83 protein-coding genes, 5 tRNA genes and 2 pseudogenes are annotated in these 115,343 nt (G+C 40.9%); 35 read left to right on the top strand and 55 right to left on the bottom strand.

The window, feature by feature from the left end:
* The first annotated feature begins 668 nt into the window (after positions 1–668).
* The 11 genes from VYJ22_RS11360 to VYJ22_RS11310 all read left to right on the top strand — a co-directional run bounded on the left by VYJ22_RS11360 (position 669) and on the right by VYJ22_RS11310 (position 18,670).
* Positions 669–2,402: a TonB-dependent receptor gene (locus tag VYJ22_RS11360; protein ID WP_329904202.1), complete on the top strand. Its 1,734-nt coding sequence runs from the start codon at positions 669–671 to the stop codon at positions 2,400–2,402.
* 39 nt (positions 2,403–2,441) lie between these two features.
* The gene (locus tag VYJ22_RS11355; RefSeq protein WP_329904201.1) at positions 2,442–2,948 is read left to right on the top strand and encodes a hypothetical protein; all 507 of its coding nucleotides are present in this window, start codon (positions 2,442–2,444) and stop codon (positions 2,946–2,948) included.
* Positions 2,949–2,970: 22 nt separating this feature from the next.
* Positions 2,971–3,936 carry a hypothetical protein gene (locus tag VYJ22_RS11350; protein WP_329904200.1) on the top strand — a complete coding sequence of 322 codons (966 nt, stop codon included), beginning with the start codon at positions 2,971–2,973 and terminating at the stop codon, positions 3,934–3,936.
* A gap of 366 nt (positions 3,937–4,302) precedes the next feature.
* Positions 4,303–5,610: an IS5 family transposase gene (locus VYJ22_RS11345; RefSeq protein ID WP_329904199.1), complete on the top strand. Its 1,308-nt coding sequence runs from the start codon at positions 4,303–4,305 to the stop codon at positions 5,608–5,610.
* Between the two features lie 108 nt (positions 5,611–5,718).
* Positions 5,719–5,952: a hypothetical protein gene (locus VYJ22_RS11340; RefSeq protein ID WP_329904197.1), complete on the top strand. Its 234-nt coding sequence runs from the start codon at positions 5,719–5,721 to the stop codon at positions 5,950–5,952.
* Positions 5,953–8,509: 2,557 nt separating this feature from the next.
* Positions 8,510–10,015 carry an Mfa1 family fimbria major subunit gene (locus VYJ22_RS11335; RefSeq protein WP_329904196.1) on the top strand — a complete coding sequence of 502 codons (1,506 nt, stop codon included), beginning with the start codon at positions 8,510–8,512 and terminating at the stop codon, positions 10,013–10,015.
* 142 nt (positions 10,016–10,157) lie between these two features.
* Positions 10,158–11,111 (top strand): FimB/Mfa2 family fimbrial subunit, encoded by a 954-nt coding sequence (locus tag VYJ22_RS11330; RefSeq protein WP_329904195.1) that lies wholly within the window; start codon positions 10,158–10,160, stop codon positions 11,109–11,111.
* Between the two features lie 50 nt (positions 11,112–11,161).
* Positions 11,162–12,706, top strand: coding sequence for a hypothetical protein (locus VYJ22_RS11325; RefSeq protein WP_329904194.1), 1,545 nt, complete (start codon positions 11,162–11,164; stop codon positions 12,704–12,706).
* A 41-nt stretch (positions 12,707–12,747) separates the two neighbouring features.
* On the top strand, positions 12,748–15,234 hold the full coding sequence (gene fimD, locus VYJ22_RS11320) for a fimbrial tip adhesin FimD (RefSeq protein ID WP_456238422.1): 2,487 nt from the start codon (positions 12,748–12,750) through the stop codon (positions 15,232–15,234).
* Positions 15,235–15,238: 4 nt separating this feature from the next.
* Positions 15,239–17,539, top strand: a complete 2,301-nt coding sequence (locus tag VYJ22_RS11315; protein ID WP_329904192.1) for a hypothetical protein — start codon at positions 15,239–15,241, stop codon at positions 17,537–17,539.
* Between the two features lie 345 nt (positions 17,540–17,884).
* On the top strand, positions 17,885–18,670 hold the full coding sequence (locus tag VYJ22_RS11310; RefSeq protein WP_329904190.1) for a hypothetical protein: 786 nt from the start codon (positions 17,885–17,887) through the stop codon (positions 18,668–18,670).
* Here VYJ22_RS11310 and VYJ22_RS11305 read toward each other — a convergent pair.
* Positions 18,591–18,932 carry a DUF2023 family protein gene (locus VYJ22_RS11305; RefSeq protein ID WP_329904189.1) on the bottom strand — a complete coding sequence of 114 codons (342 nt, stop codon included), beginning with the start codon at positions 18,930–18,932 and terminating at the stop codon, positions 18,591–18,593. The genes VYJ22_RS11310 and VYJ22_RS11305 overlap by 80 nt on opposite strands.
* 345 nt (positions 18,933–19,277) lie before the next feature.
* Between VYJ22_RS11305 and VYJ22_RS11300 the strand changes: the two genes are divergently transcribed.
* The 6 genes from VYJ22_RS11300 (at position 19,278) to nagB (ending at position 24,586) form a co-directional block, all read left to right on the top strand.
* A complete protein-coding gene (locus VYJ22_RS11300) occupies positions 19,278–19,868 on the top strand; it encodes a nitroreductase family protein (RefSeq protein ID WP_329904188.1) in 591 nt (196 codons plus the stop codon).
* 117 nt (positions 19,869–19,985) lie between these two features.
* Entirely contained in the window at positions 19,986–20,438 is a 453-nt protein-coding gene (locus tag VYJ22_RS11295; RefSeq protein ID WP_329904186.1) for a copper resistance protein NlpE, read from the top strand.
* A gap of 202 nt (positions 20,439–20,640) precedes the next feature.
* Positions 20,641–21,540, top strand: coding sequence for a diaminopimelate dehydrogenase (locus VYJ22_RS11290; protein WP_329904184.1), 900 nt, complete (start codon positions 20,641–20,643; stop codon positions 21,538–21,540).
* 134 nt (positions 21,541–21,674) lie between these two features.
* On the top strand, positions 21,675–22,538 hold the full coding sequence (gene lgt, locus VYJ22_RS11285) for a prolipoprotein diacylglyceryl transferase (RefSeq protein ID WP_329904182.1): 864 nt from the start codon (positions 21,675–21,677) through the stop codon (positions 22,536–22,538).
* Positions 22,539–22,546: 8 nt separating this feature from the next.
* Positions 22,547–23,761 (top strand): FprA family A-type flavoprotein, encoded by a 1,215-nt coding sequence (locus tag VYJ22_RS11280; protein ID WP_329904180.1) that lies wholly within the window; start codon positions 22,547–22,549, stop codon positions 23,759–23,761.
* Positions 23,762–23,794: 33 nt separating this feature from the next.
* Positions 23,795–24,586 (top strand): glucosamine-6-phosphate deaminase, encoded by a 792-nt coding sequence (nagB, locus tag VYJ22_RS11275; RefSeq protein ID WP_329904178.1) that lies wholly within the window; start codon positions 23,795–23,797, stop codon positions 24,584–24,586.
* 1,478 nt (positions 24,587–26,064) lie between these two features.
* On the opposite strand, the gene VYJ22_RS11270 is transcribed toward nagB, so the two are convergent.
* Positions 26,065–28,179, bottom strand: coding sequence for an alpha-L-fucosidase (locus VYJ22_RS11270; protein ID WP_329904176.1), 2,115 nt, complete (start codon positions 28,177–28,179; stop codon positions 26,065–26,067).
* Between the two features lie 225 nt (positions 28,180–28,404).
* On the opposite strand from VYJ22_RS11270, the gene VYJ22_RS11265 reads away from it, so the two are divergent.
* Positions 28,405–29,979: a PepSY-associated TM helix domain-containing protein gene (locus tag VYJ22_RS11265; protein WP_329904174.1), complete on the top strand. Its 1,575-nt coding sequence runs from the start codon at positions 28,405–28,407 to the stop codon at positions 29,977–29,979.
* Between the two features lie 724 nt (positions 29,980–30,703).
* Here VYJ22_RS11265 and fic read toward each other — a convergent pair.
* The 16 genes from fic to VYJ22_RS11185 form a co-directional block, all read right to left on the bottom strand.
* Positions 30,704–31,588 (bottom strand): protein adenylyltransferase Fic, encoded by an 885-nt coding sequence (fic, locus tag VYJ22_RS11260; RefSeq protein WP_329904173.1) that lies wholly within the window; start codon positions 31,586–31,588, stop codon positions 30,704–30,706.
* Entirely contained in the window at positions 31,581–32,945 is a 1,365-nt protein-coding gene (locus tag VYJ22_RS11255; protein ID WP_329904172.1) for a Fic family protein, read from the bottom strand. Before VYJ22_RS11255 ends, fic begins: the two co-directional genes overlap by 8 nt.
* A gap of 79 nt (positions 32,946–33,024) precedes the next feature.
* The gene (locus VYJ22_RS11250) at positions 33,025–33,363 is read right to left on the bottom strand and encodes a hypothetical protein (protein ID WP_329904171.1); all 339 of its coding nucleotides are present in this window, start codon (positions 33,361–33,363) and stop codon (positions 33,025–33,027) included.
* A gap of 1 nt (position 33,364) precedes the next feature.
* Positions 33,365–34,405, bottom strand: a complete 1,041-nt coding sequence (locus tag VYJ22_RS11245; RefSeq protein WP_329904170.1) for a nucleoid-associated protein — start codon at positions 34,403–34,405, stop codon at positions 33,365–33,367.
* A gap of 20 nt (positions 34,406–34,425) precedes the next feature.
* Positions 34,426–35,847, bottom strand: coding sequence for a hypothetical protein (locus VYJ22_RS11240; RefSeq protein WP_329904169.1), 1,422 nt, complete (start codon positions 35,845–35,847; stop codon positions 34,426–34,428).
* A 2-nt stretch (positions 35,848–35,849) separates the two neighbouring features.
* Positions 35,850–36,887: a nucleoid-associated protein gene (locus tag VYJ22_RS11235; protein ID WP_329904168.1), complete on the bottom strand. Its 1,038-nt coding sequence runs from the start codon at positions 36,885–36,887 to the stop codon at positions 35,850–35,852.
* 78 nt (positions 36,888–36,965) lie between these two features.
* A complete protein-coding gene (locus VYJ22_RS11230; protein WP_329904167.1) occupies positions 36,966–37,172 on the bottom strand; it encodes a helix-turn-helix domain-containing protein in 207 nt (68 codons plus the stop codon).
* 69 nt (positions 37,173–37,241) lie between these two features.
* Positions 37,242–37,961, bottom strand: coding sequence for a hypothetical protein (locus tag VYJ22_RS11225; protein ID WP_329904166.1), 720 nt, complete (start codon positions 37,959–37,961; stop codon positions 37,242–37,244).
* Between the two features lie 21 nt (positions 37,962–37,982).
* Entirely contained in the window at positions 37,983–38,735 is a 753-nt protein-coding gene (locus VYJ22_RS11220) for a relaxase/mobilization nuclease domain-containing protein (protein ID WP_329904165.1), read from the bottom strand.
* Positions 38,713–38,922 (bottom strand): hypothetical protein, encoded by a 210-nt coding sequence (locus tag VYJ22_RS11215; protein WP_329904164.1) that lies wholly within the window; start codon positions 38,920–38,922, stop codon positions 38,713–38,715. Before VYJ22_RS11215 ends, VYJ22_RS11220 begins: the two co-directional genes overlap by 23 nt.
* The gene (locus VYJ22_RS11210; RefSeq protein WP_329904163.1) at positions 38,912–39,274 is read right to left on the bottom strand and encodes a MobC family plasmid mobilization relaxosome protein; all 363 of its coding nucleotides are present in this window, start codon (positions 39,272–39,274) and stop codon (positions 38,912–38,914) included. The genes VYJ22_RS11215 and VYJ22_RS11210 overlap by 11 nt, the downstream gene beginning before the upstream one ends.
* A 126-nt stretch (positions 39,275–39,400) precedes the next feature.
* Positions 39,401–39,628 carry a toprim domain-containing protein gene (locus VYJ22_RS11205; protein ID WP_329904162.1) on the bottom strand — a complete coding sequence of 76 codons (228 nt, stop codon included), beginning with the start codon at positions 39,626–39,628 and terminating at the stop codon, positions 39,401–39,403.
* Between the two features lie 31 nt (positions 39,629–39,659).
* Positions 39,660–40,568: an IS982 family transposase gene (locus tag VYJ22_RS11200; protein ID WP_329904160.1), complete on the bottom strand. Its 909-nt coding sequence runs from the start codon at positions 40,566–40,568 to the stop codon at positions 39,660–39,662.
* A gap of 100 nt (positions 40,569–40,668) precedes the next feature.
* Positions 40,669–41,370 (bottom strand): CHC2 zinc finger domain-containing protein, encoded by a 702-nt coding sequence (locus tag VYJ22_RS11195; RefSeq protein WP_329904158.1) that lies wholly within the window; start codon positions 41,368–41,370, stop codon positions 40,669–40,671.
* A 242-nt stretch (positions 41,371–41,612) separates the two neighbouring features.
* Positions 41,613–42,830, bottom strand: coding sequence for a VapE domain-containing protein (locus tag VYJ22_RS11190; protein WP_329904157.1), 1,218 nt, complete (start codon positions 42,828–42,830; stop codon positions 41,613–41,615).
* 13 nt (positions 42,831–42,843) lie between these two features.
* On the bottom strand, positions 42,844–43,200 hold the full coding sequence (locus VYJ22_RS11185; RefSeq protein ID WP_329905615.1) for a helix-turn-helix domain-containing protein: 357 nt from the start codon (positions 43,198–43,200) through the stop codon (positions 42,844–42,846).
* A 303-nt stretch (positions 43,201–43,503) separates the two neighbouring features.
* On the opposite strand from VYJ22_RS11185, the gene VYJ22_RS11180 reads away from it, so the two are divergent.
* Positions 43,504–44,244, top strand: a complete 741-nt coding sequence (locus VYJ22_RS11180) for a DUF4272 domain-containing protein (protein ID WP_329904155.1) — start codon at positions 43,504–43,506, stop codon at positions 44,242–44,244.
* A gap of 188 nt (positions 44,245–44,432) precedes the next feature.
* On the opposite strand, the gene VYJ22_RS11175 is transcribed toward VYJ22_RS11180, so the two are convergent.
* The 10 genes and pseudogenes from VYJ22_RS11175 to VYJ22_RS11130 form a co-directional block, all read right to left on the bottom strand.
* Positions 44,433–44,801, bottom strand: coding sequence for a ligand-gated ion channel (locus VYJ22_RS11175; RefSeq protein ID WP_329904153.1), 369 nt, complete (start codon positions 44,799–44,801; stop codon positions 44,433–44,435).
* The gene (locus tag VYJ22_RS11170; protein ID WP_329904151.1) at positions 44,791–45,111 is read right to left on the bottom strand and encodes a hypothetical protein; all 321 of its coding nucleotides are present in this window, start codon (positions 45,109–45,111) and stop codon (positions 44,791–44,793) included. Before VYJ22_RS11170 ends, VYJ22_RS11175 begins: the two co-directional genes overlap by 11 nt.
* 7 nt (positions 45,112–45,118) lie before the next feature.
* Positions 45,119–45,946, bottom strand: a pseudogene (locus VYJ22_RS11165) (site-specific integrase); the annotation flags it as partial.
* A gap of 88 nt (positions 45,947–46,034) precedes the next feature.
* Positions 46,035–46,576: pseudogene (locus tag VYJ22_RS11160) on the bottom strand (helix-turn-helix domain-containing protein).
* A gap of 219 nt (positions 46,577–46,795) precedes the next feature.
* Positions 46,796–48,724: a molecular chaperone DnaK gene (gene dnaK / locus VYJ22_RS11155; RefSeq protein WP_329904149.1), complete on the bottom strand. Its 1,929-nt coding sequence runs from the start codon at positions 48,722–48,724 to the stop codon at positions 46,796–46,798.
* Positions 48,725–49,237: 513 nt separating this feature from the next.
* Complete coding sequence (gene gap, locus VYJ22_RS11150) at positions 49,238–50,242, bottom strand: type I glyceraldehyde-3-phosphate dehydrogenase (RefSeq protein WP_329904148.1); 1,005 nt, start codon at positions 50,240–50,242, stop codon at positions 49,238–49,240.
* A gap of 309 nt (positions 50,243–50,551) precedes the next feature.
* The gene (locus tag VYJ22_RS11145) at positions 50,552–51,868 is read right to left on the bottom strand and encodes a pyridoxal phosphate-dependent aminotransferase (RefSeq protein WP_329904147.1); all 1,317 of its coding nucleotides are present in this window, start codon (positions 51,866–51,868) and stop codon (positions 50,552–50,554) included.
* A 25-nt stretch (positions 51,869–51,893) separates the two neighbouring features.
* Complete coding sequence (locus VYJ22_RS11140) at positions 51,894–53,939, bottom strand: acetate--CoA ligase family protein (protein WP_329904146.1); 2,046 nt, start codon at positions 53,937–53,939, stop codon at positions 51,894–51,896.
* A gap of 256 nt (positions 53,940–54,195) precedes the next feature.
* Positions 54,196–54,978, bottom strand: coding sequence for a creatininase family protein (locus VYJ22_RS11135; RefSeq protein WP_407989004.1), 783 nt, complete (start codon positions 54,976–54,978; stop codon positions 54,196–54,198).
* A 391-nt stretch (positions 54,979–55,369) separates the two neighbouring features.
* Positions 55,370–55,534: a hypothetical protein gene (locus VYJ22_RS11130; RefSeq protein WP_329904145.1), complete on the bottom strand. Its 165-nt coding sequence runs from the start codon at positions 55,532–55,534 to the stop codon at positions 55,370–55,372.
* Positions 55,535–56,339: 805 nt separating this feature from the next.
* Between VYJ22_RS11130 and VYJ22_RS11125 the strand changes: the two genes are divergently transcribed.
* The 3 genes from VYJ22_RS11125 to VYJ22_RS11115 all read left to right on the top strand — a co-directional run bounded on the left by VYJ22_RS11125 (position 56,340) and on the right by VYJ22_RS11115 (position 61,686).
* Positions 56,340–59,540, top strand: coding sequence for a coiled-coil domain-containing protein (locus tag VYJ22_RS11125; RefSeq protein WP_329904144.1), 3,201 nt, complete (start codon positions 56,340–56,342; stop codon positions 59,538–59,540).
* Between the two features lie 197 nt (positions 59,541–59,737).
* Positions 59,738–60,517, top strand: a complete 780-nt coding sequence (locus tag VYJ22_RS11120; protein ID WP_329904142.1) for an acid phosphatase — start codon at positions 59,738–59,740, stop codon at positions 60,515–60,517.
* Positions 60,518–60,546: 29 nt separating this feature from the next.
* On the top strand, positions 60,547–61,686 hold the full coding sequence (locus VYJ22_RS11115) for an OprO/OprP family phosphate-selective porin (RefSeq protein ID WP_329904140.1): 1,140 nt from the start codon (positions 60,547–60,549) through the stop codon (positions 61,684–61,686).
* 402 nt (positions 61,687–62,088) lie between these two features.
* On the opposite strand, the gene VYJ22_RS11110 is transcribed toward VYJ22_RS11115, so the two are convergent.
* The 5 genes from VYJ22_RS11110 to VYJ22_RS11090 all read right to left on the bottom strand — a co-directional run bounded on the left by VYJ22_RS11110 (position 62,089) and on the right by VYJ22_RS11090 (position 67,297).
* Positions 62,089–62,640, bottom strand: coding sequence for a hypothetical protein (locus VYJ22_RS11110; RefSeq protein ID WP_329904139.1), 552 nt, complete (start codon positions 62,638–62,640; stop codon positions 62,089–62,091).
* Between the two features lie 493 nt (positions 62,641–63,133).
* Positions 63,134–63,697: a 30S ribosomal protein S16 gene (locus tag VYJ22_RS11105; RefSeq protein WP_329904138.1), complete on the bottom strand. Its 564-nt coding sequence runs from the start codon at positions 63,695–63,697 to the stop codon at positions 63,134–63,136.
* A gap of 86 nt (positions 63,698–63,783) precedes the next feature.
* Positions 63,784–64,950 carry a CapA family protein gene (locus VYJ22_RS11100; RefSeq protein WP_329904136.1) on the bottom strand — a complete coding sequence of 389 codons (1,167 nt, stop codon included), beginning with the start codon at positions 64,948–64,950 and terminating at the stop codon, positions 63,784–63,786.
* Between the two features lie 92 nt (positions 64,951–65,042).
* Positions 65,043–65,116 (bottom strand) — tRNA-His (locus VYJ22_RS11095).
* Between the two features lie 102 nt (positions 65,117–65,218).
* Positions 65,219–67,297, bottom strand: a complete 2,079-nt coding sequence (locus tag VYJ22_RS11090) for an alpha-L-fucosidase (protein ID WP_329904135.1) — start codon at positions 67,295–67,297, stop codon at positions 65,219–65,221.
* Positions 67,298–67,866: 569 nt separating this feature from the next.
* Between VYJ22_RS11090 and rplS the strand changes: the two genes are divergently transcribed.
* Positions 67,867–68,211: a 50S ribosomal protein L19 gene (gene rplS / locus VYJ22_RS11085; protein ID WP_329904133.1), complete on the top strand. Its 345-nt coding sequence runs from the start codon at positions 67,867–67,869 to the stop codon at positions 68,209–68,211.
* Between the two features lie 317 nt (positions 68,212–68,528).
* On the opposite strand, the gene VYJ22_RS11080 is transcribed toward rplS, so the two are convergent.
* Positions 68,529–69,119 (bottom strand): DUF3109 family protein, encoded by a 591-nt coding sequence (locus tag VYJ22_RS11080; RefSeq protein ID WP_329904132.1) that lies wholly within the window; start codon positions 69,117–69,119, stop codon positions 68,529–68,531.
* Between the two features lie 105 nt (positions 69,120–69,224).
* Here VYJ22_RS11080 and VYJ22_RS11075 point away from each other — a divergent pair, with 105 nt between their 5' ends.
* From VYJ22_RS11075 to rnr, 3 genes are all read left to right on the top strand, one after another.
* Positions 69,225–70,805 (top strand): sensor histidine kinase, encoded by a 1,581-nt coding sequence (locus VYJ22_RS11075; protein ID WP_329904131.1) that lies wholly within the window; start codon positions 69,225–69,227, stop codon positions 70,803–70,805.
* A gap of 87 nt (positions 70,806–70,892) precedes the next feature.
* Complete coding sequence (gene rprY, locus VYJ22_RS11070) at positions 70,893–71,621, top strand: response regulator transcription factor RprY (RefSeq protein ID WP_329904130.1); 729 nt, start codon at positions 70,893–70,895, stop codon at positions 71,619–71,621.
* A 235-nt stretch (positions 71,622–71,856) separates the two neighbouring features.
* A complete protein-coding gene (gene rnr / locus VYJ22_RS11065; protein ID WP_329904128.1) occupies positions 71,857–74,067 on the top strand; it encodes a ribonuclease R in 2,211 nt (736 codons plus the stop codon).
* A 90-nt stretch (positions 74,068–74,157) separates the two neighbouring features.
* On the opposite strand, the gene VYJ22_RS11060 is transcribed toward rnr, so the two are convergent.
* The 3 genes from VYJ22_RS11060 to VYJ22_RS11050 form a co-directional block, all read right to left on the bottom strand.
* Complete coding sequence (locus VYJ22_RS11060) at positions 74,158–75,039, bottom strand: M48 family metallopeptidase (RefSeq protein WP_329904127.1); 882 nt, start codon at positions 75,037–75,039, stop codon at positions 74,158–74,160.
* 1,016 nt (positions 75,040–76,055) lie between these two features.
* A complete protein-coding gene (locus VYJ22_RS11055; protein WP_329904125.1) occupies positions 76,056–77,486 on the bottom strand; it encodes an aspartate ammonia-lyase in 1,431 nt (476 codons plus the stop codon).
* Between the two features lie 160 nt (positions 77,487–77,646).
* Positions 77,647–78,033 carry a VOC family protein gene (locus VYJ22_RS11050; protein WP_407988997.1) on the bottom strand — a complete coding sequence of 129 codons (387 nt, stop codon included), beginning with the start codon at positions 78,031–78,033 and terminating at the stop codon, positions 77,647–77,649.
* A gap of 143 nt (positions 78,034–78,176) precedes the next feature.
* Between VYJ22_RS11050 and VYJ22_RS11045 the strand changes: the two genes are divergently transcribed.
* The 5 genes from VYJ22_RS11045 (at position 78,177) to VYJ22_RS11025 (ending at position 86,525) form a co-directional block, all read left to right on the top strand.
* Positions 78,177–81,044: a M16 family metallopeptidase gene (locus VYJ22_RS11045; RefSeq protein ID WP_329904124.1), complete on the top strand. Its 2,868-nt coding sequence runs from the start codon at positions 78,177–78,179 to the stop codon at positions 81,042–81,044.
* Positions 81,045–81,305: 261 nt separating this feature from the next.
* Positions 81,306–83,276, top strand: coding sequence for a glycogen debranching enzyme N-terminal domain-containing protein (locus tag VYJ22_RS11040; protein WP_329904123.1), 1,971 nt, complete (start codon positions 81,306–81,308; stop codon positions 83,274–83,276).
* Positions 83,273–84,535 carry a glycosyltransferase gene (locus tag VYJ22_RS11035; RefSeq protein WP_329904122.1) on the top strand — a complete coding sequence of 421 codons (1,263 nt, stop codon included), beginning with the start codon at positions 83,273–83,275 and terminating at the stop codon, positions 84,533–84,535. The genes VYJ22_RS11040 and VYJ22_RS11035 overlap by 4 nt, the downstream gene beginning before the upstream one ends.
* Positions 84,532–85,842, top strand: a complete 1,311-nt coding sequence (locus tag VYJ22_RS11030; RefSeq protein ID WP_329904121.1) for a glycoside hydrolase family 57 protein — start codon at positions 84,532–84,534, stop codon at positions 85,840–85,842. The genes VYJ22_RS11035 and VYJ22_RS11030 overlap by 4 nt, the downstream gene beginning before the upstream one ends.
* A 140-nt stretch (positions 85,843–85,982) precedes the next feature.
* Positions 85,983–86,525, top strand: a complete 543-nt coding sequence (locus VYJ22_RS11025) for a hypothetical protein (RefSeq protein ID WP_329904119.1) — start codon at positions 85,983–85,985, stop codon at positions 86,523–86,525.
* Positions 86,526–86,789: 264 nt separating this feature from the next.
* Here the strand turns inward: VYJ22_RS11025 and VYJ22_RS11020 are convergent, their stop codons facing one another.
* From VYJ22_RS11020 to VYJ22_RS11000, 5 genes are all read right to left on the bottom strand, one after another.
* Entirely contained in the window at positions 86,790–87,605 is an 816-nt protein-coding gene (locus tag VYJ22_RS11020; protein WP_329904118.1) for a class I SAM-dependent methyltransferase, read from the bottom strand.
* Positions 87,595–88,140 carry a GNAT family N-acetyltransferase gene (locus VYJ22_RS11015; RefSeq protein ID WP_329904117.1) on the bottom strand — a complete coding sequence of 182 codons (546 nt, stop codon included), beginning with the start codon at positions 88,138–88,140 and terminating at the stop codon, positions 87,595–87,597. Before VYJ22_RS11015 ends, VYJ22_RS11020 begins: the two co-directional genes overlap by 11 nt.
* A 491-nt stretch (positions 88,141–88,631) precedes the next feature.
* Complete coding sequence (locus VYJ22_RS11010) at positions 88,632–90,968, bottom strand: family 20 glycosylhydrolase (RefSeq protein WP_329904116.1); 2,337 nt, start codon at positions 90,966–90,968, stop codon at positions 88,632–88,634.
* A gap of 137 nt (positions 90,969–91,105) precedes the next feature.
* Entirely contained in the window at positions 91,106–92,386 is a 1,281-nt protein-coding gene (gene glyA, locus VYJ22_RS11005) for a serine hydroxymethyltransferase (protein WP_329904115.1), read from the bottom strand.
* A 1,722-nt stretch (positions 92,387–94,108) separates the two neighbouring features.
* Positions 94,109–94,909, bottom strand: a complete 801-nt coding sequence (locus tag VYJ22_RS11000; RefSeq protein ID WP_329904114.1) for a family 1 encapsulin nanocompartment shell protein — start codon at positions 94,907–94,909, stop codon at positions 94,109–94,111.
* Positions 94,910–95,405: 496 nt separating this feature from the next.
* Between VYJ22_RS11000 and VYJ22_RS10995 the strand changes: the two genes are divergently transcribed.
* The 3 genes from VYJ22_RS10995 (at position 95,406) to VYJ22_RS10985 (ending at position 101,120) form a co-directional block, all read left to right on the top strand.
* Positions 95,406–98,609 carry a SusC/RagA family TonB-linked outer membrane protein gene (locus tag VYJ22_RS10995; RefSeq protein ID WP_329904113.1) on the top strand — a complete coding sequence of 1,068 codons (3,204 nt, stop codon included), beginning with the start codon at positions 95,406–95,408 and terminating at the stop codon, positions 98,607–98,609.
* A 13-nt stretch (positions 98,610–98,622) separates the two neighbouring features.
* Complete coding sequence (locus VYJ22_RS10990) at positions 98,623–100,188, top strand: SusD/RagB family nutrient-binding outer membrane lipoprotein (RefSeq protein ID WP_329904112.1); 1,566 nt, start codon at positions 98,623–98,625, stop codon at positions 100,186–100,188.
* A gap of 224 nt (positions 100,189–100,412) precedes the next feature.
* The gene (locus tag VYJ22_RS10985) at positions 100,413–101,120 is read left to right on the top strand and encodes a Bax inhibitor-1/YccA family protein (protein WP_329904111.1); all 708 of its coding nucleotides are present in this window, start codon (positions 100,413–100,415) and stop codon (positions 101,118–101,120) included.
* 172 nt (positions 101,121–101,292) lie between these two features.
* Here the strand turns inward: VYJ22_RS10985 and udk are convergent, their stop codons facing one another.
* From udk to VYJ22_RS10965, 4 genes are all read right to left on the bottom strand, one after another.
* The gene (gene udk, locus VYJ22_RS10980) at positions 101,293–101,922 is read right to left on the bottom strand and encodes a uridine kinase (protein WP_329904110.1); all 630 of its coding nucleotides are present in this window, start codon (positions 101,920–101,922) and stop codon (positions 101,293–101,295) included.
* A 652-nt stretch (positions 101,923–102,574) separates the two neighbouring features.
* Positions 102,575–103,810 carry a C10 family peptidase gene (locus VYJ22_RS10975; protein ID WP_329904109.1) on the bottom strand — a complete coding sequence of 412 codons (1,236 nt, stop codon included), beginning with the start codon at positions 103,808–103,810 and terminating at the stop codon, positions 102,575–102,577.
* 470 nt (positions 103,811–104,280) lie between these two features.
* Positions 104,281–104,364 (bottom strand) — tRNA-Leu (locus VYJ22_RS10970).
* A gap of 215 nt (positions 104,365–104,579) precedes the next feature.
* Complete coding sequence (locus VYJ22_RS10965) at positions 104,580–105,302, bottom strand: Crp/Fnr family transcriptional regulator (RefSeq protein ID WP_329904108.1); 723 nt, start codon at positions 105,300–105,302, stop codon at positions 104,580–104,582.
* Between the two features lie 648 nt (positions 105,303–105,950).
* On the opposite strand from VYJ22_RS10965, the gene VYJ22_RS10960 reads away from it, so the two are divergent.
* Positions 105,951–106,024, top strand: a tRNA-Asp gene (locus VYJ22_RS10960).
* 252 nt (positions 106,025–106,276) lie between these two features.
* On the opposite strand, the gene VYJ22_RS10955 is transcribed toward VYJ22_RS10960, so the two are convergent.
* The 9 genes from VYJ22_RS10955 to VYJ22_RS10915 all read right to left on the bottom strand — a co-directional run bounded on the left by VYJ22_RS10955 (position 106,277) and on the right by VYJ22_RS10915 (position 114,611).
* Positions 106,277–107,185 carry an IS982 family transposase gene (locus VYJ22_RS10955; protein WP_159036305.1) on the bottom strand — a complete coding sequence of 303 codons (909 nt, stop codon included), beginning with the start codon at positions 107,183–107,185 and terminating at the stop codon, positions 106,277–106,279.
* A gap of 323 nt (positions 107,186–107,508) precedes the next feature.
* Complete coding sequence (locus VYJ22_RS10950) at positions 107,509–108,528, bottom strand: NAD-dependent epimerase/dehydratase family protein (protein WP_329904106.1); 1,020 nt, start codon at positions 108,526–108,528, stop codon at positions 107,509–107,511.
* A gap of 16 nt (positions 108,529–108,544) precedes the next feature.
* Positions 108,545–110,110 carry an ArnT family glycosyltransferase gene (locus VYJ22_RS10945; RefSeq protein ID WP_329904104.1) on the bottom strand — a complete coding sequence of 522 codons (1,566 nt, stop codon included), beginning with the start codon at positions 110,108–110,110 and terminating at the stop codon, positions 108,545–108,547.
* A gap of 28 nt (positions 110,111–110,138) precedes the next feature.
* Positions 110,139–110,774, bottom strand: a complete 636-nt coding sequence (locus VYJ22_RS10940) for a lipid-A-disaccharide synthase N-terminal domain-containing protein (protein ID WP_329904102.1) — start codon at positions 110,772–110,774, stop codon at positions 110,139–110,141.
* The gene (locus VYJ22_RS10935) at positions 110,774–111,508 is read right to left on the bottom strand and encodes a glycosyltransferase (protein WP_329904100.1); all 735 of its coding nucleotides are present in this window, start codon (positions 111,506–111,508) and stop codon (positions 110,774–110,776) included. The genes VYJ22_RS10940 and VYJ22_RS10935 overlap by 1 nt, the downstream gene beginning before the upstream one ends.
* A gap of 92 nt (positions 111,509–111,600) precedes the next feature.
* On the bottom strand, positions 111,601–112,737 hold the full coding sequence (locus tag VYJ22_RS10930) for a metallophosphoesterase (RefSeq protein WP_329904099.1): 1,137 nt from the start codon (positions 112,735–112,737) through the stop codon (positions 111,601–111,603).
* A 17-nt stretch (positions 112,738–112,754) separates the two neighbouring features.
* Positions 112,755–114,161: an MATE family efflux transporter gene (locus VYJ22_RS10925; RefSeq protein WP_329904098.1), complete on the bottom strand. Its 1,407-nt coding sequence runs from the start codon at positions 114,159–114,161 to the stop codon at positions 112,755–112,757.
* Between the two features lie 265 nt (positions 114,162–114,426).
* Positions 114,427–114,500, bottom strand: a tRNA-Asn gene (locus VYJ22_RS10920).
* 37 nt (positions 114,501–114,537) lie between these two features.
* Positions 114,538–114,611, bottom strand: a tRNA-Asn gene (locus VYJ22_RS10915).
* Positions 114,612–115,343: the final 732 nt, after the last annotated feature.

Genomic DNA, 115,343 nt, shown 5'->3' with positions numbered 1-115,343 from the left:
TTGTATAACTGTAGAGTGGCACGATTGCTGTTGGGCGTATTCATAGCGCTCCACATTGTCACAGCTCTACATCCCATATTTCACATAGAGTCGGATACCTACTCCTCACACTCTGTCCTTGAGTCATGTTACAAAGTTGCAGAGACTCACCATCACTGTCCTATTTGTGAGTTTACCGACCAACCGTATACAGTAGCCGAATTTGTAAAAAGTACAACGCCCATCTCATTTTTGGACGTTCTATATTCGTGTCGCTATGTACGGATCTTTTTTCATTCCATTTCTCACATTTCATTGAGGGCTCCTCCCTCGTTCTATTGTTTCATCTAACTCCTTTTTACTGATTATCTCTCGGTATAGCGTGCGCATGTTCGCTATCAATGATGTGTCTGTATCCATGCTTGTCTGGGTGTGATGTTGCAGTCCCGGGATTTAGTCAAGGTGTCCTTTGATGTTATAATACTTGCGGTCAGCGCTACGTCATGAGCTATGCTTACTTGCCCCGAATAAGGTGCAATTTTGTTATTGCTCCCCTGCCGTATCCATGCTTGGGTATTATTGATCATGGATTACTCCTTATAATACAGTTTCTTTAACTTGTTTAATCATAGCATAATAAGATGTATCGAGTCTTTCTTTGTGGTTTGTTTACTCTCTTTCTATGGATTATGACGTATGGGTATGTACATGCCCAGCAGCATCGGCCTGCGACTAACTATATTTTACGTATCATAGACCAAGATAGTGGCGAACCCGTAGATGCTGCATTTGTATATGTTGCAAAGCAATATTTTACGCCCGACAAGTATGGCGATATAGTCATACCGACTTCTACAAAGCTGTCAGGCAATTTTGAGATCCGTTGCTTGGGATATACTTCTGTGATGATGTCTGTCACAGCCATAACTCCCGGCAAGGTATGCATTGTGAGGATGTCCGCGAATTTCAATAAGCTCAAAGAAGTCATAGTGAGTTCGGACAAAGCGCCCATAACGGTGAATGCCGTGCACAAGCGTATCACCTCGTCACAGATAGACAAGGCCTTGGGCAAAACTCTGGCTTCTCTTCTGGAACAAGTAAGCGGAGTGAGCTCCATACAGACAGGTACTACGATTGCCAAGCCTGTGATACAGGGCATGTACGGCAATCGTATCCTCATCATCAACAATGGTGTAAGACAAGCGGGGCAGCAGTGGGGGGATGATCATGCCCCCGAGCTGGACATGAATACCTCGGGCAGCATAGAGGTTGTCAAAGGAGCTGATGCTGTGCGTTATGGAGCGGAGGTCTTGGGAGGTGTTGTTGTGATGAATAATAGGCTGTTGCCCTATAGGCTGCAAGACGTTCATGGCAAAGTCTCAAGCCTCTACGGCTCCAATGGACATCGCTATGTGCTGTCCGGGTATGTTGAGGGTGCTGTGCCTTTTGCACGTGATTTTGCGTGGAATATTCAAGGTACATACATCAATGGCGGAGATAGAGCTACAGCTAATTATCTCCTTAATAATACGGGAGTAAGAGAGAAAAACTTTTCGATGTCCTTGGGTATGGACAAGTACAGATATGGGGTGGAGGCATATTATAGCAGATATGACTCTGAGACAGGAGTGATGCTCAGTGCCCAGCTGGGCGATATAGACCTTCTCAAAGAAAGAATTGCCATTGGCTATCCTGTGCAGGTCGATCCTTATACTCGCAAGATTATTATTCCCAAACAGCATGTGGTGCACCACTTGGTTTATGGCAAGGCTTACTACGAATCCGATAATTGGGGTAAGCTCTCGTGGCAAATTTCTTATCAGGCAGATAGGCGAAACGAATATCATATCAGACGGAACAACCTTTCGCATGTACCCGGGCTTAGTCTCAGACTCAACTCCCTGCAGAACCAGGTCAGATGGGATCTTGATCATGCATCGTGGCATACCAGGATAGGTGCTCAGAGTATTTACCTCAACAACTCCAATAGACCCGGTACGGGTGTTGTACCTGTAATACCCAACTATACGGAATGGGGATGGGGTATATACAGCATTCAGAAATATAGCAGTGGCAGGTGGAATGTAGAGGCAGGTGCCAGACTCGACTTTCAGGATACCAGAGCCGATGGTTTTGATGCTTATGGCCGCAGGTATGGCGGGCATAGGCGATTCTCCAACTTTACTTACAGCTTGGGTACAAGATATGTATTGTCCTCCCGCTGGAGCCTTACTTCCAATATGGGGGTAGCATGGAGAGCTCCCCATGTGCATGAGTTGTACAGCAATGGACTGGAGCATGGCTCGGGCATGTATATGGTGGGCGACTCCACCCTCCGCTCCGAGCAAAGCTATAAGTGGATCACTTCTCTAGCTTATAAGACTGATCAACTACGCATCATGCTGGATGGATATGTGCAGTAGATCAATAATTATATCTATGATGAGCCTACAACGCAGATTATGACCGTGGTGTCAGGGGCTTATCCCGTGTTTCGCTATAAACAAACCAAGGCCTTGTTTCGAGGTCTTGATCTTGATCTTACTTGGGACATTGCCTCTCAGTGGTCTTATCATATGATTTCATCATTTATCTGGGCCAATGAGTCTGCTACTCACAACTATCTGCCTTATATACCTGCGCCCAAGCTCGACCATTCACTTACATGGCGTTTGCCGTGGCGCCTCAAAGGGGAGTCCCCTTATATCACAGTACATCATCGGTTTGTGGCTAAGCAAACACGTTTCGACCCTCGTACCGATCTTATTCCCTATTCTCCGCCCTCCTATCACTTACTGGGTATAGAGGCCGGTTGTCAGTGGCAGCTCCCGCATCAGAGTAAAGTAAAAGTGCTCATAGCGGCGGACAATCTACTCAATAAACAATACAAAGAATACACCAATAGATCTCGCTATTATGCTCATGATATGGGGCGTGATGTGAGAGTGGCGATAAACTGGATTTTCTAACACTTATTATAAATATAGAATTATGAATAAAAAAGTATTAAGATTTTTTACGCTGGCACTGCTTAGTGCCATGATGGTTGTTGGTTTCGCTTCATGCGAAAAAGACCCTGTTACTGCTTCCAATGAAGTCATTCACAAGGATCATGAAGATCCGGTAAAGGCTGTGATCCTGCTGGTCGATGGGCATCTCCACGGGACTTATTCCTTCCATCAGAATCCCGACGTGGAAGGTGTAAAATATTTGAAAAGAAAACAGCAAATCACTTTCAATCTTACAAAGGAAGGTTGGAAGATTGCTGATGACAGCCCTAAGAAATTCTTGGTGAGAAGCGTGGGCAAAAACGCTATTGGGGGACAAGTCTATGGCCTATGGATCTATTATTATAATGTAAAAGGTGAACTCATGAACAGTCAGTTTGTAGAGAACGGGCAAGATAAAATACACCAGCACTTTTTCATTCCTCGCAATGTGGAGCCTACCTTTGACGGAGTCAAAGAAGTTACCGATAATGATGCTAAGTCTTTGTACAAATATATGTATTGCGACACTACGCCTTGGGACAAGACCATGCACTCGGGGGAAGGTAAATTGTCCGGAGATAAAAACCCTATTGGTTTCAAGGGGTATTTCACATTCCTCAAAACCCGCAAGCAATTTAATATGAATATTGAGCTCATGCATGCTGCAAAATCAAAATTTGATGAGCATGGCAAGACCTCTCCTTTTTATGAGCCTAGCAAAGCTCAGCGTCAAAGAGATCTATGGGATTTGAAAATATCTATCCCCGTAATTGTCTATGCCAATCAGTTGGAAAGTATAAATGATGCAGAGCCCACAACCCCTGAAAAAGATATCCCTGCGGATGAGATGAAACTCCTCCAATCAATAGCGCATGCCTATGGTATCACATGGAAGGATGCACTCAATGATATCTATGCTATCATCACGGGTGATGTGGATCCTGAGTCAGGCCAGCTTTGGTTTTAACACCTTCAGGTGTCTCACTCTATACGGACATTGCTTGTGTTTTTTTCTCCTCATACAGGCACTTATTCCTCAGGATTTTTGAGCAGATAGGCACATAATGCAGCATAGTCTGTTTGATAAGGGGCAACTCTGTAATAATCGAGATATATCGTGATTATACTGAGTTGTGCCCTTATTTTGGGTTATAAAGGGTCCTAAGTCCTGAGTTGCAGATTATCTTAATTATATTGTGGGGTTAGAGCTTAGTATTTAGTCGTCCCTTAAAATCGTATTTATTTTCTGATATACAGTAAATTACACTCTTCTGTTCTTTGATAAATCTGCAAGTTTTTGTATCTTTGGATGTAGAAACTTGCAGATTTTTTTATGATACGCCCTACTCAAACAGTTCGATCACTGTTCTCTTCGCTGGACGATTTGCTCAACCAGCAACATCCTCTGTATAAACTTTCCCATAAAATCGATTGGAAAAGGTTCGAAGAGGCTTTTTCTTCCTTGTATTGCCCAGACAATGGTCGTCCCGGCAAGCCTATTCGTTTAATGTGTGGTCTTTTAATTCTCAAGCATTTGCGCAATATTTCAGATGAATCTGTTGTAGAACAATGGAGTGAGAACGCTTATTTTCAATATTTTTGTGGCATGCAGGAGTTTACACCCTCCTTTCCCTGCAATGCCTCGGAACTGGTTCACTTCCGCAAACGTATCGGCGAAAAAGGGATAGAGCTTATTCTTGCAGAAAGTATTCGTGTGAATGATGACAAAACTGAGAATGATCACCACGATACCGCTTTTATAGACTCCACCGTGCAGGAAAAGAATGTGACTTATCCTACAGATGCCAAGTTGCATAAGAAGATAGTAGGCAAGGTTCTCAAAATCGCAAGGGCTCTCAATCTGCCCATTCGTCAAAGCTATACTTTCGTATTGAAAAGAATTTATCGGGATCAACGTTTTCGTAACCATTCCAAGAACCGTAAGAAAGCTCTTAAAGCGGATAAGCGGTTACGAACAATAGCCGGACGTTTGGTTCGGGAACTTAAACGAAACCCGGGTAATAACAGGGAGTACGACAAACTCATTTCCCTCTTTGAAAGGATTCTTTGGCAACGGCGTAATTCCACTCAAAAGATTTATTCTCTTCATGAACCGGATGTTCAATGCATCAGTAAAGGTAAGGAGCACAAAAAATATGAGTTTGGAAATAAAGTCTCGATTATACGCTCCATGACGGGAGTGATTTTGGGGGCCTCTTCTTTCCTTAATGAGTACGACGGACATACCATAGAGCAAAGCCTCGATCAGGTGAAGAGACTCACGGGAGAAAGGATTAAGAAACTGGCGGGAGATAGAGGTTACCGTGGGAAAAAAGAAATAAACGGTACGCAAATATTGATTCCTGACACTCCAAAAGCAAAAGACAGTTATTATCAACGTAAAAAGAAGTATCGACTTTTCTGCAAGCGTGCAGGAATAGAACCAACTATCGGACATTTGAAGTCAGATTATCGCTTGGGACGTAACTTTTACAAAGGGCTCTTCGGGGATGCTATCAATGTAATGTTAGCTGCTGCGGCATATAACTTCAAAAGAGCCATGAAACTTCTTTTGTACCTAATAAACAAAATCAGCGAAACACTCCCAATGGAGAAGTTTTCGCTGAAATGTGCTTTTTAAGGAACGACTATTTAGTATTATAGCTTGTGTTTTTCTTGTTTTTTGAGGAACCTATTGACAAAGGGTACTTCAGAGTTGTATATTTGTAGTAGTTTATATTTATCGTGTATGGATATTATATTGTCAATTATATTGCAGCTTTTTATCGTCATTGCTTTGTATTTTAGTCGCGGTTTTATTGAGAAATCCTATTCTTCTCATAAGACTAAGAATGCAGCCTACATGGTAGTAGAAAAGATGGATGAGTCTTTTGCTCGGATATTATCCATATATATGGAACGAGCATGCGCGGAGTGTTCGTCCGCTGAAAGAGACGTCACCACTCCGGTATTCCATCATTAAGGTTGGTGTTGTCTTATCTCATGTTCGGATGCCCTTTGCTTGACGATGCAACCGTATCCGTCTCCTTGTCATTGCCTCATGTCGGATTTCTCTACGGCGTATAGGACCCCGGGTACATAAGTTGATTATCTGTGACTTTTGATGATTTTACAGTACTCTCTCAAAAATATTTTTCATCATGTTAGCCATACTTTGAGAAATATTCTTACCCTTTTTCTATTCTATAAATATTGCAGTCCTTGTGTATAAGGGCTGCATTTTATGTATATAATAGCGGCAGTTTGTATATGATAGGTCTGTTGTCCGTGTAGATAGGATTGTTGTCCGTGTACGATAAGTTTACCCTCCGTGTATGATAGGTCTATTGTCCGTGTATGATAAGTTTACCATCTGTGTAGGAGATACCTATCCCATCCTTGTAGATGAGATTATTGTCCTTGTATGATGATTCTTTTTGCTATTGTAGATAGGATTGTTGTCCTTATATGATAGGGTTGGCTCCCAAGTATCATGGTCTTTCGTCCGTATATGACAAGTCTATTACCATTGCATTATAGGTATGATGTTTATGTACAATTGATGGAACTTTCGTGGCGCAAAATACATATTGTTCCTATGAGCAAATTATGGATTTACATTGGGTACATAGATGTAATAAGAAGATAGGAGGTTTTTATTATTATAGTTAGAATGTGTTTTTATTGACATTATTTCTTTGCTATATGGTTTGTATATCTAGCAGGATAAGGGTAAGGCGGCGACCCTATCTTAAATTCTTTACAAATATACTTGATGTAAATAGCAGATAACCCCCTCTTCTGTGAAAAATATCTAAAAACAACGTTTTACATCTTGTTTGATCTTTTGCTTATCAAAAGAGTATATATATTACACACTTCTATTAGCTGCCACCACTTTATGATATTTCATGTTTATTGGCCTTGTTACTGTGTAATGTTGTTATTTATACCGTGCATTTATTTAATATTTCATGAAACACCCCCTGCCTATCATGCGTTTATTGTTAAATGCTCACGGTTTTGTTTTTTAGACTTGTTCTTAATAACAATCTCTGTTTTTTTATACTTTGGTGTTTTTTTATTTTTTTTACATAATGATTATTGTGTGTTTACTGTTATTTCACTTTGATTTTTTATATAGAAACCTTTTATAAATGCTGGATTTTTAAGTGGCATAGTAGTTGATAATATGTTAAGCTTGTTTTGTGGTATGACTAAAACAAAACCTATGCCATATTCTTTACATTTCCCTTTTAATACAAGGAAAAGCCTCATCTGATCGTTTTTTATTTGTTAAAATATGTGTTTTTGTCAAGGGCTCTCTTCATTCTTCTCTTTTTGGGGTGTTTTTGGCGTATATTTCACTCCTTTGGAGTTTGCATACTTTATCTCTGGGTTTTTATTTATTGTTGTTTATTTTATACAGTAATTATTACTTTGATATTAATGCGTGTTTTATATTATTGTTTTATATGTTCTTGTATATATAAGCAATGTTTGTATATTTTAAACTATTTTGATAACTCCCTAGAGTGCGATAGAGTTGTTTATTAGTCCAAAAATGGATTATTTTTGAACTTTTAACTCATTCTTTTATTATCCAAAGTTGTGTTTATATTCTGTTTTTTATTAAAAATGCGCATTTTCATATTGTAATTAGAGTGTTTATTTTACAAAATATCTTTTTTATTTGAAGCCTTATTTATCTTTATGTAGTTAAACTATGTTAAATATCGAGTTTTCTCTATTTTTATCTGAATTTACATGACTGAAATATTTCTTATTAATCGTAATTCTTGATTAAATCACATTTTGTTATGCTTGGTAATACTTGATTTTAGTGTTTATTTGGTATTAATAATTCAAATTATGAGTTGCGTTTGCATATTCTTAATAATTAGATTAATAAAAATGTCATTTAATTTCTATTTGACTGATTTTAAGGCTATACAGATTTCTTATTATCTTATTTTTAGAATGTTATGCAATGTTATTCAAGTGATATTGCGTTTGTGTATTATGCACATTAATTTGTATATTTTAACATATTGGTTTTGTTTATTTACTAATATGGCATAATTTTGACGTCGAATTGATGTAGGAGCTATTCGAGTTTTTGTCGAGTTGCATACACATTTTGTTACGAATAACGGACTTGCCACCTTTAACAACTCAAATGTTGAAGTAACAAACACGCTGATATTCTTTGGATAACATGTTGTTGTGTTGTACACTTCTTTGGGTACTTGTTATATGGGAGAAACTCTCTACTGTAGTCGTTTTTGATACTTCTGTCACACGGCTCTTCACATATATTTTTTTAGAAAGGGTATGCATATTGTGTACTCGGATGTTTTACACCCTTAACAAAAGAATTTTATAATTGTGTAAACAGCAGATTTATAAGTGAATATTTATTTGTATGCTGTTCGGGTTATTTTATTGGATTGCTGTTGGTATAATACATTATGTCATCATGTAAATTTTATAATGAAAAGCAGTTAGGAAAATAATAAATACTTAAACGTTTTAAAATTATGAAGATTAAACACTACTTGTTTTCAAGTATTTGCGCCCTTTTATTGGGACTTACATCATGTTCCAAAGATGTAAACAACACAGACCTCACTTCTAATACTGATGGTTCTACGTACATGAGCGTATCGCTTAAGGTGCCTGCACAGATGAGAGCAGAAAGTTCCAACTATAATTCTTTAGGGAATTGGGAAGGGCAAGATGATATTAAAAGTGTTGATATCTATCTTATAGCCAATGGGGATAAGACGGTTGAGCACAGGACTGTTACAGTAAAAGCAGCTGCAACCAATGCAAACGATGGAACATATGAGACTGATGCATGGAAAACGATACCGGGAAATAAGAAAGTTTATGTAGTAGTGAATAATGGAGGTGCTGTTAAAAGCGCTTTAAATGCAGCAACAGCTGATAATTTTGACTCTGAATATAGGAAGGCTTATGACATGGTTCAAAAGAATACTAATGGTGGAATTCTTGCTGATTATGCCAAAAGGGAAAATAGCAAAGACGTGGTTATAATGAGTGGTGAACCAGTGGATGCTGTGATAGCACAGAATGTGAAAGAGGGGGATGCTAAAACAAAAAATAATGTCAAAGTAAATGTCCGTCGTGCCGTATCTCGTACGGCTGTAACGATAAATGAGTCATTGAATCAGGGTTCGGGGGTAGAAATTAAGACTACGACTGAAAGAACCTTGGGAAAAATCAAGGATTTAAAATGGACGGTGGCTCAATATGAGAAGACATCATTTTTATTATCAAACAATGATGGTAGATCCCCCCATTGGGACTATATCCCGGCTTTAGGATCATATAATCAAGTAACAGCAGGAATGCACTATGATTATTCATTACTCCAAAATAGCTTTGTACTAGGGGCTTTTACTCGTAATGTGAATAATAACGAGAATATTAAGCAAATAGTAAAATCTGAGATGAAGTTTATAACGGAAACCACTCATCAGTCTGGAAGTAAGCTTGGAGATACTGCTCTCGAGACCGGGTATAGGAGGGGCAATACCACTTATGTGATGGTAACCGGAACTTTTGTTCCTGATGATAATGCTTTTGCTTCTGGAGAAAAGGAAAGTTATATGAAGGATCAAACAATTTACTTGGGCACGATCGATGGTAAATTTTATGTAAATAAAGAGAAAGCCAAGGCTGCGAATAAACAGTCTGATCCTTCAAAAGATGGAGTCATCGAATATAAGACAGGAAAGATGTACTATTTTGCTTGGTTGAATCCAGACTCTATAGATGCAACAGAATGGAAGAATTCTCCCGTATACCGTAATAATATTTACCATGTGAATATTGCAGGCTTTAGCAAGCTTGGATTTTCCGGTAACCCATATAATCCTGATCCTAATAATCCTAATAAGCCGGATCCAGACGACCCTACTCCAAAGCCTGAAGATCCCATTTATGATCAAGAAACTTATATGGCTACAGAGATAACTGTGATCAATTGGGGTATGCATTCCTATGATATTAAATTCTAATCTTTTATCAATATTAGGGATTATCTAAATCCTGTCGTGTAAAGAAGAGAAGTGAGGTGCATGGCGCCTTATGAGCAGGTAGCTATATGCTTCGCTTCTCTACCTATGTGTCAATAAGTTATTAAATAAAACGGTATTACAAATGAATCGCATCTCAAAAATATATGCTTCTATTATAGGATTACTTCTACTAGGTGTTGGTATATTATCGTGTGACAGAATGATATACGACAATTTAAAATCTTGTCCTATCGGAGTCTACATCCATGTATATGAACAGACGGAATGTGCCAGTCAGCCATTGTACCCTAGTGTGAAGAAACTCCAAATATATGCCTTTGATGAGAATGATAGATATGTGAGTACTGTTGATGTTGAAGCCCCTCTATTGAGTAAAGATCATGAAATACTATTCCCTTTGGTTAGAAAAGGGTACTACTCTTTTGTAGTGTGGGCAAATGTAGACAATCACTTTAGAACCCAACAGCTTATTGTCGGTAAAAGCACTAAGGCTGATTTACTGTTAGCTCTAAAGAAAGACCAAAAAAGTGCTGTGACCTTGGATAGCCATCAGGTATATGTAGGAAGTACACCTACTGTGCAGGTGGGAGATAATGAAGAGATGTTTTTTGTACATACCCAAGCAAATATACGAGAGATAACTAACCGGATTTGTGTGACTGTGACAGGCCTTTTGACACCTAAGGATTATATAATAGAGCTTAGTTCTAATAATACATCATACACGGTTTGCGGAGCTGTAATGCCTGATAAAGTAGTGCATTATCCTACAATCATGCGATATACAGAGACGGGGGATGCTGTAGCCCGATTCTCTACTCTCAAGTTGGAAAGTGGCAGGAACAGTATACTTACTGTAAAAAATAAAAATACCGGAAAAGTGATTTTTATGGAGGATCTTGTAGGGGCTATTTTATTGAGCCCGAGCACCGAGAATATCAATCTTCGTTGCCTTAACGACTTTGATGTGAAATTAAAAGTACGTAAATGTGATTGTCCTGAATTATATCAGGCATCGCAATTATGGATTAATGATTGGTTAGTACATAGCTACGATGTTGTGTTTGGAGAATAGTGTTTTTATTGAGGTATTTTATCTTTTATTTCTTGAAATATTAAGAATCTATGAATAGATATATTATATTGATTGCTTGTTTTTGTTGCTTATTTTCTTCATGTACGATGGATAACTTGGATAAATCGTTGAATGCTGAAGAAACTATTATGCATGCACAGTTTCGTAGCCAATCATTCACTTCAATTAATACCGATAATGTAGATCATGAGGATTGGGTAACCTCATTAGCTATGATTGTATTCCCTACGGGACGTAATGACAGATTCGCTTTTGAACATGTAGAGGCGCAAGATGCTCTTACTTCAAATCCGACAGCTATCCCATTGTCTCAGCTAGACTTCAAAGTTAAGGTAATCAAAGGGTATAACGATATAATCTTTATCGCTAATGTGCCATTGAGTGATTTGGAAAATCTTGTAACGCGTTCACAGGTATACGATTATCTGAATAAAACCCATTATTTCGAACATAACGAGACCGCCAATAATGGATTTGCTTTGCCCATGGCGCGTGTTTATTACAATCAATTGATTGGGGACGGTTCAGATATTACACCTTTTGTCTTCAGACCTGCAAGATCTGCTCTAAATGAGCCTTTTGCACCGGTCAGCCGTTTCGGTAAAGGGGTACTTAGAATTCAAGACGTGGATGATAAAGTAGGGTTAGTACGTGCGTGTGCCAAAATATCTTTGACATTGAAAGGGGAAGGAGCAAAAGATATAAAAAGTGCATTATGCTATAATGCCCCTTCTCAATACAGTTTGCAACAGTTGAATACCGGAGCAGTATATGAATCAAAGAGCATACCTGTTACATTCCAACTATCTGATATAGGGGTAAACGGAGAGCGTACAGCCAAGGTTTATATTCCGGAAAAACTGTTCCCATTATCAGACCGAGTGGTTTGGAGTACTGGGCAGGATCGGATTGTGTATCTTAAATTGGTCACACACGCTGGACGAGAGCAACTTATTCCTATAGTAACCGATGCTCCTAATAATGGGACATATTTGGAATATGCGACAGCTTCTGTAAGTTCTGAATCTCCAAACTTCGACGTTATTCGCAATATTCATTATCATTTCAATGTCCATGTCAAAGCGGATGCTAGACAAATAAACGTTACGCTCCAAGTCCTGCCATGGAATCTTATTGATTCGGAAATAGTATTTGGCGAACCTCAATATACTGCTTTTGTATCATTTCCAGAAAATGGACAGTGGATGCCTGATGGTAAAACAATTCTTTTGAATGGGAAAAGCAAAGCTAAGATAAAATTCAGAATGAGAGCTCCTAAAGGAGGGATTTGGCAAGCTTCTTTAACAAATGGATTAGATTTCGTACTTCAGCCTCTACCAGATAGTGACCTGGATGTTGCCGCCAATGAGAAGCCCGGTGTTAGAGGTATAGCTGATGATCAAACGGTGTATTGCTTTTATGTCGTTCCTTTAAGACCGTTTGACGGAACACCTAAACTCACGGAATTGTACATAACCATAAATGGCAAAGAAATACAATTGTCATCTAAACTTGCTGCTGATGGGATTGAGTCAGGTCCTACTAGAAGACTTGTATTTAAACAAGTGGAATAAAAAGAAAATTTTTTATCAAAGAGATTGATTAGATAGTTAAAATGAAACACCTTCTTACTCGTTTATCCCTGATAATACTCGTGTGCATATTTACTTGTGCTTGTAGGAATCATGATCATATGGAACCCTTCGAAGCTCCTATCGGAGCTAAGTCCATAGAGATAAATATTACTATCGGGGGAACTATAGGTCATCACAGTGCCGGATCAGGTAGCCTCCGAGCAACAGAACCAGGCAATAAATACAGTAGTCTTAATGAGGACAAAATTGAAAACATAGATGTTTTCTTTTTTAATACTGACGGTACCCTCAACTGGCATGTGGAGCCACAATTTTTAAAAAAGACGGGCGAATCTCGGTCCGCAGTAATTACAGCTATAGTTTCAAGAGATAAAATCTCTCAGATTGAAGGAAAGTCTCTTAGGTTAGTTATTGTCGCAAATCATACTATCAGCATACCGCAATCAATTGATTATAATGGTTTGAAATCTCTAGTACAAGAATCTGTTGAGTTGAATACTCCTGATATAGCACAAATGAAGTTTTTAATGGATGGAGAAGTTGATACATCCACTATAACATGGGGTGATAGTTATAAATACACTATACCCAATAATATTATGCTTAGGAGGGCTGCTGCAAAAGTGAGACTTCGGGTCAAAAATTTCAATGTGAAGTCGAGACAAAATGGAGTAGAGGTTACTTATAATATTGTAGGTGACCCGGAAGTGAAATTAGTTCATTATGCTTCTAAGACATCATTGTTACAGACGGCTCTATATAACATGCAATCCTCAGACTGGAAAACCGATGCTTATCGACCTATGAAAATGATTGCTTTTCATGATAAAATAAATGATACGGACAAAAATAGTACTACTAACTTATTTTATTCTACTTCAGTTCCATTCTATGCTTATGAAAATGACTGGACAAATAATCCTGAGTCCGAAACCTATTTATTGCTCAAGATAAATCTGTCTTCAGGTGGTTTGTCACCTAAGCCTTATTATTATAGGATACCTATCAATTATAGATTCCCAATGCCGGATATGTCGAAAGAAGAGCAGGCCGGGTTGTATCGCTTGCAGAGAAATTATCTGTATGATATAGTATGTACCGTAAATATTCTCGGAGGAGAAGATGAAGAAGAGCCTATTGACCTCTCCGCTTCGATAGCGGTACAGCCTTGGATTGATGTAAACATTGACGGAAATATCAAAAGTGCTCACTATCTGGTAGTCAAAGAGCTGTTTCCTATTATGCCTAATCAGAATTACAGAGAGATAGAATACCTATCCAATTTACCGGTTGAAATAAAAATAGATAGAACAGAATATGAATATTATGACGAATATGGGAGACTAATCAAATATATAGATGATGGACAGAAAATGATAATATATGTGGATGGGGTGTATAATAGTCAACATTCCACCAATAATTTTGGAGGTACTAAAATAACTAATGACGAAAGTATTTTGAGCCGTAAGATATTGAAAATAGAACATTCTGTTCCTACAAATTATGTCCCTTTTAATATTTATTTTACTGTAAAGCATGTAATGCCTACAGGCGAAGAGGCTCTGGCTCTATCTCAACAAGTACACGTAACACAGTATCCGCCTAAGTATGTAACTGGTACGAAATCGGAGGGATTTAAAGGCGGCACATCATCTGTCTCAGGAGCAGACTTTAGATTTCATGATATATTAGGTGTTATTGCTCCGAATCCTGTTACCGGTGAATATAAGCCACAGACCAATGATGTGTTTTATAAGATAACCACTGTTGTAAATGTGGGTAATGAGAAGATCGGTGATCCTACTAATAGTGATGGATCTACAAAAAGCGATCTTATTGCTAATAAGATCATATCGCCTCAATTTATTGTTGCAACACAGCATGGTATGTCTTCTGCGGTTTACCAATATTCCGGTGGCTACAAGAGGTGGGGCAATAGTGAGTTTGGAGCTGGTTATGGACCCTATTCCGATAGGTTTAGTGATGTTACTCCTTATTACGATCCGTCAGAATACAATTATAATTATTCAAATCAATATCAACCTAATTATACATCTTATACATACGCTGCTGATAGATGTGCCAGCTATTTTGAAGGAGAATATGGTATGGACGGTGTTTATGAGGAATATCTTGAAACATTAGTCTACAATAACGGTACGGGCAATTATGAAATTCAGCGAGGATATCGTAAGGTTAATAAGACCTTTAAATATAAAGGCCGTTGGCGACTTCCTACAACAGCTGAATTAGAATACATAGAGTCTATTCAGGCAAGTCCTACAAGTGCTGTGAAGAACCTTTTATGGGGCGCATTTTATTGGAGTGCAGAAACGGGTGTTGCTTATAAATTTTCAAATAAGTATTTGGGAACTGCTGCTCAAAAACAAAGCGGACTTACAAATACAGCTCTTGATAATGGGACTTTAGGATATTACCCGAATACTTCTATTCTGATGAAGCCCTATGTGCGTTGTGTATTTGATACTTATAAACATCAGTGATGCTATGAAATCTATAAAAATAACTTTATTCTTCTTATATGGCTTGTTTGTCAGCATTTTGTTAGGATGTAATTCTCAGGACGAATTATCGCAAGCGAAAAAATGTCAAGTTCTGCCAGAAGGGACATCATTCCAAGTTGATTTGGGGGCTTACGCTGATGGGATGAGCATGTGTGAATTGAAATCAAATGGTGATAATCCAGATCAAATCACAGATCTTAGATTATTGGTGTTCGATGAAAATCATCAGTTCCTCTACAGCCGCAAAGCTATATTAGGAGGCAATAGCACATCGCCTATGGATAACCAATCATACCTCCCTGATATGAAACGTGACTATATATCTGTGGTAAAGAATTTCTCTGTAAATGTAATTTCTAGTTCCAAAAAACGATATATACACTTTATTGCAAATCATGATTGGACAGGTTTCCCTCAAGATTATTTCTTGGAAGGGAAAGATGAGGGGCAACTTATTGGTGGTATGATTTCCTCTAAATTGGAGTTTTGGAGAAAAGTTGAGTTCTCGAGTTTGCAGCCAATTCAGTTTAATAATAAAGTTGTTAAATTGCTTAGAAACAATGCTCGAATTTCGGTAGAGTGCGTAGCTCCTGATTTCAATTATTCAGGGTTTACTGTTTACAATGCTTATGATAAGGCCTCTGTAGCCCCATTTGTGTTTAAAGAAGATCTTTCTTACGAATTTTCATTGGTACCTCAGCTCCCTACAGTCCCTGCTGATGTGTCAAAAAAAAGCCCGATGGCTTTTGCCGATTACCTAAATGGTATAGATGTATTTGAAAGATATAATACGGACAATAGCCCTATGTTTGTACTCTTTAAAGGTCAGCATAAGGGTAAAAGAATGGGGTATTACAAGGTTGCACTCAAGCATTTTGATGAACCTACAGGGATATCGTCCCTTTATGATATAGTTAGAAATCATCATTACAAAGTGAAGGTGTCATCTGTTTTGAACGAGGGGTATGCGACCCCGGAAGAAGCCGCATCTAAACCTGCCGGTAACAATCTTTTTGCATCTGTGGAGATGGCAAATTATCCATCTGTCTCTGATGGTAGTGCTGTATTCTCTCTTTCCAAGCTTGGTGGAGTGTATGTATCTGCTACGTCGGCCTATGAAGCAGAGGTGTTTTATACCCATGGTATAAATAATGTAAAAGCTTATCCTTCATGGGATACTTCAAATGAATATATACAATCATGGTCTATGACACCTGATCCTATAGATGATAAGAAAGGTAAATTGTCTGTAAAATTTAAGAAAATACCCCAAGATAGGACACTGCTCTTTGATATGAATCTTGTGGCTAGACCCAATTTATCCAATACGGACAATATTATCACTCGTAAAGTTAAACTGTTTTTGCGACCTCCTTACTCATTCAAACCAGAATTGGTGAGTCACGGACGTTATACTGGTAATAAAGTGTCTTTGTCTTTTGAAGTTCCTCAAACAATCCCTTCCACAGCTTTTCCGTTTGAGGTCTACATTGAAACAAGGGAGCTTACGCCGGATTTAACACAGAATGATCAAATGATATTGGAGGTTAAAGATCAAAGATATTTTTATAAATATACTGTGAAGGATGCACCATCAATAGGAAATACAGTAACTCTTCATTTTATAAGAAATAATGATGATGCATTTGAGACAATAAATCTCATGTCGGATTATTATAAGGATGATAAGGTGACACTGGGAAATTATAGCATGGTGCAGGGGCAATTGAAATATGGTCCTGTAGGTGGAGTGCAAAATGTCCCTTATGATGGAGACATTCGTTATTCTTATAATAACACAGGAGCTAATTCTAATATCTCAGTACAGATGTTGGATGGTAAGGGGCATTATCGTATCATTGTCAAAGATGATATTGATAAAAGTAAACCTTTTACCCTATATTATCTCAGAACGGTATCCAATACGTATGGTAAAGTAACGTATGACAATGAGGATACAAAGACTGTACAAGAGTGGCTTGATGATCCTAATAGAGTTTTGCCAAGGCATTCTATCAAAATTGAGGGCCTGATCTCCTTTTATTCGGAATATTATGGAACTTATGGTACCATCAACGATCCCTCAAGGTTGAAAATTGTTCCCGGTACTTTTAATCCCAACACAGACATCTCTTACGTCGATAACACATGGAGTAAGTATACATTCTACATTCGAACCAATGCTCTGGTAGAGTTTATACAATTTGATTATCTGGATTATTACATTTCTTCAAAAAGTTTACTGAACTTGGAGTATGATGGAAGGGTAATTTTGAGAAGATAAAGGGGGACTTACTCTCCCCCTTTTTTACTGCATAATTGTGTGTTGGATGAATATGTTTAATTATATTGGTGTGACATATACTTTTTGATCAACAATGCTGATCAACCGTTATACATATATAATGTATGCTTATGATCGAGAGCCGAAGGGTTGATTCGTCACGATACTCATAATCGGCTCTTTTGCCAGTAAATGTAAAATCATTACTTTTGTAGCTGATAAATTATTGTGACTTATTGTTTATTAATCAAATCCTTTTACGTGCTCCCATAATTCTGTTTGGAGAGCTGTAATTATGAGTTGGGACGACTTCGGCAGGGATTTTAATCAATTGTAGATTTATTTATGGAGGGATATAAGAAGCTTATTGTTAATGAATTCTTTGTAGAGTCGCTACGTGCGACCAGGGATAAACTCAAAGGCTATTGGCTTATGATCAAAGATTTGTTTGCTGGATTACTATTCTTGAAGATGAAGGATATCTCTTTTGTCGATGAGGTCAAAACAAGCAAACGTATCTACTCATTTATCCTTATTGTATTAGTTCTCCGTTTTGTTCTGGAACCGGTCTTCAATTTTGGTCTTAAGATGAACAAGGATGCAGAGAATCTACGCAGCGTTCTTTTCTTAGTATTCTATGTGTTGGGGATTATTGTATTAGTCGCCTCTGTTTCGAGACTTTCACGGATTCTCTCATTGTCACTGACCGAAAGGGAGTATGGTTTATTGGTGCGCGAGTATAGCGTAGCCATGCCACTTGCGTGGCTTATTACTTTATTGGGATTCACTTGGCTGGTATCCATGGCTGTAGCTACATTGCATATTGTGTTGTGTTGGCTTATATTTTATCGCTTTTCTCTGGATCGTTCCATCGTCAAAAGCATCAATCTGCTTTCGTGGAGTATGTTCTTTATTATAGCATTCAATGGATTGGCCTTGTATCTTATCTTGTCTATGGATCTCTCTGGGATTTTGGAAGAAGATGAAGATGTCAAAAAGGATACTACTATGATTCTTTTCGAGCAGTCTCAGCAATACAAGAACCGAGAGATCAGCTTGCCACTTTTTTCCTTCTGCAATAACGCTTGCATTGAGTACACACATCATAGCCCAAAAGAGCTCCTACTATAAAGTCTTCCTCCGGACTTAATTCGTTTAGCGGACGCCCTTCTGCAAAAAGTCTTATCGCATCCAGACATTCTTTTCTGCCAAAGAATACGTTAGTCCTCTCTTTATTGGGCGTAGGCTGTAAGAAATAGCAAATTTCCTTGCTTGCAAGGCGGTTGCACGCAAATTCTATCTCTTCGTTATGGAGCGTGCAAAGTACCATGCTTCGCACTCCTTTCTGAAATTCATAAATATGATGTAGGAATACTCTGATATCGGCGCTCATAAGTGATGTCTCTGATTGTGTTGTATTCTTTTGCCCTTTTCAATTCTTATAATGAGGCATTATTTTGTTTTATCGAAGCAAAATTAGTGGGATTATATATCTACGTCAATCACCATTTTATAGCATTATTATTGCCTCATATACCTATAAATAAGTATCTATGTAGTCTTATCCTATTGGCTATAGGTAATTGTAACTGTGCTGACATGGCCTTACGAAAAAATACTTATATTTGTAATAATAGGATACAGATTACAATCAAACACCCTGTTTGAGGTCTATAAATCCTTTTTAATAGATGGTGTGTAAGTATTCTTATATAATCTCATATATAAATTCCCTATTATGATAAAAGCATTGATCCAAAACAATCGCACGTTTCGTCGCTTTGATGAGACGGTTAAGATTGAGAGGCTTCAGATTGAGCGGTGGTTGTCAGTAGTGCGCTATACCTCATCGTTGAGAAACATACAGCCTCTCAAGTACATTATTGTGACCGATCCGGAGGTTTGCAACCAGATAACGGCCAATGCTCGCTGGGCAGGATATCTTACAGAATGGGCGGGACCGGCAGAAGGCGAAAGACCTACAGCCTATCTCATACAACTGTTGGATACAGATATTGCCTCCTCTGCACGATTTGATGAAGGTATCCAAATCGAAGCTATTACTCTTATGGCTGTTTCTGATGGTTATGGTGCATGCATACTCAGGGCTTTTAGTACAGCGGAATTTGCGCGTATGTTTGATTTGCCCAATAATTTGTTCCCCAATTGTATTATTGCTTTGGGTAAGCCGGTGGAAGAAGTAGTCATAGACGAAGCACAAAGCCCGGCTGATGTAAAGTATTGGCGGGATGAAAATGGTGTCCATCATGTGCCCAAGAGACCCATACATGAGCTTATCGTTGAACCCAACAAACCGAGTATTTTTTAACTAAACTTTGATTTTTTTTATTTCTTACATATTAAAACATATATCCCGAGCGTTATGATGATATATTCGCCTAATGTGAATTTTATTTAAATTAAACTAACTAAAACGAATTAAAAGATGAAAAAGATCATTTTATCATTGGCTGTGGCAGCAGTGGCTCTCGGGTCTTGTCATGGTAGCAAAAAAGAAAACGCTCAAGTTGTAGACTCAACAGTTCCTGTAGAAACGTTAGCAACAGATACTGTTGAGACTGCCCAAGCTCCAACGTCTATTGAAGGTACTTATGAAGGAGTATTGCCCTGCGCTGATTGTGAAGGTATTAAGACGACCATCATGCTTAGTAAAGATAATACTTACACCAAGACTTCCGAGTATCTTGGAAAGGCAAATGCCAATAAGTTCGATGAGACCGGCACTGTAGAGCTCAATGGTGACGAATTAACTCTGACTTCTAAAGATGGAGAAAAGACATTCTTCAAAGTAGGAGAGGGTATTATCACTATGCTGGACAAGGACAAAAAAGAAGTCCAAGGAGAGCTTGCAGCAAGCTATGTGTTGAAAAAAATGTAAAAATTAACAAAATTAAGATTATTATTAAAGGGCTCGGATTTATTTCGGAGTCCTTTTTTATTGTATATAATTGTAAATATAGGTCTTTGTGTAGAGCTTATGATTCTTGCGGATACAGCATATTATAATTACAATAAGATTGTTATCTTTGCAATGTACATTTATCAATAAATCAATTTACTATTAATCGTACACTGAATCAATGAATAAGAAAATCAAAGCCGCTGTAGTCGGCTATGGAAATATTGGACACTATGCCATTCAGGCATTAGAAGCTGCCCCCGATTTTGAGATTGCCGGAGTAGTCCGTCGTAGTATCGAAAACCTACCTTTGGAACTTGCTCCCTATAATGTGGTTACTGATATCAAAGACCTTGGAGACGTAGATGTAGCTCTTTTATGTACCCCCACACGTTTGGTAGAAAAAACAGCTCTTGCTATTTTGGAACAAGGTATACATACTGTAGATAGTTTTGATATCCATACGGATATATTGGCATTGCGCAGTTCTTTGGGCGAGGCTGCCCGCAAGCATGGTGTCACAGCCGTTATAGCATCCGGTTGGGATCCCGGTAGTGACTCTGTGGTGCGCACTCTTATGGAAGCCATAGTACCCCATGGTATTACTTATACCAACTTTGGTCCAGGCATGAGCATGGGACACACTGTAGCTGTCAAGGCTATCGATGGTGTCAAAGGTGCTTTGTCCGTTACTATCCCCACCGGTACCGGTATCCACCGCCGTATGGTGTATGTGGAGTTGCAGGAAGGAGCCAAGGCCGATGAGGTAACTAAGGCAATCAAGCAGGACGAGTACTTTGCTCATGATGAAACTCACGTAACCATCGTAGACGACGTAAACAAGCTCATCGATATGGGACACGGAGTCAATATGACCCGCAAGGGTGTATCCGGAACTACACATAATCAGTTGCTCGAGTTCAACATGCACATCAATAATCCCGCTCTCACAGCCCAGGTGCTTGTAGCTGTGGCTCGTGCCGGTCGCAAGCAGCAGCCCGGTGCCTATACTATGCAGGAGATCCCCGTGATAGACCTTCTACCCGGCGATCGTGAAGAGTGGATACAAAAACTTTGCTAATTTCTTTCTTTTGAGTTTTCGAGGGCGATAGAGAGGCCGGCTAATTCTTGGCTGCTATCGCCTTCTTACTCTGATACGGTATATACTTCTACCCTAAATTTTGACAAACTCAATTAACTAATCTTGACAGATAAATGATACTCGGCGCAATTACATGGGATGTAAGTCCTACCATGTTTACCATATTTGGTCATGATCTCAGATGGTATGGTCTCCTCTTTGCCTTAGGTTTACTTATTCTCGGTCCTTGGATTGAGGAACGTATGTGGAAGCACGAAAAGCTCAAGCCTGAGTGGATAGCTTCTCTTTATTACTACGTGTTATTTGGCACTGTTATAGGCGCACGTCTGGGGCATGTCCTTTTTTACGATCCTTCTTATTACCTTGCCAATCCCCTCAAAATATTTGCTATTTGGGAAGGCGGTTTAGCCAGCCATGGTGGCACGTTGGGTATCATTATTGCCGTTTGGATCTACTCACGCAAAGTCACACACAAGCCCATGCTTTGGACTCTGGATCGCTTGGCCGTCCCTACCGGTGTTGTAGCTGCCATGATCAGACTGGGCAATCTCATGAATAGCGAGATCTTCGGACGCGCTACCAGTAGCGATCTCGGATTTCGATTTGTGAGGTCTCGTGAATATTGGACACTTGTCCCTGATGGTGTATTGGGGTGTCATCCCACCCAGCTTTACGAAGCTTTCTGTTACCTTATAGTCTTTGCCGTCTGTATGTGGATGTATTGGAAACGTGACGATGCTCGCCGTTACTCCGGGCTTATTTTCGGTGTTTTTCTTATAGGCATATTCTTATCTCGCTTTATCATAGAGAAAATCAAGATAGTACAAGAGCCATGGGAGCTCAATATGATAGACCAGATAGGTCTCAATATGGGGCAACTCTTGAGTATACCATTTGTCCTCGCAGGTATTTGGTTTGTAATAAGAGCTTTGCGAAATCCCGTAGATACGAATAATCAATTGTTTAAATCTAAATAAAACATATCATGTACAAAGTACCTCAGGTTACCGAATCTATTTACTATGTAGGAGTCAATGACCGCAACAAACCACTTTTTGAGAACATGTGGTCACTGCCACACGGTGTGTCATACAACTCATACCTCATCATGGATGAGGAGGTTGTGCTTGTAGATACCGTTGATATTGCTTTTGCCGATGTATTCTTCCACAAACTTGAGTCCATACTTCAGGGGCGTGTCATAGATTATCTTGTGGTAAACCATATGGAGCCTGATCACAGTGGAGCTATCAGTCTGCTACGTCAGCGTTACCCCAATATTAAAATTGTGGGAAATAAGAAAACGATGAACATGCTCGAGGGATATTACGGTATTATCGACAATGTGGTAGAAGTGGGCAACGGTACAGCTCTGCGTACCGGCAAGCATGAGTTTTCTTTCCTTATGGCTCCCATGGTGCACTGGCCGGAGGTCATGTTTACTTATGAGCAGACCGACAAAGTGCTCTTTTCCGCTGATGCTTTCGGTACTTTCGGCACGCTGGACGGGCATGTGTTCGACCGCGATACCAATTTGGACCACTACTTGTCCGAGATGTATCGTTATTATGCCTGTATCGTAGGTAAATACGGCAATTTTGTACAGAAGGTTTTGGATAATATTAAGAAGATGCCTATCGAGATTGATTACATATGCTCCACCCATGGTGTGGTATGGACTCAAGCTCATTTTGCCGAGGCTTTCACAATATACGATCGTATGTCACGTTATGAAGCTGAAGAAGGAGCCGTAATCATTTATGGCTCGATGTACGGTCATACAGAGCAGCTCGCCGACGCCATTGCTTCTTCCATTGCCGAGGGTGGCATTCGCGAAGTTGTATGTCACAACGTAAGTTCTACCGATCCCTCTATTATCCTTCGGGATATATTCAAATACAAAGCGGTCGTCATAGGCAGTCCCACTTATTGCAATGGCATATTTACGCCTATTGAGAATATACTCAACATGATACGAGTACGCGAGGTCAAAAATCGTATTTACTCATCTTTTGGGTCATTCAGTTGGTCAGGACAAGCCGTCAAGAAACTCGCCCCCTTTGCCGAAGAAATGCATTGGGAGAGTGTAGGCACCGCTGTGGAGATGAAAATGGCAGGGCTTGATGCTGTACTCGACGATGCTTGGGCACTGGGGCAAGCTGTAGCTGAGCGACTCAAAGCCGACCGTATCAATAAATAATTATTATTCACCCTTTAAGTTTTTATTTACGCAATGAGACTAATCATAGAACCTGATTATAAAGCTCTCTCTCAATGGGCAGCTAATTACGTAGTAGAAAAGATCAATGCGGCAAAACCTACAGCCGACAAACCATTTGTGCTTGGATTACCTACCGGATCATCTCCTCTGGGTACTTATAAAGCTCTTATTGAAGCGCACAAAGCCGGTAAGGTCTCTTTCGAGCATGTGATCACCTTCAATATGGACGAGTATATCGGTCTGCCCGAAGATCATCCTGAGAGCTACCACTCTTTCATGTGGAACAACTTTTTCTCTCATGTGGATGTAAAAAAGGAAAATGTACACATCCTCAATGGTAATGCCACTGATGTAGAGGGTGAGTGTGCCGCATACGAAGAGGCTATTAGTAGTGTTGGTGGTATAGACCTCTTTCTCGGAGGTATTGGTCCCGACGGTCACATTGCTTTCAACGAGCCCGGCTCATCACTCACCTCACGCACCCGTGTGAAATCACTGACTACGGATACCATTATAGCCAATAGTCGCTTCTTTGACAATGATGTCAACAAAGTACCCAAGACTGCCATGACAGTAGGTGTAGGTACCGTGATGGATGCCAAAGAAGTGCTTATCATGGTCAACGGCCATGGCAAGGCACGCGCCTTGCAGCAAGCTGTAGAGGGTGCTGTAAACCAGATGTGGACTATCACCGCCTTGCAGATGCATCCCAAGGGTATCATTGTATGTGACGAAGCTGCTTGCATAGAACTCAAGGTAGGTACTTACAACTATTTCAAAGATATTGAGAAGGACAATCTGTAAGTCGTTTGCTTCCTCTTCGGAGAAGCAGTAGGCTTTTCCAAAGGGGGCAATAAGCCGAATATCATAGAGAGGGTGTGTCGTGAGAAGTTATTTCTCTGTGACACACCCTCCGCTTTTTTTACAACAATCCGTTTATTTATGGGATGTATAGGTGTAAGTTCTCTTCGATAAAATGAGTTATTGCGAATATTAGTGCATTGTTTTTTGCCAAAATATCAGTTCACCGTTCAAATCGAATGCTCAACAACTCTTGTGCCCGTTTAAGTTTTACGAAGTAGCATAATGTCAAAAACACACGAGTTATGAGAAGGAGTAGGGTGTAAGAGTAATCTGCTCACAATAATGCTACTAAATAAATTGACAAATGGCTCATGTCCAATGAATTTTATCACATCTTAGTTAAGACACAAAGCTTATTTGTACAAAGTCTAAATAAGAAACGGCTTTTTCACGCTGATAAACTCTAAAAAATAGGGGGCAAAATAAATTGAGCCTCTACAATGCCCCATGCAAATGAATATCTGAAAAATATACAGCCTTCATATTACAGAAGTTTATTGTGCTGGGCAAATATACTTAGCAGCAAGGGGGGGAGGCTAATTCTATTATGATAAGTCTACCGATTGTGTACATAGGTCTGTCGTCCGTATAGGATAAGATCATTGTCCGTATAGGATAGGTCAGTTGTCCGTGTATGATAAGTTGAGCCTCAGTATAGGATAAGTCTACCGAATTATATAGGGAACCCGGCTCACCGGATGGTTATAGGTCAGAGATGTGATATGATGATTCATGGAGTTTGAGAGGCTGGAAGTGAGTAAGGTCAAGGGTGTAGAAGCAAGATCAGCAATACCCGTTGGTAAAGCACTGTACGAGGGAGATCGAGTCTACAATGCGGTGTAATAGGAGGCTGTTGCAAAAGTCAACAGCCTCGTGGATTTTGGAGGCAAAGCCGACAAAAGACACTTTGACCGGGCAGAGAAGGTAAAGTGCAAGGCGCTAAGAGTGAGTGCACAGGGAGTTTACTTCTGGTAAATGACCAAGCGCGAATCTCGCAAGCAACGAAGCAATTGGTCTGCTATGCAACGGTCTCAATAGACAACAACCTATGGGGCGTACCACCCCATGCCACACTCATTCATGAGAGAGGATAAGCTATGGCGAGTACCCATCAACAAGGGCAGATTTGTCTTAGAGCACATATTGGTGTATATCATTATCAATCAGAATAAAAAAGGATGTAGCGGAATAAACAGGAACTGCACAACCACAAAGATACAACATCACACCCGCCCTTGTCAATACCTGCTACTTGGCTGTACACCTAAAAATAGCACTACATCATCACACTCTCTCAATCTGACAAAATGATAGTTTTTACCCTTGCTTTGGCTCATATCCACTTTACTCTGATCAAAAGCAAAAAAGTCCCGAGTCGGAAGAGTCGGAACTTTTATGCTTAAAAACAGAGAGCTTTGCTAATAAGCTGTAAATCTGATATTGGTGCCGTGAATCTCCGATGCAGGACGGTGGTCATCTGCCCAATCCAGTTGAATGCGGTAAGGAGCCTTGATGTGCGATGAGGCACGTAACGGTATGGAATATGTGGTGTAGTGCGGTGTAAAGGCAATGCCCCAAATAAGATTCTGAGCAAAACGGTTGTAAAACTTCACCGCCAAGCGATTGTGACCGGCTCGCAGTGGTAGCAGTATCATGCGTTTGTTGGGCTGTGCTATATCACGTGTGAGATACGATGTCATGAGCTCGCCATTGAGCATGACGTACACTCCGTTGCCATATGTAACTTCTACGGGCAACACCATATCGTGCGGGGCTTGGATGTCCTGAGCATACAGATAACCTGCAAGTATGCCCACAGGCAAAGAGCCGGAGAGCGTATCGAGCTTTGTAGCCTTGTCCAGCTCGGATACCTTATTTACCTTGAACACTCGGTCAGGGATGGCTCCGAAGATGTCACCGATAAGCTTGCCATAGGGTGTACCAAATGCAAGGCGAGTATACTCAGCTTGTGGGATGGTGACTTCTCGGGCCTGCGATGCTCTTAGCTGCAAGATTTGATCGGTGCCATTGATGTTCAATTTTATCTTGCGTCCTATTTCTTCTTGGGTATAGAGTAGGTCAGTGGGGCGCTGGTTTACCGTCCAGCTAAGCGAGGTGATAGTGTTGTGCCCGGTGTAGTAGTCCCAGCAACTATAAGCATAGCTTTTTTGAGCCGTGGTGAAGTCGGGTGCAGAGTGTATGACGGGAGAGAGAGGCGTGGGTGTCGATTCGAAGCTTACCTCCACGATATCCCATGGTGCACGGCTATCGGGAGTGGTGGGTAAGTGTAGCTCCATATCACCCCGTGGTGCTATATGTATGTCGATGTTCTTACTCCCGGGGGTTGTGAGTAGGCGAGCTTGTAAAGGGCGAGAGGTGAGTGGAGGCAAGGTGATTGTGGCCCCCATACTCTGAGGGCGTACAAAGAGATAGATCTTATTACCATGTCGGGTGATCTCTCCCCAATCGAATACCTTATTATAAGGATTTGCCTCGGTACCATAGATGGCAAATTCATATTTCTTGATCCAGCTCCCCATACCCTCGAGGACTTGTTTTTCGAAAGGTACTACAGAGCCGTCGCCTTTAGGACCGATATTGAGCAGATAGTTACCGCCGCGAGCCACTACTGTGACGAGATCGTGTAGTTTCTCACGTATCTTGTCCTCAGGATTGCCTCGTTTTTGCCAAGAACGGTAGCCCCATGTCTCTGAGAATATGGAGGCTGCTGCCTGCCACGGTAAGTCGAGCTGATGCTCGGGTAGCTTATTATCTGCCATTACACTGAAGTCACAATAGTCATTGCCAAGCCTACCACTCACTTTACATGCAGGTTGCAGCCGGTGTACCAAGGCATACATCTCACGGCTCTGGGCAGGTGACATACTCCCCATATCGAACCACAACTCGGACACAGATCCATAGCGTGTGAGGATCTCGCGGATCTGATCCATATTGTAGCGGTGGTGCATGGGGGTGATGCTATCGGCATTGTGACTGCTCACAGGCATGGCGGGAGGGTAGTGCCAGTCGATAAGAGAGAAGTAAACGCCGAAGTTCATGCCTGCTTCATGACAGGCATCGGCAAGCTCTTTCATGACATCACGTTTGAGGGGCGTGGCTTCTACTATATTATAGGGTGTGGTGTGGGTGCCGTACATGCAGAATCCGTCGTGATGCTTGGATGTAAATACAATAGAGCGCATACCGGCCGCTTGAGCCAGGCGGACTATGTCACGGGCATTCCATGCCGAAGGAGCGAACGAGCGAGCTACCTCCTCGTACCAGTCTGTGAAATGCACGCCGAAGGAGAATATCTGCTCACTATATCCGCTGGTGACGGGTTTTCCTTCCCATACGCCACCGAGCCGGCTATATAACCCGTAGTGGATAAACATACTATATTTATTGTGATGCCAATTGTCGGGTTTGGAAGCCATAGATGGGGCTGAAAATGTAAGGCTGAATACCAGCATCATAAGTAAAGCAATAGGGCAACGCATATGCATGGGCGGTAAAGTAGTTCTCATCATATTTAATTTAGTGAATAGCAATAGCATCACGAATTTAGTGATTTGCGTGCAATTGTGAAAAACAAGTAACGGGATAGTTTGAGCTGAATACCCATTTCAAGGTATGGTACATCTCGGATAGAGCAATTAATTTTGTATCTCACAAGACTTTCTACAGTATAAGGCTTACTGATCTATTATGTTGAAATACCGGTAAGGCTTCTTTATTTTTATATTCACTTAACAATGAAAAGGTTTTCTGCTCGCAAATTGCACAAGTATATAGGCATTCCCCTGTGTATCTTACTCTTTTTTGCTTCGCTCTCCGGCATATTGCTCAATCATAGAGATCTACTCAGAAAGATAGATGTGCCTCGCGCTATGATGCCCGAGAGCTATTCGTTTGACAACTGGAACAACGCCTCAGTGCGGGGTGCCGTAATGCACCAAGGTCAATATTATATTTACGGCAATGCCGGTATATGGGTGACCGACTCTACGCTGACAACCAAGGCTGCGGCATCCCGTGAGGGATTTGCTCACGGAGCCGATGAGCTTAAAGTGGTGGCTATGACCGCCGACGTGAAGGATAACCTATGGGCAGCATCACAATACCGATTGTACTTATTAGACAGGGGACGATGGCAGCAGTGTGCATTACCCCGGGGGTTGCGCGAGCGCATTACAGACTTGTGCACACGGGGAGACTCTCTCATTATGATGAGCAGATCCTACGTATATGTGAGTAAACTCTCTCACGGAGCATCTCCTGATCGCCTCTCATGGGAAAAGAAAGAATTGCTCAAGCCTGACGACTACACGGGGCGTATGCTACTCTTTCAGCTTGTATGGATGCTGCACAGCGGTGAGTACTTCGGTACTCCAGGACAACTGATTGTGGATATTCTGGGTGTTGTGATGATGGTGCTGTGCGTTACGGGTATACTCTTTACCATACGTAGCCATAAACTCAAGAAGAGAGGCAAGGTGATGCAACCTGAAAGACGAAAGTCGCTGACCGGTAAGCTCAAGAGCAATCTCAAATGGCACAACCTGCTCGGAGCAAAGATATTTTATTTGTTGCTATTCGTTACAGTGACGGGGTGGATGCTCCGTCCTCCCATGATGCTTCCGCTGATATTTGCAAAAGCAAAGCCGTGGAAGATAAGTCATTTGTATAGCGATAATGCCTGGAACGACAGGCTACGAGCGCTACGCTATGATGAACATCGGGGTGAGTGGCTCATGTCTACGGCTGAGGGATTCTATGTCATGAAGACATTGGATTCCAAACCGAAGAGATGGACCATGCAACCGCCTATGAGTCCTATGGGTATTAATGTATTCGAACAAACAGCCGATGGAAAGTGGCTGATAGGATCATTTACCGGATTGTATATCATCGACCCTACACTACAGGGACATGGTGAAGGTGTTGTAGATTATTTTACGGGAAAGGCAGCTGTGCCGATGCGAGGACGGCCGGTGGGCAACCATCTGATAAGCGGTATCATCAGGCATACGGCAAGGCCTGATATTATCTTCCTTTATGATAGGGGGGCATGTGTCAAAGGCGCTGCTACTGTAGGTAGTAAAGCTGATTGCAGTGTCGCGGCTTTTGTGCCCCAACCTGCCACACTCATCGCTACGCCTTATTCACTCTGGCAATTTGCCTTGGAGCTTCATACGGGACGGCTATACAAACCTTTTATAGGTAACTTAGGTGTGGATTTATTCGTGTTTGTATTAGGGTTGACAAGTATCATCGTGCTCTATACTGGTTATAAACGTCGGCCCCGCAAGAAGAAAGATAGAGACTGAAGAGCAGTAATTTTGTGTATCAAAAGCTATTATTGTCCACTAAAACCTACTCAAGTGAGTTCAACTCGTTGAAAGATATGAGTCGGACTTATTTCTTCAAATGGACAAAGCCACTTAGTAACTTAAGTCACATAAATGTTAGTAAGTCCATTCGCCTATAAGTCTCATAAAATCGCTCAGTGATGCTATTGGGAGTAGGACATTCGGGTTGAGTGTCTTTTAGTCAGAGCACAGTATCACCATCAATTCGAGACCGTTGTATAGCAGGCCAATTGCTTCGTTGCTTGTGAGATTCGCGCTTGGTCATTTACCTGAAGTAAACTCCCTGTGCACTCACTCTTAGCGCCTTGCACTTTACCTTCTCTGCCCGGTCAAAGTGTCTTTTGTCGGCTTTGCCTCCAAAATCCACGAGACTGTTGACTTTTGCAACAGTCTCAATTCATGATTAAAAGCAACCAAGGGAAAGTCTACGGCAAGCGCATCAAGTCCTTCCACTGTCAAATATTCTCGACGTCCTTTCCTGTGCCTGAATACAAAAATCGCAGTAATACAACGTATTACTGCGATTTGATTATAGTTTGTTATCGTTGCTAAGACGAAATTACTTCACTTCTTCAAAAGAAATTACTACTGGTTATCAGTGAATTATATATTTATGGTACAAATACGATACGAATAAAACGATTATCATCGGTAAGATTATCGCCATTTTGTTGTTCGATAGTTATTCATTTTCTTCGTAATAATATGAATAGTCTATTCCCTTCATGAACATTTCGCGGCTGTCGATTTCATCTGTGAGGGCATTTTTCAGTAGGTCTTTTATATCCGCACTGTTAGTAGCACTTTTTATCATTGCGTTCATGTACTCGGTTTTACCGATTTTGCTCCAATCCACACATTTTTTCAAGTTCTTTTTCAATATCAAATCCAACCAAATCCTTGTGCTTCGTCCGTTACCTTCCATGAATGGGTGGGCAATGTTCATTTCTACATATTTATTGGCAATCTCATCGAATGTGTTTTCGGGCATTTCTTCAATTTGCTTTAAGGTATTGCCGAGAAAATGTGCTACTGCAAATTGGAAACCGCCTTTTGAAATGTTCTTTTGCCTTATTTGTCCGGCAAAATCGTAAAGCCCACCAAATAGATAGGCATGAATTTGCTGTAGGCCTTTGGCTGTTCCCTCTTCTATGCCGTCAATAAAAGAACTTTCAAATAGGGCGTATGCTTTTGTTTTACTTTTTCCGTCGATGCTTTCGTCGCTGTAAGTAAACCATTCGATAAAGCGATTTGCCTTTTTGCCGGGAAACTGCTTGCCGAGCGCAATAATCCCGCTGTAATCAAGCATATCGGCTAATCGTTTTTTGCCATCAGGTGCGAGAAGTTTCAACTGGGTAGTAATACTAACCACTTCACTGTTTTCTTTTTTCAGTTTGGCTTTGAGATATTTCCAATAGTTTCGTGTTTTGGTATAGTCGCTTTGGTCGGTAAGAACAGCGACAATATCCAAAACGGAAAACCACCATTTAGAATCTTCCTCATCCCAAACAGCACGAACTTCACGGTCGTCGAAAAAGCGGATGGATATTTTTGTATTATCACTCATTTCTGCGTCCCTCAAAATAGAACTTATTCTTCAATTGCTTCCCTAATATTGTCAGCCGATATTTTTGCAAACTGCTGTTAGGCTTATCAGGTATAGTCATTTCTATAAATCCCTGTTCTAATGCAGGCTTTAAATAATTTGAACGGAAATTCTCTCTATGAGAAAGTCCCAACTTATTCTGTATTTCTTGCCTATCCATCACCTTGTCAAGTATTCCAATAAGTTCTTTGACTTGCTCGGTAACTTGCTCGGTAACTTGCTCGGTAACTTGCTCGGTAACTTGCTCGGATGCTGGGAATGTCATTCTCAAAAAGTTCTCCGTAAACTTAAAGCATTCTTTTCCGTAACTTCTCAAAATACGAGGAACACCAGAACCTAAGTGCTCCACCAAATCCAAATCCCTGAACACCCGCATCAATTCTTTATTTCTTGGAACTGAATAGCCTTCAAAAAACTCACTTTCAGTCATGCCTTGTGGCAAACTTCCAAATGAAGTGATTTCTATCCGGTCATCAAAGAACTCAAATTTGGGCGGCACTTCCGAAGTATAGTCATTATGGACAATGGCGTTAATCACTGCTTCACGCAAAGCAACCGGGTTCCATAACTTTTTTTCCTCACGTTCTTTTGAGGTTATTTTAGCCAATGTCTTGTTCTCTACCTCCATCTTATCCAGCACTTGTTTCACGGCTTTAACTAATGAACAATAACCGTATTCGTTATTTTCCATTAAGTCCACTCTGTCAAACCCATCGTATTTAGCCACTTTTACAGATATTCCATTGACATCTGCCAATAAATATGCCACATAGTTGTATTGCCCTTCTTCGGTAAGTAATTCCAAATTGGCTGCAAACTGCTGATTGAGCGTTTTCTTTGCTCCCTCGTAGTAAATCTTAAGTTGCTCAAAGGTAAGATTCTGATTTGGGGACTTTATTTTTCCAATGGAATTTCGGATACGTTTGGCAAATAATGATTCAATCATTTTCACAGGCATCGGTTCCGCAGCCGTTCCGATACGGATGAATGTACCTTTCTCTGACATACCAAGTTTTTTGATATAGTATGGTTTTTCTGTACCGCTGGCAAAAGTTACTTTAATCACGTCTTTCGAGTCGATGCTTTCAACAGCCACATCAAACAACCCCAAACAAGAAGGCATAATGTTATTTTTCAGACGGTCTTTGATTTTGAGCATATCACCATCAATATCCGAAACGCCAACAGTCTTTCCAGCCTTGTCAATTCCAATATAAATTATGCCTCCTTCATGATAATTCAGAAAAGCGATTGCCTCTTTTTCCAAATCATCTATGAGTTCTCGTTTGTATTCTATGCGGTTGGTTTCTGGATTCATATGTAATATTTTCCTTTGTACATCGTGAAAAAAAGGATGGATATTTTGAAAATATAGTCATTACATTTAGTAGAATGTTTTATACTTGTTTACCAATCTTAATAAAATAAAATTCATTAGGATATGGTCTATGCCTACTTTTATCAAAATCAACAATAAGTATCTTATCCCATATTTTTTTCCATAATATAATATTGATTTTGTAAATATCTTTTCTTTGTAATTCGATTTGACTATATTCAGTATTTTTTTCTTTTTCAAAATACCCTTTTTCTTCAGCAATGAATTTAATGTAATTGCATACATCTTTAAAAGAAAAATCCTCATTACATTTATCAACGTAGGTGTCTATTATAGCTTCAATAATATCTGAATTGCAGCTAAGAGATAAATAAGAAACTCCGAATTTTGTAATCATATTAATCCTCCTCCTTGTAATATACTTTATAATACTTGCCCTTTTCGTCTTGCCCCTGTTCTACATTTTCACGATTACCGTCAATGATGATTTGAATTTGTTGGTCAAGTCGGATAACTCGTTTGTAGGAACGTTGCTGTTTTTTTCGTGCAGTATCGGAAATGGAAAATTGATTGTCAATGGCAATGTCGTTAGAAGTCTCGTACTCTTTCTTGAATTGATGAAACTTCTCAATTATCTCAGGTTGAGCAATTACAGTATTCTCAAAATCTTCTATATCGAACTTTTCTTTCTCTTTGAAAAATTTTAAGGATTTATTTAATAAATCAATCTGGTCAGCTTTAGGCACATCGAATTCTTTAGGTAATTCTTTTGTTACAAAAGTTTTGGCTAACGACATAAAATTTTGTGTGTTGGAATATTCGTCTTTTCTTGAACGAATGTGTAGAAAATCATCAATCCAATATTGGGCTTCAATTCCTTTATTCGTATTATCCACAACTGCTACAACATAACCATTCTCTTTTTCTTTATTGAAAATCAGACATCCTTTATCTAATTTCTTTATATTAATTCCTTTCTCACTCTCTAAATTAAAATTGCCATCTTGCTGAAGGACTTTTAGGAATGTATCCTTATTTTCTGATTTGAATAGGCCGACTGCATCCACTGTATCCCCATCCAAAATACAATCCTTAAAATATACAGTATAAAATTCCCCTCCTTTGATTTTAGGATGGACACTTTGGTTATAAAGATGCTTTGCTAAATTAATGGATTGCTCGTGAAGTTGATCTATATCATCAAATATTTTCGAAACATAAGTGTAAACTTCATTTAAGTTTAGCTCGCTATCGTGGAAAAGCTGATAGTACTCTTGATTCTCAGTAAAAGGCTTTAAAAAATAATTCAATAAATCGGGGCTAGCTTCTCGTGAAACATTCAATGGGCTATTTGAGATTACTGTTCCTTCATCAAGATTTTTATTTCCAACATAATGAAGAAAAGAAGAATGATATAGTAATTTGTATAGTTGTATCATATTGCTTTATATTATTTGTACTAATTGATAAATGAAATCAGATAAGAGGGAATTTTGAAACAATATATCCCTATAATTATATATAATAGCAATATAATAATATAAATAGGGAGGCTTAACCATAGTCTCTTTAATAAGGTTTCTTTGATATGTTTTTTATAATCGTTTTTAGACATGTACTCTCTTGTTATATCCTTCCAATAACTTAATTCGTTATATGATCGAATAATATCAATCGAATCAACAATAAACTGCAAAATAGCTGAAACTATGAAATATATTCCAAATGCTATAAATACATATTCTAAAAAATTATTTTGATAAAGATTTTTTATTTCAGATATTTTTGATATTTGTGTTATTCCTATTAGTAATAAGGCGGCTAAAACATCTCTAAGTAAATTACCCAAAATGTTACGAATTTTGGTTGAGAAAAGATCTGAAAGGGTTCTTATATCTCTCAATAGTTCTTTTAATTCTTTAAAATATTGGTCTTTTCTTTCATACGTTATAAAAGAATACCTCTCTTTAGCTTGAATAGTTGCGTCTTGAATTATAGAAAACAAGCCTTGAATATATGGCAAAGTTATATCTATATCCAAACTAATTCTCTCTAACAATAATTTAAGCCGTAAATCAGAACGTTCATTTTCTTCATAGATCCACTTTACTGCTATAGCTAAATATTCTTGATATTCTTTTGTTATTTCTTTTCCAAAATAATTCCTGCCTAATTGCATAAGTAATCTGCGATAACCTCTAAGGATTACTCTACCAGTATCGTACAAATCACTGCTAAGTGATGCCAATAATATTAAAATAGAATTCCTGAAAAAATATTTTGATTCTTCATTTAATTCTCCAATTGCTATATAATGATTAAGAGGTTTTATCACTATGTCCGAATTACCAATTATGTGAATATTATGATTAATAATATCTTCATTATATTTTCCCCAATCAACTACTGGAAAATCGCAGTTCTCTCCACAAACCATTATTTTAGCGCCACCAAAACTTTTTTTTAATCCATTCACAAATATTTTACACTGTTCTTTATTTGCAAAATATTCTGGATTAAAAGGATTTGTTTGCTTTATCCATTCTATAAAATGTATTTTTGAGTAAAAGAAGTTTATTCTATTATCAGGTTCGATACTACTTGATAATATAGTATTTTTATTTATATTCAGCCTCCAAATTTCTGCTGCATTGAAATCAGTAATGAACTCATCAATGTTTGAATATTTTGTGTCTCCAATAAAAAAAGATAATGCTCCTTTTATATTTAAAGTTTCAAAATCTTGTGCTAATTTTTGACAGAGAGAGGGAGAGAGAATTCCTGTCCCTTCAATAGAAATACTACTCCAATTTTCTAAATAATTAATTCTATTTGAAAGAGGCTCCAATTCTAATAAATCGCGAAATATACGAGCAAACATGTTTATTGAATATCTTTAATTTGACTTGTTTTTACAACAATAGTATATTCTCCATTTTGGTCTGGTGTTTGACTTATTGTTATATTATTATCTTTGGCTTCTCCCATCCATTCTATTTTAACCCCTTCTGCTGTTTGTCTTATATTCTTTTGCTCTTTTGGTGTTAAAGCTTCTCTTTTAGGCGTAAACTCTTGCCCATACATGCCTTTTTCTTCAAGAAATTTTTTAAAGGATTCTTTCGATTTTTTACGCCTTGAATCATTATCATCTATAATTACGGCATTAATATAATTATCAGAATCTACTAAATCTGTATTTACAAGATAATTGCGGGCTCTGTTTTTATACATTGATGGTTCTTGTTTAGTGTCTCTAATATCAATATTATTAGAAGCCCATTCACGTGCCATATTTTGAAACTTTCGTGTCAAATCAGATTCTGTTTCACGAGGTAATACAGATAAAAATTTAGCAAAAAAATCTGTAATCCCTCCAGATTTACTTCTATCATAAACTAAAACATCCCATACAACATTTGAATTAATATCAATTAAAGCCACTTTTTGTATGGCAGACTTATCCTCAATGAAAGTGTTTTTTACTTCTTCTAGAAGAGCCTTTGCTCCTTTTAATTTATATTCATAGACTTTTTTATGGTCTAACTTGATTAGAAATAATAGTTGCCTTTTTCTTATAGAAGCAATAGAAACAATAAATACTCCATTATTTGTATTGCCCCTATGAGCTTGATGAAAGCTTTCCGTTATTTCTTTTGATAATTCAACAAATTTATCATTATCTGCTTTTAATATTTCCCGTCCTAATCTTTTGATATGAGGATTATCAGGAGTGAATATATATTGTCGTCCTTGAGCAGCATCAGATAACCTATCTTTGAAAAATTTCTTTTGCTCTTCTGTTATTTCAATTTCATCTAGATAAGTAGGTATAACTTCATCGGTTATGATAATATGAAAAATTAATTTTTCAATTACTATGGCTTCCTTATCAGCCATAGACAATACACTTTCTTTTGCCATAAAACTGTATTTATATAATTATAGTGCTTTATTGTTGATTACAATCCTTTTTTTGTATCTTTTTATATTTCAGTAAAATTAATTAGAATCTTTATTAATTAATACCCTCGCATCCAACTTCAATATCTCCGCAATCTCAAATAACACTTCCAAATTCGGTTGTCGCCTGTTGCAAGCGTATGCGTTGACCATAGCAAAACTTTTGCCCAGCTTTTCAGCAAGCCAAGTTTGTTTAATTCCTTTTTCTTCAAGTACTTCTTTTATTCTATTCAGCGGTTTACCCATTGACCATTGCTTTATGTTAGAATACAAAGATGTAAAATATTATAGCATATAAATAGAATATCATGATTTTTATTTCCTCTTCATCTTTTCCATTTCCTTTTTCAGTCTATTTGTCTCAAAATCATTCATCCTTTTCCGCTCCATCTTCTCCGCCTGCTCTTTTACTAACTGTTCGTACTTTTCCACTTGTTTACGGATAACCGATATTTTCTTCTTATCCCGATTGTACGTAAAAACACTTTCCAGTTTTAAGAGATTTTCAGAACTGATTTTGCCGTACATTTTGATATAACGGTACTTTATATCATTGTCCGAAAGTTGGGCATTTCCGTGTAGTTGCCAAATATTACCTACCAATGAAAGTAAAAGGGGAAATCCCAATGCAATCAGCGTGAGAGCTGCTTTACTGTTTTTGAAGTCAATGCTGAAAATGTGCTCTTTGCGGACAACGGAATGGCTATCTTTTTCGGGCAGAGATATTTTCTGTTCCACAGCTTTAAATCGTTCGTTCAACTCGGAATGCTTTTCATCCACCTTTTCAAAGGTCTTCTTTATGGCAAAGCCTGCAATCTGAGCGAAGGTGTTTTTCAACACTTTTATTTGTTCAGGTGTAAACTGCCGTTGTTCAGATACACGTTTCAGTTCGTCGAACAATAAGTTTATCTTACCCAAATCTATTGTGGGTTCATTGGGGATGTTTTGCGGCAATCTTTTTAATGTCTCTATTTCTTGTTTCAATTCTTCAAACAGCGTATATACTGCCGAAGCATTCATTTTATCTGTACTCATAATCTTTCTGTTTTTTTGTTGTTATAATCTTCTGCGTATTCTGATTCTGTTTTTAGTCGCCAGTTTGCGGGCTTTCAACGACTGAATGTAATCGGCAAGCGTGGCGTCGTAATGCGGACTGTCCAATAAGGAAAAAATCTTTAGCTGACCAAGAATCGAATCAATTGTGTTTATGATACCGTTTCCTTCCGACATTTTTTCCTCTTGCCTTTCTGCTTCCTGTAATGCGTGATAGGCATTGTCTTTGATTTGGCGATCAATCTTTGAAAAGCTACACGCTCTGTCCACTTTTGAACCTGAAATACGATTACCATCCTTCTCGAAGATAATGCCCTGTATCTTGTCGGTATTGCCGTTCATCTTAAAATCCATCGTTATACCTTGTTGTTTCAAGCTTTGTTGTAATTGCTCCCATGTCAGGCATCGGGGAACAGATTTCCGAAGGGCGTCGTAAATCTCGTATTTGGTTTTGTCGTTTCCTTTGAGCCGTTCGCGCTTTACGTTTTCTTTGCCCGAGGCGATATACAGCCCATACTTTTTAGTCAGTTCCAAACAGAATTTTGTACTTCGCAACTTTTCGTTTTGGTCTGAAATTCGTTTTCCGTCATTATTAATTCGGTTTATAACTAAATGAATGTGCGGATGGTCGGTATCGTGATGGCGGGCGATGATGTATTGCGTGTTACAGTAGCCCATCTGCCGCATATATTCCTTGGCGATGCCCACCATCATTTTATCGTTAAGCCGTTGCTTATCCTGCGCCGAAAAATCCAAGGATATATGCGCTACGGGTTTTTGAGATATTCGGGTTTAGTTTGCTTTGGTTAATAAAGCTTCGGATAACGGATTCTTTGTCTTTCAATCGCACGCCGTCGCCGTCCAATAGCTCCGCTTTGTCTTTATCCAATACGTAGTTGACTACGCCTCGGAATCCACGTCCCTGAACAATTTTAGCAATCATCTTCTATCCGTTTTATCAGATTATCCAATCGCTCGTTCAGGGTAAGATTGTCCTTGTGAATCTGAAAATATCCGGCTGCATTGGCTTTGTGGGCAATCTGATTGACGTTATTGGCAATACCGGTTAATTGACGGATATGGTTCATCAGTTCTGGGGATAACCGTTGCTTAACGATGCTTGAAGCAATACACCGACGGATGTATTCACTGCGGGTTATTCCTGCCGAACGCGCTTTGGCTTTTAACGAATAATATTCTTCGGTAGCCATTTTCAGGGTAACCTTGTACTTCTTTTTTTCAGCAGCTTGTTTAGCGGGTCTGCCGTTTGTATTTCTGTTTTTAATTGTATTCATATGCTGATTTTGTAATGTGATAAAATAGACCAGCGGGATGTAGTAAGCCTCGCAGAGCAAGGTTTTGGTCTGACTAAAACACAAACTTGCTCCCCACAAAATCCGAAGGTTTCTGATTGTTTGACCTTATCTCTTTAATCCTTTTCTTTTCGGTTTTACGGATAAATTATCGGCTTGTTTTTGTCGGCATAAATACGTGTTCAGATCTTTAAAATCCGCATACTTTTTTGAAATATCCGCAATGGGCAAATTTAGTTTTTGTAGTTTTTCCAAGGCATGTTTCCCGGCTTCGTCGTTGTCTAAAAAAGCGTTGATTTTTTTCGTGTTTCGAGAGAAACGGGATGGCTTTTTCAAGATTGGTTACTGAGTTTAACGTGAGTTCGGTCTAAGCGTGGTGTACTAAGTGGGTTGATGGATTGTGTATGATTTCTAGGTTTAATTCCGGCTTTTTGGGTAGCAGATTGTAGGCAATTATGCCGGCAATCAAATTAATGGCGAAATTATTGACGCTTCTGTGTCGTGTATGCTCTATTTGACAAACGTTTTTGAGTAGGTCATTAACGGTTTCCACAAGGGCTCTTTTCCTAAGTAATATCCTATTATACAGGCTCATCAGAGTGTTTTTCATGTTTTTCTTTATCTTCGTAATCATGTGTATGTCGTCAATGAAGAGCTTATCGAAAAGACTTTGTGAGATGTATCCTCTGTCGCCAACAAGTTTGCCGAAAAGTTTCTTCGTGAAGGTTCCGCCTTTAAGTGGAGCACGGTCATCCGTATTCCCCGGTGTGATTTGATATTGAATGATTTCACCCCGGTCGTTAATCACAATATGCAGTTTGAAACCATAGAACCATCCCATACTGCATTTGCCCTTTTGGGCCCACCCTTTCATGGTCTTATGCCCGTGTGCCCGCTTGATATGGCAGGTGCGTAAAGGTGTGGAATCAATGAATGAGATACCGGTGCATTCGCCCAGACAACACATATTGAGAAATGAAATTAGTTTGAATGCCACCTTGCTTTGTAATTCCACAAAACGATTGTAAGAGACCAACGAAGGAAAATCCGAATGACATTGTTGCGTAATATATTGAAGATAAAAGGACTTAAAATCGCGATACCTCGAATGATGGAAAAGAATCAGAATAGTCATGATTTCAGCATCGGACATCCTAAACTTGCGATTTCTTCGCTTTTTGTTTCCTTCGCAAAGGGTTCTTTGCTGAATCAAGGTATCGAAAAGTTTGGAAAAATCATCGGTAAGACAGAAAATTTCAACTATATTTGTTTTCATAAAGTGGTGTTTTGTTTGTTTGTATCTTATTGATTATCAACTACTAAGACACAGATAATTCACCACTTTTGCAATGAAATACATAAGAAATTACACTGATTTACAACACTTTGTAAACTCTATCATTCCTATTATCCCTTATATCGAACTCACGTGAGTTTAAGACAATGGCGGAAACATCGGCTTGTTTGGCTTGCATTGTCAGCAAAGAGAGGTAGTCTGTAAATCCTTCAAAAAGATGCACCGCAGGCGTTTTCTTATCGAACGTAGTAATTTCTTTGGGTGGAATGCAACCTTTGAATTGTGGGTTTCGCAATTCGTAACCGCCCGCATCGTTGGGAAAATCGATGGCAAAATAGTTTCGTTTGCCAATTTGGTAATGGATTTCTTTGCAATAGGCTTTGGCGATGTTCAAATTGATTTTTCGACTTTGTAGGAATTGTAAAAGCTGAGAATTTTCAAGCGGTTTGATTTCTGAAATCGACAATGCCGTTGTCGCTTTTTCTCTGATGGAATTTTCATGAAAAAAGGGAAATGAATGATTTTCTTTTTGTAAAATTTGTGTTGCAACAATAAATGAACATTGCTTCATTTTCATCACCAAGTCGATGATACTTCCGCCTTTGCCATTTCCGAAGTCATACCAAAGATTGGTTTTGTAATCGACTTTGAAACTTGCCGTTTTTTCGTCACGAAATGGACTTTTGTACATTCCGTAACCGTTGCGTTCTTTGGCGGGATAAATACCTTGATGGGCAAGGTAATCCTTTATGGATATGCGTTTTATATTTTCGTTTGTCATAATTATTTTTGTTTTATAAAAGTTTTCTAAGTTTTCAGGGTTTATCTTACTACATTTCTATTTTTGTATAAGCAATTGACAATGAAAGAAAAAAATGTAGTAAACACGATTTTTGTAGTAACTACTCATTAGTTTTGGAATGTAGTAGGTAGTAAGTTGGTCGTAAGATGAGTTTTTGCATCTCACTACGACGTAATTCTTTTTCTTTCATTGAGTTATCCTTATTTGTAGTAAGATAGTAACTACATTTCATTGTAAAGTGCAGGAATAAAAGGATTGGGCGAGATTTTGCGGATATGATACACATACAGCGGATTACCGTTTATGCGTTTTGATTTCCGCTCAAATCCCGCTTTTTTAAGCACTTCGCCCATTCGTTTTTCTTGCAGATTAATGGTTGTATATCCGCGCAAATAGGATAAGATTTCCGATGTGGTCATATAGCTTTCCGATGTTTCTTCGGGCTTTTCAAATCCTTTCAGTAGCATTTCGTACTCTACCGTCTGCACGTGAAAAGCTTCGCTTTCGCGGTGTAACCTCACAATCTCATCGTCATTGAACCAGTACCGAAACCCATTTTCCCAAAACCAAACAGCTTCGGTATACACGTTATCCATAGCTATCTGCTTGACAGATTCGATGTCGATATGTTCCACTTCAAAAGGCAAAAAGCGACGGCTTCCGGTGGGGTTGGTCAGAAAATCGTTGCCGTTTACCGATGCCATAAAACTCGCCAAATGCGGGTATTCTTCGATATACACATCGTACGGACGGCGGTATTTCACCCGTGGCGTAGTGATAAGATTTTTCAGTTCGTTTTCGTCCCGTTTGTTCAAAGCTTTCAGTTGGTCGTCGATATTAATAAATAGGTATTCGGCAATAAGCGTTTGGGTATCCTTACTCTGCGGATCGATTTTACCTGTAAAGAGATAGCTTTTCAACTTCTCGGGACACAGCAAATCCAGAAACGTGGTTTTGAACTTTCCTTGTTCGCCTGTCAATACCAGACAGGTGTGATTACGACAGTGCAAGTCGTCCATCGCGTTTGCGACTACCGACACCAACCACTTTAAGAGATAGGTTTGCCATTTTTCGGAATTGACAATCGTAACGCATTGTGCCAACCGTGCAATTTCGGACGGTCGGTTTTCGTCCCATTCGGTCAGCGAACGAAAATATTCCTGCACGGGATTGACTTTCGGACAAAAATCACTTTCCAAAATGGCGCGGATGTTTTCGCCCGATGTGTTGATACCCGTTGAGGCATCCAGCAAACGACGCATTGAGTTGATGTCGAATTTCGTGAGGGGCGAAAACGGTTCATCCGCTGTCAAAGGACGAAATTCGGTACGGCTTTTTACTGTGTTAAAACGGAAATCGTAATGCTCGCGAAGGAATGTTTTGATGCGTTCGTTTTTGGATTGTTTACCGCCGTTGTTGCCGGTTCTTTTTTCTTTCATCGCAACAACGATTTTATCGGTAAACAGGGCGAGTCCTTTTTCCTGAGGTAAAAGCGCGCGCTTCTTCGCTGATTTCCTGCACCATCTTTTTCCGTCCGTTTTCTATCCATGCAAGCAGTTCCTCTTCAAAAAAATAGAGCTTCTTGCCGTTTTTGTAACAGGGAATGAATCGTTTCCGAACAAGGGCATAAACAGTGGGTTTTGCCTTACCGATGATTTTACACGCTTCCTCTATTCCTATCGGAATGCGCTTGGCGGGAACGGTAGGCGGTTGCCTTTTTTCTACCAATGATTTGATTTCAGCCACTTCGCTGACTAAGTGTGCTACTGCCTTGGGCAGGTTTTCAAAAGAAATTTCATTTGTTTCTATAATAATCGTTTTTGATTGATACGGTGCAAATAAAATAAGTGATTAGGCTGTGATGCGAGCCACTGGGAAAACACTATGAAAAACACGCGACGGATTGTTAATTTTCTTCTTTCCTACTCAATAATGATAAATAAATTCAATATTTTGAGGCTGTTATGTGGAAAGATAGTACCTTTGCAAAGGAACTTTTATTGCTTGATGTGTACCGATTAAGGTGAATGTGCGCAATAGGATTGCGGATATTTGCGTGTTAGCGGCAACTATATGACAACACGACAACGACATATTACTAAAATAATAACAATGGGAATATTGACAAGTATATTTTCATTTTTTGGTTGCGGACAAAATAGCAACAAAAAGAGAATGACAATGCAAACAGTTTATGCTACCGACCATAAGTTGACAATGCAAGAGAGAAAAGAATTTACCAATAGTTTTCTAAGACAAAAAGGAATTCCAATTTTGGAGCATCTTCCTTTTGTGGAGGACTATGCAGAAGCCCGTTTCAGAGACCAAAGACAGGTTGCTTGTAAATCTGTTGTTATTTATGGACTTATTTATGTTGCACACAACGAAAGGACAGCAGAAGAAATGATTTCCTACTTCAAAAAATACAACCTTTGGAATTATGTTTCACCAAACGAGAAAAAGTATTTAGAAAAGCCGATAAGAACAGAACAAGAAAATAATTCTATCTCATGGCGAATTGAGTGCTTAAATGTTTTACTTTGGTCGCTTGGACATTTCGATACTTTATCCTTTCCGACAGATATTTGTGATTTCAGCAATTACAAAAACTTACCAAACTTAGATAACGACCCAACAGAATGGATAAATAATTCAAAACTTCGCAACACAGAAGACATTCTAAACGAAACAGACATGATTTATAGAATACATTGGGCTGTTAGAGACGCATCACTTAATGGTAAACCAATTCCAGCAAAAATCAATGAAGATATTGTAATGGAAAGACACTTTGCTCTGAATTGGTTAGTTATATATGCTGAAAACTGGGGCGATATAACAACAGACACTTAAATACTAATGATTATATAGAGAAAGGCAGCTGCTAACACCTAAGGTTTCGTTGTGCCTGCAAGGCAAGCAATGAAACCGATGTTGAACGGAACCGGAATGCGTTATGGGGATTTCGTGCGGAACGGTGAGAGGATAGAGGGCAGTTTTAGGACTGCTTTTTGTTTTTCAGAATTAGTCTTTTCCTTTAATCATTTGTCCGATAACTTTTCCTGAATCAAAATAATTCCTTTCTTAGGGTCATCTTTTAAATGGCTTTTGATGCTTTCGGGTTCTACATCTTTTAAAAGGTCAGCAAAAACTTTTTTGAGGAAGAGGGCTATATCTTCCTGTCTTCCAATGTTGAAGGACTTCCAAATATTCCACGCGAAATGGTAAATATCCAACGTAGATAAATCCTTTACTCTGACTGGTTGAATCGTAGAAAGAGGATGTTGTTCCGAATAAAGTTCCACATACCGGCAAAGCTGTTCCATATCTTTGTCAGAAACGTACGGGGCAAATTCTTTTCGGGTATAGTGAACGGCAAATTCTCTTTTTGCACGTTTCTTATCTTCCATCGCTCGGCGCTGATCGGCTCTCATAGCTTCTAAACTTTGAGGAATTTCGGAAGAAATGTTGGACGTTTTCGAGATTTCTTTCTTCGGGAAAAATTTCTTGACGGTTTGCCGTAAAAAGACCTTCAATAAGCAGGTTGAGCACGGCATAAGCAATCACACCCAGAGCGGTAACTGCCCAGAATACAATGTTGGCGGTAAACTCATCGGCGCCTGCCCCCACAACAAAAAGCCGTGCCAGTGCGCCAATTAACACACAAGTTACCAGCACAGATAGATAGACAATGATATATTCGAAATAGTTGGGTTTCATCTTTTCTTCATTTTTTATTTTCTATGGATTTTAGCTGTATGGCTTGTGCCGCCTTATTTTTCTTCTCATCCACGACTTTAGCATAGATTTGAGTTGTTTTTACGTTGGTATGTCCCAGCATCTTGCTGACGGTATAGATATCTGTGCCGCTGGAAAGTTGTAGAGTGGCGTAGCTGTGCCGGAAGCAATGGAATGTAATTCGTCGGCTTATACCGGCTGCTTTAATCCATCGTTCCAACGGCTTGGAAATCCACGATGGAGAGGGTAATCCCTCGAAAACAAGACGTTCTGGTTCACGTGGTTCACCGCAAAGCTGATAGGCTTGTTCTGAAGTCGGTATATATTCTACGACTTTGGTTTTCTGTTGCGTAAAGTTCAAGCGATAACCATTTCCCTCTTTCTGTATTTCTTTCCATTTTAGTTTTTGGATGTCACAATGACGCAAGCCAGTAAGGGCTGAAAACAATGCCGCGCGTTTCAATATTTCCCGTTCGCAGGATGTCCCGGCAAGCGTATTAAGTTCTTCCGCCGTCAAATATTCCCGACGTGATTCCTGTGCCTGAATACCCTTAATCTTCGCCGATAAATCTATGGTCAGATAACCGTCGATGAATGCCTGTTTCAGTGCAGCTTTGAAAATGGAAAAATAGGTTGCCGCTGTATTTCGCGAGAGAGTCTCTTTTCGATTTCCACCGCAAGGTGCGGAAATCAAAAAGCGTTTGAATTCTTCGGCAAAGCGAATATCAATCTGTGAAAACGGCAATGAGTCGCCAATAAATTGCTTCAAGAAATGATTGGTTTGCTGCCAATTTGTAAGAATTGATTGTGAACTAGATGTAAATATACCACTTTTTGCGATCTTCCGCCTTGCAAAGCCGAACGGTTACTTTAGTATTGGAGAGTTGTTTCATGTGGTATGTATTTTATTGTTGGTTGTAAATATTGTCGATTTCTGACTTAGGCACATAAACATACTTCCCAATTTGGCGTGTAGGAATGGAAAACTTGCGAATATGTTTATAAACGGAGCTATCAGATATGCCAAATTTCTTTGCTACCTCGCCGATTGTATAGCAATTATGTGGTTCAAGACTATATAATTTTGCTGTCGGCTTCTCTTTTTTAAGAGGTGCTTGAAGGATCGGAAACGTTTCTTCTATCGCTGCACGATCATCCGAATAAGGCAAGTCCCTAAGTTGATAGCAGGGATTCGCTTTTGTCGAACAAGACGATAGAGCGTACTCTTAGCAACACCGAAAAGAGCGATTGCTTCAGGAACGGAAATATACAGGCGGTCAGCAGAAATCTTATCGATGATTGCTTGCTGTTCTACTTCTTTTTTCTTCTGTGCTTTCTTTTTCCTATATGCTATTCCGCCACACTTTTTAGAGCAATAAACAGAATCCACCGTCTTGGGAACAAAAGACTGTCCACACACTTCGCATTGTTTCTGAATTTTATTCATTGGTATTCTTATCGCTATCTAAGTACTCATTAGTATTCATAAGTGTTCATAAGTTCCACTTCATCACTAAATAAGTTCCGTTACAAATATGGTACAAGTATTTAAGCATAAAATCGATAAAAAAGCATCATCAACGAGATTTTTCTATAAACAAAAATCGCAGTAATACAACGTATTACTGCGATTTGATTATAGTTTGTTATCGTTGCTATGACGATCTTACTTGACCTCTTCGAAGTCGGCGTCTGTGATGTCTCCTTGCGAATTGTCAGTGGAGGCTGAGCCGTTGTTCTGAGTACCTTGTGCAAAGTCGCCGGGATTGGGTTGCTGTGCTCCGCCTTGTGCACCGGCATTGCGGTACATCTCTTCACTGGCAGCCTGGAATACGCTGTTGAGCTCTGCCATGGCAGTATCAATAGCAGCAATATCCTGTGACTTGTGAGCTTCTTTCAGCTTTTCGAGAGCAGCCTCTATAGGCGCTTTCTTGTCGGCCGGCAACTTATCACCCATTTCCTTGAGTTGCTTCTCTGTCTGGAAGATGGTGCTATCAGCTTGGTTCAGCTTATCTATACGCTCTTTCTCCTTCTTGTCAGCTTCGGCATTGGCTGCAGCTTCGTCTTTCATTCTTTTGATTTCATCATCAGAAAGTCCGCTCGATGCTTCGATACGGATATTTTGCTGTTTGCCTGTCGCTTTGTCGAGAGCTGTTACATTCAAGATACCATTGGCATCGATATCAAACGTAACTTCGATCTGAGGTACCTGACGAGGAGCCGGAGCTATACCATCGAGGTTAAAACGACCAATACTCTTATTATCTTTTGCCAAAGAACGCTCACCTTGCAATACGTGAATTTCTACTGAGGGTTGGTTGTCCACCGCTGTGGTAAATACCTCGCTCTTCTTGGTAGGTATAGTTGTGTTGGCATCAATAAGACGAGTCATCACGCCACCCATAGTCTCGATACCCAGCGAAAGCGGAGTAACGTCCAGGAGCAGTACATCCTTGATCTCCCCAGTGAGCACACCACCTTGGATAGCAGCACCCACAGCTACCACTTCGTCAGGGTTCACCCCTTTTGATGGAGCTTTACCGAAGATTTGCTGTACCTTCTCTTGTATAGCAGGGATACGGGTAGAACCTCCCACGAGGATTACCTCGTCAATATCACTTTTTGAAAGACCGGCATCCTTGAGCGCTTGCTCGCATGGAGCCACACAAGCTTGGATAAGTTTGTCGGCCAATTGCTCAAACTTGGCACGGCTAAGCGTTCTTACAAGGTGCTTGGGTATACCGTTTACCGGCATGATGTATGGCAAGTTGATCTCGGTAGAGTTGGAGCTTGACAGCTCAATTTTAGCTTTCTCAGCAGCTTCTTTGAGACGTTGCATCGCCATAGGATCCTGACGGAGGTCAATGCCTTCATCTGACTTAAACTCGTCCGCAAGCCAGTCGATGATCACGTGGTCGAAGTCGTCACCACCGAGGTGTGTATCACCGTTGGTAGATTTTACCTCAAATACACCGTCGCCCAATTCCAGAATAGAGATATCAAACGTACCGCCACCAAGGTCAAACACGGCGATCTTCATGTCCTTGTTAGACTTGTCCAAGCCGTAAGCCAATGAAGCGGCAGTAGGTTCGTTCACAATACGACGCACCTTGAGACCTGCGATCTCACCGGCTTCTTTGGTAGCCTGACGCTGAGCATCGTTGAAGTAAGCAGGCACTGTGATCACAGCATCCGTTACCTCCTGTCCCAAATAGTCTTCGGCAGTCTTTTTCATCTTCTGGAGTATCATAGCAGAGATCTCCTGAGGAGTGTAGAGACGTCCATCAATATCCACACGGGGAGTGTTGTTGTCACCACGTACTACTTTGAATGGCACACGTGAGATCTCCTTGGATACCTGATCATAAGTTTCGCCCATAAAACGTTTGATAGAATAAACCGTTTTAGTAGGGTTCGTGATAGCCTGACGCTTGGCGGGGTCACCCACTTTACGCTCGCCACCTTCTACAAAAGCTACTACAGAGGGTGTAGTACGCTTACCTTCACTATTTGCGATAACGATAGGCTCGTTACCTTCCAATACTGCGACACAGGAGTTAGTTGTTCCTAAGTCAATACCAATGATTTTTCCCATATTATTTTTAATTTTTATTGTTTTCTTTTTTGCTTTGTTTTGTATGTGTTAATAGGTATTGTCTAAATCCTTTTTAACGCCTTACATCTGATATATTACAAAACCTATGCCAATAAAACAGCATATAATATGACGACAAATAGTATATGACAAACTGTCACGCTCATCTTTTTCCGCTCTGATTGTGCCTCCATTATGCTTATAGTGTAAAACTCTTATTCATACCGTATTCAATGGTTTATGGTAATGCAACAGAAGTAGTCATAGCCATATGACGTCTTTGCATGCGCATAGCATACGGCGCTTATGCCACGTGTAGGAGTTGATGCGTCCTAAGGACAAAACAACTAAGGGTGCTTGTACATTGTAAGAGACAAGTCCAACTCGTATCTTTCAATGGGTTGTACTCAGTTAAATAGATTATGGCGGACACTAATTATTAAAAAAAAACAAGGAGTAGACCCCCACAGAGAGGGATCTACTCCTTTAAATTTGTCTTATCGACGAAATGGATTAGCCGTTCACCTTAGCCATGTGAGCTACAAGGTCAAGAACTTTGTTTGAATAACCGATTTCGTTGTCATACCATGATACAACTTTAACGAATGTGTCAGTCAAAGCAATACCGGCTTCAGCGTCGAAGATAGAGGTGCGAGCATCGCCAAGGAAGTCGCTTGATACAACAGCTTCGTCAGTGTAGCCAAGTACACCCTTCAATTCGCCTTCTGAAGCAGCCTTCATAGCAGCACAGATTTCAGAATATTTAGCAGGCTTAGCCAAGTTTACGGTAAGGTCTACAACAGAAACGTCCAAGGTAGGAACACGCATAGACATACCTGTAAGTTTGCCGTTGAGCTCAGGAATAACTTTACCTACAGCTTTAGCAGCACCTGTAGAAGAAGGGATGATGTTACCTGCAGCAGCACGTCCGCCTCTCCAGTCCTTAGCAGAAGGACCGTCTACAGTCTTCTGAGTAGCTGTAGTAGAGTGCACTGTAGTCATCAAACCATCAGTGATACCCCAGTTGTCATGAAGTACTTTAGCGATAGGAGCCAAACAGTTAGTAGTACAAGAAGCGTTAGAAACGAACTGAGTACCTTTGGTATATTTGTCAAGGTTTACACCGCAAACAAACATAGGGGTGTCGTCCTTAGAAGGAGCAGACATAACAACATATTTAGCACCTGCGTCGATGTGACCTTGAGCTTTTTCTTTTGATAGGAACAAACCTGTAGACTCTACTACATATTCTGCACCGATCTCGTTCCATTTAAGGTCTGCTGGGTTCTTCTCTGCAGTAATGCGGATAGTCTTACCGTTTACAACAAGATGTCCGTCTTTTACTTCTACAGTACCATCGAAACGACCGTGCATAGTATCATACTTAAGCATATAAGCCATGTATTCTGCGTCCAAAAGGTCATTGATACCTACGATCTCAATATCGTTGCGAGTTTGAGCAGCGCGGAATACGAAACGGCCGATACGTCCAAAGCCGTTAATACCAACTTTAATCATTTTTTCTTAGTTTTTTAATATAGTTACTTAAATACCAAATTAGCCTTCCCTAGAGAGCGTGTCACTCTATTATTGTGATAAGCATTTTTATCACTACAAAAATAATTAATCTTATTCACAATATCATAAAGAGTTACAAAAATTTATCCTATTCGCCAAGAGGTTGCTCTCGGCGAATAGACTAAATAAGGTATTATACCATTATAGGATAACTCCTTATACACCGTCAAGATCCTTCTCTATCAGGGCAGGCAAGAGTATTTGTTGTTATTATTCTTTGTTGTAGGGTTAGAGTTATCAATAATAGTGCTATTCTGTGAGAGCGTTGTTCATCAGAATTAGCCTTTTTTCAAGATCGCCAAATTGGCTCTCCGGCAGTAACGAGATACAGATACGCATCACCCCTTGGCGTTCGCTGCCGGTGGTGTCAAGGGTGATGGCGCACAAGCCATACATCAGGAACAGCTCCAGCAGTCTTTCACTATCAAGATGGTCATAGCCTACCGTGAAGTAGAAGCCATCGGCTATAGGTACTCCGCCATCGGCATCATAAACGATGTGAAAGCCATTGTCCGTAAACATCTTCTTTACGATATGAGCTTTGCGCCCGTACTCCCTGATAGGCTCTACAAAGTTGTATTCGCCATCGTTTGCCGCTTTGAGCACTGCTGCCAGCCCCCACTGCACCGAGTGCGCTACACCTGACGAAAGGGCGTATAGTGCTGACGACACTAAAGCCTCGCCAAAACGACTGCGCCCGAATGTCTTTTCCAAGTCGGGGAAAGTCCTGTCGAACAGTTTGGGTGAAACGACGATCATCCCTGCACGCTGCCCTGCATAACTAAACGCCTTAGAGCTGGATATAAGCATCATCCAATTGTCCGTGTAGTGAGCTACAGTGGGCTGATAGGGAGGCACACCAGGGCGTGAGTAGTCGTGACGGAAGTCCATACCGAAGTAAGCTAAGTCCTCCATCACTACAACGTCATACTTCGTAGCCACCTCGCCTATGATACGCAGCTCCTCCTCTGTGAAGCATTGCCACGTGGGGTTATTGGGGTTGGAATAAAGTATCGTTTGGAACTGACCGGTGCTTAGGTAACTCTCGAGCTTGTCACGCAGTTTGGCTCCCCTGTAGTCATACACATCGAAGGTCTCGAACGGTTGTTGGAGTATTCTCACTTGCAACTTATTCATATTGAACCCCGGATCAATGAAGAGCGTACCTTTAGCTCTATCGGCATGTGTGCGATTGGCTACAAGGAAAGACGCAAAAGCTCCCTGCATAGCCCCCACGGTGGGTACACAGTTGGCAGGCTTGACATCTATATTGATAAAAAGCTTTACAAAGCGGCTAATCTCGTATTTCAGTTCAGGCAATCCGTCCAGATTAGGGTATACGGCACTTACACCACGCTCCATGGCGTCATGCTCTGCTTCTATGGCTATGCGTGGTGAGGGTAGTCCCGGCACGCCCATTTCCATGCGCACGTATTTCTGACCTGTTTTCTTTTCCATCAGATTTACCAGTGCTACGAGGTCTCTGATAGAAGCGTTTGCCAGATTCTTAATATTCAGTTCGGCCTGAGCCTGAGTTATTACAGATCTGTCTATTGGAAATTCCATTGTATCAGGTTATTTTATTTTAAGGTTATAATTTCACCACCACATCCACGGCTGCCAGTTGTTGCTCACATCCCATGAGTGGGTTGATGTCCATCTCTTCTATTTCGGGAGCCGCAAGCAAGAGATCCGATACTTTGCACAGTGTATCGGCTATGACCTGTTCGTCGATACCTTTTTTACCGCGTATTCCTCGGATAATAGGATAAGACTTGAGCGAACGCACCATATTCAAAGCCTCTTCGTGGTTGATAGGAGCCAGTGCGTATCGAATATCTTTGATCACTTCCACAAAGATACCCCCCAGACCGCACGTGATCAGGTGTCCGAATCCCGGTTCCTTTTTCACGCCTATGAACACCTCTATACCACTTACCATTTGCGACATCTGCACGCCCTCAGCACCTGCTATAGCCATGAGATGCTCATAGTTGGGAGTTATCACATCCATGCTGTCTACGTTGAGTATCACACCGCCTACTTCCGATTTATGGGCAGGCCCCACTACTTTCATTGCCAGCGGGAATCCCAGCTCGCGTGCGGCAGCGAGTGTCTCATCAGCGCTATTGACAATAGCTTCTTGGGGGCGCTTGATCCCTGCTAAGTCCAGTAACTCCAAGGCCAGCGGAGTGGGCAGTAAGCCCTCCCTGCCTGTGACAATTTCATGAATGCGTGCAACATGTGGGTGAGTTGTGAGTATATGCTTCCCTGGTTCCGTGTAAGTCCTATCCTTGACCAAGGCGTTGCCCAGCACAGCCTCGTCTTCGAAGAAGACTCCCCCTTCTTTTACAAACATGTCCATATCTTCCTTAGCATTGATAATGGAAGGTAGCACGGCATAGATGGGTTTGGTCGATTGTGCCTGCTCACGGAGTATCACATGATAGGCATCGGCATTGGAGAATAAGCCGGGACTACCGAATATCACCACAATACCATCTATCATGTCCAGCTCACGGTCACAAAAGCGAATACACTCCTGCAATTGCTCAGCCGTACCTGTTGCCAGTATATCTATCGGGTTGGCTACGGATGAGCCGTCGAATAGCTTCTCCAGCAGGGTAGCCGTCTCGGCTTCAGGTAGGTGCGGCACCTCCAGCCCGCCGTTGGAGAGTACGTCTGTAAGTATTACAGCAGGCCCGCCTGCATGCGTGATGATACCTATGTTTTTGCCTTGCAGACGTGGGTGTTGCATCACGGCACCCACAGCTGTGAGTTCGCCACGACTATGGCATCGGATGATACCCGACTTGCGGAAGAGTGCCTCTACCGCCATATCAGAGTTGAGCATAGCACCCGTATGGGATGCTGCAGCTCGTCCGCCGGCATCGGATGTCCCCGACTTCACGGCAGCGATGCGACAACCTTTGGCGATGAGTTCGGCAGCATTCTTTTGTAGTTTCTCTGGTTTCTTTACACTCTCGATGTACATCAGTATCGTTTTGGAATCCTTGGTAGCATCATAGTTTTCGTTGATGTACTCCAACACATCCTCTACACAGGTGTGGGCAGCGTTGCCCACGGAGTAGACCGCCGAGAATTTGAGCCCTTTGCTCAGTGCGGATTCCATGATGAATACGCATGTAGCACCCGAGCTTGATATCAGTGTAGCTCCGTCCCACTCCAGGCGGGGTACCGGGGTCGTGAATACCGATTGATGCAGAGGGTTCATGACGCCCACGCAGTTGGGGCCTATGAGTGTAGCATGGTGCTTGTCGGCCAGCTCGCACATGGCATGCTCCAGACGTTTGCCCTCAGCTCCCATTTCGGAGAATCCTGCCGAGAGTACTATCACAGCTTTAGTGCCTTTTTCTTCCAGCAGCACACGCATCGTATCCAGGCACAACTTGGCGGGGATCGCCAATATAGCCAGATCAGTCTGGGGCAATAAGGAAACTTCTTTAAATGTATCTGTCCCCTGCACAGCCGTTGCGTTGGGGTTCACTGCGAATAGATTACCGGCAAAAGTCCCTCTTTTAAGGTTATACAGTACTTTACCTCCGGGTTTTTGTAGATTGTCCGATGCCCCTATAACGGCAATACTTTTGGGGTCGACAAGCTGTAGTGTGATCATAGGTCAACATTTTATTTAGATTATTCCAAAAGTAGGAAAAAGAAATCGTAAAACAAATATTTCCACCTGTCTTATCTGCACAATAACAGCATTTTATTGCTTATTTATTGCAAATTACCGCTGAGGGATTGCGAATTACAAGCACTTGCCAAGTATGACCTGCTTGTGCTGTGATATTTCGCAATCCTGTGTAAGTATATAAAAAATATGGTTGTAGCGGGGCTAATGAGACTTCTATAATGATAAATACAGCCTCTCAATCCAAGTATATATCGCCCGATGCCAACTGGTGCAAGAGGAGAGCATAACGATCCGTTACAGCACAAGCAAAACGCTTGCCTTTCTCCGCAGTAGAGTGGGAGGGATCACCAATGCCCGTATCGGTCGATACTTTGGTCCAGTGACGAGGTATCCACGCTACCCCCTCGTTGAGGGTCGAGAGGGCAAACGGTTTCGAGTTGCCTTGCCCCGCTTGTGACAGCTCTACCAACTCAGGGTGGTAATGCATCATCACCGATGTTTCCACTTCGTCTGCATGATCACCCGGTATCTCGAAATAGTCTTTTGCCGGGCATACCCTGAACCACTCGCTCACTGCAATCACAAAGTCAGGAAAGTCTACATTGAGATCCCGCACCATGTTGCGGAAATTATTACCACCATGTCCATTGATAATGACCAACTTATTCAAACCCTGATGTTGAAGCGAACTTATAATATCCGTGAGTACCGCCTTCTGGGTCTCATAGCGATAATGTATACAAAAAGGCAGATCACGCTGACCTGGATTCTGTGCACCCAATGCCAGGGGAGGAAGCACCATACATTGCGTCCCATATACATCAGATGCTTTCAGGGCTGCATCTACAGCGATATCATGAGACAATATAGAGTCCGTAAGATAAGGTAAATGATAATTGTGTGGCTCGGTAGCACCCCATGGAAGTATGGCTACATCATATTGGGCGTCACGTATGGTGCCGTAATTGGATACAGATAGATCGCATATCATATGCAGATTATTTTTTTGAACACTCATTTCTAAAAAGATAAATTTATAAATCTATGAGCAAAAATAAATAGAGCCTGTGAAAAAAGCAAAAAACTATCGGCAAAAGCAAAAGAAGCACGATCTCATCAAACGAAGATAAAAACTATCATTTTGTCAGATTGAGAGAGTGTGATGATGTAGTGCTATTTTTAGGTGTACAGCCAAGTAGCAGGTATTGACAAGGGCGGGTGTGATGTTGTATCTTTGTGGTTGTGCAGTTCCTGTTTATTCCGCTACATCCTTTTTTATTCTGATTGATAATGATATACACCAATATGTGCTCTAAGACAAATTTGCCCTTGTTGATGGGTGCTTGCCATAGCTTATCCTCTCGCATGAATGAGTGTGGCATGAGGTGGTACGCCCCATAGGTTGTTGTCTATTGAGACCGTTGCATAGCAGGCCAATTGCTTCGTTGCTTGCGAGATTCGCGCTTGGTCATTTGCCGGAAGTAAACTCCCTGTGCACTCACTCTTAGCGCCTTGCACTTTATCTTCTCTGCCCGGTCAAAGTGTCTTTTGTCGGCTTTGCCTCCAAAATCCACGAGACTGTTGACTTTTGCAACAGCCTCCTATTACACCGCATTGTAGACTCGATCTCCCTCGTACAGTGCTTTACCAACGGGTATTGCTGATCTTGCTTCTACACCCTTGACCTTACTCACTTCCAGCCTCTCAAACTCCATGAATCATCATATCACATCTCTGACCTATAACCATGCGGTGAGCCGGGTTCCCTATATAATTCGGTAGACTTATCCTATACTGAGGCTCAACTTATCATACACGGACAACTGAGCTATCCTATACGGACAATGATCTTATCCTATACGGACGACAGACCTATGTACACAGTCGGTAGACTTATCATAATAGAATTAGCCTCCCCCCCTTGTAGCTAAGTATATTTGCCCAGCACAATAAACTTCTGTAATATGAAGGCCGTATATTTTTCAGATATTCATTTGCATGGGGCATTGTAGATGCTCAATTTATTTAGCCCCCTATTTTTTAGAGTTTATCAGGGTGAAAAAGCCGTTTCTTATTTAGACTTTGTACAAATAAGCTTTGTGTCTTAACTAAGATGTGATAAAATTCATTGGACATGAGTCATTTGTCAATTTATTTAGTAGCCTCATTGTGAGTAGATTACTCTTACATCCTACTCCTTCTCATAACTCGAGTGTTTTTGACATTATGTCAAAAACGGACTGATTTTGATGTCTCTATTCGGGTGCTCCTATGCACAAAATACCTCCCTCTGCCATGCTCCACGATACTTATATGCTTGCCTATGCATGGTGAAACAAAGGATTTATGTAAGTTTGTTGCACAATCAGAATTGCTTATATGATAGTTCCACAACCTATGAAGAGATGTATTGTACAATATATTTTACCCCTTTTTGTTGCTCTGCTATGCTCTTGTGAGAGAGCGGAAAAGATCAATACTTTGGGCGAAACAGAGTATTACTTTGATGAAAAATTGTCATCCCTCTCTACGGGTGACGACGGGGTATTGTGGATAGGCGGTGAGACGGGCAGCCTATGGCGAGTGAAGGATGACGAAAGGCGTGTGTTTGAAGTGGGAGAAGACCGCATATACAAAGTACTTTCGCGCAATACCGATAGTCTTACCACTATATGCTGGGTGGGCGTACGCAACTCGGGATTGCAACGCTGGGTGATGCAGGATGACCGTATGCATCGGCAAAAGGTTTATCTCATCCCTGTCAAGAAAGAGAAGTACTCTACTTATGATATAGCTATGCTGGGCGATCACCTCTACGCTGCGACAAGTCAAGGCTTGTATCGTATGCCGGTGGGAGGCAATGCGGTGGCGGATTCATTACAGTTGGTTTATCCTCATGACCAAGATCTCTGGCGAGGGAGTAAGAATTATTTTATCGTCAATAATCTATGTACTTACAGAGATAGTCTGCTTTTGGCAGCTACAGAGCAGGGAGTGATCAGTGTGAGCAAGGATACGGGCAGGGTAGAACTATCTCATAAGGGCCGAGCTATCAATCATGTTTCGGTGTATGGCGATACTATATTTGCTTTGTCGGACAATATGCTCTATCTCGACACACCTGCCGGTAAGTCCATCCGTGAGGTACGCTTACCGCTATCTCCCAAGCTTTATTATCAGTCACAAGGTATTCATTATATAGTAGGTACTGACAATATGTTGCTGAGCAATGATCTGGTTGATTTTGTAATGATACCCCTTAGGCGCAAAACACCTGCCGGGTGTCGTAATATTATGCTACCCGATCCCCGTCATGATTTTACACTGATGCTTACGGAAAATGCATTGTGGCGCGTACCTCATCATTTGGGTATTTTCAATGGGAGTACCTCGGTCAAAGCCGCATGTGCAGGCTCTAACGAAACTTATTATCTCACTACACACAATGAATTGTACCGTAAGGAAGACAAGGCTGCTGAGGCATCGCTGATATATACTTTTCCGAAAGAAGAGCAGATTGTGCGTATGGATCTGGTGGGACATACTATATATTACTACAATGCACGGCAGGAGCTGAAGATGATCAATGTTTCGGGAAGCAAACTAAAAAACATGCTCATGCACAGAGCAGCGACTATGTACCAGTCCAAAGACAAGATTACGGCCATGGGCGTGAAACAGACAGGAGATAAGGTGCGTGTATATCTGGGCGTACAGGACGGGCTGGTTGTGGCGGATGGTATAAACATTCCTGATACCGTACGATTCTTTGAGAATAAATATGTAACAGCCTTCTACTCAGCCCGCCACTCTGACCTTGTTTACCTCTCAACACTCAATGACGGGGCATATTATGTGTGCCCACCGGACAGCGTGTTCAAGCCTATAGGCGGTAGTGAGCGCAATACGTTTATACGAGATATTATAGCTACTGAGGCACATCTCTCCACCCTCATCACCCTGACCAACCACCATATTATTACACAAAACCCCAATGATACGGTGCCTGTGCGTGGCTACAACAAGCTTCTCTATGTCAATGACAGCTTGTTTTATGCCTTGCCCGAATACGGGCTGCGCAAGTTCAGGATAAAGGACGGACATATGTCGGATGAGGGGCTATTCTACACCGACATACGTTTTAGTCCTGCCGCATCGCTGGTACATGGCGGACATCTCTATCTTGGCTCTAACTTAGGTGTGCTTACCTTGAAAATAGATCATGAGAATCAGCCGAGTTGGGAAAATTTCGGAGCCGGAGATATTTTTAGTCCGAGATATGCGGCAGGTGTGGCGATAGTGATAGTTATCCTGATTTTGATATTGGCGGTTGTAGCATATCTATATCGTAAGCGCAAAAGCAGAATGCTTATCACGAGACGTATAGAAACGCTCAAGAGTAGAGCAGAAGAACTGAATTCCTTCTATGCTCTCTCGGACGATGCCGGCCGTAGCAGTATCATGAAACTCAGGCAGGAGATCAGTGAGATCGCCCCTGACAAACGTAAGCGTAGAGAGACGAATATGCTTATAGCCCGACTGACCAATGAGATCATCAAGCTCAATCGAGAGGCCACACTGAGCCTGTCGCAAAAACTCAAAAAGCAGATGGAGTGCATAGCAAGGGCGGAAGCTTATGAGAGTAGCCACTTGTGGGAACAATCGGTGCAGGCAGAGAGCTCCGGCGATGTGGAACGTATCAGACAGCAAGTAAGTCGCAATGGCTTGTGGTTGGAACAGCTCAAGACCTTGGGATCTGATCTGAGTGTGCGTATCGAGGAGCTGACAGGATGCTTGGAGCATGTTACATTCAACAACGCATTGGTACGCAGATTCACCGTTCTCCGGGATGATATTGCCCGTAAACCATTGGCCGATCTTATGGCGGAGTACAAAGTTGTAGCGGCTGAATATGATAATTTATACTCGGATTATACCTTGACGTTGATCCTTGACTATATGCACTCGCTTGAAGAAGCCCTGCACGCACGTATTGAAAGTGACTATGCGGTAAGGGTACTTATAACTCGACTGGGCGAATTGGCATCATGGACAAGTCATGAGCAACGCATTCCTTTGCTTAGAGAGCTTGACCTTATTGAGAAGCAGATACAATTCCTACAGACCAAAGATCGCATAGCCGATTCTTTGGTAGAATACCAAAACCTGCGCAATATGCTTATCAAAGAAAATGAGGGGCTGGTGAATAAGAAGTTTGATAAAGAGCTTGAAGATATGATAGCGGTGAGGGCTAAATCAATAGTAAAGCAGGTGGAACAACTCACCGTAGCCATGTATGAGCTAATCACAGTGACGGACGCTATGATTCTGGATGAGGTGCTGAGGTTTTCCAACTTCTATCATCAGCAGGCCAAAGTGCTTGCCATACTGGTAGCCAATCCTAAGGTGAAACGATCTCTCATCCCCGGAGTGTTGGGCATCTACGGTAATCTGAATCCTGTGATAAGCAGACTTGTCAATAATAAAATCAAAACAAATGAAAAGGTGCTGAAAGAGTATTTGCGTGACCGCGGAAAGTACTCCGCATTTGTTTATTATGTGCTGCATATTGCTGATTAACAGTGTTTATAATCTCATTGTTATTGCCTAATGTTGCATGCCTCGAAAAAGGAGGAATAAACGGATGCAACTTTTTTGGGAGGCTATAATCGATAGTTTTGTTGCAAATCGGTAGACGGATATTCTCGCATTGAGCCAATATCGGATACACCGACAGAATCAACCTATTTAATATTTAATCCCAAAAATTGTTATTTATGAAAACAAGATTTTCATTACTGGCATTCGTTTACACCTTATTTGCGATAAGCATCTTTGCTCAGGAAGCAAAGATCAAAGACAAAAGAACGCAGCCGGATCTGTACTACCTTGAAATCTCTGAAGTAGCAAACAGCCTTGAACTTTTACCGCCTCCTCCCGCTCCCGGTACTATTCTCTTCCTGAACGACAGAGCACAGTATGACTGGGGTAAGATGCAAAGAAATACACCCAGAGGTGCACAAGCAGTGCGTGATGCACGTGTAGGTGGCAATGGCGTGCCCATGGCATTCTCCGAAGCATTCGGCATGGAGATCAGTAAAGAGAAAACTCCTGAGATTCATAAACTGGTGATTAATATGAAAGAAGATGCAGGAGACTTGGCCACTCGCCATGCGAAAGAGCATTACATGCGTGTACGCCCCTTCAGCTTTTTCCAGGAAGATACTTGCAATCCTGAGCAACAAAGCGAACTATCGACCAACGGCTCATACCCCTCAGGACATACTTCTATAGGCTGGGCTACTGCTTTGGTGCTGGCTGAGATCAATCCTGCACGCCAGAATGAAATATTGCAGAGAGGATACGAAATGGGACAAAGCCGTGTGATCTGTGGCTATCACTTCCAGAGTGATGTGGATGCTGCACGACTTGTGGCAAGTGCTGTAGTAGCACGTCTGCATGCTAATGCTGCTTTTATGGCTCAATTGGAAAAAGCCAAGAAAGAGTTTGTGAAATTACAAAAATCAGGTGCTGTAAAAGCGACCCCGAGTAAATAACGAGACTGCTTATTTTAAAGATAAAGTATATGAATAAGATTTTTACTATGATGGGTCTCGGCCTTGTCCTGGCATGTGCTTCTGCTTATGCACAAGACAAGGTGGAAGTGAAGCCCTCGGGACGTATCCTGATGGACGGCGGTTTATTCAAGTCGGATAATAAAAGCCTTGTAAATGGCTTAGCGGTACCTGACCTCCGTGTGGGAGTAAAGGCGGCTTATGGTGACTATAAAGCTAAAGTAGATGTGGGCTTTGCTTATGGTAAGGTATCACTCAAAGATGTATTTGTGGAGCGAAAGTTGGGCAAGAACAACCTTATCCGTGCAGGCTACTTTGTGCATCAGTTTGGATTGCAAAGCTCTACCAGCTCATCCATGAAGATTAGTATGGAAGAGCCTGCGAGCAATGAAGCCTTTTTCAATTCACGTCTTATCGGAGCTATGTTGATACATGATCAAGGTCAATTTTTTGGTACGTTGAGCTTCCATGTCGAAGGCGAGGCTATAAAGAAAGCTTCTAATGACCTTGGCAAGCAAGGGTATGGTATGATGTCACGATTGATCTACCGTCCCCTGCACGAGGAGGGTCGTATCTTGCACGTAGGTCTTTCGGGGGCATTTGAAAGCCCTCGCTACAACGAGAAAGAAGCTTTGAATCATAAAAGCTACACGCTCAAAAGCAACTTCCCCACGAGGATTGCTAAAGTGACTGCACAGCAGGCTCTCATCACGGATGCCAAGATGCTGTATAAGTTCACACCGGAGATCTGTGCGGCTTATGGCCGTGTAGGGCTTGAGACACAATACTATTACTTGAATGTAAAGAGGGAAAACGGACTGCCATCATTCAAAGCCAGTGGAGCCTATGCTTTGGTAAGGGGGCTTATCTTGGGCAGTAGCTATAAATATTCTGACGGAGATGCCGGTATAGCTACACCGGATGCCGGATCACTGGAGTGTGTATTGGGCTATAACTATACTGATCTCTCAGATCATAAAGCTCAGATTTTGGGCGGACGTCAGAATGATGCATCACTTACCCTTAATTATTACATCAATAAATATATGATCTGGAGGTTGAGATATTCGTATACTCATGTTTCCGATAGAGCCGGTTTTGACAACCAGTCGGTAAACGGATTCCAGACACGTTTACAAATTATTTTCTAAACCCTTGCTTTGATTGATTAGGTTTGACGCTGTGCGGAGGGTGATTGAATAATGTAATGTGTGTTTTTATCTGAATGCTATATTTTCCTGTTAGATTAAAACATTGCTTACTGAGTATAGTTTTATTTTGAATTATTTCAATCGCCCTTTGCATAGCTCTTTTTATAAACCAAAGTAAAAGACTTATGCCAACCCTTTGCTTGGCAAAGGTGTATATATGGTCTATTTAAGTTTTTATTCTGTTATGTTTATTGAAATAGCAGGAGGCTACACAAACAAATCCAGTATTTGTAGTGTAGCCTCCGGTCGTAAATAGATGCTTCAAATCTATTAAATAAGCCTTATTTGTTTGAGAGTTGTCCACATGACAAGAGGAAATACAACCCTTTTGTATGTAAAGTATCAGAGCTCACGTAACGAAAGCACGGTACGTTTCATTATATCTGCATACTGCTTTTCTTGTTTGGCAGTGGTCCATGACAATACCTGATAATACTCCTTCTTACCTTCTACAATAGCTATATAGTAAAATACTTCTATATTATTGACAACACCTTTGAGCGTCAGTACTTTTGCCGGCATGTTATTGATGAGGGTATCTTTGATATCTGATGGTTTTGCTCCGGGTACGCTTTTGATGAAGTCGGGTAAGACGAGATTGGTATATCCTGTGAGATCAGGCGAATAAGTATCCTGCATGCTGTTTTCCGTAATAGCCTTGTGTAGCTCATCCTTGGGCTCATCGATGACCATGACATACAATTCCTTTATCTGATTTTCATATTGCAGAGAGGCCTCGTCATTGAGATCTTTGCTCTCAATAAGTATAGAAGGCACGGATAAGGTATACTTATTCTGTATGGTAACGAGTTTTTCCTTGTCAGTGCTACTGCATGAAATAAAGGTGGACGCCACAAAGGAGAGAATGAAAAAGAAGTGTAAAGTATGTTTCATATGGATATTTGTGCAAAATTAATGATTATAAGTTGTGTTCTCTTTGAAAAGCCATGCATCTAATTTAATCATTATTCTTGATCATCCGTTGTTCTATCCATAATTTTTTATGAAGCGTAAGTATATAATTTATCGAAATATGCTTTTATCTGCATCTGTGTAATGTCGGTAGTTGTATAAGCAGAGACTGTTGCAAAAGTCAACAGTCTTGTGAATTTTGGAGGCAAAGCCGACAAAAGACACTTTGACCGGGCAGAGAGGGTAAAGTGCAAGGCGCTAAGAGTGAGAGCACAGGGAGTTTACTTCCGGTAAATGACCAAGCGCGAATCTCGCAAGCAACGAAGCAATTTGCCTGCTATGCAACGGTCTCAAGCAGTGTGTCATAAATGAAAAACGCTGAAAGTACATTGAGCACTTTCAGCGTTTGCTGAGACTTCTTATTGCAGTTCCGTAGAACGGAATAGTAATTTTTCAGAGGATGTACCTTGAATTATTATTCTGCAGCAGGAGTTTCTTCTGCAGGAGCAGCTTCAGTATTGCCATCTGCTACTTCTTCACCTGCAGCTTCTGCTTCGGCTTCCGCCTTTGCTTTTGCTTCAGCAGCTTTCTTTTCTGCTACAGCTTCTGCTTTTACTTTGTTTGCAGCTTTTTCAGCTTCCAAAGAAGCCTTGTGAGCATCTTCTTGAGCTTTTTTCAGCTTGTCTTTAGTATTGCTTACGCTGTCTTTCTTACCCTTGAGCCACTCTTCGAATTTCTTCTCTGCGGCAGCCTCATCGAAAGCTCCTTTTTTTACACCACCTTCGAGGTGTTTTTTCATCAGTACGCCTTCGTTTGAAAGGATGTTACGAGCAGTATCGGTTGGTTGTGCACCAACATTGAGCCAATACAGAGCACGTTCGAAGTTCAAATCTATTGTAGCAGGATTAGTGTTCGGATTATAAGAACCTATCCTTTCAATAAACTTGCCATCACGTGGCGCCCTGCTGTCTGCGACTACGATCTTGTAAAAGGGATAAGCCTTACGACCGTGTCTTTGCAATCTGATTTTTGTTGCCATTTAATTTGAATTGTTTATAATTGCTTGTATTAGCGAGTGCAAAGATAATATAACTGATTGATTTATACAAGAGTGTTGCCTTCTATTTACTTCTCAAGAGGAGTGTGCATGGGAATGGAACTGTAATAAGAGCGAAACTCCCGAAAAGCGGCTTGGTCATGTTTGGGTATCTTATCGGATGTGGAGCCTTGCATATCCACCGGGATAAGTCTGTATACAGCTTTGCCTTTTGTATCCTTTTTATTGACCCAAAAATATTGATACTCGGGGCGAGTCACAAAGTGCTCTTCATCTCGGCTTATATTGAGTGTAAGCATCATACCTCCACGGGAGGGTGCATCATTTTGATTGCTGATGCAATTGCCCAAAGAGTAGATTACATAAGACTCTTTTCCATCTTCGTCAGGTGAAGGGATAACATCGGACTCTTGTACCACATGGGGGTGAGAGCCTATGATGGCGTCTACCCCAAGCTTATTGAGATAGAGTGCCAGCTGTTTCTGTTTTTTGTTCGGTAGTTTCTCATATTCTATCCCCCAATGTATCTGCACTATTTTATATTGAGCGCCCAACGAATCGGCTTTGGACACATCTCGGCGTATCGCTGCTGTGTCGATGAGGTTTACCAGCGTGCCACGAGGGGTGGGTATGCCATTGGTATCGTATGTGTAGGCGAGCAAGGCAAACTTAACCCCTTTTACTTGCATCATCAACGGATTTCTTTTGTTCTTGTCTTGAGTGTCGGTGAAAGTGCCGGTAGAGTGGAATCCCTGTTTTTTTATGACCTGCAAGGTGCGTTTGATGCCTTTTGCACCCCTGTCACAGCAATGATTGTTTGCTGTGGTGAGCACGTCGAAGCCTGTGCGCTTCAGGGCAGCCGTGAGAGCATCCGGCGCGCTGAATTGAGGATAGCCGGTATATGGTTTTCCCGCCAGGGTTGTTTCCAGATTGGCTATGGCCACATCCGCTTTCTCTACTACCGGTTTGATGAAGGTGAAGCAGTCATCGAAATAATATATGCCTTGCCCTTGATGTGCGGCTGTAATCTGAGGCATGTGGGCCATGATGTCACCCACAAAGGTGAGAATAATTTCTTTCTTTTCACCGTCTTTTCCCGTCAGGCTATCCTTATGAGCGAAGAGTGTAGAATCGGCAGAACGGCGGGTACACGACCATGCCGCAGAAGTAAGTGTAAAGATCCATAGTATCCCAATTAATTGGAATGACCGGTGGCGAGTCAGGTTTTTGTTCATTTCAGACTTGTTTAAAGTGTATCAAAGGTATATCATCGATGTATATAAAACAAAAAACTCCTCTTTAGTATGAACTAAGAGGAGCTTTCGATGGGTGGAAGACGGGATTCGAACCCGCGACACCCTGAACCACAATCAGGTGCTCTACCACTGAACTACAACCACCATTTATTGAAATATCAGGTAACCCTTATATTTCGGTGATGCAAAGGTAATACATCTTTTTGAATTTGCAATCTTGCTGACTCAAAAAAATTACAAAACCATCTTAATGAGTATAAATAGATAAATCTCCTATAGAAATATGACCCGTGTTATCTACCGTGTGTATCACACGAAGTTCTATTTTTTGAGCTTTAATGGGTTGGTTCAAAATGATTTCTTGGGGGATAGGATTGTTTTTGATATTACTGAACTCACCCTTTCTCACTTCTTTGCCATCGAGTAGTAGGCTGTAAGTATGTATATGTCCGGATGCATCTCTGTTCTGATCCGGGGTATATACAATCTTTTTGATCACGATGGGGGCTTTGACTACAATTTCCACGGATTTCTTCCCTTTTTCAGGTTGCCATGAAGAGAATCCGTTGAGGTCAAATAATTTATTGCCACTCTTATTGTCGGTACCCGTCACTTTCATCCAAGATGCCGGTATGCCCGGGTTAACTTGTTGGACAAGCTGGTCATGCCCCAAAAGAGATGTCTGCCGGATAAACAATGTGCGGTTAGCATGTGCCCACAGCAAAGGTGCGCAATATTGCTTCCAGCGTATCTGTGGGGAGCTAGACGGCGTTTTGCTATCTGCTACGGCAACTTCTAGCGATACATCAGGGGAGGATGGCACTATGCTGATGCTATCATTTGAAGAGCGTTGTACTCGGGCGGGCTCTATAAACTCTTTTGTCTTATAAGCCCCTATCTCACTGATGCAGACGGAACCTCTGGCTCCTGTAAATGTTATACGCAAGCTACGAGTAGTTATGGGGCTGAAACATATGAGCCTTTTGTGACCTATGGTTGTGAGTTTCTCAGCTGTCATTACTGGAGTCCAGTCCTTGCCGTCAAGATATTCTATCTTGAAGCTCTGTACACGCTGTCCCAATCGGATATACTCGCGCAACATGAGGCAGTTTGTCGTTGTGGCTTTGGGCAAGGTGAAGATGAGAGAGGGCGAGGGGTCTGGATCGGCAGAGTGCCAGAATGTATCATTGTTGCCATCTGTTATCAACCCTGCCGGGCGATCCTTCGCACCGGTAGAAGAAGCTTTTATTGCAGACTCTCTGAGCATATTGTGAGCAAAACTGCTTACAATGGCTTTGTGGAAGTTGATGAGATTAAGGGAGTCCTGAGTGGGTATCTTACCATCGAGGTTGATGGGGCAATTGAGAAGCAGGGTAGCATTGCGCCCCACGCTCTTATAATATAGGTCAACTAAGTTGGCTACGCTGCGAACCTGATGATCTTCACGGGGGTGATAGAACCATCCCGGCCTTATACTCACATCACACTCTGCCGGTATCCATTGTGAAGCTTGTTCCATGCCATACTGTGCTTGTGTATGTTGCTTCTCGGCATCATAGTCATACATACTCCAATTGGTCTCGCCTGCGATACCTCTTTCGTTGCCCACCCAACGGATGGTAGGCTCGGTACCACCGAATATCATGATGTCAGGATTATTTTTTCTGAGTAATTCACAGCCTTTGTGATATTGGTAATAAGTTTTGGGATCGATATTACGATACTCGTCAGCTCCTCCGTACCACCCGTTACCACCGTTGGCTCCATCGAACCAGTATTCAAAAAGCTGCCCGTAGTTGGAGGTGAGCTCATTGATTTGTTGGAGGAAGACCTCACGATAGCCTTTCTTACCATATTCAGGGTGGTGTCTATCCCAGGGGGAGAGATAAATGCCGAATTTGAGCCCCTGGCGTTTGCATTCATCGCTCAGGTCTTTGACAAGATCGCCTTTGCCATTTTTCCATGACGTGTTCTTTACACTATACTCGGTCGTAGCTGTAGGCCATAGGCAAAACCCATCATGATGCTTAGCTGTGAGTATGACCCCCTTCATGCCTGCTTGCTTCAAGGTAGATACCCACTGGCGACAATCGAGTTGCTTAGGGTTGAATGTAGAGGCGGGGGTATTGCCGTAGCCCCATTCTAAGTCGTTGTATGTATTGAGCCCGAAATGAATGAAGGCATAAGTTTCCATATCTTGCCATCTTATCTGGGCTTCAGTCGGTACCGGTAATGTCGAAGTAGGTTGCTGAGCGCGAGTTATTCCGCTTGTGAGGAATATAGTACAAATAATAGTGCCTAAAGCAGTGCGATGCCGGTTTGTCATGAGACTTGTATTTCAAAGATTATTTAGAAAGAGCTTGCAAGTTATTACTTTTATTTCAGATAGGCTTAGTTCTGATGCCCGAAAATATCTTTTTATATTTATCTCCCTGCCCATATTAAAGAGAGGAAGGGCAATACATTTTGTAATGGAGCCTGCCTATCGCCCACGTTATATCATATTTGTAAGCTAGTCACGGAATAGCCTAAAGGTTGGGCATGGAGTGGAAGCTCTGTGACAGACGGTAGCATGAAATACTCGATTTCTCATATTGCCTTGAATGAACAGCCTTATTAGTCTGCTCATCTGACTGCGTTTGTCGGTGTAATTTTATAGCTTTGTAGAAAAATAATAAGTTGCTACTAAGTCTGATTGTATTTGCGCCTATAGTGCTTCTTTGTGAGACTATAAAAGGAGCCAATAGACATCCTAATGTAGACACAATTTGTCTAATTCACAGATTTTTTGTTACTTTGCATTCGCTTTGCGTAATCTCTGTCAGGAAGTTATTTAGAGTGGCCTGTTATATTGCGTTTAGTTATTGCTAATCCAAAAAGCAAAATTGAAATAAAATGGATTTCATTAAGATTGTAAACGAAGAGTTTAAGTCCGGTAAGGAGCATGCTGCTTTTCGCAGTGGTGATACCATTACTGTAGACTACCGTATCAAAGAAGGTAACAAAGAACGTATACAGAAGTATCGTGGCGTAGTGATCCGTATCAGTGGTCATGGCGACAAGAAGCACTTTACCGTACGTAAGATGACTGAAGGTGTAGGCGTAGAGCGTATCTTCCCTATGGATAGCCCATTCATCGAAAACATCACGGTGGAAAAACGTGGTAAGGTACGTCGTGCCAAGCTTTATTATCTGCGTGGACTTACAGGTAAGAAAGCTCGTATCAAAGAACGTCGATAAGTGCAACGTGAATATGTGGAAGATTTATACAGATCGTGCAGCATATTCATTTGAGTTCTTTTGAAAAAGATATCCCTTCCTTCACCGTCGGTGATGGAAGGGTTTTTCTTATACGTCTTTTATTCTGTAGGTTTTCCAAATAATCTACAATTGTACTAAAACCTGTTTATGAGCTTGCGAGTCGTATTTTTGCTGATCGACCTGCCTCGTAGTTGCAAGAATAAAAAATATTCTTGACGGCATAATTTATTGTTGATGTTTATTGGATGAAGGCCTTGCGGGTATAGAATGAATATCGCAGATACTTGCTTTGTCTTTTAGTGTGTGTGAAGTGTTTGTTCTTGTTTCAAGATATCGGCAGCTTCTTCAAGGTAGCCGTACCATTCTTTACCGAAAGCTCGAATTAAAGGTTCTTTAAGGAATCGGTAAACCGGAAGCCCCAGCTTTTTACCTTTTTTTAATGCACATTTGCACACAGACCACTTGTGATAGTTTACCGCTGTGAAGTCTTTATAGCGCGTAAGGCGGATAGGGTAGAGCTGACAGCTGATAGGCTTGATAAAGTCTATGACTCCGTCGCGGTAAAGCTTTTCGTAAGAACAAAGACAATTGCCATCTTGGTCATAGGTTGTAAATACGCAGTCCTTGCCATTGACAATGGACGTAACTTCGTCCCCGTCTTCATCCAAATATGATACTCCTTGCTCCTCTATGATTTGTATGGCGGTGGGAGATAGTAGTGGTTTTACCAGTGGTAGATATTCACGAAGCTTTTGAGCTTCCCCTCCTTCCAGTGGAGCACCGCTTTCGCCTTCTACGCAGCAAATCCCTTTGCACTTTTCGTAGTCGCAGCTAAAAAGAACGTCAAAGATGTCTTGACTGACTATTTTGTCTTCGATTTGAATCATGGTGCAAAGATAATTAAAAGTAAAAAGTAAAATTTATTATCAATTTTTTTACATTTACAGATAATAAATGTTACTTTGTAAAAAATCCTATTTTGAGTTAATTTTATGAAAAAAGGAGCCATTTGGGCTTTGGCAATTGTTATACTTGCGGCATTCATCCAATTGTTTGCCGTACAAATCTCTTATTATAATAGGATGGACGATATGCGTAAAGAACAATTTATGCGTCTGTCCAAATCTGCATTGAAAGAGGTTGCCGAGCAGGTCAAGATGAAAGAAATGGCTCGCTATCTCAATGATGGTCTCAAGGGAAGTAACTATGCCATTCGTAGCTACGCCATGAGCAGTAACCACCGTGATCCCAATGATACACAGACCAATGAAGATGTTGTAGTATCCTCGCAAGACTCTATGCGGATGATGGAGATCGTAAAAGGATTTACCAAAAATATCCCTCAAGACAAGAAAAAAAGAGTGGTGCCTTCTGATACTATGGCCAAGGTGGAGGACTATTTACTCAAAATAGAAAGTACTCCCAGCGAAAAGCTTATCAAAGAATATTTCCTTTCAAAATCTTCTTTGGATATGCTCATGCTACGCTATTTGTACGACTGTAACAAGGATAGTCTGGCACAAATGATAGACTCTCGCACACTAAGGAGCAGTCTGAGATATGAATTGGATGAAGTGGGGATTTGTGATCCCTTTTATCTCCAACTCTATTCCAAGGACGACCAGCTTATATACGAGTATCTCCCGCCCGGAAAGCTCAGGGTACGTGCTACGGCTGATAATTCCATCTCCCAACGCTTGTTTGTCTCCAGCGAGGATCTCAATGAAATGGCTCCGTACGTCAAAGTGGTATTTATCAATCCTTCCCATAACGACAAATGGGCTTATGCTATCCCGGGTATGGTGTCTACTCTTATTGTATTCATTCTTACAGTATTTGCGCTCACAACACTCTTCAAGCAACAGAGTTTCCAGTTGCGCAAGACGGATTTTATCAATAATATGACCCATGAGCTCAAGACACCGGTAAGCTCTATCAGCTTGGCAGGACAGATGCTAAGGGATGAAAAGATACGTGAGCAACCTCAAAAGATGCAGCAGCTCGTAGGCATTATCAATAGTGAGAGCCGAAGGCTTTCCATGTTGATAGAAAAGGTGTTGCAGTTTTCTTTGTTTGAGGATGCACGGTTTAAGCTCAAGCTCAAGACTGTGGATGCCAATGAGATTATACTCTCTGTAGCGGAGGTCTATGTACTCAAGGTGCAACAGACAGGTGGCGATCTTAATCTTAATCTTGAAGCTGAGGATACATGGGTACAAGCTGATGAGATGCATTTCACCAATGTTCTTTTCAATCTCATGGACAATGCTGTAAAGTATAAGAAGACCGATTGTCCGATGAATCTCACCGTGGAGACTTACAATGAGAATGATAAGCTCTTTATCATTATAGAAGATAACGGGCAGGGTATTCCCAAAGATAGCCTAAAGCGGATTTTTGAGCGATTCTATAGAGTTCCTACAGGAAATCGACATGATGCCAAAGGGTTTGGCCTGGGGCTTGCTTATGTAGACAAAGTGGTAGAGATGATGAGTGGTCGCATTCACGCTGAGAGTGTGGTGGGACATGGGACTAAAATGATAATTGAACTTCCTATAGCTAAAATTGTTTAATTATATAAATATTTTGTATATTAATGGTTTTAAAGGTTTTGTGTGTAAAAATGTAAAGCAAATCAACTAATAACAGATATAAAAAAAATGGATGAGCAAATAAGAATTTTTTTCTGTGAAGATGATGATAGTTTGGGACTATTGCTCAAAGAGTTTTTAGAAACCAAAAATTTTATTGTCGATCTTTTCCCCGATGGAGAGCAGGGGTTCGAAGGATTTCCCCACAATCAGTACGACCTCTGTATCTTGGACGTGATGATGCCTAAGATGGACGGATTTACGCTTGCTAAAGAAATACGTAATATTGACCCTAAAGTTCCTATTATTTTCCTTACTGCAAGAGGAATGAAAGAGGATGTTCTGGAAGGGTTCAGAGCCGGAGCAGACGACTATATGTCCAAGCCTTTCAGTATGGAAGAGCTATTGCTTCGCGTGGAGGCTATCATGCGCCGTATCAATGGTCGCAAAGAAGATCAGCAGGCTTATTATAGGATAGGTATGTACACATTCGACACTCTCAACCAAACTCTTTCGTTGGGAGATAAGACTATCAAGCTTACAACGAAGGAAAGTGAATTGCTGATCTTGCTTTGTACTCATGCCAATCAAACCTTGGAAAGAAATTACGCTCTTAAAACTATTTGGGTCGATGACAATTACTTCAATGCACGTAGCATGGACGTATATGTTACTAAGTTGAGAAAATTGCTTAAGGACGATCCTAACATTGCTATCAAGAATGTTCACGGTAAGGGCTATAAGCTGGTAATACCACCGGAATCAGAAGAAGAGAATAATATTTCGGGAGATTTGTAAATTTATCTCCTGATCATGATAACCAAGCCGAAAGTAACTCTTCTCACGTTATTTTCGGCTTGATTTCCATATGCTCCATCCTTTATTTCCATTTTTTTCGGTTTACAACCATGTTTATTATCGCATAAGCGATTTTCATTCATCGGAGGTATTATCGATAATTATTTGTTAAATTTAGATATTATAAAAAAGAGATATATACGGTTATAACCCGTGGAAACTAATCTGAGAAGATATGAGTAGAAAAAATAAAATGATGCCGAAGGCTAATAACAAGAAGAAAGCACAGCCATCGAAAAGTAACAGGGCTGCACGTAGAGCCAAAGGAATGAAAGACTCTGACCTGCGTGGAGCTATTGTGGTGGCTTTCGAGCATAATCCTGACAAACTGCTAAACTACAAACAAGTGAGTAGGGCTTTGGGGCAAGATAAATTGACCCAAAAAGAAGTTGTGGTAGGTCTGATGAATGATCTGGCACAAACCGGTGTTTTGCAGGAGATAGAACCCGGTAGATATAAATACAATAATAAGAGTGTAATTATAGAAGGTATATTCGACCGCAGATACAGTGGACATCACGTAGTCATCCCTGACGATGGATCGGAGAGTATATTGATATCGGAAGTCAATGCGGGGCATGCGTTGGAGGGCGATAGAGTGCGCGTTCAACTTTATGCCAAGCGTAAAGGTCGTGAGCAGGAAGGTGAAGTAATAGAAATACTGGAGCGTAAGGAGTCAATCTTTATCGGACGTCTTCAACTCAACAAGGAGTTTGCATTTCTCATCACCGAGAGTAAAGATTTGTCGCATGACATATTTATTCCCAAGGACTGTCTCCTAAATGCCAAGAACAATGATAAGGTAGTGGTGCGAATCAAGGAATGGCCTGAAAATGCCAAGAACCCTATCGGCGAAGTTGTAGATGTGCTGGGGCAATCGGGCAACAATGATGTAGAGATGAATGCTATTCTTGTGGAATACGGACTCCCTTATACATATCCCAAGGAAGTCGAAGAAGCTGCCGATAAACTCTCGGCTGAGATATCCCCAGAGGAACTTGCCGTGAGAGAAGACTTTCGCAAGGTGCTTACCTTTACCATTGACCCCAAAGATGCTAAGGACTTTGACGATGCTTTGTCCTATCGTGTACTTCCGGACAATAATTATGAAATCGGAGTGCATATTGCCGATGTAAGTCATTTTGTCAAAGAGGGAGATATTATTGATCGCGAAGCCTATAAAAGGGCTACCAGTATTTATTTGGTCGATCGCACTATACCTATGCTTCCTGAGAGGCTGTGTAATGAACTATGCTCACTTCGCCCCAATGAAGAGAAGTATGCTTACAGTTGTATATTCAAGATGAATGAAGATGCCGATGTACTCGACTATCACATCGTACGCACAGTGATTGAGAGTGATAGGCGTTTTACTTACGAAGAAGCTCAGCAAATCATAGAGCAGGGTGAGGGCGAGTGCTCCGAAGCCATTTTGAAGATGAATGATTTGGCACAGAAGCTCCGTACACGACGATTTGACAAAGGTGCTATTGCCTTCGAGCGGCAAGAAGTCAAATTTGAGATCGATGACAAGGGAAGGCCTACAGGCATTATCATAAAGGAAAGTAAGGAGGCCAATAAACTCATTGAGGAGTTTATGTTGCTTGCCAACAAAACGGTAGCGGCACATGTAGGGAAGGACAAGAAAGGCAAGGGAGACGAAGGCAAAACCTTTGTATACAGAGTGCATGACCAACCCGATCCCGATAAACTCTCTACTCTGTCCGAGTTTATACGCAAATTTGGATATAAACTCAAGACAGAAGGTAGTAACGTAGAGATAGGCAAAAGCATCAATAAGCTTCTTGATAAAGTGCAGGGAAAACCCGAAGAGAATCTCATCGAGACCATAGCCATACGCTCTATGGCCAAGGCTATCTACTCAACGGACAATCTGGGGCACTATGGTTTGGCTTTCGATTTCTATACCCATTTTACCTCTCCTATCAGACGTTATCCCGACTTGATGGTACACCGTCTGCTTACCCGCTACATGATAGATAAGAAAAAATCTGCGGATAAATCGGAATACGAAGAAAGATGCGAGCACTCCTCTGCTATGGAACAACTCGCAGCCAATGCTGAGCGTGCTTCCATCAAGTACAAGCAAGTGGAGTATATGAGTGAGCGTGTGGGTAAAGTGTTCGATGGTGTTATATCCGGCGTTACTGAGTGGGGTATCTATGTAGAGCTCAATCAGAGCAAATGTGAGGGTTTGGTTCCTATCAGATGTCTTGACGATGATTTCTATGAGTATGACGATAAGAACTATTGCCTTATCGGAAGGAAATATCATCACAAATATAATCTGGGAGATGCCGTTACGGTAAGAGTAGCCCAAGCTAATCTGGTGCGTAAGCAACTCGACTTCGATCTCGCCGATTGATGTCATTACCGTTTACACTTGAGCGAAATGAATAAAGGCTTGCAACATTATTTGTTGCAAGCCTTTGCTTTTTTATCTCCAAGCTGTGTGTCAGAAATGCCACTTCTCGGAGGTCTTGTAGTTTTGTGTTTTGTTGCCGGAGGGTGCTTTTACGGATGTTTTACTTTGCTCTCCCCCGTAGTATTTCATCGCTTGCGGTAGGAATTCTTGCAAAGCTTTTACCCTGTTCCCATCACTGGGGTGTGTACTCATAAACTCAGCAGGGCTCCCCTTGCCCCTTGCTGCCATTTTCTGCCATAGGGTGATCGCTGCTTGGGGGTTATATCCCGCCATACCCATAAATACCATACCTATCTTATCAGCTTCGTATTCCTGAGTGCGGCTGTAAGGCAGAGTCACGAGAAGCTGTGACCCCAATCCATAGGCTTGGCCTATAGTTGTTTGTAACATACGTGATTGTCCACTTACAGCTACTCCCAGTGCTTGGCCTCCCATGCGACGCAGCATTTCCTGAGAGATGCGCTCATTGGAGTGGTTGGCAACGGCATGGCTTACTTCGTGACTGATTATCGTGGCTAGTTCGTCATCAGATGATACCATATTGAGTATCCCTGTATAAACAACGATTTTTCCCCCCGGCATACAGAAGGCATTGATCTGATCACTGTTTACAACATTGAATTCCCATTTCATTTGCTTTGCCATCTCTTGCATGTTATTGTCGTGCAAGTACTGCATGGTAGCATTGGCTATACGTTCCCCCACACGTCTCACTCTTGTTTGTACTCGTGAGTCTCTGCTTAGTGGAGCCTCCCTGATAAACTGATGATACTGTAAGTTGCTTGACTGTAAAATCTCCTGATCAGGCAAAAGTTTTACTTGCCTTCTGCCGGTGATAGGCACTACACCACAAGCCACGATGAGCAGAGATAGAGCCAGTGTGCTCAGAAAGAGTTGTATCTTTTTGTTCATATAATTACCGTTTTTTGATATGCATTTAATATGATTGTGAAGACTAAATTATGAAAAATATTTTAAAGGATGTTATAGAATGTTTGCTCATTGCAAATCTTTGTGCTGATTATTAGATGCTGTTACTCCCTGATAGATATTTCAGAGTCACAGGGCGTGCAGCATAGATCCTGCTTCATATATCCCCTTCAGCATAGCGATAAGACAAAAATCTTGCGCCGGCTCTTGACAAAGGGGGGTATGATGTTGTATCTTTGTTTCCATGATAATAACTTTTTATACCATGAAGATGAGAACCTATACAAACAGCATAATTGAAACGGATATGGATAAAAACATATTTACCAACAATCCTTACAGGCATATGTGGGGCTTGTGGCTTACATTCTGTCAAAAATTACTCAAGACGGGAAAATGTCAAATTGTCAAAATGTAGAAAAATACACTCGGAAATAACAATAAAGCCGTAAAGAGGGTACCTGCACCTCTTTACGGCTTTATTATTTTTAGTACGCAAAAGCCCTTTTGTCTTAGTTAAGATATGATGATGTTTTAACTAAAATACGGTATTATCTTAACTACGACTCGAGTGTGTTTTAGTTAAAACATCATCATATCTTAACTACAACGAATCCATAGCACTGTTATGAAAGTAGGGACTGAGATTATAATGACCTAAACAGTTTATGTTGCTCGTCTAAGTGTCTTCTATTCGATTTATTTGCGTTCTTTTTGGTAGCGTAATGGGGTATTATGTGTCTTTTTGATATTTTGTATTGTTGAGCATGTGTCAGTTTTTACACACTTGTGGAGGTGTATGGTAATGAGGAAAAGCGTGCGATACTTATTTTGTTATATCCCGTTATTTTGCTCATGGATTGGGTTTTGCTGTGTCTGTAAATGCAAGAAGCGGGCATGAGCCCGCTTCTCGAGATATTTCATGATCCGATGAGCCGAATATGAATTTCTCTATTTTTGGCATAAAGATCCCAAAGACTTCTTTTTGCCGCAAAGATTTATTTTTTAGGTTTGATGTTCAGCTTCACAGGGCGGATCATGTTTTCGGGAGAGAGTATGGTATCAAGCTCTTCTTTTTCGAGTATACCGTGCTCCAATACAAGATCATATACACCCTTGCCTGTTTGCATAGCTTCTTTAGCTATTTTGGTAGAGTTCTTATATCCGATGATAGGATTCAGAGCCGTTACAATGCCAATGCTTTGTTTGATGTAGTTGCGACACACATCTTCATTGGCTGTGATGCCTTCGATACATTTGGTGCGAAGGGTTTCAAAACCGTTGGTAAGTATATTGGCCGATTCAAAGCAACATTGAGCCATGATGGGCTCCATAGCATTGAGTTCCATCTGTGCAGCATCGCCCGCGAGTGATACGGTGAGGTCATTACCCATTACCTTGTAGCAGATTTGGTTCATCACTTCAGGGATTACGGGGTTTACCTTACCGGGCATGATAGATGATCCGGGTTGTACTGCCGGGATATTAAATTCATTGAGCCCGCATCTTGGTCCCGAAGATAGCAATCTGATATCATTGCAAATCTTATTTACTTTGATGGCTATTCTCTTCAGTGCAGAGCTGTAGCCTACCATACCTGAGGTGTCGCTGGTAGCACCTACAAGATCAGCTGCCAGCTTGATGTTCCATCCCGTAACATCTCTCATGGCCTCTATGCAGTACGGAGCATAGTTGGGCTCGGCACAGATACCTGTACCTATAGCCGTAGCACCCATGTTTACTGATAAGAATTCGTTGGCTGAGAAGTCGAGGTTGGCAAGTTCTATCTCCAATATAGAAGCAAAGCCTGTGAAGGTTTGGCCCAGAGTCATGGGTACGGCATCTTGTAGCTGTGTGCGTCCCATTTTGAGTACATGTGCAAACTCCTTACCCTTTTGTTTGAGGGAGTCGATGAGTAAGATCAGGTGTTTGCGGAATTCGAGATGTGTGCCGTAAAGTCCCAGATGTATAGCTGTGGGGTATGCATCATTGGTAGACTGTGAGCAATTTACATGATCGTTGGGCGATAAGAATTGGAACTCTCCCGGCTGATGATTCATTAGTTGTAAAGCTCGGTTGCAGATTACTTCGTTGGCATTCATATTTGTCGTAGTACCTGCTCCGCCTTGTATCATGTCGATAGGGAACTGGTCGTGGTGTTTGCCTTGAATGATTTCATGACAAGCCTCGACGATAGCATTCTTCTGTTCGTCACTAAGCAGACCTAAGCGATGATTCGCAATAGCTGCCGATTCCTTTGTCATGGCCAGTCCTTTGATAAAAAGAGGATAGTCCATGAGATGAAAGTTACTGATCTCAAAATTTTCAATACCTCTGAGTGTTTGTACTCCGTATAGTTTGTCATTTGAGATCTCTCTGTCACCAATAAGGTCACTTTCGATGCGTGTTTTGTGGTCTTCTGCTTTCATTTTTAATATAATATTTGTGGTTGGATTAACAATCAATCAATTAAATAGGGTGGTTGTTTTACAAAGATATAAAAAAAAGATAGAGGTGTTATTATCTAAACCCAATCTTTTGAGAGTGTTTGTAAGCTTGTATAGACGTGTTGTTTATGATACTTGACTGCTATTTGACAGGTAATATTTCTATCCAGTATCCATCAGGATCAGAAATGAAATAAAGTCCCATCTTTTCGTTCTCAAAACACACGCAATTCATAGCTTTGTGATAGGCTCTGACTTCATCATAGTCTCCCGCGACTCTCATACATAGGTGATACTCATTGTCGCCCAGGTTGTATGGCCTATCCCAATCGCGCAACCAAGTAAGTTCAAGACGAAAGCCTCCTTTGTTATCACCCAAATATACTAAAATATAGGATCCGTCAGGTGCTTCTTTGCGCTTTACTTCATGAAGCCCTAGTGCCTCACGGTACCAGTCGAGGCTCTTTTGGAGATCCTTCACGTTGAAATTAAAGTGATCAAAAAAGGACTCAATCGTTATTTTTTTCATGCTTTAAGAATATTTTCTTATAGATTTTTCACAAATATATCAAAACGGAAGTGAAATTGATGTCTAATGTAATAATAAATAATATATTTGCAAGCATAAATCCGGAGATACCATAGTAATTCCAATTAATAACAAATTATAAAATGAAACTGACTCGAATCTTAACAGGGGCAATACTATTATTGTCCCTTACATGCGGGGCGATAGCTCAGAATCAGCCACAGCAGCAGTCTGAAGTCCAAATGCTGCCTATTGATCCGGCTGTGAGGATGGGTAAATTGCCCAATGGATTGACTTATTTTATTCGCCATAATGAAAAACCCAAAGATCGGGCAGAATTTTACATTGCTCAGCGTGTGGGGTCTATTTTGGAGCTGGACGCTCAAAGTGGACTTGCTCACTTTTTGGAGCATATGGCTTTTAACGGGACAAAAAATTTCCCGGGAAAGAATCTTATCAGTTACCTTGAATCCATAGGTGTAAAATTCGGTGAAAACCTCAATGCATATACAGGATTCGATGAAACAGTCTACACCATCATGGGAGCTCCTACTGTGCGCAAAGGAGTCATAGACTCTTGCTTACTCATCCTTCATGATTGGAGTAATAATATTGCTTTGGAAGATAAGGAAATTGATAATGAGCGTGGAGTAATACATGAGGAATGGCGCTCTCGCAATAGTGCCAACCAGCGTATGATAGAGGAGGTATTTCGCAAAGTCTTCCCAGGCAACCGCTATGGAGATCGTATGCCTATCGGAAGTATGGATGTCGTGGATCACTTTAAGTACAAGGAGCTACGCGATTACTATAAAAAATGGTATCGTCCCGACCTGCAAGGGCTTATTATTGTAGGGGATGTCGATGTTGATTATGTAGAGAATAAAATCAAAGAAATTTTCAAAGATGTACCTGCACCTGTAAATCCTGCTACGCGTGAATACATCAAGGTGGCTGATAACAAGGAACCCATCGTAGCTATCGCTACAGACCCGGAAGCTACTTCTACCAATTTGTCTGTCGTATTCAAGACTGATCCTCTCTCTCGTGAGATCAAGGGGTCGATATATGGTTTGCTTGAAAATTACATGAAGAGCGTAGTTTCTCAGATGATAGCAGAGCGTTTTGCCGAGATCGTGAGGAAACCCAATGCTCCGTTCCTTCAAGCGAGTGCAACCATGGGTAACTATATGTGGGTATGTACTACCAAAGATGCTATATCCTTTGATGCTACAGCCAAAGAAGGGCAGTATAAAACAGCTCTAAAGGCCCTTGTGGCAGAGATAGAGCGTATTCGCCAGCATGGTTTTACAGCTAGCGAATATGACAGAGCTCGTAAAAATCTCTTAAAAGGAATTGAGGATGCTTATAAAGATCGTAACAATAATGAGAGTAACAACTATGCAGAAGACTACAAAGAATATTTTACTCAAGGTGGCGTAATCCCCGGTATAGAGATGGAGTACAATCTCTATAATAGCATCGCTCCCAATATTAAAGTTAGTGATATTAACTCTAATATGAAGACATTGTTGGGTGACGAGAATATGGTAATTATACTTACAGGCCCTAAAAAAGATTCTATAAAGTATCCTACTGAAAAGGAATTGAGCGATATGGTCATTGCCGAGCGCAAAAATAAAGTGGAAGCATACAAAGAGACTCTTTCTGAGGAGAAACTTCTTGACAAGCAGCCTGTAGCAGGCAAAGTGATTTCTGAAAAAAAAGATCAGAAGTATGGAACTACTGAATGGATTCTTAGTAATGGAGCTAAAGTTTATCTGAAGAAGACTGATTTTAAAGAGAATGAAATTATGCTCAACGGTACCGCTCCCGGCGGATCACTCCTCTTCCCTGAGAGTGACTACTACAACCTCAAGGTGTTCAATAGTGTGATCAATCTTGGAGGTCTTGGTAAATTCGATGTTAATCAGCTTGGCAAAGTCCTTACAGGTCGCACAGCTGTCGCATCGACCTCTTTAGGCAATCTCACAGAAGATGTATCAGGAGCATCCTCCAAAGATGATGTGGAAACCATGCTGCAATTATTATATCTCAACTTTACGGACAAAAGAATTGATAAGGAAGCTTTTGAGGCCTTCAGGCAAAAAACAATTGAGAAACTCAAAAATCAGGAGCAAAATCCTATGTCTTCATTGGGTGACTCTATCAGCAAAGCTATGTTTGGCAATAATCAGCTTACAATGCCTCTGAAAGAATCTGATTTTAAAAATATCAGCTATGACCGTATTATGAAGATGTACCAAGAGCGCTTTGCCAATGCCGGTGATTTTATGTTCTTTATTGTAGGAAGCTTTGATGAGGCTACATTGAAGCCGCTTATAGAGCGTTACATTGCTTCATTGCCCTCAACCAAAAAGGTAGATAAACCTGCTTATGCTAAGGTGCCTGTTATCCGCTTTACACCTTATAAGAATGAGTATACCAAGAACCTTGATACACCCATGGCTATCGTATTCGACTGTTTGACAGCTAAGTCTGTTTTCAACCAAAATAATCTCTTTAGGATGTCTATCCTTACAGCAATTCTTGATCAGGTGTACACGGCTACCATACGTGAAAGCGAGGGCGGTAGTTATGGAGTCTCTACCGAGGGAAATATAAGCGAGTACCCTGAAAACAGAGCTGCCTTACAGGTTGCATTCCAATGTGCTCCTGAGAAGGCTGATTATCTCAACAAGATTGTTTATCGTGAATTGGAGAAAATAGCCAAGGAAGGTCCTTCTAAAGAACATTTTGAGAAAGCAATCCTCAACATGGAGAAGAAACATGCCGAGTCTTTGCGTGAGAATAGTTATTGGTTGAGCCAGATGGGTTCTTTCTTCTATAAAGGACGTGACTATTATACCAATTGGGATAGGGAGTTGAAAGCTATTACTCCCAATGACATTAAGGCCTTTGTTGCTGACATACTCAAGCAAAATGTGAAGATCGAAGTTGTAATGAAGTCTTCCAAGACAGAAGCGGATAAGAAAGCAATTACAAAATAAGCTAGCAATATCCCTTTGCCAATTATGAAAGAGCCGATGCACAATGAATGTGCATCGGCTCTTTTCTTAGTTTACTACTTTGGGTATTAGATCTACAAAGAGTTGTGGAGAGATTTCCTTATAAGTCTGATGATCAGTATGCCTATATCTGCAGTTTAACTTAAGCAATAATCCGTACTCTAAATATGGATGTAATGAGATACTTTATTAGAAAAATAAGCGTAACTTTAACAAAAGTTAATCATATACTAATGTTTTTTTATGGCGTATCTTAAATTCGATAGAAAGTTATTGACCAATCTTGATGAATCTATGCAGTTGGAAAACCTACGCACCAACCGCTTAGGAGCCTATAGCAATTCGTCCATAGTTGGGTGCAATACCAGGAAATATCATGGTTTATTGGTCGTCCCTTTGCCTCATATCAGCCCGCACCACCATGTGTTGCTGTCGTCTATGGATATTACCGTTATTCAGCACGATACATCTTTCAATCTCGGAGTGCACCAATACCAAGGCGGAGTTATCAGCCCTCAGGGGCATAAGTATATGAAGGAATTCGATATGGAAGTCTCTTCGCAGATGCTGTATCGGGTAGGAGGAGTGTTACTCAAGATGGAGACCCTTTTCAATCGGTTTGCACATCAAGTTATCCTCAAGTATACCTTATTGGAAGCTCACAGCCCTACCAAGTTACAGCTAAGACCGTTTCTGGCTTTTAGGGATGTAAAGCTGCTTACACATAAGAATAGCGATATTGATGAGTCCTACGAGGAGATTCCCGGGGGGATAAAGGTAAGACTGTACGATAACTATCCACACTTGCATCTGCAAGGAACGGGAAAGATACGGTTCCATTCAGAACCTTATTGGTATGAAGGTCTCGAGTATGTAAAAGAGCGTGAACGGGGATACGAGTATGTCGAGGATCTGTATGTGCCCGGATATTTCGAGGTAAATATTACCAAGGGCGAGCCGGTTTACCTCTCTGCAAGCTTGGAGCAGATAGAGCCCTCCGAGTTACGCTTCCATTACAGGGAGGAATACGAATCACGTATTCCCCGCTCCAACTTCAAGAATTGTCTCATCAATGTTTCTCGGCAGTTCTATTACCGCCCTGCCAAGGATGACGCTTTCATCATGGCGGGTTATCCATGGTTTGGTGTCAGAGCACGTGATATGATGGTGGCGCTGCCCGGTGTTACTATTCATGCCAATTATCCCGAGCGGTTTACCAAAGTGATGTCTACTTTTATGCCCCTGATAAGGGATTATATGCATCAGGATGCTATCACATCTCTTGTTACACACATCAATGACCCTGACGTACCGCTATGGTCCATATGGTCTATACAGCAGTATGCCAAGTATGCAGGTGTAGAAGAGGTGCGCCGAACATATGCTACATATATCAGAGAGGTTTTAGAATATTATTTTTCCAATATCCATCCTAATACCCGTGTGATGAACAACGGGCTGTTATATACATGCGGAGATGAACTCCCGCATACATGGATGGATGCCAAGATAGACAATCATGCAGTGGTGAAGCGAGAGGGCTATCTCGTAGAGCTCAATTGTTTGTGGTACAATGCTCTGATGTTTTACAAAGAGTTACTTCCTGATGAGCAAGATGCTCGAGTTTTAGAAACCATCGATAATATCAACACTCACTTCTGCCCCGTCTTCCTCAATCAATACAATTATTTGTTTGATTATGTCAAAGAAGACAGCATACAAGATTGGAGTGTAAGACCCAATATGATATTTGCCGTTTCGTTCGATTACTCTCCATTGACCAAGCATCAGCAACGCTCCGTCATGGAAATTGTAACTCGTGAGTTGCGCACCCCCAAAGGTTTACGCTCACTGAGCCCCAAGAGTGAAGGTTTTACACCGTACTGCTGTGGCACACAGTATCAGCGTGAGCTTAGTTATTACAATGGCTCGGTATGGCCTTGGCTGTTGGGCGCATATATCGAAGGATACCTCAAGATCTATGGTAAGGGTGGTGTATCCTATGTGGAGAGACTGCTTATCGGGATGGAAGAGGAGTTGCATATGCACGGCATAGGCACATTATCCGAGCTATTCGATGGCAATCCGCCTTACAAAGGCAGAGGTGCCATATCATTTGCCATGAGCGTGGCAGAGATATTACGCTCTATCAGTCTGATAGAGAATGTCAAAAAAGAAGCAAGAACATTTAATCCTATTATAAAGTACGTATGAAAGCATTGATGTTCGGGTGGGAGTTCCCTCCACATATCCTTGGCGGATTGGGTACTGCCAGCTATGGTCTTTCACAAGGGATGTCAATGCAACCCGATATGGAGATTACTTTTGTTATCCCCAAGCCTTTTGGAGATGAAGACAAATCGTTTCTCAACATCATTGGAGCCGGCAATACTCCCATAGTATATAGAGATGTCGACTATGATATGGTCAAGAAAGACCTCGATGGAAAGATGTCTCCCGAGATGTATTACCGACTCAGGGATCACATTTACGCTGACTTTTCTTATCGTAATACAGATCGTTTGGGATGCTTGGAGTTTTCCGGCAAATACCCTGACAATCTTCTAGAGGAGATCAACAACTACTCCATAGTTGCCGGTGTTATAGCCCGTGCATTGGATTTCGATATTATCCACTCGCATGACTGGCTCACTTATCCTGCCGGTATACATGCCAAGACGGTCACAGGCAAGCCTCTGGTTATCCATGTACATGCTACTGATTTCGATCGAAGCCGTGGCAATGTCAACCCTTCTGTCTATGCAATTGAAAAGGATGGTATGGATAGGGCTGATCACATTATCACTGTGAGTGACCTCACACGTCGTACGGTCATAGACAAGTATCATCAGGATCCCGCTAAGGTGACCACTGTACACAATGCTGTGACCCCACTGCCGCAATCGATACTCAACCTACCCAATAAGAAAGGTGTTACAGACAAGATTATCACTTTCCTCGGACGTATCACCATGCAGAAAGGGCCTGAATTCTTTGTAGAGGCTGCTGCCAAAGTGCTAGAACGTACCAAAAACGTACGCTTTGTGATGGCTGGAAGCGGAGACATGATGGATCAGATGATACGCCTAGTAGCTCAAAAAAGAATTGCGGATAGGTTCCATTTCACAGGCTTCATGAAAGGCAATCAGGTATACGAGGTGTACAAAGCCAGTGATGTGTACGTTATGCCCTCTGTGTCGGAGCCTTTTGGTATCTCTCCGCTCGAGGCCATGCAGTGTGGGGTGCCCTCCATCATATCCTACCAATCAGGCTGCGCCGAGATTCTCGATTATGCAGTTAAGGTAGATTATTGGGATGTAGATTCCATGGCAGATGCCATGTATGCTATAGTGACTTATCCTGAGATGCACCGCTTTCTCCAAGAGGAAGGCCTCAAAGAAGTGAATAATATCACCTGGGAGGCAGCCGGTCAAAAAGTAAGAAATATATACAATAAAGTTTTAGGCAGATGAAAAAGATATGTCTGTACTTTCAGTTGCATCAGCCGTATAGGCTCAAGAGATATCGCTTTTTCGATATCGGCAACGACCATTATTATTATGACGATTTTAGAAACGAGGATATCTTCCATGATATAGCCAAGAGGTGCTATATCCCTGCCAATCTGATGATGCTGGATCTTATCAAGAAATATCCGGAGTTCAAGGTCACCTACTCCATGTCAGGTATAGCCATAGAACAAATGGAGTACTACAATCCTGAACTTCTCGAAAGTTTTAAGGAGCTTGTGCGCACCGGTAGGGTAGAGATACTCTCCGAGACCTATGCACACTCAGTGGCTTCACTATATGATCCTGTAGAGTTCAAGGCACAAGTACAGATGCATCGCAATAAGATCAACGAGCTTTTCGATGTAGAGCCTACTGTGTTTCGCAATACAGAGCTGTTTTACTCCGATGAGATAGGAGCCCAGGTAAAAGCTATGGGCTACAAAGGCATGATTACTGAAGGTGCCAAACATATATTGGGCTGGAAAAGCCCCAATTACCTGTACAATGCTGCCGGGATTAACAACTTCTCATTGTTGCTGCGCAATAGTGGGATGTCTGACCTCATCACATCGGCCTTTTCACGGTATGATTCGCCCGATTATCCTCTTACCACAGAGAAGCTCTTAGCCAAAATCAATCAATTGCGCGAGGGCGAGGAGTTTGTCAATCTCTTCATGAGCTACGAGGCTATAGGTGTTATAAATAGAGCAGAGTCCGGTATCTTTGACTTTTTCAGAGCATTGCCGGATCAGGCGGCCAAGTGTGGTGTAGGATTTGCCACCCCATCCGAACTCGTCAATAAACATCATGCCGTAGATCAGTTGTCTGTCATAGATCCTATATCATGGATGGGTGAGGAGAAGAATAGTAATCCGTGGGTGGGCAATGTACTCCAGCGGGGCGTTATCACCAAATTCAAGGAATGGGGCGAACGCATACGTATCATTCAGGATCGTTCGTTGCTTCAGGACTGGGTATATCTCCAAAGTTCCGATCATCTCTTTTACATGAATACGCTCAATGGGGGGCACAATCCCTTCAGCCCCTATATGTCGCCTTATGATGCCTTCAACAATTTTATGAATGTGCTCAGCGACTTTCTTTTCAGGGTCGAAGGCATGTACCCCAGTAGCATCGAAAACGAAGAACTTAATTCATTGTTGGAGACTATTAAAAATCAAGATTTGAGGATCAATCGCCTGCAAGAAGAGATTAAGCAACTCAAAAGACGTACCCGTAGAAGAGAGAAAGTGATTGGGAAATTATGATTTTTTAAATTTTATTCTCTGAAATTTTGTGAATAAAGGTTATTTATGTATGTTTGCAAAGACAATAGCTGATATATTATTAAAAACTGTTTACAGTTGTAGTAGTATGAGGTTATATAACAATTAATAAATAACAAGTCATGAAGAAGATTTTACTTACAATAGTTGCAGTTTTAGGCTTTGCAACTTTAGGAAACGCTCAGAGTATTTTTCACAAAGGAACAAGCATGGTCAATGTAGGTATTGGTTTCGGTACAGAAAGCAATTCGTCCATCGTAATCCCCCCATTGTCTGCTTCCTATGAATTTGGCATTGTTGATAATATGTTCAGTACCGGTCAGGGTAGTCTTGGTCTTGGTTTCTATACAGGATATGCCAAGTATAAATATGATTTGGGATACATCCCCGAGTTTGCCAAAAGTCGTATCGAATACAGCAGTTTTGTTGTAGCACCTCAACTTTCATTGCACTATCAGTTTGTTCCCAAGTTGGATACATATGCCAGCCTTCTCATGGGTTACAGACTGTACAGCTACAATAGTGGCTACAAAGGTGATGATGGTGAGTTTGCATGGGGTATCCATGTAGGTGGTCGCTATATGTTTTCACCCAATGTAGGTGCATTCGTAGAGCTTGGTTACGGAGTTTCCAATGTGAGTGCAGGAGCTGCATTCCGTTTCTAATAATCTAAGTAAATCAAATATCTCCCTTAAGCCGTTTGCTTTTGAGCAAACGGCTTCTTTATATTACAGTTCAAAGTGTGATTCTGTCATATTTGCGATAGTATTGGACAAAGATTTCCCTTCTACACTATGCTCAGTTTCTTTTGACAGAACGAAAGTGATACCTCTTCTCTGCAGATGATGATGAACAAACAGCTTTGCGTATAGTGGATATCATATGGATGAGTTTGGTATAGTCCGATTCCTTTTCATTGATGTTGTATATTACAAAAGACTACTCATGTTTTTTATTTTTTCGGCAACCACTGAGAATAGAATCGGAATTAATCCCTCTTTACCTTTCACTTGGAATTCGCCATCCTTTTCGATCATATTTCCAAATAAATTGAAGGGAGAATAATCATACTCTACAAAATCAACTATCTGTAACTTATTTTGTAATAGAGCTTGAAACACTTTCGATAATCCGTGATTCCACGTTACCTCTTTGTATGTTCCTTTTTCGCTCGCATTGGTGTATGTCTCGGAAATAGTTAAATACTGTTCTTCACAGGAATAAGCAGATTCGATCTTTTCAAACTGTGTATCAAACATCCATAAAACCGGATGAAACTCTACCATGATGAATTTTCCTCCGACTTTCATATAGCGGTTAATTAAGTCTCCCCATTGGTTAAGATCAGGATACCAGTTAATGACACCATAACTGGTAAAAACGATGTCGAAAGTATCGTTCAGATGATTGGGTAAATCGAAAATATTGCAACAAATAAATTGGGCATCACTTTGCATCTCTTTTGCTAGAAATTTAGCTATGGCAATGGCTTCATCTGATAAATCCACACCGACAACCTTTGCACCCATTCGAGAAATAGAAATAGAATCCATTCCGAAATGACACTGCAAATGCAAAATCTTTTTGTTCTTTATATCTTTGAGCAAATCTATTTCAATCGGGTTCAGTGAAGATTTTCCATTCAGAAAACCTTTTACATCATAAAAATCGGAATCAAAATGCTCCTGAGTCCGCTGATTCCAACTGGTTCTGTTTGTTTCTATAAAATTATCATCAGTCTTCATTATCGTCCGATTTTAGCTTGCTGTAGATTTCCAAATCAGTGAATATATCTCCAGTAAGTAACTCCCCATCCCTTTCGACTCCTTCAAATGTAAAACCTAGTTTTTGGGGAATATTTATGCTTGGCCTGTTTCCAACTGCACATTTTATTTGAATTCTGTTGAGATCCAAATCACTGAAAGCAAACTCACAAAGGATTTTTACCGATCTTGTCATAATTCCCTGTTTTTGTTGTGATTGGGAAAGCCAATATCCTATTTCCGTCTTTTTATTCTGTTTATCAGTATCCTTAAATCCGATTAAGCCTATAACCTCATCTTTTTTCCTTATTGTAAAAACATACTCGAAACGGTCTTTAGGAGCACTGATTACAGAATTAACGAAGCTCTCTGTATCCGAAACCTCTTTTGTATATTCTACAAATGGCAACCATTTTCCTAAATACTCTCTTTGGGAATCAATCAAGTAAAACATATCTTTTGCATCCGATTGCTCTAATTGTTTCAATTCTATCTCATCATCAATTTTCAATATCATAGTATGTGTCTTTATTCGTTTGGTTCGAAAATCAAAGATAATTGTCTTTTCAACATTTTCAGTGATGTTATTTTTTATGGAGCGGTAGAGTTCTTATTATTATGATACTTATTACTATTAGTAGGTACCTTATTTTTTAATCTCACTAATTCTCCCCCCTGCCCTTGTCAAAGGGAGACTGTTGCAAAAGTCAACAGTCTCATGGATTTTGGAGGCAAAGCCGACAAAAGACACTTTGACCGGGCAGAGAGGGTAAAGTGCAAGGCGCTAAGAGTGAGTGCGCAGGGAGTTTACTTCAGGTAAATGACCAAGCGCGAATCTCGCAAGCAACGAAGCAATTTGCCTGCTATGCAACGGTCTCAAAGGATATGACTTCTGTAATAGCACCTATACAACAAAGCTGCAAGGACGATATACAATGATTGTATATTCCTTGCAGCTTATGGAGGAGTATAGTATCGTGTGATACTAATCTATTTCTCTATTTCATTTTATTGGTGAAAAAGCATATCTGCAGCTACTTTCTTAAACTCTTTGTCTTTTTCGGCACGTGTCTCTACATCTCCGCTATTCCAGTAAGTAGGCCAGCCACCGTATATCGCTCCTACCCATACCACTTTGATTGGGTGTAAGCCAGCTTTGAGAGCTCTACTTTTGTCTTTGCGCGAGTATTTCTTTACCTCTCCTGCATTGTCAATGAGCTTTTCGCCATCTATCCAGAACTCGTTGTTGTTTGTCGAGAAATAGTACACGCCGTCAGCGGGAATGTTTATGAACCCTTCAGCTACTACAGCTTTGCGTTTTACTTCGTCTATGCTGTTTTTGATAGTTTCGCCGATCAACTGATCCAGTGATTTTATCTCACCTTTGTTCCATGAGGTTGCTTTGGATAGGTCGGCAGCTTCCTGATATTCGCCATATGTAGTATTGGTGATAAGACCCGGCTTGGCATTCTCTACCGGTGTGGCTTCACTTGGAGTTTCTTTTACTACTTCTATGGTACGTATTGTGCTCATCTTACCTGAGGGCAATACAGAGGCTACTTTGAATGTTGTTGTTTGGCTTACGGGTATAGGTGATTCGTATACCTGAGATTCAGGTTTAGGATCACTTCCGTCTGTTGTGTAAACAATCTTGATCGGTCGGGTTGTCTGTAATGTAAGCTTGGTAGAATCTGTAAAAGCAACATAATCGCAGGAGCCATTGGGTTGCTCGGGTAGAGGAATGTGATAGTTCACCTCGTGCATATCGAGTCTTACATAAGCATTGTTGATACGGCGACAAAAATCTTTGAAGTCTTTTTTATCTTTGGGTGTCCACACAGCTTCGCTCAATGCTATTTCGCGTGGATATGCACGGTACTCCATAATTTCAGGTTGATACAAGTATTCAGACCATACGTTGCATTGCGATCCAAGTACATACTTATGTTTGTCTTCCGGCAATTCTTTGGGGATAGGGTAGTAGCCGTAAGTCTTTTCGAGTAAGTCATAGCCGCCAATGCCTACAGGCTCGATTTTAGGATCACCCTGATAGTGGTCGATATATAAACCGCCACCACCTGGAGTCATGATTACTTCGTGATCCATCTTAGCAGCTTTGATTCCTCCTTCTTCACCGGTCCAGCTCATCACTATGGCAGAGGGAGCCAAGCCTCCTTCAAGGATTTCGTCCCAGCCAATCATTTTCTTGCCGTGTTTTTCTACTACTTTCTCTATGCGTTGTACGAAATAACTTTGTAGTTCGTGTTCGTTCTTGAGTCCGTTCTCTTTCATCCTTTTTTGGCACAGCGGGCACACTTTCCAGCGATCTTTGGGGCACTCATCACCTCCGATATGGAAGTATTTACCGGGGAATAGAGGAGCTACCTCGTCGATTACATTTTCCAGAAACTCGAATACGCTCTCTTTGCCTGCACAGTATACGTCTTGCTCCACACCCCAGATGATACGAGGCTTGAAGTCACGTGGGAAGCACGCCAGCTCAGGGTATGCCGAGAGTGCTGCCATGGCATGTCCGGGGAGCTCTATCTCCGGTACTACCGTGATGAAGCGGTCTGATGCATACTTCACTACATCTTTGATCTGCTCTTGTGTGTAAAAACCACCGTATTCGGTACCATCGCCTTCAATTCTTTTGGAGCCTACTTCAGTGAGCTTGGGATATTTTTTGATCTCTATTCTCCAGGCTTGATCTTCAGTAAGGTGCCAGTGGAAATAGTTGATTTTGAACATTGCCATGATGTCGATCTGGCGCTTTACATCCTCTACCGAAAGGAAGTGGCGGCACACATCCAACATCATACCTCTGTAGCGGAAGGCCGGTTCGTCTTTGATCTCTACAGCCGGTATATTCCAGGGGACAGTATTGATTGTCTTAGGGCTTTCAATCTCAGCGGGGAGCAATTGCAACAGCGTTTGCATACCGTAGAAGAGTCCGTGAGCAGTCTTACCCGTGATTTGTACCCCTTTTTTGTCGCTATGCAGTGTGTATCCTTCGTCATTCATTTGGAGCGAAGGGTCTATCTTCAGGAGTAAAGCATTGCTCTGAGCAGCGTTTCCTTTTGAAATCTTAAGGCTGTAGCCTGTAGATTTACGCATTTTACTGCCAAAAAACTCTGCTATGGTATTAGCTTCATCTCCATCTGCAATGATTGATGTGCTGCCATTCATTTCGAAAGCACCATCGTTTTTTTGTACTAGTTCTTTGGGTAAGGGGATAATATTGATCCCTTCGTCGTATGCCGGCAGGGTTTTGGCTTTTCTGGAGCCACACCCGGCTACTGCAAGAGATAAAGCAGCCACGGCCATAAAGACAATCTTTTTCATTACAAAATAATTACTGGGTTAAAAAAAATAACAGGGACATACACCTCATCTGAACATAGTGGTATGCTCTGAGCTCTGGGTATGTCCCATCAGGTATAAAGGGATGTTTGTGAAAACAGGAAATTGTCAACAGTGTCTTATTCCCAGTCAAACATCGGATATTCGTTCATCATCTTGTTTACTTCGCTTCTCACGTCACCTATTACTTTTTCGTCTTCGGGAGCCGAGAGTACGCGGTCTATCAGTTCTACGATATAGTCCATCTTATCATCCTTGACACCTCTGGTGGTGATAGCAGGAGTTCCTACTCTGAAGCCTGAAGTCTGGAATGCTGAGCGGGAGTCGAATGGTACCATATTTTTGTTTACCGTAATATCAGCAGCTACCAACGCTTTTTCTGCTACTTTACCTGTAAGGTCAGCAAACTTGGGTCTCAAGTCTATGAGCATGCTGTGATTGTCCGTACCGTCTGAGATGATCTTGTAACCTCTCTTTTTAAATGCCTCGGCCATAGCAGCAGCATTTTTCTTTACTTGGGTCTGGTATTCCTTGAAGCTGGGTTCCAAAGCTTCGCCAAAAGCTACAGCCTTGGCTGCTATTACATGCTCGAGCGGTCCGCCTTGGATGCCGGGGAATACTGCAGAGTCCAGCAATGCAGACATCATCTTGATCTCACCTTTGGGAGTCTTCTTACCCCATGGGTTTTCGAAGTCTTTACCCATCAGGATAATACCACCGCGAGGTCCGCGCAGTGTTTTGTGCGTGGTAGAAGTGACAATGTGAGCATACTTTACGGGGTTTTCCAGGAGTCCTGCAGCTATGAGGCCTGCCGGGTGTGCCATATCGATGAGGAGTATGGCTCCTATCTTGTCGGCAATCTCTCTCATGCGCTTGTAGTCCCACTCACGCGAGTAAGCAGAGCCTCCACCGATGATAAGCTTGGGCTTGTGCTCCAGAGCTATCTTTTCCATCTCGTCATAATCCACTCTGCCCGTATCCTCTTTGAGGTTGTAGGCGATAGGGTTATACAGAATACCCGAGCTGTTTACTGCAGAGCCGTGTGAGAGGTGTCCCCCATGGGCTAGGTTGAGCCCCATGAAAGTATCTCCGGCATTGAGGCATGCCAGCAACACCGCCATGTTTGCCTGAGCACCTGAGTGTGGCTGCACGTTGGCCCATTCAGCATCGAAAAGTTTCTTCAGCCTGTCTATAGCCAATTGCTCACTTTTGTCAACAACTTCACATCCTCCGTAATATCTTTTGCCGGGATATCCTTCGGCATATTTATTTGTCATGCAGCTACCCATAGCTTGCATCACTTGGTCACTTACAAAGTTTTCGGAAGCGATAAGTTCGATCCCTTTTTTCTGTCTTTGATGTTCTTCTTCAATAAGATTGAAAATTGCTGAATCTTTCATTCTAATTAGTTTAAGATATTAATTGATCTGATAATTTATAATTATATAATTTATTACTTAATCTCAATATTGCAAAGATAATTAATTAGTCCATATTTTATCGCTTGATATTCAATAATCTCATTCTTTCAGTGTGATATAGTATGTTTTGTTCTTGTGTGATTGATCATTAATAAAGCATGATGGAGGTGATGGCATTTTAGTGGCCTTAATCCTTGTGAATGTGTAGCTAATGCATTGTAGATGTTTATTTATGGCCTCGCTGTCGAGTTGTAGGTTGTTTTGAATGTATTTGTGTGCCGGAAGTATATCATACAGACACTGCAATTGATGAAAATATCTTCCATGATGCTTGTGCAATTTTGACAAAATGTCAAAATTATATCCGTATTTATGTTTTTTATGAAACAGATGTAAGGAGGTTACTGCTAGTATTATAAATAAATTGATTTGAGGTGAAAGTGACTATAAAAAAGTTTTTTCCTAGTTACAAAGATGCCTTATTTATACAAAGTACAAATAAGAATAGGCCTGATGGCGTGTGTATAAGGCTTCAAAAAACAGCCTAAATAAATGTAACACAAATTAGCTTGGCTTATTCTCCAAAAAACTTATAAATAGATTTTGCTTATGTGTATGATTTTACGATCAAGGGTATATATACAGAATGTATAGTATATATCGTGTATGATGGAATTATTGTAATACTAAGAATATCGTGTTACAACTAAAATACATCTGTATCTTAACTAAAATGCGTAGGTGTTTTAGTTAAAGTATTTGTGTGTTTTAACTAAACTGTTTTCGTGTTTTAGTTAAGATACAATTGTGTTTTAACTGTAATATGAAGCAACATGATAGGTTTGCTGCATCACTCTGAGGAGATAAGGATAGAGGAGATAACGGCAAGGAATAAGTAGGATGTGAAAAGTGGCAACTCCGGGCGGAGTGAAGGATGACAAGACTTCTCGTCTCATCTGTGTATGAATATGTATTTAGCTAAGTGCTTATTATAATAGTGGTGTTTACAAGGTGTTTTGGGGTCAGTGCATGGCCAATTACTTCGTTGCTTGCGAGATTCTCGCTTGGTCATTTACCAGAAGTAAACTCCCTGTGCACTCACTCTTAGCGCCTTGCACTTTACCTTCTCTGCCCGGTCAAAGTGTCTTTTGTCGGCTTTGCCTCCAAAATCCATGAGACTGTTGACTTTCGCAACAGTCTCATTCTACATGTTTTTTAGCCTTATATTATGGTGTAAAAGCGCTGTAACATGATTGTTTGCGGCAGAGATATGAGAAGCCGATCTTCCTTGTTTGTAGCTCGAAAGGGATTCCGTGGAGTGTTATGATATTAGGAATTGAATTGAACATTGTGAGGTATTGTAAGTGATTTATACTGTTTGTATACAAAGATAGTACTTTGGGAAGCCGTTGTCAAGTCCCCATCAATTACTTAAAAATCAGAGGGGCGTATGTAAATCTAATCAGCCCATTTTACTTGACAACAATATATTAATTCTCATAATTGCTATTATTATGATATTTAGGAAGGGTTTTTATGAAGTGTAGATCTGTAATCGGGAGAGCTGTTATGTTTCTGACCTAAGGAACAAGGAGGGGTTAACTTCTGTATCTTTTACTTTTGGTGCGTTTGTTTATAAAAAGTACGGCAAAAGACATTTGTCCCTTGCCGTAGATTTTATGATGTTATGGTTGTTATAAATCAGAGATTCAACTGCACCGCGGCCTTGTCGTTTGTATTGGTAAAAGTAAAAGACTCCAAAAGGAAGAATCGTACTTTATTCTTGTCCATACTTTGGAAAGCAATGGAAAGATCTCTGCCTATGACAAAGTTGTTGTCCTCTGAATTGAAGGGGAAGAGCAATGCTCCTTTGACTGCGGGGGAGAGTTCTATTTCTGTTTTCAACTCCTCTTCTATCAAGGCGGCAAGAGGTTTGTTGCTCACGAGTTGTGAGGTTTTGGTGATAAAGTCGGGTCCTGCTACCAGTTGGTAAGGCCCCTCAACGCCCATGTCTTTCATGATGATAGCCGCCTTCAATATGGCGTCGATGATGCTTTGTGACGATCCGTCGGTAGCTACTTTGGGAGTGGACATCGATGGTATCAGCCCGGGGATGTTACCTTCTTTGTAGCCGTTGTATACACAGTTTTCCTCGAAGAGTATCATTTGCTTTACAGCATCTTCCAGATTGTCGAGGTTGGCAGCTTTGTTGCCTCGCTCTATGCTGAGTAGCTCATCCAAGTCCAACTCAAACTCTATCCTTGACTCTATCAAGGGCTGAACTATATTTGCCGAGGTTTTGATGCCGGGATAATTCTTTACAGCAGGGAGCTTATTGAGCCCTCCTGTTTGCACGCTCGTATATCTTGCTCCCCGAGGTTCCTCACAGTGCATTACTTTTCTGGCAGTGGTCTGAGCCTCCATCATTCTTGTTGCTGTCTCTACGAGTTCTTCCCAAATGGCGGGAGTAAGCGGGGCTTGATCTTTAAATAGAATCTCCATAGTGTTTTTGTATTATTAGTGATATTTATTAGTCAACATTTGTAAGTAAAATATTGTTGTTCGTTTCCTATGATTTGCAACGAACAGCTATGCCTCATTTTACATCCATATTTCTTTATTAGTATTTGTCTTTTTGCTCCATTATATTAGTGAAAAGCTCCTATAAGCACTGAAATTTATTTATTCTCTTGACATATAATTGTTATTTTTTATTTATTCGAATCTTTCTAATAAAATAAGTTTGTGATTCTCTTATTTATATGCGATATTATTCTTTTGTTTGCTTGTCGCCGTCTATGCTTCCTCTTTGTGTTTTACTATATGTTTCTTGTGTCTTTTTTTTATTGTTAACATAGTTTTATTGTCAAATTGATATTTGTTTGCAAAACTTTGTTGTATATTGTCGGCAAGTTTTTGAGGACTGTACGTTAAAAAGCTTATAAATACACGCAATATATATTTAAGAACTTAATGTTTAACTATTAAACAGTTGGATATGAAAAAATTTACTCTGTTTTTTGCAACGTTGATTGCATCCATTGGAATTGCGCTCGCTCAGCAAAAGGTTGTGAGTGGTATCGTGATTTCATCCGAAGACGGGCAGCCCATTATTGGCGCATCAGTCCGCTTAAAAAGCGATCCTAAAATAGGAGGTTCCACTGATGTGGATGGTAAGTTTAAGTTTCAGGCTCCCACATCAGCCAAAACCTTAGTGATATCTTTTGTAGGGATGAAGACTACGGAGGTTCCCATTACGCCCAACATGAGAGTCGTATTGGCATCTGATGCTCAGCAACTCAACGAGGTAGTGGTTACGGGTATGGGGATCAAGCGTGAGCAGAAGTCACTGGGTTATTCTACACAGAACATTAAATCTGATGAACTGAAGGCTGTGCGTACGACAGACGTCAATAATGCTCTTGCCGGCAAGATTGCAGGGGCCCGCTTTATGGGTGGATCAGCTGCTTCTTTCAATAGTGGTACTATTGTTCTTCGTGGATCGTCAACATTGGACGTAAATGGTTCCGAACCTATCTATGTAGTAGATGGTGTGATTACGAACAAGAATATGATCAACATGGATGACGTGGCTAACATCAACGTCCTCAAAGGCCCCGCAGCCACATCAGTTTATGGCTCTGAAGGTGGTAATGGAGCTATAATTATTACTACTAAAGGTGTAAGCGGAGAAGATCAAAATGAAATTTCTTTCAGTCACACGCTCACAGTAGATTTACCTAAACTATATTATAAAGGCCAAGGCGAATACGGAGGAGGTAGCTCACAAGACTTCTTTATCTATAAATGGAAAGAAGGTCAAGACCCAAAACTCAAAGGGTTGAATGGAGGCCGATATATCACTTATGCAGATGATATCAGTTGGGGACCTAAGTTCGATGGTAAACCTTATATACCTTACTACGCATGGGATCCTACAGATTCAGGCTATGCCACTACGGCTCCATGGCAATATGCGGGAGATAAGAATTTGTACGAGCTTTTCCGTAACGGCCTCACCAATACTACTAACGTTGCCTTTGGTCGTGCCGGTAAGAATCACATGACTCGTATCTCTTTCTCAAATGTACAGAAGAAAGGAGTCCTCTTTAATAGTGATGCTTTCAGACGCTACCTTACTTTCAAGACCCATTTTACTCCTTTGGATAATTTAACGATTGATTTGGACTATAAATATACGTATAGACAGAATCATAACGGTGCTGTAGAGGGCTATCGTACCAGTGATGGTCTGAGTGTATTGATGGAATACCAACAGTGGTTCCAAAATCAGGTAGATCTCAAGAGACTTAAAACCGACTATATGCGTCCTGATGGAACATATCGTACTTGGAATATCAATGGCCCTAACGATCTAAAAGAAGCATTCCATGGCAATCCTTTTGCAACAATGGATAATACAAATAAGACTGAAAATTATACATGGAGCGTATTCACCGGTTCAGCTAAATATGATATTACCAAACATATTGATGTTGCTTACTCTATCATGGGTAACCTCAGAAATTATTTTGGAGAGACAAAATACGGGTTTAACCTTCAAGGATTGACTCCCTTCTACGGACATTATCAGAATAGAACTGTTGATATCCGTAATCAAGGAAGATTGGGATATCGCAACGATGATCTTTTTGATCGTAAACTATCTATTCTTGCGAACTTATTCATAGAAAGCAGATCCAACGTATACGATAATGTGGAAGGAAAAACTGTTGGAGGACTTGTGATAAAAGATCTTTATAACTTGTCAAACTCTCAGGATAAACCAGAAGCCTTGAATGAGCGTATAAAATCGCAGCAACAGAGTATATTTGCAACAGCTTCTTTTGGTTGGGACAATACTTATTATGTTGACTTCAATATAAGGAATGATTGGAACTCTACACTGCCCGACCATAAAAACAGTTTCTTGTACGGTGGAGGATCAGCTTCTATAATCTTAAGTAATCTGTTTGAATCCGACGTACTCAACTTCTGGAAGATTCGTGGATCTGCTGCGCAGGTAGGTTCTACTATAGCACCGTATAATGTATACCAAACATATTCGACTGATAAGTTCGGTACTCTCACCTATGAAGTAAATAACAGGGAACTTACAAATCCTGAAATCAAACCTACTATTTCTACTTCATACGAAGTGGGTACAGAGTTTAAGCTCTTTAACCGTCGCTTCTGGGGAGATATCAACTTATATGACAGAAGATCTAAGAATCAGATTATCCCTTTGAATATTACCCCTTTCTCCGGATATTCATATCGGTATATCAATGCAGGAGAGATCAGGAACTATGGTATAGAAGTTTCTTTGGGTGTCACTCCTGTAAAAACGAAAGACTGGCGATGGGATGTAAACTTCAACTGGGCTATTAACAGGAATAAGTTGGAAGAACTTGCTGATGACGTACAACAACGCCGAGTAAGATACTTCGGATTCAATAAGAAGATATATCAATACAACGAAGTTGGTGAGGCCCTTGGTGTAATACGAGGTAATGACTGGAAAAAGGATCCTAACGGAAATATGATTCTGAGAAAGACTAAATATGGTTTAGAACCGATTGTGGGTAATGATGAAAGCTTGTATTACGGGTCTTCGCAACCTAAATATACAGGAGGTCTCTCTACCGGAATAACATGGAAGGATTTAAGTTTGCGAGCTTCTTTAGACTTCTCGGTTGGCGGTAAAATGGCTTCTGTAACTAATATGTGGGGAGAAGGAGCCGGTTTGCTCAAAACTACAGTAGGACAAAATAATCGTGGTGGAGAAATCAGAGGTGATTGGACTAAAGATGGAGGTGTGCCTATCAGCGGAGTACAAGAAGTAAAAGATGCTGCCGGAAAAATTACTTATGTTCCTGTGGAAGGATACGTAGATGCCTACAGATATTTCAGTGAACTGAAACCTAATGTGTGGAAAAATTATCTGTATAATGCTACTTACATGAAACTTCGAGAACTTGCCATAAGCTATCAGTTGCCCAAGAGATTATTGAGTAAGACTCCTATTAAGGCGGCTTCATTATCTTTGGTTGCTTCTAATCCATGGCTTATTTACAGCTCTATTCCCAATGTAGATACTTCTGAAACTGTTGCAAGTGCCGCAGCGGGAAATAGTTTCATCGAAGGAGGACAGACGGTAAGTACAAAGAGTATTGGATTTACTGTTAGTTTAAACTTTTAAATGAATATCAATTATGAAAAACTTAAAATATTTTTTCGCAGTATCAGTCGCTGCCATAACACTTTCCTCATGCGGTGATTTTAAAGATACCAATTACGATCCCAATAAACCTTCGGTGCAGGCTGCGGGACCAATGTTGCTAGGTGCACAAAAAGATTTATCATACTTCAACTATATTGATATCCGCTATAATCCGTGGGCTCCGATTTATTGTGGCTATATCACCGGGTTCAAGAATGACCAATTCGTCAAATTTGATATCAACATGTATTCTGCAGGATGGATTTACCGTACTCCCTTGCTGAACGTCTCACAACTTAATGCCCAGCTTGATAAGGATATTAAATATGCAAATAATGACCTTGGAGACGGAGAAAGTGTAAAAGGTATTCTTGAATGCATCAGAGCATTCTATTTTATGCACGTGACAGATATTTTAGGAAATGTGCCCTATAGGGAGGCTTTTAACGCTGCCGAGGGTGGCTACACCCCTAAATACGACACTCAGAAATTTATTTATGAGGACTTGGATAAACGTCTGTCTGCTTCATTCAAGAAAATGAACGAGAATATCAAAAGCAAATATGACATAATCTATGGTGGTAATATTTCTAAATGGAAGAAATTTAATGCCAGCCTTAGAATGATTATGGCTATGAGGTTGTCTGATATAGAGCCGGCTGTAGCCAAAGAGCGGTATCTGAAAGCTAAAAGTGATGGTGTAATAAGTAAGAACGATGAAAACTTTAGTTTCCTTTATTTGACTGATGCCAAGTCTGCAAATCCCTTGTATGACTATACTGTAACAAGGCCTAACCAACTTGCTTTTGCTCCTTCGTCATGTATTATTGATACAATGCTTAATAATAATGATATTCGTGTCGTTTCTTATGCAAGCGTAATTCCTGTAGGAAAAGAAAAGGATGGTGATAAAGAAAAAGAGGTTTATGACTTCTTGCCGATCACTTTTGGGATGTCTATTAAAGATATTGGCCTTTTTAAGGAAGCGCATCCAGACTTTAGTCATTTCCCTGCAGAAATGTTAATAGCCAATTATGATCAGAAACTGATTACTGCTGCGCACATGAAACTAATTCAGGCTGAAGCAGCTTTGAGAGGATGGACTTCAGATAAGGTTGCTGATCTGTATAAGGAAGGTATAACCTTGTCATTCGAAACTTGTAATCTCAGTGCCGGTAAGGGGGAGAATGATGCTCGCCTAAAAGCACTTAATCTAATAGATAAGAGATTCCAAAGTCTTAAGAAATTTGGGTCTGTAGAGGAATATATAGCACAGCCCCAAATTGCTCTTACGGGTAATTTTGAATCAGATTTAAAGAAAATAGCATTACAGCGTTGGGTCAATAACTATTGGAAAGATTGTGTGGAGTCGTGGGCAGATCTTAGGAAGCTGGATTATCCGGTGATCAAACCAGGTACAGCTGCTGCGGCAGTAGCCAAGTTGCCTACTCGCTTCATCTATCATACAGATGACTTTGACGCCAATAAAGAAAATCACAAAGCAGGCGCAACAACACCGGACGAGCCCAATACCAGACTTTGGTGGGACGTTAAATAAATCTTCTATACTCTAAGCCTGTAGGAGCGGGTGTCGGAATAGTCTTTGAGGCTTTTCAGGCACCCGTTTTATGTTATTTGAGTGGGTGTCACTCTTGAGATGTTTGAACTACTTTGGGGTACTTTTATTATATTTGTTTAAGTTTGTATATTACAATGATACGCATATGCGTTTTATGAGGTAGCAGATTATTAGTATTGTAAAATCAATTATTTTAAAGAAATATGAATTATAATGATCCAATGGTAGAAACCCAAAAAATTGAGTATAACTCATCTGTGCAGACTACGCTTTTCCAAAAAGTATTTATTTGGATGGCATTAGCTCTCGGCATTACGGGGTTGACTTCCATGCTTGTTTTCAACAGTTCGTTCGGCTATATGCTTTTTACGAATAGAACTCTTTTCTGGGGTATCCTCATTGCGGAACTTGTGTTGGTATTTGGAGTTACGGCGGCCATAAACCGTATATCATTTGCTGCTGCCACAGGTCTGTTTATACTCTATTCAGTCCTCAATGGTATTACTTTGAGCTGGATATTTATGGTATATACGTATTCGTCCATTGCCACTACATTCTTCATTACTGCCGGTATGTTTGGAGGGATGGCTCTAATAGGTTATTTCACTAAAAAAGACTTATCCTCGTGGGGTAATATCCTTTTCATGGCTCTGTTGGGGCTTATTATAGCATCTGTAGTGAATATATTCATGAAGTCTACAGCAATCTATTGGATCACAACCTTTGTGGGTGTGATACTTTTTGTAGCCCTTACAGCTTACGACGTCAATAAGATTAAGAATATGTTCAGAGAGATGCCCGTAGTGGATGATACTGCTAAAAAGATGGCTTTGTTGGGCGCATTGTCCTTGTATCTTGATTTTATCAACCTCTTCTTGTATATGCTGAGAATATTTGGCCGTCGAAATTGATTCCAGAAGTCCGGAGAAGTTGTTGTCTTGGGAATATTATAGTTGTTCCAAGTCCTATTCTCAGATTATCAGGCATAAAAAAGCACCGATCCTAAGTATACATCCTATGGATCGGTGTTTCTTTTTGAGATAGATATTATATTTCTCTACTCACTAATCCGTATAAGTTCCGTTATTCGGAGCCTAATACAGAGCGTATGTTCTCAATGAGCAAAGTGAGCGCTACAGAATTAAAGCCACCTTCCGGGATGATAAGATTGGCATAACGCTTTGTAGGCTCTACAAAATCACGGTGCATAGGTTTCACTGTGCTGAAATATTGCTGTAATACAGAGCTCATATCACGCCCACGTTCTTGTACGTCTCTTACCAACCTGCGCCCCAAACGTACATCTGCATCAGTATCCACAAATATTTTTACATCCATAAGATCACGCAACTCCTTATTCTCTAGAATAAGTATGCCGTCTACAATAATCACTTTGGCAGGCTTTACTGTTACTTTCTGATCTGTGCGGTTGTGATCTGTAAAGGAGTATACAGGGCGTTCTACACATTTGCCTTCTTTGAGCTGTTTGATGTGATCTATCATCATATCAGTGTCAAAAGCATTGGGATGATCATAATTGAGCTTGGCCCGTTCTTCCAAAGGAAGTTCATGGTGAGCTTTGTAATAAAAGTCATGACACAATGTTATCACGTCTTCTTCAATAAAAGCATCCTGAAGCTTTTTTACCAGAGTTGATTTGCCCGAAGCCGATCCGCCGGCTACACCGATTATTTTGGGTGTCTGATTATTCATAAAAGGGTTATTAGCCTGTTATATATTATTTATTTTTTCGAGATCTTTATGCTCTTCATCACAATTCTAATCATACTGCATTATACTCACAATATGGCTACTGGTGAATGTAATATGTGGTGTAAAGTTAGGAAAAAACTTGTATTTGCTTTATTGAGACCGTTGCATAGCAGGGAAATTGCTTCGTTGCTTGCGAGATTCGCGCTTGGTCATTTACCTGAAGTAAACTGCCTGTGCACTCACTCTTAGCGCCTTGCACTTTACCTTCTCTGCCCGGTCAAAGTGTCTTTTGTCGGCTTTGCCTCCAAAATCCACAAGACTGTTGATTTTTGCAACAGTCTCTTATTAAGAGTATTGTCTAAGTTTACTTTGAGAATAAGTAAATTTAAGACACTACTTTAATACTAATATATATGAGCTAATTATAGGTTGCATATATGTCCACATATGACTAGTGTCATAAAGTATATTATTGGCTTTCTGTGGTGTTTAATAAAAGAACATTCCTTCTAGTGAGCTATGGTCACAATAGAAGGAATGCCTATGGAACTGTAGAAATGCGAATTTACACCGTTATTCATCTCTTTGCTCTCTGCATAAGAGATTTTTCAGATAGGTGACAACGCTTATTTGAGTTTTATAAATAAAGTGATTATGACGGATCTAGGTCATAGAAGATTTTTCTATCCTGCTTAAAGTATGGTATCCTGTCATGTGAGAACCACTGATTTGACTCTCCGTTTAATCCCCAATTAATAAAAATCATATCTACATACTCATACCATCTATGTATGATACGTGCTGTGTGGCGACTTCTTGAGAAAAACTCGGCTTTTCCTTCATAATATCCATCGGCTATCCACACATGAGTTCCTCTCTCATCTCTTCCGGCGAGGAGTACGGGATGTTTTTTCTTCACATTTTTATGATACAAATGCAAGTCATATTCACCTAATTTGGCGTCCTTATAGCCCAAGCTAATTAGACAAGCAAGTATGTCCTCATAGGAGGCTTTACTGTAATTTTCTTTATTCCATTTGAAGTTAGGTATTTGATCAGCAATATCCCTCAGCATCTTTGATACTGAATTTGTCCACATGGTGGTTACATCTTTGAACATTTCGTGATAGGGGTATTTTTTAGGGAACCTATTGCTAATACATAAGAGACCGATATTGACTGCCGGTCCTAAAAGGGCATCCTTTACTTTGGCATCAGCATTATAGCCTTCTCCGGGGCCCCATACGTAATCCTTTACCATGTAATAAGGTGTTATTTCTTCAAGCCCGTATGAGCCTTTGTGCCGGGCCCTTATTCCCGGAGCAGAAATGTCTGTTTCTTCGATACGCCTTATGCCTATCTCTATGTCTTCATTGGCATTCTTTCCCATGGCATCCCAAAGCTCATATTTGGGGTTCGATTTGTCGACTCCTGAGTTGAGTTCTTCTGCAATGGTTTTTCCCAATTTTAAGAATTGCTGATTGACACCTGTTTCTTTTTCTAATCCACTAACACTTAAGTGACCTTTGGGATTGAAAGCAATCATAGAGCTAGATGCTTCTTTGTCGGCGGAAAGAATCATATATCCATTATTATTGCCAAAATTGATAAAATACATTGTGGTTATCCCGTTGGTAATATAAGGCTCTACACTGCTTATCTTGAAGCGAGTTGCATCTGCATCGTCACCCATGATGGCTTTGGATTCGCCCATCATCTGTACCAGTTTTTCTGCCATACTTTTGGCCTGGTCGATGTCGACTATACGATAGTTAGTTTCGGTAATGGCTTTGTTTGCCGTACTTTTGATAACATTGTCTTCCTTGTTACAAGAACATAAAGCAATTGCTACTCCCATAAATGCACAAAGGATGTTAAATTTTTTCATGTCTCAAAAAAATTAAATGTTGATAAAAATTAGTATAAGACGCATTTACATACCATAGCTGAGTAAATGTCTCTTAGAAATATATTAGTTCGCTTATATCTGGATTTGTCTCTTTATGATGTAAAATGATATTGTTAGCCAATAGATTTTTTGATGTATAGAAAAGATACTTCGAGAGTGGAGAAGAATAGTTATGCTTTGATAATTTTTTATCTTGAGTATACTAAATATGGCATTAGCCTTAGCAAAACTCCCCAACAATATATACAGCGTTCAATTAGGGAGGAGGGGACAGGTCTTAAGAGAACATCTTTTACAAATATAGAATAAAAACATTCATCTACAACTATTTCAGTTATATATTAACATAAAATAAACAAAATTCAGGTAGACTTAATATTTTATGGCTTATATAAATCATCCTATATACAAAAAGCACCAATCAATTTGAATTGATTGGTGCTTTGAAGTACCCGGAGCCGGGGTCGAACCGGCACGAATTTGCATTCATTGGTGTTTGAGACCAACGCGTCTACCGATTCCGCCATCCGGGCCTCTTGGAATCGCTTGCAAAGATATATAAAATCTTTTTATGTACAACCACTCTGAGTAATTTTTTCCTATCGTATCCTTGTTTGTGAGGTAAGTTTAGGGAATTCATTTTCCCGGATACTATTGCATTTTCTCTATAGTCTTTGGGATTACGAGGTATCTAAATACTAAACATGCTATTAAATTGTTGATTTATGCAGTCGGTTGTTACGTGGTTTCAGCCTATACGGCTTATTCTTTGTAGCCCTGCAGGATCAATAATCTTTATTTTCCTTCCGTCCAAAGCAATTATTTTCTCTGAAGCAAAGAGTGATAAGGTCCTGATGGCATTGCTGGTAGTCATATTGCTGAGAGCTGCCAGATCTTCTCTGCTTAAATATATGTCAAGTGTCGCTCCATCATTTTCAAAACCGTAGTTTTCCATAAGGAAAAGCAAGACCTCTGCTAGGCGACCGCGTACATGTTTTTGCGTCAGGCTTACGGCTCGCTCTTCTGCTACACCTAGTTCTTCTGCGACTCTTTTCAAGAAAAAGCGGCAAATCTCTACATTCTCAGATATTAGCTTTTCTAATATTTTTGTTGGTAATGAGTATACTTCCGAGTATTCAAAAGCTTCTGCGGAGGTTTTTGCTTTTTGTCCGGCAAAGTAAGGCCTAATCCCGAAAAATTCACCGGACTTTACCATCCGTGTGATGTAAGTTCTTCCGGCAAAACCCTTCCGAAACATCTTAATTTTGCCTTTATTGAGGCAGTATAAAGTTGTAATCTTCGAATCTTCTTCAAAGATTTTTTCCCCCTTGTTATAAGTCTTTTTTCTGAAGTGCTCTGTTATCAAAGAAATTTCTTCGTCTGACAGTGCTACATCCAATCTCTTAAGGAATGCCTCTATAGCTGTATGCTCATCAGCATTTTTGTTATGGTTATGATGGTGATTTGTCATCCAAATAATTATTCCATAGGACTTGTAATAAAACTAAATCATGCAAACATGCTGTAAAACATATTCATTACGCAAAAATAACTTATTTATTGAATTATCGGTTATAAATAAGACTTTTTCATCCAATTTTATTTCCTTTTTCGTTGCTCTACGTACTTTCTATCCATTTTCAATACTCTCAACCTCATTGTATTTTTCATGAAATTTCTTTGTTATACCCTGTGGAAAGAGATTTATAGAGACTGTTGCAAAAGTCAACAGTCTCGTGGATTTTGGAGGCGAAGCCGACAAAAGACACTTTGACCGGGCAGAGAAGGTAAAGTGCAAGGCGCTAAGAGTGAGTGCACAGGGAGTTTACTTCAGGTAAATGACCAAGCGCGAATCTCGCAAGCAACGAAGCAATTTGCCTGCTATGCAACGGTCTCTTATAAACTACGCATGATCAAACATCGTAGTTTTTGGGAGAGCTATTTGCTTTAGATTTATGTAAAAAATAAAAAATGTGATGTTTTTTAATGATTTGATTTTTAGAGTTTTGTTTTTGTGTCAGGTTTATGCCTGGTAATAAACTTCTCTCTAGCCCTTGTGTGATCCATTTATTTATTATACCTTTGCATCGCAAAAGAAGGATAAATCCTTCCTCCAATCGGTGTGGTAGTTCAGCTGGTTAGAATACCTGCCTGTCACGCAGGGGGTCGCGGGTTCGAGTCCCGTCCATACCGCAAATCAAGGGTGTAGATCAAGTAATACAAGATCTACACCCTTTTTTACACCCGGAAAACAAGGCTCCTTATTAGAGACCGTTGAAAAAGTCGGATCGAGAGACAGAGACAGAAGACGAGCAGTTTTCCGCCCGATTTTATGTCTCTGTCTCTCGATCCGACTTTTTCAACGGTCTCAAGTTTTGAATTTTTGATTCTTTCTATCGTAAAGCAATCTGAGCTTAATATCTTCACTGTTAACGTGAGTTCGGTCTAAGCGTGGTGTACTAAGAGGGTTGATGGATTGTGTATGATTTCTAGGTTTAATTCCGGCTTTTTGGGTAGCAGATTGTAGGCAATTATGCCGGCAATCAAATTAATGGCGAAATTATTGACGCTTCTATGTCGTGTATGCTCTATTTGACAAACGTTTTTGAGTAGGTCATTAACGGTTTCCACAAGGGCTCTTTTTCTGAGTAATATCCTATCATACAGGCTCATCAGTGTGTTTTTCATGTTTTTCTTTATCTTCGTAATCATGTGTATGTCGTCAATGAAGAGCTTATCGAAAAGACTTTGTGAGATGTATCCTCTGTCGCCAACAAGTTTGCCGAAAAGTTTCTTCGTGAAGGTTCCGCCTTTAAGTGGAGCACGGTCATCCGTATTCCCCGGTGTGATTTGATATTGAATGATTTCACCCCGGTCGTTAATCACAATATGCAGTTTGAAACCATAGAACCATCCCATACTGCATTTGCCCTTTTGGGCCCATCCTTTCATGGTCTTATGCCCGTGTGCCCGCTTGATATGGCAGGTGCGTAAAGGTGTGGAATCAATGAATGAGATACCGGTGCATTCGCCCAAACAACACATATTGAGAAATGAAATTAGTTTGAATGCCACCTTGCTTTGTAATTCCACAAAACGATTGTAAGAGACCAACGAAGGAAAATCCGAATGACATTGTTGCGTAATATATTGAAGATAAAAGGACTTAAAATCGCGATACCTCGAATGATGGAAAAGAATCAGAATAGTCATGATTTCAGCATCGGACATCCTAAACTTGCGATTTCTTCGCTTTTTGTTTCCTTCGCAAAGGGTTCTTTGCTGAATCAAGGTATCGAAAAGTTTGGAAAAATCATCGGTAAGACAGAAAATTTCAACTATATTTGTTTTCATAAAGTGGTGTTTTGTTTGTTTATATCTTATTGATTATCAACTACTAAGATGCAAATAATTCACCACTTTTGCAATGAAATACATAAGAAATTACACTGATTTACAACACTTTCTAAACTCTATTATTCCTATTATCCCTTATATCGAACTCACGTACTGTTAATAATAATCGATACACTCTGAGTGTGCAGTGAGTGAAAGAAGGTATAAAGAATTATAGAAGTAATAATGAGACGGAATGATCTTAAAAGGCATTCTCAATAGTCGTGCTTTCTTGGTATGGAAAAGATGCAGCGTATGAAATAGTGTGATGATTATGTTGCTTATTTTGCGCAATAATAGGATATATACCAGTTGTAAAACTCGTGTATGCCTTGTGATATGGAGGTGGATGGATGGTAATTGAAATCGTGTTGCAGTCGACTTGTATCGGCATAGGTGCAAGTAACATCTCCAGGCTGCATGCCCAGCATTAATTTGTGAGCTTCCTTTCCCGCTGTTTGTTCTATGACTTTGATAAACTCCATGAGATCTACGGGCTCCGAGTTGCCTATGTTGTACAAATAATGAGGTACAGGTAGGGTAGGAGATTTGAATACAACTTTCATGATGCCGCCAATAATATCCGTAATGTACGTGAAGTCTCGCCTCATGTTGCCATGATTGAATATCTTTAACTCCTTACCGTTTATCACAGCGTCCATAAATAATGACGGAGACATATCCGGCCGCCCCCATGGACCGTACACGGTAAAAAAGCGAAGTCCTGTAGCAGGGATATGATAGAGCTTGCTGTATGTATAAGCCATCAGTTCATTAGACTTCTTCGTTGCAGCATATAGACTCACAGGCTGGTCAGTCATATCTGTTTCAGCAAAAGGTATTTTGCTGTTCATGCCGTATACGCTACTGGAACTTGCATATACAAGATGACTTACGGGAAAATGTCTGCAACACTCGAGCAAATTGATAAATCCTACAATATTGGATTCTATATAAGCGTAAGGGTTTTCAATAGAGTATCGTACACCGGCCTGAGCCGCCAGATTGATAACGATGTCGAATCTATACTCTCGAAACAGATCTTCCAGTGAGGTGCGATGAGTGAGGTCTGTTTTGATAAAAGAATATTCAGGATAAATAGTCGATTCCACAAGGCTAAGATCTGTGATGTAATCCTTATTTATACCATTCACAGCGAGTCTGGCATATTTTAGATTTACATCATAGTAGTCGTTTAGGTTATCAATACCTATTACACGATGTCCTTGCTCACAAAGAGCTTGTACAGTGTAATGTCCGATAAACCCAGCAGCACCGGTTACCAAAATATTTCTTTTCATCCTTCTTTATCTTTCTTTATAATGCAAAGGCTGTAAATGCGCCTCTTGTTTGCTTCTCAGTGCATGACGAGAGGTGCGTAGCCAGTTCATCATCTTCTTTGAGCTTTTTATTGGGTATCATAACTACAGCACCGGATGCTTTGCCTTGCAGCAGATCTCCTCTTGAGTAGAAGACAATCGGTTGTCCCAAATAAGCATCCATATTCTCGGCTCGTTTCATTTCGTAGACACCGAAGGTGTCCAGTTGATATTTTGTTGAAAGCTCTTGAGCGGTAGAGCAAATACCGCCGTAACTTTCATTCTGGTTTACTTCTAAAATCAGTCCGCTACCCGCAAAGATAGAAATAAACAGCCCTATGGAGAATACAATAATGCTTCTATATATATCCTTGCGGTATAAGCTTATCAGACTGCATACTCCGGTAATGCTGAAAAGCAAGGACGCGATAATCAAGAAAGCATTATCCGAGTACGGTATCGAACTCACGGTACGAGCTATGAATAATCCTGGTAATGCTATCGCAAATAGGGCATAAGGTATCGCCACAGCTACCTTTGTCCATCGGGATTGATCTTTCCAAGGTAGTATCATCATAGTGTAATATGCCATGAATGGTACCAGAGGTAGCAGATATACTGCCAATTTGGAGCTGATGAGTGATAGCATCACAAAGCCTGCGCCTGCTACACAGAGCATCAGTTTGGTAGTGTCGGTATGTCGGTTGTATTGGGCGGTAAAGGGTAATATTACTTGCAGTAAGCACCACGGAGCCGTGATATACCAGATGCAGGTAAGATAGTAATAAAATGCTCGTTTGTGATGGAAAGCGTTTACTCCCCGACCTGCTGTTTGTTTGAAGAGCAGATTGTTCAAATAGTCATCCCCGCCTTCCAGATAAACCATACCGAACCATAGACCACACAGCAATAGCAGGATGCCCCATGTGGTTCCTCCCCAATATCTCTTCCATTCCCTCATCTTCTTTTCAGTGATGAGAAATACCACTGAGCCCGCAAGGGGGATGAGAATACCTATTGGCCCTTTGGAAAATACTGCCAAAAAGATGTAAACGGGAAATAAATATCTGTCAGCAGGCCTCGCACATCCTTTGTATAGCTTATAAAAGGTATAGAGTGATAGTACTATGAACATGGTCATGAGCATATCCATACGTGCGAATATCAGCAACCCTATAAATAACCCGGTTGTGAGCAGCATATATTGTGATGCCTTACGTCCCATGCGGTGCTGTATGTCTTTTGTCCATTTGTCCATGATGCCCAGAGTCACTATGCCCGGGACAAATGAGAGCAAGGATATATACCACATCTTGTGCTCTCCCAGCAAAAGCTTACCACAAATCATCAGCCAAAAGTAAAGAGGCGGTTTATCCGCATAGTATTCACCATGGTTTGTAAAGACAAATAGATGTCCCTCTCGTATCGCTTCATCTGCTATGCTGAGATAGCGCAGTTCGTTGCTTACGGAGAAATCCCTCAGGATAAACAGTGGCAGTAAGCTTATCAAGGCGATGAGCGAGGGGAATAATATGCTGTCGGAGTATTTCTTAGAGATGTCCATAGGAAGGGATGAAGGTTTTATAAGAGAGCTATACAGTAGCTTTCCGTTCGTTGCGGAGTAACATCAGATTACGGATATAAGCGATAAAGCCTACCGACTGTCCCAGCATGAGCACAGGGTCGAGGCGTATCACAGCGTAACTAATAATAGTGCCCGAACCTATCAGACTCAATATCCAAAATCCGCGAGGGAGTATCGATTGTTTTCTGCGTGATGAGTATATCCACTGATAAATAAACCTGAGCGTGAAGATGGCTTGTCCCATGGAGCCGTATATGACTAACCAAAGCGGCACTTTTTCGTTGCGCAGGAAAGAGTTTAGGAAAGTTTGAGCATCATTTATGAGCATGCTCAGCGCTACCACGGGGGTAATCATCAGGATAAGCCGAAAAATAAAAGGTATCTTCTTCCACTTACCTTCCACATCCAGATTCCAGAGGTAGATATAGTAGGATATAAGCTGTCCGAATATGATGGCAAAGTCATTGCGCAACCAGCCGTAAATAAACAATAGGTACGACCCCGCAATGCTCAGTATCCAATATATGGAAGGTGTGACTACTTTTTTTGCTTTCTCCGAGAGAGCCCACTGAAATAGTATTCTTGCCGAGAAGAATCCTTGCGCCAAAAATCCTATGGCAAATATCCACATATCCGACTTCACTACTTTGTAATATTATCGTTTTGGACCTGATAGTTGATGTACCTTTTTTTCATCCATCTATAGGCAAAACAATCAAGAAAAGGTCCCTTGAGCCTATTCCATAAATGATATTTCGATTCGCCTGCCATGCGAGGATAATGCCTTACGGGTATTTGCTTCACTTTACCTTGTTGTAGTAGTATGAGAGCCGGCAGGAAACGATGCATCCCTGTAAAGAATGGTATCCTCTTGGCATAATCTGTGTGCATTATTTTGAGTGGACAGCCGGTGTCTTCCACACCGTCGTGCGTCATCATGCGTCTAAATCCGTTGGCTATTTTTGATTGTAGCTTTTTGAATCCTGAGTCTTTCCTGTTTGCTCTAATACCCATACATAGCTCATACTCGCTTGTATGAGGTAATAAGAGATTGAAGTCATCAGGGTCTGTTTGCAGATCAGCGTCCATATAACCTACCAGAGGCGACTCTGTATAGTCTATGCCTGCCTTGAGAGCTGCACTTAATCCGCAGTTTTTCGCAAAGGAAAGGTAGTAGAAGTCCTTGTTGCGCCCACATATTTCAGTCAATTTATCTTGGCTGGAATCTTTGGATCCATCATTCACAAATAATACACAGGTGGGTGTCAGCGCTTTTGACAAAAAATCGTTGAGCCGTGTTTCCAAATTATAGATGTTGTCCTCTTCGTCGTATATCGGTATTACAACGGTAAGCTTGTAGTCTGATGTCTTATTCATTCCGTCTCTGAAAAACTGATTGTTTCTGTTTGCTGAGCAAGGTGCATTAAACGCCTGCTAATCGGATGCAAATGTAATATTTTAACCGCACTTTACAGTATAAGGTCAATGATAACAATCTCCGAGCGTGACCCGATGCGATATGCGGGGAATGCTGCTCCTGCTCCGCTACTGATATAATTGGTGTGCAAGCCATCCTGCTGTAACCCGAATGGATCCTCAAATACCAGCTTTACCATCCAAGTCATGGGCCATAACTGTCCGGCATGTGTGTGTCCGCCCAGAGCTATGTCCACACCATTGGCTTTGAGTTCTTCCATCGTATTGGGCTGATGATCCAGTAGTATCACGGGTAGTGCCCTGTCCGCTTTGCGGGTTACTTCTTGCATAGTCATGCGGTGCTTGTTGGTTTTGTCGTCACGTCCCACAAGGCATATCAGGCTGTCACCGGGGTATGCTATCTCATCTATCAGCAGTTTACCTCCGGTGAGTCCTACCCAGGCTTTCTTTTTGGCCATGTCAGCTCTGTACTCATGGTTGCCCAGCACGTAGTACTTACCCAGCGGAGCATGCAGGTCATGCGTAAATGCCCTCATCATATCCGGCTTGTAGGCATAGTTACTTGTAAAATCTATATAGTCACCGCCTATCAGTATAAGATCCGGCTTGAAAGCCATAGTCTTTTGGATTACATTTTTCATGATAGGGTAAGTGATGCTTTCGCTGATGTGTGTATCTGTGAGCAATGCTATACGCAGTTTGCCGCGTTTGCCCTGCGGATCCGACTTGGCCGTCTTGAGCTCCATATGTCTGATGCGGGGGTGCCTTACGTTGTAATCGCCCTGAACAACTACAAATACCACTACCGCCGTTACAAGAGCAAAGAGCCCCAAACGCACATTTTGTGCTTGTCTCTCACTCAAGCGGGCATATCTGCCATGATGCTTTTTGTCCAGTCGCCCCAGTATGTCTATCACTATGACCAACGGACCACCGTAGATCACAGCCATAAGATATACTCCGCTTATTTGCATGATTCCGGACATCACCTCATCAGGCAAGAAGCTGTTGCACGTGTATCCTACAATATATAATAATACCTCTGCTCCCAGCAGAGTATAAAGCGCCATTCTCCATGGCCCTTTGCTTGGCAATGCTTTTCCTCCCACATAAGCGAGGTAGGGGGTGAAAAGCAACTGTACAAGTAATGATTCTACGAAAACGCGCATAGCGTAAGTTGGTTTTTTTAGATGCCTTCCTTCATCAACTCTTCTTCCCTAAGATCAGAAGCATCAGGAAAACTGTTTAAATATTTCAGTTGAGCCGTAATCATGACTATAGCCATCACACCGGATAGTACATCGGATATGGGCATAGATAGCCAAACTCCCTCAAGCTGCCACATCTTGGGCAGTATGAGGATCAGAGGGATCAGGAATATAACCTGTCTCGAGAGGCTAAGCACCATAGCTTTGCCTGCGTAACCCGTGCTTTGGAAAAACTGTGTAGATGTAATTTGGAATCCCACGCAGAAGAAGCCCCAGAGACATAGACGCATGGCATTTCCCGAAACTTCAGTCATCATCACGCTGGTGGTAAACATATTAGAAAGGAAGTAGGGGATAAGAAGCGCTAATATCATACCCAGTGTGGATACGCTTACATTCACAATAGCACATATTTTAAACGCTTTGATAACTCTTTTTATTTGCATGGCTCCGTAATTATAACCCACTACCGGTTGCATACCCTGAGCTACTCCCAGTATGATCATGACTATGAGCGTGACATAACTATTGACTATGCCGTATGCGCCTATGGCTCTGTCTGCCATGACTTCCGAGCCGGCATACGCTACAAAGGAGCGATTGATAATAATATTTACTGCGCTACCCAGAAGTTGTATAGAAAAGGGTGCTACACCTATAGAGATAATAGCACAGATTTGCTCCCATGAGAGCCTTAGGTTGGAGCGACGGAAGCGTATGATGCTGGACTTGCTGAAGAAGTGTGACATCACATACACCGCGGAGATAAACATGGATATTACCGTGGCTATGGCTGCCCCATCAATACCCCACTTGAATACAAAGATAAAGAGGGCATCCAGCAAGGTATTGGTCACTGCACCTATAAGCATCGTGATCATAGCTTTGCGTGGGTATCCCGATGCTCTCATGATGGCATTGTACCCGAAGCTGAGCGATGCAAATATATTGGCGGGGATGATATACTTGAGGTAGTCGTAGGCATAGGGCAAGGTGCGCTCGCTGGCTCCGAATAGTCTGAGCAGAGGCTCCATGAATACAAGGCATGGGATGATAGTGAGTACTTGTGTGATTATCGTAAGCACGATAGCATTGCCCAGTATCCTCTCTGCTCCGTCACGGTCATGTTGGCCCAGTAGGATAGATACTCTGGCGGAAGCTCCCGCACCTATAAGCATCCCGAAGGCCTGTAGGAAAATCAGGATAGGAAACGTGAGAGCCAATCCCGAGATAGCAAACTCTCCCACTCCTTGTCCTATGAATATCCTGTCTACTATATTATATAGAGCATTAACCATAGTGCCCACTACTGCCGGTATAGTGTAATGCATGAGCAGCTTGGGTATGTTTTCGTGCTCTAATTGATAGGCCTGTTTAGAGTCCATGGTTAAAATATTCCTTTAAATTTAGAAGCTGTTTTTGAACTTTTTTATGTCATGTTCTCAGTCTCTTTATGATGGCTTAGAAACTCTTTTTGCCCTGTATAGCAGGCTATACGGATCAGATGAAGTATCAAAGATGCGAAAAAGGACAAACCCTGACATAAAAGATATAAACAAATGCATCATTCTTAAAAATTCAAAACAAATTCTTTGTTCAAATAAAAAAAGGGTCATCTTTTTGTTCATAAAAGATCGACCCTTAAAAACGCTCTTCCTCTTGGACTTGAACCAAGGACCCTCTGATTAACAGTCAGATGCTCTAACCAACTGAGCTAAGGAAGAATTATTTTAAAATAGAAAAAGCGTGCTTACAAAAGAGCTCTTCCTCTTGGACTTGAACCAAGGACCCTCTGATTAACAGTCAGATGCTCTAACCAACTGAGCTAAGGAAGAGTTTGTTTTGTTTTGCGATGCAAAGGTAGTTGTTTTTTATAAATCTCCAAATATCTTTACACCTTTTTTGTCTGATCTCTTAAGTTTTTTTCTGTGTCTGCGGCATCATGTACTCTCTGCTTTTACACTGGGTGCTGTACGTATAGTGATATTTTTGCTTATTTATCAGCTCATTATCTTATCATTTTGCCATACAAACCATACTTCTCGCTCCTGAGGAGAAAGAAGACAGCTTTATGAATGAGTAAATGTAACGGGTTGAAAAGAATATTTGATTCAACAAATATCAACCATCAGGACTAGCTCTCGTAAAAACTGAGTATTGTACATTGCTCTATTAACAATACTACCCCTTGATTTTGTTCTCTGTCATAGTTATTTTTTCAGAAAATATTTCTTTTTTGAGTGAGATGTCGATAGTGATAGAGGCTTTATTGCTACACAACGGAGGGCAGGATTCGTGTTTTGACAAAATGATAGTATTGAGGCAAAATACAAGGGCTGAGGTCTTAAGGTTAGAGGACTGTTTTTGTGTTATCTAAGTAATTTTATAAAGTTGGCAAATGGGCCTTTTTATTATGTTTCGTAGTTATAAAAATGAGCTTATTTGTACATAGTCTAAATAAGGACGCTCTTTTTCAGGGACTGAAAGCCGGAAAATAATAGGCTAAATAAATCGGTAGTCTGTATCCCGTGCGATAAATGAATATCTTAAGAAAGTATACCGTTTAT

It is taken from the genome of Porphyromonas pogonae, assembly GCF_036320655.1.
Lineage (GTDB): Bacteria > Bacteroidota > Bacteroidia > Bacteroidales > Porphyromonadaceae > Porphyromonas > Porphyromonas pogonae.
This window is presented reverse-complemented; position numbering and strand designations above follow the sequence as displayed.

Bases quoted from the DNA above. Each gene is read 5' to 3' on its own strand.
- VYJ22_RS11360 (WP_329904202.1), top strand. From the start codon at position 669: ATGACGTATGGGTATGTACATGCCCAGCAGCATCGGCCTGCGACTAAC.
- VYJ22_RS11355 (WP_329904201.1), top strand. From the start codon at position 2,442: ATGACCGTGGTGTCAGGGGCTTATCCCGTGTTTCGCTATAAACAAACC.
- VYJ22_RS11350 (WP_329904200.1), top strand. From the start codon at position 2,971: ATGAATAAAAAAGTATTAAGATTTTTTACGCTGGCACTGCTTAGTGCC.
- VYJ22_RS11345 (WP_329904199.1), top strand. From the start codon at position 4,303: ATGATACGCCCTACTCAAACAGTTCGATCACTGTTCTCTTCGCTGGAC.
- VYJ22_RS11340 (WP_329904197.1), top strand. From the start codon at position 5,719: ATGGATATTATATTGTCAATTATATTGCAGCTTTTTATCGTCATTGCT.
- VYJ22_RS11335 (WP_329904196.1), top strand. From the start codon at position 8,510: ATGAAGATTAAACACTACTTGTTTTCAAGTATTTGCGCCCTTTTATTG.
- VYJ22_RS11330 (WP_329904195.1), top strand. From the start codon at position 10,158: ATGAATCGCATCTCAAAAATATATGCTTCTATTATAGGATTACTTCTA.
- VYJ22_RS11325 (WP_329904194.1), top strand. From the start codon at position 11,162: ATGAATAGATATATTATATTGATTGCTTGTTTTTGTTGCTTATTTTCT.
- fimD (WP_456238422.1), top strand. From the start codon at position 12,748: ATGAAACACCTTCTTACTCGTTTATCCCTGATAATACTCGTGTGCATA.
- VYJ22_RS11315 (WP_329904192.1), top strand. From the start codon at position 15,239: ATGAAATCTATAAAAATAACTTTATTCTTCTTATATGGCTTGTTTGTC.
- VYJ22_RS11310 (WP_329904190.1), top strand. From the start codon at position 17,885: ATGGAGGGATATAAGAAGCTTATTGTTAATGAATTCTTTGTAGAGTCG.
- VYJ22_RS11305 (WP_329904189.1), bottom strand. From the start codon at position 18,932: ATGAGCGCCGATATCAGAGTATTCCTACATCATATTTATGAATTTCAG.
- VYJ22_RS11300 (WP_329904188.1), top strand. From the start codon at position 19,278: ATGATAAAAGCATTGATCCAAAACAATCGCACGTTTCGTCGCTTTGAT.
- VYJ22_RS11295 (WP_329904186.1), top strand. From the start codon at position 19,986: ATGAAAAAGATCATTTTATCATTGGCTGTGGCAGCAGTGGCTCTCGGG.
- VYJ22_RS11290 (WP_329904184.1), top strand. From the start codon at position 20,641: ATGAATAAGAAAATCAAAGCCGCTGTAGTCGGCTATGGAAATATTGGA.
- lgt (WP_329904182.1), top strand. From the start codon at position 21,675: ATGATACTCGGCGCAATTACATGGGATGTAAGTCCTACCATGTTTACC.
- VYJ22_RS11280 (WP_329904180.1), top strand. From the start codon at position 22,547: ATGTACAAAGTACCTCAGGTTACCGAATCTATTTACTATGTAGGAGTC.
- nagB (WP_329904178.1), top strand. From the start codon at position 23,795: ATGAGACTAATCATAGAACCTGATTATAAAGCTCTCTCTCAATGGGCA.
- VYJ22_RS11270 (WP_329904176.1), bottom strand. From the start codon at position 28,179: ATGATGAGAACTACTTTACCGCCCATGCATATGCGTTGCCCTATTGCT.
- VYJ22_RS11265 (WP_329904174.1), top strand. From the start codon at position 28,405: ATGAAAAGGTTTTCTGCTCGCAAATTGCACAAGTATATAGGCATTCCC.
- fic (WP_329904173.1), bottom strand. From the start codon at position 31,588: ATGAGTGATAATACAAAAATATCCATCCGCTTTTTCGACGACCGTGAA.
- VYJ22_RS11255 (WP_329904172.1), bottom strand. From the start codon at position 32,945: ATGAATCCAGAAACCAACCGCATAGAATACAAACGAGAACTCATAGAT.
- VYJ22_RS11250 (WP_329904171.1), bottom strand. From the start codon at position 33,363: ATGATTACAAAATTCGGAGTTTCTTATTTATCTCTTAGCTGCAATTCA.
- VYJ22_RS11245 (WP_329904170.1), bottom strand. From the start codon at position 34,405: ATGATACAACTATACAAATTACTATATCATTCTTCTTTTCTTCATTAT.
- VYJ22_RS11240 (WP_329904169.1), bottom strand. From the start codon at position 35,847: ATGTTTGCTCGTATATTTCGCGATTTATTAGAATTGGAGCCTCTTTCA.
- VYJ22_RS11235 (WP_329904168.1), bottom strand. From the start codon at position 36,887: ATGGCAAAAGAAAGTGTATTGTCTATGGCTGATAAGGAAGCCATAGTA.
- VYJ22_RS11230 (WP_329904167.1), bottom strand. From the start codon at position 37,172: ATGGGTAAACCGCTGAATAGAATAAAAGAAGTACTTGAAGAAAAAGGA.
- VYJ22_RS11225 (WP_329904166.1), bottom strand. From the start codon at position 37,961: ATGAGTACAGATAAAATGAATGCTTCGGCAGTATATACGCTGTTTGAA.
- VYJ22_RS11215 (WP_329904164.1), bottom strand. From the start codon at position 38,922: ATGATTGCTAAAATTGTTCAGGGACGTGGATTCCGAGGCGTAGTCAAC.
- VYJ22_RS11210 (WP_329904163.1), bottom strand. From the start codon at position 39,274: ATGAATACAATTAAAAACAGAAATACAAACGGCAGACCCGCTAAACAA.
- VYJ22_RS11200 (WP_329904160.1), bottom strand. From the start codon at position 40,568: ATGAAAACAAATATAGTTGAAATTTTCTGTCTTACCGATGATTTTTCC.
- VYJ22_RS11195 (WP_329904158.1), bottom strand. From the start codon at position 41,370: ATGACAAACGAAAATATAAAACGCATATCCATAAAGGATTACCTTGCC.
- VYJ22_RS11190 (WP_329904157.1), bottom strand. From the start codon at position 42,830: ATGAAAGAAAAAAGAACCGGCAACAACGGCGGTAAACAATCCAAAAAC.
- VYJ22_RS11180 (WP_329904155.1), top strand. From the start codon at position 43,504: ATGGGAATATTGACAAGTATATTTTCATTTTTTGGTTGCGGACAAAAT.
- VYJ22_RS11175 (WP_329904153.1), bottom strand. From the start codon at position 44,801: ATGGAAGATAAGAAACGTGCAAAAAGAGAATTTGCCGTTCACTATACC.
- VYJ22_RS11170 (WP_329904151.1), bottom strand. From the start codon at position 45,111: ATGAAACCCAACTATTTCGAATATATCATTGTCTATCTATCTGTGCTG.
- dnaK (WP_329904149.1), bottom strand. From the start codon at position 48,724: ATGGGAAAAATCATTGGTATTGACTTAGGAACAACTAACTCCTGTGTC.
- gap (WP_329904148.1), bottom strand. From the start codon at position 50,242: ATGATTAAAGTTGGTATTAACGGCTTTGGACGTATCGGCCGTTTCGTA.
- VYJ22_RS11145 (WP_329904147.1), bottom strand. From the start codon at position 51,868: ATGGAATTTCCAATAGACAGATCTGTAATAACTCAGGCTCAGGCCGAA.
- VYJ22_RS11140 (WP_329904146.1), bottom strand. From the start codon at position 53,939: ATGATCACACTACAGCTTGTCGACCCCAAAAGTATTGCCGTTATAGGG.
- VYJ22_RS11135 (WP_407989004.1), bottom strand. From the start codon at position 54,978: ATGAGTGTTCAAAAAAATAATCTGCATATGATATGCGATCTATCTGTA.
- VYJ22_RS11125 (WP_329904144.1), top strand. From the start codon at position 56,340: ATGATAGTTCCACAACCTATGAAGAGATGTATTGTACAATATATTTTA.
- VYJ22_RS11120 (WP_329904142.1), top strand. From the start codon at position 59,738: ATGAAAACAAGATTTTCATTACTGGCATTCGTTTACACCTTATTTGCG.
- VYJ22_RS11115 (WP_329904140.1), top strand. From the start codon at position 60,547: ATGAATAAGATTTTTACTATGATGGGTCTCGGCCTTGTCCTGGCATGT.
- VYJ22_RS11110 (WP_329904139.1), bottom strand. From the start codon at position 62,640: ATGAAACATACTTTACACTTCTTTTTCATTCTCTCCTTTGTGGCGTCC.
- VYJ22_RS11105 (WP_329904138.1), bottom strand. From the start codon at position 63,697: ATGGCAACAAAAATCAGATTGCAAAGACACGGTCGTAAGGCTTATCCC.
- VYJ22_RS11100 (WP_329904136.1), bottom strand. From the start codon at position 64,950: ATGAACAAAAACCTGACTCGCCACCGGTCATTCCAATTAATTGGGATA.
- VYJ22_RS11090 (WP_329904135.1), bottom strand. From the start codon at position 67,297: ATGACAAACCGGCATCGCACTGCTTTAGGCACTATTATTTGTACTATA.
- rplS (WP_329904133.1), top strand. From the start codon at position 67,867: ATGGATTTCATTAAGATTGTAAACGAAGAGTTTAAGTCCGGTAAGGAG.
- VYJ22_RS11080 (WP_329904132.1), bottom strand. From the start codon at position 69,119: ATGATTCAAATCGAAGACAAAATAGTCAGTCAAGACATCTTTGACGTT.
- VYJ22_RS11075 (WP_329904131.1), top strand. From the start codon at position 69,225: ATGAAAAAAGGAGCCATTTGGGCTTTGGCAATTGTTATACTTGCGGCA.
- rprY (WP_329904130.1), top strand. From the start codon at position 70,893: ATGGATGAGCAAATAAGAATTTTTTTCTGTGAAGATGATGATAGTTTG.
- rnr (WP_329904128.1), top strand. From the start codon at position 71,857: ATGAGTAGAAAAAATAAAATGATGCCGAAGGCTAATAACAAGAAGAAA.
- VYJ22_RS11060 (WP_329904127.1), bottom strand. From the start codon at position 75,039: ATGAACAAAAAGATACAACTCTTTCTGAGCACACTGGCTCTATCTCTG.
- VYJ22_RS11055 (WP_329904125.1), bottom strand. From the start codon at position 77,486: ATGAAAGCAGAAGACCACAAAACACGCATCGAAAGTGACCTTATTGGT.
- VYJ22_RS11050 (WP_407988997.1), bottom strand. From the start codon at position 78,033: ATGAAAAAAATAACGATTGAGTCCTTTTTTGATCACTTTAATTTCAAC.
- VYJ22_RS11045 (WP_329904124.1), top strand. From the start codon at position 78,177: ATGAAACTGACTCGAATCTTAACAGGGGCAATACTATTATTGTCCCTT.
- VYJ22_RS11040 (WP_329904123.1), top strand. From the start codon at position 81,306: ATGGCGTATCTTAAATTCGATAGAAAGTTATTGACCAATCTTGATGAA.
- VYJ22_RS11035 (WP_329904122.1), top strand. From the start codon at position 83,273: ATGAAAGCATTGATGTTCGGGTGGGAGTTCCCTCCACATATCCTTGGC.
- VYJ22_RS11030 (WP_329904121.1), top strand. From the start codon at position 84,532: ATGAAAAAGATATGTCTGTACTTTCAGTTGCATCAGCCGTATAGGCTC.
- VYJ22_RS11025 (WP_329904119.1), top strand. From the start codon at position 85,983: ATGAAGAAGATTTTACTTACAATAGTTGCAGTTTTAGGCTTTGCAACT.
- VYJ22_RS11020 (WP_329904118.1), bottom strand. From the start codon at position 87,605: ATGAAGACTGATGATAATTTTATAGAAACAAACAGAACCAGTTGGAAT.
- VYJ22_RS11015 (WP_329904117.1), bottom strand. From the start codon at position 88,140: ATGATATTGAAAATTGATGATGAGATAGAATTGAAACAATTAGAGCAA.
- VYJ22_RS11010 (WP_329904116.1), bottom strand. From the start codon at position 90,968: ATGAAAAAGATTGTCTTTATGGCCGTGGCTGCTTTATCTCTTGCAGTA.
- glyA (WP_329904115.1), bottom strand. From the start codon at position 92,386: ATGAAAGATTCAGCAATTTTCAATCTTATTGAAGAAGAACATCAAAGA.
- VYJ22_RS11000 (WP_329904114.1), bottom strand. From the start codon at position 94,909: ATGGAGATTCTATTTAAAGATCAAGCCCCGCTTACTCCCGCCATTTGG.
- VYJ22_RS10995 (WP_329904113.1), top strand. From the start codon at position 95,406: ATGAAAAAATTTACTCTGTTTTTTGCAACGTTGATTGCATCCATTGGA.
- VYJ22_RS10990 (WP_329904112.1), top strand. From the start codon at position 98,623: ATGAAAAACTTAAAATATTTTTTCGCAGTATCAGTCGCTGCCATAACA.
- VYJ22_RS10985 (WP_329904111.1), top strand. From the start codon at position 100,413: ATGAATTATAATGATCCAATGGTAGAAACCCAAAAAATTGAGTATAAC.
- udk (WP_329904110.1), bottom strand. From the start codon at position 101,922: ATGAATAATCAGACACCCAAAATAATCGGTGTAGCCGGCGGATCGGCT.
- VYJ22_RS10975 (WP_329904109.1), bottom strand. From the start codon at position 103,810: ATGAAAAAATTTAACATCCTTTGTGCATTTATGGGAGTAGCAATTGCT.
- VYJ22_RS10965 (WP_329904108.1), bottom strand. From the start codon at position 105,302: ATGACAAATCACCATCATAACCATAACAAAAATGCTGATGAGCATACA.
- VYJ22_RS10955 (WP_159036305.1), bottom strand. From the start codon at position 107,185: ATGAAAACAAATATAGTTGAAATTTTCTGTCTTACCGATGATTTTTCC.
- VYJ22_RS10950 (WP_329904106.1), bottom strand. From the start codon at position 108,528: ATGAAAAGAAATATTTTGGTAACCGGTGCTGCTGGGTTTATCGGACAT.
- VYJ22_RS10945 (WP_329904104.1), bottom strand. From the start codon at position 110,110: ATGGACATCTCTAAGAAATACTCCGACAGCATATTATTCCCCTCGCTC.
- VYJ22_RS10935 (WP_329904100.1), bottom strand. From the start codon at position 111,508: ATGAATAAGACATCAGACTACAAGCTTACCGTTGTAATACCGATATAC.
- VYJ22_RS10930 (WP_329904099.1), bottom strand. From the start codon at position 112,737: ATGCGCGTTTTCGTAGAATCATTACTTGTACAGTTGCTTTTCACCCCC.
- VYJ22_RS10925 (WP_329904098.1), bottom strand. From the start codon at position 114,161: ATGGACTCTAAACAGGCCTATCAATTAGAGCACGAAAACATACCCAAG.